This window comes from Natrinema saccharevitans (assembly GCF_001953745.1).
In the GTDB taxonomy this organism is placed as follows: domain Archaea; phylum Halobacteriota; class Halobacteria; order Halobacteriales; family Natrialbaceae; genus Natrinema; species Natrinema saccharevitans.
Map to the genome: position 1 here is coordinate 1 of NZ_LWLN01000003.1, position 84960 is coordinate 84960.

The window sequence follows — 84960 nt, forward strand, 5'->3', positions numbered from 1 at the left end:
TCTCGCTGTCGCGATAGCGGATCGTCTCCGGGTCGTGACTCTCCCGGAGGATCTCTCGCTCGCCGATAATCTCTCGCTGGGGGCCACTGTGCATATCGTGTTCCTTCGGTGGAGTGTCTGATAAATTGACTGGGGGGTGATTCCACCCGTTCCACTCGGGGACTCGAGGGGTGTATAGCCGACAACTATCTGCACAGTGGGACTGGTCTTACACTGCCGAGTCTATCCGACTTCTACAGTAATGTAGTCGTCCAATCTGGTCTACAGCGGTCAAAAAGATGAGAAAGGTGCTACGGTGAGGGTGCGTCGTATTCAACGCTCCCGATTTCGACACTTGCGTCAGCGTCGTCAATCGAATCACCGTGTTCTACACTCCCTTGGTAGGCGTAGATCGTGTAGCTATCATCGGACAACACGGCATCAGCGTCGCCGGCTGCAGCTTGACTGCCACTGTCTATCTTTGTCCCGTACACACCGTTTGCACCGGTACTGTTGAGATTAGGGTCGTGGACAGTTATCTCCCCACTCGAGTCAACGAACGCGATCCCGTCGATATTACTACCACCGGCAGTCAACTCGACAGTGATATTTTCAGTTTCGTTCTCACCAATGTCAGCGCTGGCGCTTATGCTCTTGTTCCCTGGATCGCCCATGTCCAGCACGAAGGCGGCAATCACGGCTGCGAGTATCACGGTAATAGCTACCATGAGTATGACCCCTATAACCGGGCTCACAGCCCTCTCTTCCTCATCTCCGACCAATTTTGACTGAAGTTCTTCAGGCATCATTGCTAGGGATCGTACGTGACTTGCCCGAGTTCGACGTTCGCGTCAGCGTCATCGATAGAGCCGTCTTCTTCAACACTCCCTTGGTAAGCGTATACGGTATAATCAGTGGAGCCACTGCCGGATAGGTCACCAGTACCATCACCACTGTCACTGTATGTCCCTGATGCGCCTGTGCTACTCACACTATCGTCATACACAGCGATCTTCCCGTTACTGTTGACAAATGCGATACCATCAACGTTGCTGCCACCGGCGGTCAATTCGACAGTGACATCCGAACCTCCGTTCTCAATGTCAGCGCTGGCGCTTATGCTCTTATTCCCTGGATCGCCCATGTCCAGCACGAAGGCAGCAATTACGGCTGCGAGGATCACGGTAATAGCTACCATAAGTATGACACCTATAACTGGTGACACTGCGCGCTGGTCGTCCGATCCAATCAACTTGTTGCGGATTGTCTTTCCATCCATATTTCAATCACGCATCGGCCCGTGAACGGTAGGAAGGCTTTTTGCGTCCCTCGGCGAACCGAGAGATGCAGCCCGGGGGATTGGGAATCCATCCAGTCGTCCCCGCTTCCTGCCGCCGTCGTCCGATGCACAATATCGACAGGTAACTGGGTACATATATAGGTACCTGATAGTCCGACCAATTGGGCTTTCAAAACTGAGAATCAGCGGCTGCTATCTCGGTTCCAGTGCCCACTTGAAGTAGTTCTATCGGGCGATTCGGACACTGATCGGATATGATGGCAATCATTAACCGATCGGTGTCAAATACTCGAGTATGAACGATCGGCCGGTCCTCGTCACGCCGCCGATGCTTGCCCGGACCTATAGCGGCCGCGCCTACGAAGACCCATGGGACCTCGTAACTGACTACCAGCGTGTCCTCGAGTACACGGGGGAGCATCCGAATGCGAGCCCTGGCGGCGTGGCGTCGGCACTGGATCTCCCGCGCGGTCGCGTCCGGCCGTGGATCGACGACGGAGCGATTCCGCATCCGGTACGGGGCATTCAGACCGCTGAATCGCGTGGGTGGGTGCCGCTGACGGAAATCAGCGAGGTATTCGACCCGATCAACCGGCTTGTCGCATGGGTGTGTTCACGCGGGACGATCAAACCCGAGACCTATGGTCCTTATGTTCGAATCGAATCAAGCGACGATCGCGAGCGCTTCGAATCGCTCGTGACACAGCTCGGACTCGAGGCAAGAGAACACCGAACTGACGACAGTCTCCGCAGCACCGAACTGACGATTCGCGATGACGGGGCCGTGCTTGGTCGGTTGTTGACCTGCCTTGATGCACCGACTGACGATGATACGCGAGCGGTTGCCCCACAGTATCTTATTGACGTCTCTGAGGAGGCCCAACGCGAGTTTGCGCGCGTCTATCTCGAGAATCGGGCAGTCTACTGGGAGTTCAACGACCGCTGGCTGATCGACCACCAGAACCGCTCAGACCGCTACCGCCGGAGTCTGGCCACCTTCTTTCAGACGCTTGGTGCCGAAGCCGACGTTCACGAAGACGCCGTAAGTGTCGATGATTACTTTGTCTCGGAGTTGGGTATCGAACACTAATGCCGACTGATGAGGAGTATCTCGAGGATCTCCGCGACTTTGCCGCTGAGATTGGTGAGACACCGACGCGTTCGCAGATGAACGACGACGGGCCGCACTCGAGTACGCCCTACTACAACCGCTGGGGGTCGTGGAACGACGCACTCGAGGCTGCCGGCTTAGACCCAAATCACGAGTACGTCTCCGATGAGGACCTTCTTTTAGAGTTGCAACGGCTTGCCGACGAGTACGGTCAACCGGTGCTGGTTGAGGATCTTGACGAGCATGGACAGTATGATCCAGCGACATATTTTCGGCGGTTTGAGTCGTGGTTTGCTGCCCGTGAGCAAGCTGGGTTGAATCCCGAGGACATACGTCCAGGCCGGCGGGTCGACGAGGACGATTTACTCGAGGCTGTCCGCGATCTCGCGACCGACCTTGGACGGCCACCATCCCAATCGGAGATGAACGAGCGCGGCGACCGGTCGGTGACGCCGTACCTGCGGCGCTGGGGGACGTGGGACCAAGCGCTCGAGGCCGCGGGGCTTGGAACGCGCGAGTGAACCGTGCGAGTGTAGTGCGCCCGAGGGGGGTAGGCCCCACTATCGATCTGTTCTGTGGCTCGCTCATGCGGTCAGTCGACGGCACTCGAGATGTCGAGGTTCGGACCATAAAATTATATATGAAATATGGTAGGTAACTCGAGTATAGTATTACCGGTGGGTGGTTTCTACACAGTCAGAGAGATGTAACTATCTCCTAAATTATAAGTGGGTGGCTAGCTAGTACGCTAGTGTCCGAGGTGACGCCAGCGCGAAAATCTGGCCGGCTGTTAGAGCAGCCGACCTCGGCTTCGGAGGTATCAGAAGCCATGAGTCAATCTGAGACGCGACCTGATAAGCGTACCGACGACAAACCGACCGAACCTGATCGATTCTACGCGCCCGTGCCCGCCGACTGGATCCGCATGGGACGGGACCAGCACGTGCTCGAGGGCTACGACCGCTTCGTCGCCACGAAACTCTGCTACGAGCGCCGACTCGAGCGCAACCCGTCGGCGATCGGCGGCTACACCGAGCGCAACCGACTGCACGTCCTCTACCGCGACCCCAGCACCGACGAGGCCGCCGAACGGATGTACGACGCCGCCGTGGTCGAGACCGACGCCGACGCACTCGAGGTCAACACCTCCGCAATCGACGGCGACGTGGGCCCGAACGACTGGGGCCGGATCAACTACGACGCCGTCACGCCGACCGACGGCGTCGCCGTGGTTCCGAAGTGTGTCTTCGACGGCGAGCCGCTGAATTTCAAAGCGTCCGTGGCTGTCCGTTCGGACGAACCCCGCATCGGAGACGATCGGTAGGAGGGTTCGATCGATGTTCGATATTTCTTCGCGACCGACCGACGAGCGACAGGACCGGCTCCCGGCGAAAGAGGCCCGATCGATCCGACAGCACTACGATGCTGAGCGCCAGAAGCGACTCCTCGCGGAAGCGCGGGCCGTTGCTGGCCCGGAGGCCGATCGATGACCGAGACGCTCGAGTGCCGCGAGCGGGCGATGCTCCGCGGGATCCCGGTCGGCGTCGGGCAGACGGCGCTGTGTGACGGCTGCGGTCGGACATTGCGGCCGAACGACCGCGTCGAAATCCTCGTCGATGTCGAGGGCACGGTGATCGACTTCGCGACGACGCGCGGGCCCTGTTGCGCTCGCGGCGAGCTGCCGTCCGAGACGACGCGGGACTGCTGGCTCGTGAGCGGCCGACTCGCTACGTCACACGACCACAAGATGCGGTCGGAACTTGTCCTCTCGGGCGCGTCGGTGATCGGCCGGACCGACTAACCGCTCTTACTGATTTTCGGTAATCTCGTCCGTAACCGTTGCATCTGGACCGACCACAACGTCGTACTCGGTCGCGTTCGCGTCGCCATCGATGAGCGAATTCCCTTTGAGGTCGATCCCGTCCCCAGGATCTTCGCCGGGGGCCGGAACGACCGTCACGTCGCCGATTACTTCGCTGCCGTCTTTCAGATTCACCGTCTCGCCCGCGGAGTGGATCTTACCCTCAACCCGCGTATCGGATTTGAGTTGCAGTGTATCACCGGACCCGCCCTCCGCGACAGTCATATCGCCATTGATCTCCGACCCGCCGTCAATACTCGGGACATTTTCCGTCTCGAGTTGGCCGGTCAATTCGCCGCCGTCGATATTGAGCGAGCCACCTTCGTTGAGCTTCACCGTTCCATCAAGATGCCCACTATCGTCGATTATCACGTCAACATCTGTTCGACCACCGTCTTCACCGACGATATCACACTTGAGATTGCCAGTGACCTCAATCTCACCGTCCGCAAGACGCCCTTCGAATTTCTCAGAACACCGTTCATATGTGGGTGAGACGCCACGCAGTTTATAGCTATCCAGTAGCACGCTGTCTCCGACGATTTGTATCACGTCACCGGCTGCGAGCGAACAGCTACCGTCACCGACGGCTGTCACGGCACCCTTCTCAAGTGACCCGCTCCCGCCCCATGACCCACAACCACTACCACCTTTGACCTGAATTCTAGTGTCGCCGGCAGCGAGCGATTGCACGCTCTCCACGCCGATGAGAACCTCTCCGCTCGCCTTCTCTTGGTAGACGAACTCCGCGCGTGGTTGGTGGTCGTACAACCCGCCAGAGAGAAGCGCCGCCGCGAGGACAGCCATGGACATTGTGATAATCCCGACCATGAGGACCATCCCGAGGACGGTCGAGACGGCACGATTGGAGTGATTTAACCGACGAATACTCATTAATCGATATTTCAATTACGATGACTAATACGTTATGCACAGCACTGGAGGACAACAAGCCCATGGTAGAGATTCCATCCGGTCAGGACGACTCCAAGTAGTGCTACCACAATTGGCACTGTAATCCGGGCCCATGCGGGTGAGAGGCGATATACGAGATAGAAGGGACCGAATAGGAGGAGTTTCCACCCGACGATCGCCCACAGCCCATAACTTCCAATTAGCGTTTCAACCAGTGGATTTGCTTCGGTCGCCGGCGTTGTACTGAGAAAGTACACTGTGGTCGCGGTGTCGCCGATCACATAGGAGATCACAGCACAGATCCAGGCTATAGTGTTGATACTCGGTCTTGTCAGGGCTGGCAACCGGGTCAATAGACCACTCCCACCCATATGACGCATATTCGTCAGGATTGAAATAAATCTACGCGAAATCCTATGGTTGACCGAACCCTTTTGGTAGCCCCGCAGCGTAGCCACTCATTGAACCCCGAACCCGGCCAAGGTCCTCGGGGGCTCCCTATTTCGATTCGTTTTCGCCGGCGTCGCGATCGTTGAACTCGAATGCTGCTGTCTCGACAGTGTCGACGAACCAGACCGCACGGCGGAATCGCTCCGAATCGCTCGGCGGGTCGGGGAACCGCCGCCGTAGCATCTCCAGCCGTGGAACGTGGATTTTCGTCGTCACGGATGTCCAGTCGTCGTCTTCGTGGGTTTCGTCAGGTGGGTGGTCGAACGCGAATCCTGCATTCGAGACCGCCGTCACGAACCAGACGGCGCGTCGAAACCGTTCTGAATCGCTTGGTACGTCCGGAAACCGTCTTTGCAGGGTCTCGAGTTCGCTTTCCTTGATCTTTGCTGTGACCGACGTCCAGCTATCATCGTCGCGATCGCCGACGGGCTCGTCGCCCATATCTTCGCCCTCACAGTGCTGGGTCAAAAACTCTACTCGTTCACGAACGCACTCTCTCGCCAACCCCGTCTGCCGGAGACTTCTCGAGAATGTTCATGACTTTCTGAGACTGTTGTAAGCGGTAGTTTCTTGTATTCGGGACTAGTCGTTATTGGTAAGAACGAACTTACTCGTGTCCGCTACCCGTTTCCGATAACTGGGTTCTCCCGGTGCTCCGGATTCGGGGTGCGCCGTGAGGCGTTACGACAGACACGGGTATCGACTTTTCAACCATGAGCATCACACACACCCAAGAGCCGTCAGTACAGCGTTCAGAACGCCCGACGCTCGAGTGCGAGCCAGCGGAAGTCTACGAGGAGTATGTCGCCGACGACCATACGATCTGCTCGCGCTGTTTCCGCGTTCAGTTCGCCCTACGGACGGTCGCAATCCCGGTCCGCTACGCGGAGGACGGCGAGTACGGGTTCGACGCGCTCGAGGAGGCCGATGTCGGCCAGGAGACGGTGCTGTGCCAGACCCAAGAACGAACGGCGGCCGTCGAGACGGTCCATCCGCCCCGCGTCGAGGGTCCGCTATACGATCCCGACGCCGAGGATCCGACGGCTAAATTCGATGTTCCTCTCGAGCGCAAGCGCGCGAACCCACCCGAAAAGATCGTCTGTCGCTGCGGCGCGATCGATCAGGAGGAAGGCCGCGCTCCGCTTGGGAAACAGGAGGCCGCCGAACACGCCCTCCGCATCGCGAACCGTCTTGAGGAAGCCGAGATTCCGCACAAGCGCGATCTCCTCGCGAAGAAAGTCCTCGAGTGGAAGTCTGAGCCTGAGTTGGCTTCGCGTGACGAGGATCTATTCGAACACGCGACGCGAGTTGCTGTTGGCCGGGCACTCGGCGAACGGCCGGCCGGGATTCGGTTCGACGATGGAAGCGTCGTTGTGGATAACTGAGGCCTGATTTTCCAATGTTCAACACCAACCCCGACCCCGACGAGCAACGGCTGTCCCGTCCCCAACTGTACGCGATGATCGCCGCCCTCGCGATCGCGGCTGCACTCGCGTTCGCCGCGACGGCACTCATTGGCGGCCCGCTGGCCGGACTGGCGATCGCGGTGGTACTGGCTGGACTGCTCGTCCGCCGACACGGACGGGCCATGTGGCAGGCGCGCCCTCGAGTGACGGACCTATCTACGACATCTACCGGTGGTCAACAGACGGTCGCTATATTTTTCGTCTTGGTTTTGGTCGTAAGTCTGCCAGCGATGTCTCTCGCTGGCGGGTTTGAGACTGCAACTGCAACCTCAACTACAACGATCCAATCTAGCGACAATGAGACGGTTAAATCGCCAACTCTCAGGTGGGGCTTCGAAGGGGATGCAATTGACGATGAACAGGGCGTCCCGTTTAACCCGTCAAACTCTGAGTACATCTCGTCAAATATCTCGCCTACTGCGATTTTCCTCGGATCAGCACAGTCTAACGGTGTAACAAACTCCGGTACATTCGATGACCGTGCTGGAACTCTTTCCTTTTGGTTCCGAACAACCAGCAACGGGAAAATAGTTGATGCAACTGACTCGAATGGGTATGGATATGAGTTAACAATCGAGTCGAATACCGAATTCCACGTTAAGCGGACGGATTCAAGTGGCACTTCTGACTTTTGGACGGGAGATACTGGTGACCTAACAACAGGCGAGTGGCACCACGCTGTTGTTGCACTAAACACGGACGGGAATGATGCCGCAGCCGTCTATATTGACGGTGTACAAGAAGCGTCGACTGGGGGTGGTTCAAATGATTATTCGTACAACCGAGAGATTGAACTCACACCTTCGACGTCTGCTGACATTGATGAATTCCGCCTCTATGATGAGACACTTAGCGGTAGTCAGGCAGATACACTCTACACCGATCCAACGATCGGATATAAAAAGGAGCAAATTGCTGGGCAAGTAACGACCTGCCCCGTCGATAACCCGACCTGCGAGAACCCGTCGCCAACTCCAAACGGGACGATCGTCGAAGCCGTCGGTGTTCGCGAATCGAACCTCGATCCCGACCAGGGCCAGACCCTCAAGGAACGGGCCGAGGAGATCCGATCGGAAGTCGAGTCCATCGACTACGATTCATTCAATTACGACCCGGATCTCGATGTCGAGTCGACGATCTCGGACGGGAAGGTACCCGTCGTCAACACGGAAGACGACTGGGCTGGGAGTGCAGGGACGCTCCGCTATACGGACAATCCGCATCTGGGGACGCCGCGGTTGCAAGCGCCGGCCGACGAGAGGTTCTACATCCATTTGCGGGAACCGAGTGGCAACCGCATTCAGGACAACGCTGACGAGGACCTGGCCGGCGTCACGACCTCAGGCACGATCGTCATCGAACAACTGAGCTACGACAGCGATGTCGTCGACCGGCAAACCGTCGAGACAAGCGAACAACTCTGCCTTGGCGTCAGCGTCGGGAAGAAATGTCACGAGGCCGCAGGCGTTAGTCTCTCGCCGGGCTTCTACCGCATCTACCCAGAAGGCCAGCCGGCGAACGGCTACCCGATTTCAGTTGGTGACCCCCAACAACAGATCCAAACGATCACTAGCGACCTCGAGGACCGCGCCGGACAACTCACGCAGCGCGGCGAACGAATCGTCGAGCTCGCAACGCAGGAGAAAATCGTCCGTAAAACCACTTCGACCTACTCCAAGAACGGGACCGCCGGGAAGTTCAACCTCAGTGTTCCGAAAGACGTGAACACGCTGCAGGTCCAGGCCTACACCCCGGCAGCGGAGGACATGAACATCACCGATGTCGAAAACGCCTCGTTCGAGGACCTGCAGCAAATCGCGAACCTCGAGACCTACAACGAGTCGTTCTACATCACGCCCGCGCCCGAGAGCGTGGACGTACCCGCCAACGAGACGTCGATCCGCGCTGTCGAAGTCAACTCGATCCCGTTCCAAGGCATCGACAAATCGCTGAACAAGTCCGAGTGGCTTCGCAACCTCCTCGAGAACGAGACGTACGCGGATATCGCTTCGGACTACCTCGAGCCGCCCAGCGAGATGAACAGCACGGAGATCGAGGATCTGCACTCCGAACTCTCGGATCTTGCAGACGAAAACGAAAACCTCCGCGAGCGGTTGACTGACCGGGAGGATATCAACGTCACCCTCGATCCCGACCAGAACACGGACAAACTCAAAGCCGAAATCGAGGCGCTGCGACAGGAGATTACACAGATTGAGGGCGGTCTCAACACGGGTGATCCCGAGACCGACATTGGCGATGGCACCGTCGACGCGACGATTCCCTTCGACGGTGACCTCGCACCCGACGGCGCGTCGGTCGTCGCGAACAACGTCCAGACCGGCGAGACGACTACTGTCTCCGAGGAATACTGGTCGGTCAACAAGCGGACGGGACGCTCGGACCAACTCGTTATCGAGGACTTCCCGATCGACGCTGACACCGCCCAGATCGCCTTCGGAATCACCGCCTCGAGCGAGGACGGCCAGAACATCGCCGACACGCAGGTTCCGATTACAAACCCGGCCTTTAGCGGCAACGCGCTTGCGCTGCAGGCGATCGACGTGACGACGGTGATGCCCGGTCCGAGCGAGTCGGTGACGGTCGAACCGACCGTCGGGAGTGACAGCGTCGGCATCGAGTCGGTCAACGCGACCGTTCGGGGCCCGGACGGCGAGCGACCGACGACCAACCCCGCCGCCGACGAAGTCCGCTTCGAGACCAACGGCGCGGGTAGCTACCAGATCCAACTGACGATTACGGATGCGAACGGCCAGCAGTGGAGTGAAACCGTCAGCATCCAAGCCATCGAGGAGACGGTCTCGCAGGACCCCAGCATCCGCGCTATTGACGGCTTTACCGGCCCGCTCGCGCTGGCCGGCGACGGTCTCGAGGGCGGCAGCGTCGACACCTCCGGCTCGGAGCTCGAAGTCGCGGCGATCTCGCCGCGAGACAACATCCCCTCGAGCCTGCACGTCTACGCGGAGGGAATCAGCAACAATCATCAGGACATCACGGTCAACCTGCTCAAAGAGACCGGCGAGGGCGAGCCCGAACAGGCCCGGCGGAACGCCAAGGTGTTCGTCCACGTGACCGAGTTGCCCAAGGATACGGTCGCGTACCGCGAGGGCAACCAACCCCTCGGGATCGGTTCGGACACCGCCTACGGCGGTGCACATCCCTCGGACCGTGGTGACGCCCACGTGATCAAAACCCACACCAGCGACGACGGATCGGTCACGATCGAGGTTCACAAGGATCCCGGGTTCTTCACGTCGGCGTTCTACGACGTCCAGACGACCGTTCCGATCCTCCTCCCGCGGCCGTCGGCGTTGAGTCCGCTGGCGACCGTCGGGTCGGCGGTCCTGCCGATTCTCGAGGTCGCGGTTGATCTGGTTGCGACGCTGGCGTCGCTGGTCGCCGAGCCCGCGACCACGGTCACCATCGACGCGCCGGTCGATGGACTGGCCGCCGCCCATGGAGGTACTATCTCAGCATGACACGAACACGCACACGTACGATCCTGACGCTAACGCTGGTCGTTTTGCTCGCCAACCCGCTGCTGGCCGCCCCGGCGGCTGCCCAGTCGCTCTCGCTCGGCGGCTCGAGCGGCCCACTCTCACCGGCGGCCGCCGACGCAGTCGACTGGTTCGGCTACTTGCCCCACGAGGATGCCGTCCGGTACGGCGACGGCGGCGACAAGGTCGGCGTCTTCGTCGAGACTGGTAGCGCCGAGGATCTCGAGTCACTCCAGAACTGGGCCAACGGGACGCCGGCAACGGTCCTCGAGACCGACGGCGGCCGGAACACGGCTCTGCTGGCGGTCCAACCGAAGCAGATCAAGTACTCGCTGACCGAACCCGAGAAGCTCCCGATGTGGGGCGACAGCGGGCAACCGCTGGCCGCCTTGAACTACGTCGAGCGCGTCGATCTCGAACTTGAGGTCAGCAACGTCGAGCCGGTCCGCAACCTCGAGTCGGCCGATAGCGTCGATGTCGAGCCGCCCGGCGCGACGGCGGCGACGGTCTTCAACGACGGCACGTTCGGCGAGGGAATGGCCTACGACGGCGACAGTCCGGAGACGTTCATCCGCGACGTGCGCCCCTACGTCGGCGCGGACGCGGTCGGCCAGAATGGCTCCGGTGTCAACGTGGCCGTGATCGACAGCGGCGTCAACATCGGTGACGGCCGGGTGTTCGGCAACGGGTCGATCGGCTCTGAGGTTCGCGTCGGCGACGGCTACGACTTCGTCGAGGACGAGCCGATCACCGCCGCCAACGGCTACGAGAACGTGTCCGATCCGAACGGGCACGGCTCGTGGGTCGGATCGGCCGCGGTCGGGGTTGACGGGATGGCTCCCGGCGCGACGCTCATGCCGTACCGTGCGCTCGACTCGGAGGGCTCCGGATCGACCTCGGACATCGTCAGGTCCGTCCGCCGGGCTGATCGGCAGGGTGCGGACATCCTGGTGATGAGCCTCGGGTCGCCAGTCTGGAACGACCAGCTCGCCACCGAACTCGAGCACGCCCTCTCGGAGGAGGGGAACGTGACCGCGGCGTTCGTCGCTGCGGGCAACAGCTACCAGACCGGTGTCGCCCGGTGGACGGCGTCGCCGAGCGACATCCCGGAAGTGATCGGCGTCCAATCGACCGACGCCGCGCCGCCTGCAAACGCGACCAAGAGCTACTACGGCAACGTCGGGCCAGACACGGGCGGCGACCTCAGTACCGGCGAATCGCGTGGTGTGACGCCGGATACCGCGGCTCCGGGCCAGAACCTGACCGCGCCAACCTTCACCGACTCCGGTACCTACCGGAACACGACGCTGTCGGGCACGTCGATGGCCGCGCCGGTCGCCGGCGGCGTCGGGGCACTCGCCCTCGAGGCCAACCCCGCGCTCGAGGGCGACGCCGAGACGTTCCACGACCGAGTTATCGAGAGCGGCGCTGCGACGCCGAACCTCGGGACGACTGAGTCCGAGGGCGGCATGATCGACGCCGATCGACTAGTCGCGGGCAACACGACCGAGCCCGCACCTGAGCGGGATCTGAACGCGGCCGCGTCCGGGCGAGACACGGCGAACAACGCACTCTCGGCCCAGCCCGGCTTCCTCAAGGCGAGTAGCCGGTTCTTCGGGGACGCTGCTGAGGCAGTCGGCGTCTAAGGAGGGTTCTCACTCATGTCCACAGAGACAGACGGCGACGAGCCCGTGGTCGGTCGTCGGGAGGTGCTTCGCGGCGGGGCCGCGGCCGTGACGAGCATCGTCGGAACGCTCTCGCTGACCGGCGTCGCCGCGGCGAGTCACGCCGACTCAAAACCCAACTCGGTGACACTGACCTACGATGAGGGCGTCCTCCGACAGTACCGCCCGATGCTGGATCTGCAGGACGTGACCTATTCGAACCGCCCAACACTACGGGGCTGGGTCGCGAGTTCGTCCGACGAGGACACGACCGTCCTCGTCTACGCTTGCGAGTACGCCAAGCAGGAGTCGTCGTGGTACGGCTTCACGTTTGACCTGACCTCGCATTCGGGCGATCACGAGTGGATCTACGTCGTCGTCGACGACGCCTCGGGCGAGATCGTCGAGACCGACTACACGGCCTACCACTGGTTGCGCGGGCGCGAAACGGCCCCGACGATCTACGAGGACAGCGACGGACCGCATCCGGTCTACCGCGTCGACGGGAACTTTCACCACTACTATCCCATCGGCGCGACCGAGGGCGAACTTCTCGAGGTCGAGTCGCTTGGCGATCCTGAGACCCAGAGCGGCGGCGTGTACTCGTGGCTCGACAACGGGATGGAGGAAGACCTCCGTCGCGGCGCGGTCCATAATCCATGGCTCATGGTCGGCTCGTCGGGCTACTCCGACTGGTGGACCCGACAGGGCCTCTCGTGGAAGAACCAGTTCCTGACTACGATGTACGCGGCCGGTGTCGCCGGTGCGGAGACGGCCGATCGAGGGGACATCTGACCATGACTCGAACGACGATTCGGTGGGCCTCCGGAGGGATTCCACCGCCGCCGACTGTCCCACCCCCGACCTTGCCTCCAGTCCCGCCCGACGACCCCTACCCGGGACACCGCGAGCCTCGCTCGCTAACCGACCCATCCTCAACACGACACTACAACAATGAGACCCATCTCAACGCGGCTTTTCGCGTGCCTGATCGCCCTGCTCGTCGTTACCAGCGGTTCGATCGCGCTGGCCGGCACTGCGGTCGCCGACCCGACAAGCACCGGCGATCTGGCAACTGACGGCACCGACACGATTACCGACTACAACGCGTCCGCGGACCGTAACCACACGGTCACCTACGACACGGATCTGAGTGCCGACACGAAAGACGACTTCGACGAGTTGTCGCTCGAGATTCGCAACGACGGCCACACCTACGCCAGCTACTCCTCGGCTGACGCCGAGGTCGTCTCCGGCAGCAGTGACGGCACGACGACCCTCGAGGTCCAGTTCACGGTCAACCACGCGGACCTCGAGAAGCTCCCCGGTGACGCCAATCAGGTCACGAACACGACCTACAACTTCACCGAGCGTGAGACCGGCGTCGACGAGGGCAACGGCACCTCCTACGACACGACCGTCGGCTACGAGTTCGCCGACGATCACGCCGTCCGGACGATTCACTCCGACGACTCCTCGCTCGTGGACGACCTCGAGGTCGCAGACAGCAGCGACGATGACGGCTGGTTCGGCGGCTTCTCGGTGTCGTCGCTGAACCCGTTCTCGAGTAGTGCTGCGTCCTCGGCGACGATCGAGGACGACGTGGGGATCAACGGCTCCCAGACCGACGTCCACGTCTACAGCGAATCCGACAACGTGACCTCAGCCTTCGACGATCAGCTCGAGGACGCTGACGACAGCGAGCGCGTCGGGATGCTCATGACCTCGAACGTTGACGACGGCATCGTCTACGTCTTCGCCAACGAGCCCGGCGAGAAGATCGGCGGCGAGAACGTCTCCGACTCCGACAGCTACATCGTCGCGAACGAGGGCGGCGAGTACATGGTCAACATGGGCGACGACTACGAGGGCCAGGACACGGCCTCCCTCGAACTGGTCGCTGGACAGGACGTGAGCGCCGACGCACTCCAGAGTGATCTGGGGTACGGGATGCTCCAGGCCTACGGGCTTGATTTCGGCTCGCTCTCGAGCAGCCTCGGCGACCTGATCCCGCTGTCGCTCGGCGGCGGTGCGGCTGGCGCGTCGCTGGCCGGGGTCGCGTTCGTCGCCTCGCGGAAGCAGTTCGGCGCATAGAGACGACACCTATCCAGGATATCGACTTTTTGCAGACGCGCTCGCGCTGGTGTGTTACGACGGTTCGAATCCGTCGGCGAGCCCTTATGGCACGCGCACAGCCAAAACCCGATAGCTCCGACGCCGCTGATCCCGAGCGCCCGAACGCGGCCACGCGGGCGCTCGCTAGTTCTCCATCGGACTGCTGTGACGAACCGACGAGACTCGAGACTCTCGATAAGGCCAAACAGCAGTTCGATATCGAACTCCGAAAGCGCCTCGAGGCAACCGGCTACGACGGCGACGAGATCGTAGCGGTCTGCCCCGACTGCAAGAACGCGGTGGCGCTCATCTGCAGGTGATCTCGATGGCCACGAGTGAGAACGCGCTGGCCTTCGAGTCCCAGCTGGCCGAGATGGGCGTCGAGATCACCAACCCCGGCCCAGAGGCGACCCTCGAGCGTCGGTACGAGCCGTTCATCGGTCGCAATTCCGAACCGTTCGAAACCGTCCGCGACGCGCTCGACCGCGAGACGCGCCTGCGACTCCGGCCGCCCGGCCCGTGGGAGGTCCGCGAGGACACGCCGCGTACTCGGTCATGGGCCCTCCCGCGACTCGGACACGAGGTTCGGCTGACCACCGACGGGACGCTCGACGACTGGACGCTGACCGTCGACGGCGACGTAGAACTCGAGGACGCGTCGCGACTCGAGGCATTCAAAGCTGCCAAGGACCGGATCGAGGAGATCGCCGACACCATTTCGGAGGGAAAACGACAATGACACGATCAGACTCACACCGACGACAGTTCTTACAGCGTGCCGGCGGGGTTGCACTGACGGCGACCGGCGCGAGTGCCTTCGCAACGACGGCCAGCGCCCAGTCTGACACTGATACCGAGACCGAGAGCCCGCCGCAGGGGATCCTGGCCAACGGCGTCGCCGGCGGCGGGATCGACCAAAGCGTCTTCATGACCTCGTTTCTGGGCTCGATGCTACCGGCCACGAGCCCGACGCCAGCGGCGAAGACGCTCGCCGATCGGATGCGAAACGAGTTCACGGCCAACAGCGACCACTGGGTCGACTACGGCAACTGGCTCATCTCGACCCGCGACGATGTCGAACCCTTGGGGACGGTCACACTCGGGCTCGACGTCGTCGTGAGCCGGTTCATGTGGGTCGAGGACGAACGGGTCGAGACGACGATTCGAGCCGAGTACGACGACAAAGCCGGCCAGTACACTGACCTCGGCTGGTGGATCGAAACGCCTGAGAATCCGGACTATCAGGCCGAGATCCGGGACAAAGCCGCGCGGAACGCGGCGGACGAACTGCAGGAGTTCCGGCGGAAGTTCATCGATACCGAGGACGGCGACGACCACCGGATTCCCGACAAGCAGTACCGGTCCGATATCGCCGGGCGGTACGCCTCGTACCTCCGGTTCGGGCCGGACTCGAAACACATCCTCGAGTTGCTCGTCGGCGAGATCGACAACACCAGTCAGTGACCATGCTCGGAAACGACGACGGACGGAAACGAGATCGCAACGGGCGGTTCTCGAAGTACGACAGCCGAAAGCAGGCTGAACGTGGCAAGCGCGCCCACGAAAACTGGCTGCAGACCAAGTTCCGACGGTTCAGATCGTTCCTCGGCGGACTGATCCCTGGGCGAGGCCGCAACCGTTCGGGTCCGCGAAAATAACGGAGATTCTCATGATCCATCACCTACACGAAACGACCGATAGCACCGCGACCGACCGTACAGTCAAACGCGAGGTGGCTGCCTGATGGGCCTTTCCGGGATCATCGACAGCATTCTCGACTCCACCGAGTCGGTAGCCGATACGACTGCGGAGGCTGCCGACTCGAAGTTCCGAGCGATCACGCGGGTCGCGATTGCGTTGATCGCCGTGATCGCGTTCCTGATCGTGTACGCACTCGATGCGACGATGGCGGTAGGGATTCTCGTTCTCCTCATCGTAGCGGCGTACCTGCTCGATTACCGTCCCGGCAGCAGCGGCGACTCGTCGGGGCCACGGCAATAGAGGTGAGACGATGCCAGATAGGACACAGCCAACCGATAGCGCCCGGTCAACGGCGTCGCGAGTACTGGCCGTCATGGTGACGGTCACGATCGTCTCGAGTCTCCTGTTGTCGGGCTTCGTGGCCGCCCAAGACAGCACGCAGGACAGCGAGTGTACGGAGGTCGTCCACGACGGCTACCTGACTGACGAATCCTATGCAACGGCCTACAACAACGGCTCGACGATCGAATCGACGACGGATAACGTCTACACGTCGATCGAACAGACGGACGCGTTCGTCCGCCTCGACGCCGAGAACCCCAACGCCTACTGCGTGAACATGACCGTCAAAGTCCATCCCGATATCATCCCGCCCGCCGATGTCGGCGAGCTGTCGGCGACCGACGATAACACGACGTCGACATGGCGGAACACTCACGATTTCGACACCGACCAGTCCTACACCGAGATCACGTTCGAACTCGAGCCCGAGTCGTCGGTGACGTTCGCGCCGAACAAGATCCGGATCAAGACCCTCTCGTGGGCTGACCAAAGCGGTTCCGGCGGCTTCCTCGATCGGATTCCGGTCCCGTTCAGCGGTGACGGCGACCTCGAGCAGCGATCCTACACGATCGACTCGGCGAACGGGTCGATCCAGACGGTCCCGCTCGAGAACGCAGACGGCCAGTCCGTTGACGACTGGCAGGCCGTCTACCGGATCGGCGACGGCCAGTGGCGGCCGATCTCGACCGATAGCGAGGGTCCGGCTTTCTACCGGGTAATCGACAACGAGACGGCCGTCCAGTTCCATTTCGACACGGACGAGTACGCCGAGGGCCGCGTCGAGGTCAAGTTCACTGCGAACCCCACCCAGATCGACAAACTCCGGTACGACCTGCGGTCGTACTCCGCGAGTTGGTCCGACCTGTTCAACTTCAACCTCGGGTTGCCGTCGCTCGTTGCCCCGACGGCCCCGGCCGCGGAGGTGATCCGATGAAACTCTCGCAGTGGATCACGGTGATCGCGGTGGCGCTCGTACTGGGCGCAAGTCTTCTCAACCCCGGTGGCGGGATCATCGCCCTCATTATCGCGGGTGTGATCCTCGTAGTCTACGCACTGGGCGAGTTCCTCCCCGAGTACATCCTCGTGACGAACCAAGGGAAAAACGCCCGCAAGGACAAACAACGCCGGCGACGGGCCCGCGGTCTCAACCCGTTCAGTCGGTCCTCGAAGCGGAAGCGAGACGCTCGAGAGACGAACACCCAGTCGTCGACCGACGGTGGTCGCGATGAGTGAGCTGGCCGTCGTCGGCGTCGTCTCGGTCGGCAGTCTCCTCATCGCCTGGATGCTGAGCGTTCGCTACCAGAACGAATCCCGAGCCCTCGAGAGCGCCGTTCGCATCCCGTTCAACCTGGCGTGGATGCTCGCGGCGTTTTTCATGATCCTCGGAGGCTACTGGAAGTCGGGGGCCTTCCTCCTGAGCCTCTGGGGCTATTTCTTCTTCTCGAACGCCAAACGGGTTCGAGAGGACGACCTCACGTCCAGCCCGAGCGGATGGCGACAAAAAGCCGCCAACTGGTCGCCCTACGACCGTTCTGGCTGACGATTTTCGTTTGGTCGCCGATTATAAATCCAGACACACCTATGACATGACGAGACATCAATCACTAACGACCGGCAGAGTCACCACGAACAACGAGGCGATCCAACTCTATCTCGGCGTCCGATTCTCCCGTGCGCCACGCAACCCGCTCCGGGGCGCGACCGAGTACGGCGCGCTGTGTGATTCGGATGTCGTCGTCGTGTTTCCGGCTGACCAACCCCCGACGTTTCCGTTCGAGGTGACGCTTCCCGACCCGATCGACGAACACGACCTGCAACACGCACTTACGAATCCATGAGTACCCACCCAGACCGACCCACGAGCGACAGCTCACCACAATCCGACCAGCAGCGATCCGAACTCTCGGAACTCCGGCGATCCCTCTCGATCAAACAGGACTACGTCCGCGACGAGGACCCCGAGCTATTCGAGGAGATCGGCACGTTCCTGCAGGTCTCCGCGACGCTCCACGATGGGAGCGTCGCCTCGAGAGTCCAATCGAAACTCCGAGAGCTGAAACGCGGCAACAAGATGCGGGCCCATCGGAACGTCGACGACCCGGAGGACGCCTTCGCGGACGACTGCGACGGTTGTGAGCATTACGGCGTCAACTGCCCGATGCTCAATCGATACTCGGTAACGAAGACGATCTCCCGAGTTATCGAGGAAGCTGAGAGCGACGACGAGGTGATAGAGAAGCTGACCGACATCGCCATCGAGAACAACTGCCACGTCGTCCTCGATGAACTCGACGACTGTCAGGACTCCTACGCCGAACTGCTCGAGCGTGGCTACGAACTCAAAACGCGAGCGGTCGAAGCGATCTCGGGGTCCGCCGACGGGAGCGGAAGCGAGACGGGCGTGACGGCGACGTTCGATGAACCGTCGCCCGAAGACGAACGCCGCGTCGAGGAGACGATCGAACACGTCATGAGCGACGAGGAGGACGACCAATGAACTTCGACCTCGTTTCGGCCGCGATCGGCGCGGTGGTGTTCCTGCTCACACTGTTCGTCGTCTACAAACTCGCCATGGCAGTGACCTCGCTGGGTGACGACGAACACGACACCGAGAGTACACAGGATCGGCTTACGATGGAGGACAGGGCACGCCATCGGCGGGTCGGCTTCCGGCGTCGCGTGGGCCGCCAGACGATGACGATGAAGGTATTCCTCGGGGCCGTTGGCATCCTGCTCGTCTACTTCGCGATCGCCATCTATCAGGTTGCCCAAACTGGCAGTCCCGCTGAGGCGGCCTACGCTGGCTACGTCCAGTACGGCGTGGCCTTCTTGATCCTCGTCGGCGCTGGCGTCGTTTTCAAGGCGAAACAGGATTCGAAAGCGGGCGAAGTCCAGATTATGAAAGAGCAGACGGGGGGTAACAGCCGGCGAACGGTCAAGTTCGACCTCCGACTCGCCCACGACACTGATAACGACACGACGCTGGTCCCGCAACTCAAGTCGAATCCGTTCCTCGGGCTGTTCTGGCGGCCGTTGCTGGTGGCCGACGACCCGGAACTCCGGGACTCCGATCATCGCCTCCCCGACGACCTCGTGTTTTGGGAGGTGCCGGACGACGAGTCGGCCGTCTGGGGTGATCGCGGCGAAGACGCAACTGTCCGGGCAAAGCGAGTCCGAACGGTCCATAACCCCGACCGCGCGGCTGACTACGAAATCGTCCCGTCGGAGCGCAAATCTCAATCGGAGATCAACGACCTCGAGAATGATATCAACGAACTCGAGGCGGAACTTCGTGCTGAGCGGATCCAGAACGGTATCCTCTCGGAGAAGATCACCGATATCGAGAACATCCTGACGAACGAGGAGTACGACAGTCTCCACCGGGTCAAGCAGGCTCAAGACGCATTAGAGGACGAGAAAGACGACCACCAGCAACAGTACGACGAGCAACAGCCCGCCAGCGGGAACGGCCGCGGGCAGCCCGCTCCGCAGCACAACTGAGTTCTCACCTGATCCATGTTCGATAATCCATCCAATCGAGGAGCCACTCGGCTCGCGACCTTGTGTATCGCCCTGGTCCTCGCCGGCGCTGTCTTCGGCGCGATCACGCCGGCAGCAGCCGCGACCGGGACTCAAGCAGACAACGCGACCAACACGTCTTCCCCGTCGACGACGCCGTCACAGGCCGATCTCGTCCGTATCACGCCGGACAATCCGGACGAGGACTACCTCTCGGTACAGACCGAAACGACCGACGAGGTCTACAACACGACGGGGCCGTACGCGACGTTCACGCTCTCGGAACCCGTCGAATCGGCCCGCGTCCAACAGTCGAAGGCTGACGCGCGGGTCCTTGGAGGCGGGCGCGTCGTCCGCATCGCGTACGAGGACGATGCGGCCGGCAAGAACGCCTCGCTGTACACTGCCGAGTTGTTCTTCCCCGACGGCTCGCAACGCTCGATCGACCTCTACGCGACTCAGACCGGCGTATCCGTCGCGGCTGGCGATCTTGAGCAGTACGAGGGGTTCATCGACTACACACTCGAGCAGGCCGGGTCCGAGGGATACGATCAGACGCCCGAGGGCGCACGCAGCTACCTCGAGACGAAAGAGGAACGAGCCAACCTGTTCGACTCGCTGTTCACGGAACACGTCATGATGTTCATCTCGCTGCTGTTTGCAGCAGCGCGGAACTTCGTGACGTGGGTGGTCGCTGTGGCGATCATCGCCGGGGTCGCGTTCTACTTCGAACGCAAGCACGGCTGGATCCTCCGACTCCAGCAGAAAGCCGAGAGTCGAGGTGAACTGATCCGCGAGGCCGTCCGCCAGACGTACGAAGAACGGCGGAACACGGCCGCCAAGCACCCGCTCGAGGACGTAACAGAGATCGGTCCGAATGCGGCCCGCTACTGGCGAGAGACCGGCGTCGAGACGGTCAACGACATGGTCGAAATGACCTGCAAAGGCGTCGTCGCGCTCACTGAGGATGGGAACGTCAAGTACGACGAGAACGGCGACGTGGTCTACGCCCATCACGGGGTTGACGACCTCATGGACGTTGACCCGCTGACCCTCGAGCAACTCCGATCGGAGACGTGGCTCGCGCCGGTGATCTACGAGGGCCGACTCACCCCGACGACTGCCCTCTCGAATATCGAATCGGCCCTGATGGTCGCCGAGAAGGACTACAACCGCGGGAACGAGGTTCGTGACGCCCGGCGGAAAGTCTCCGAGTTAAACAAACGACTTGCCGGCCGGCGTGACTTCGAGAACCGGGAGACGTCGTCGAACGCACCGCGTCACGACCAACAGACCGACTTCACCGGTACCGCTGCAGGAGGTGACTGACTACGATGTCGCTCTCACTACTTGATGAGGCCGATCCGGAAACAGAGGACTCGCCCTCGATACTGACTCGGATCTCGAACCTCATTCTTGGGGACCCGCGAAAGGCTCCACGGCGGATCCTTACGCTGCTGGTGTTCCTTTTGTTCGGGATCATCTCGCTCGGCGTCTGGTTGCTACTTAACTCGCAGATCGACACCTCCGGGTCGTCCGCCCCGATCGTCGGTCCGGCGCTGTCGATCCTGACCAGCGTTTGGACCATCCCGGTGGTGACGCTGTGGTTCACCCGTCAGTGGGTGTTGTTCAACCGCAGCCGGAAAGCGAAGAAGGCCGCAGATGTCACCGGCTGGACCGTCGAGACAATCGTCCGCCTCCGCGAAGAGATCAAAACGACCGACGGCTGTACGCGGATCATCGCTTCGACCGGCGAGTCCCAAGCCGAGATCGAGGATCGAATCGACGCCGGCCTCGACGGCGAGTACGACGACGACACCGTCGATTTCTGGGCTGAACGCGCTACTGACGACTCGAAGAAAGCTGCGGAGTCTGAGGCGGCCAGCGAAGACGCGGCGGCGAGTATCTGGGACGAACTCGAAGACGATGCCGACGACGAGCCCGACCGTATCGAGGAGTTACGAGCCCGCGAACGTGACCTGACCAAGGAGTACAACCGCAAGGCCGAGCGGATCGAGGAGGTACTCGAATCGGCCCTCGAGGGCGAGATTGACCCGGTGAAGGTGCTGGAAGCGGACGACCGGGCGTCGTTCTACGAGCTGGTAGACGACGAATCTCAGGACCTCATCGACGAGGCCGACGCCCTCCTCGAGGAGTGCGACCGAATCGACCAAGAACTCGAGGAGATCCGGACGGAACTCGAGACGCTACTCGAACAGGAACTCGAGACCGCTGCGGTCGTTGACGACCTCGCGGAAGGGTTCGAAGCCGCGGCCGCCCTCGATGACGCACTCTACGAGGAAGGCTACAACCGAGCGGACTGGTTCGGCGAAAACCAGCCGACCGAAGACCGATCGCTCCGCTCCCGAATCCGCGGGATTCCGGGCTGGCTCATGTCGGCCCCCAGTCGGCTGTACGGCGCGGTTTCGTCGGACAGTGGCTCGAGTGCCAACGCCGATACCGCCCGTGATCACCAAGTCCCGTGGCGGGTTCGGTTCCTTGAGGAGGCTAAGCACCTTTGGCTCGACCTCCAGAGTGGGTTCCGAACCGGTGCTGCCGCCATCAAGTTCGGCGTCCCGGCGCTGGTTGCGTTCGTCCTGCAGTTGTTCCTCGTCGGGCTGTGGACGACGCTGCCGGTCTACGGGCTCATCCTGGCGACGAGTACGCTCGTCGGCCTCGCGTCGTTCTGGATCGTCAAGCGCCGCCGCCAGCGCCGCCTCCGACGCTACCGGCGCAACTCGACCGAGGAGTACTGGTACGACTGTGCTGGCCAGTTCAAAACCGTCCAGACGGCCGACGTGACGGCCTACATGGCGTTCATCGGTGGCCGCCGCTACGCCGCCTACGATCGCGAGGAGTTCACCCGGAAGACGAGCCGAGTGATGTACCAGCATATCTCGGATGAACCCATTGCGCCCTCGAACCTGCAACACTACGCGCGGTGTCTCGAGCAGATGCAGCCGAACCTCAAGGGCCACCGGGAGAACGTCCTGAAACCGGGGATCATGACTGACCTTGAGCAGACGGTCCGGGATTCGGAGGACGAACTGATCCCGAAAGCGGAACTCGCGTGGTCGGTGATCGAACAGCCGACGACCTCGCGGATCGAACGCCGACTCGGACACGACCCCGAACTCGTCGCCAGCGAGTACAAGTCCCTCGTCGACGATCTCCACGTCCTCGACGAACACGAGGTCGAGTTCTTGGACGCGAACGGAGAGACGCAGTCGATCACACTCGTCTTCCCGTCGGACAAGAACCGGCTCCCGGATATCTCGGAACGACACTCGCAGTTTTCCGACCGCTTTACCGACAAGAAAGGCGACCCGGTCTACGAGATGCCCGCAGTCGATCCGCGGGACGGTCTTCAGGGCTTCATCCCGACACCCCGCGAGGCGGCGCTGCTCGGTGGGATGGATCCGGGAGAGGTCGCGACTGCAGGAGGTGACTGATTCTCATGAGCCAACCACAACCAGCCGAGACTCCGGACCAGGAGACCGACGACACGAACAGCGGTACGGGCACTCAAACCGAACTCGTTCAGTATCAGGAGATCCAAGCCGAGGACGAGACCGACGTTGGGACGGCCCTCGAGAATCTCCAGCAGCAGAGCTACGAGCAAAGTGAACGCAAGTCCCAAGCCGAACACGAGGCGTTCATCCGGAAGATCATCACTGAGGCTCGATGGTCCCTTTCGGGGAAAGGCGACTACCCCGCGGATGATCTGCTCCACGCGCTCCACTGGACGATCAAACGCGACCCGAACCTCACGGAGATCCTGTCGCCGGCCTACGACGGTGACTACATCACCAGCACGACGAAGGCCCGCTTTTTTGATCACGACGCCGTACGGGCCGAGGGCCGGTCACCGCCAAGCCTCGAACGCGAACTCGAGGTCCTGACCGAGATCGCGAAGGAACTCAACTACCTGAACGCGCTGACCGACCCCTCGAACTACGCGCCGGTCTACCTCGAGAAACTCGACCCCGAGGAGGTCCCCCACGCGCCGGACGTCGACGAGATCGTACCGATCGGCCGCCGGCGCGTTTCGAAAGACGACCCGGCCGAGATCAAGGACAAAGCGGTCGAGATTCCCCACGACGACTGCGACCATATCCTCGCGATCGCGAAGCCGCGCGAGGGCAAGGACTCGACGCTCACCTCTATCGGAATGAACCTTTGGCGACAGCACGGCTACAAGTACATCTCGTTGCACGACGACGGCCGGATGGAAACGCCCATGCTGTCGATCCCCAACGACGAGCAGGCGATCAGGGACAACCTCGAGCGATTCAACCAGCAGCCCCGAGCGATGGATACGACGGTCTACGTTCCCCGGATGGAGGGCACGCCAGAGGTGCTGCCGGCGAACTTCGAGACGTTCACCCTCGGGATCGACATGCTGACGCCGAAGGACATCCTCCGACTCGCCGGCGTCACCGACTCGGATCCGTCCCTCGAGTTACGGATCAAAGAGGCCCTCGAGATCACGCTCGATCGCTCCCGGCAGGTCGACGAACTCGTTAACCTGCTGTTCGACTTCGCGGAAGGCCTCGAGGCAACGATCGAGTGGACCGAGGTGCAGGACAAACACAAGAGCGACGGGTCGGTCGAAACGCGGGAGACGTCGTTCTCGCTGGCCGCCGACAAGGCCGTCGAGAAGGCCGCCCAGCGGCTTGCCCGTCTCGCCGGCGAGGGCTTCATCGCCTCACCCGACGCCGCGACGAACCTCGACTTTCAGGAGATGCTGGCTGACAAGGAGACGGCGGCGGTGCTGTGCTGTAACTTCATCGATGCCAGCGAGGGGTTCAAGTACACGATTATGGACCTCTGGCTCCAGAAGATCATGGCCGCTCGAGACGAGTGGCCGCGTCTTCCGCGGGTCTGTCTCGAGGTCCGCGAATTGAAGAACGTCGCCCCCTCGCAGATCCAACACGCCCGCTACAAGGACCAGATTCGGGCGCTGCAACAGACGTTCCGGATCATCGCCACGCAGGGTGGCTCCCGGCGGGTCCTCCTGCTGGGGTCGACCCAGAAGTTCAACGACGTCCTCCGACCGGTGCGGAACAATATGGACACGAAGATCCTCCTACGGCAGGGGCAGGAACAGGTCCGCGAACTCGACAAGAAGTTCGATTTCACTCCGGACCAGTTCAGCCAACTACGGACGTTCGAGACCGGCGACGGGATGATCTACGCCGACGGGGAGCCGTTCTGGCCGATCGAGTGGCGCGGCGCGCCGTGTGGCCTCGGTCTCGGCGATCAGGTCTGGCGAGACCGCTACGGGAAGGCATGGGGCGCTCGAGTGCGAGAGACGGCTGACCCGCCGTGGTCGACGAAGAACACGCCGCCGTGGTGGGTCGACGTTCTCACCGGCGATGCACTCGCCGAGGGGAAACCCGCCGTCGGTGGGTGGTACCTGCGGCCCGAGGACTTCCCCGCGCCGGTCGCGTCGATCGACGACCCGGAGACCGCGGCCGACGCAGTCACTGACCGGCTGGTCGAGTGGGCGCTGCAACAGCGCCGCGAGTACCCCGTCCCGTCGACGCTGACGCTCGAGCCGCTGGCCGGCGACGAACGCCAGCAGGACATCACGCTCGAGCAGATCGGTCGCGAGACCACCTACGAGGATATCGCAAAGCGCCACGACGTGCCCCGGTCGATCACGCCGTGGCTCCGGAAGGCGGCAAGCACTCGGCAGCGATATATCACCGTCTGCGAACTCGTCGACGAACACGAGTTCACGAGCTACCCCGAACTCCACGAGGCGCTGAATATCGACGAGTGGACGCTGGGGACGTTCCGAAACCACGCGTCGGACGACGACCGGCTCGGGCCGTGTCTCGACAAGAACGACGACCACGAGTACGTCCTGACGCCAGTCGGGAAACGCGTCCTCGAGATCGACTGGGGCGCTGTCGAGCAGGGCCTCGAGGAGGTCGATGCGTGATGGACGACGAATGGATCGAACTCTTTGAGGGGCCGCTTTCGGAGTACGCTGACAGCGCCTCGAGCAACGGCCGCGTCCGGATCCCGTGGACCGAACTCTCGGAGGCGCACCCGGATTTAGCCGAATCGGTCCTCAGCGATCCGGAGACGACGTTGAAGGTCGCGAGTAATGCCCTCGGTCGGGTCGGACCCGTTCGAACCACTGTCCGGGTGTACGACCTTCCCGACCACCGGACATACCGTGTCGGCAAGTACGGCTCGTCGATGCTCGGAAACCTCATCGGTGTTCGAGGGACAGTCGTCGATGTCAACCGGGTGAAGCCGTGCGCTCGAGAGGCCGCCTTCGAGTGTCACTTATGCGGGACGCTGACCCGGGTGCCACAGTCTGGCGGCGATCTCATTGAACCCGGCCAGTGCCAGGGCTGCGAGCAAGATGGCGGTATGCGACTCAATTTAGCCCAGTCGGAGGTCATCGACTACCAGCGAATCATTCTCGAGCGGGCGAACTCCTCGATGGACGATCCGCCGGTCGAGATCGTTCATCTGTGGAAGGACCTCTGCGAGACGCTCAGTCCTGGTGACACCGTGACGGTCGTCGGGATCTACGATATTCTTCCCAACCAAGACAAAGCGGTTCTCGAGACCTACCTCGATGCCGTCTCGATTAACAACAGCAAGCAGCCGGCGACCGTCGACGAAATGGCCGACTGGCAGGTCAAGAAGTGGACCTTCGAGACCGCCGACGAGCTGTGTACGGCGGGCTCGGACTACGACTGCTCGAAACGCGAGATCGTCGAAACCGTCGCGGATGAACACGGCGTTGCCGAAGGCGAGATCACCGCGGCGCTCGAGGACCTCGACGATCAAAGTGTCGTCTCCGAACGTCGTGGTGGCCGCATTCACATCACTACATCCTCCCCTCCTACGTTCGAGCCTGCAGAGTAGATCGTAACAGGATCGGACCGACCCACCTATTACACTCGAATGCCCTCGCCGGAGCGTCTCCCGTACGTTTTCGGACGGCTGTAACACCCACACCAGCGTACCACCCGCGGGCCGGTGTAGGCGCGTATCCATCTAGGGTCCTCTCCATACAATTACGATAGGAGGGTACTACCGACACCTCGGCGTCCGGTGGGGTGTGGGTAGGGAGTAGAGGAATGGAGATGATAGTCGATAGTAGCGCGAGTTCCAGATTCAGAATCCTGCCTGAGAATGGATCGTGATCACTACACGTACGAACTCAACACTGCCCGGATTTGTGAACGGGATGCCATCAGCCAGTATTAGAACTCTTCCGGTGGCAATTCGCCTAACTTTTTCCGATGTGTATCTCTAAGAGCTTTTCGCCCCAAGTATACACAATTGATATTATACTGCTTTCGTTGTTCAAGGTTTTCTCTCCATTGACTATGGTTGGTTTTTTCAGTTTCACTTCGTGTGAATATCTCCGCGCCTAAGCACCATGATTTCTGAAAAAGATGAGGGTCATTAGAGGGATCTTCTTCAAATCCAGCGAATTGATATTCAATATCTATATCTGGCACCTGCCTTGATGTGATCTCATCAGAATGTGACCTTGGCATATTTCCTTCAAAAACGGATGATGATGTGTCCAATTTTCCATCAACCGAATCAGGAATGTTCGAGGTCTCGTAATTTTCCAAGGCTACAACATCATCAGCCCACATTTCGGCAACACTCATCCACTCCTCAGAAAAATCAATAATATCTCGTTTGTTGTTTTGGTAAAAGAAATCAATCTCTTGCTTCTTATTATCTGGGATTTCCTCTCCCAATTTTTTGATTTGATATTCAAAATCGGGGCTGCTGATGTTATACATCTCAATTCTATTCTCTAATTGCTCCAATTTCACCCTTATTTGTTTGAATATACTATAGATTCCGGATTTTCCAGTAATACGGCGATAAGAGTAATCGAGCATGTAAACTACAAATGCCCCTAGAATACTAGCTAGTATACCTTCTAAAAGTTGAACTTCTATTAATTTCATATGGCCCGGTGTGAGGACAGACTTTGGAAGCCCGTTTTACGCTTAGAAGAAGGTCCTGGAAGTAATTAGTAATGGGGGTCGGTCTTTCGATATGTAGACTGGACACCCATGTTCTGACTCTGAATGTATGTTCTGTATTCAGTTTCTATTTCTTGATAAAAGGTATGAAGATTGCGCTCCGCAACGTTACATCGTTCGCCTGTACTTACCTGAGTTTCGCACCGAAATATGGTTAAAAATAGTAGTGCCAACTACTGACAGCTAGCAGTATCGAATAGCAACCGACGAGCGCCTTTCTCGAGTCCACCATGCCACCAAACGACCATGATCGCGAGCGCCAGCACAGCTCACCGCGCGAGCAAATCGATGCTCTCGCCGAACAGTACGGCGTCGACGTCGACGACCTCTTGATCCAGAGCCGTCGCCGCGACCCGATGTACAAGGGCACCGACGCCGATCACGCGAAAGCCGAGTGGTTCGCCCGGCTCTGGCAGAAAGCTGTCGAGCAGCGAGAGAGCGACCGCATCCACGTCCGCGGCGTCCACTACACGGTCTACATGTCCGATCTCGAGGTCGAGCCACCGACGGACTGTTCGTGGGACACCTACGATAACACGCAGAAGTGCTACGACTATCTCGAGGAGTGTGCCGTCCTCGCGCGGATCCTCGGCTACATCCCGCTCGATGGGATCATCGACAAGCGCGCGGACACGCGAACGGTCACCGAGTACGGCGACCACACTGTCCGGCCTGACCCCGAGGGGCTGCCCGCGCCGACAGGGGTTTCGACGCCCCAGATTCCCCATCCCGAGGCGCGTGCGGAGTTCGTCTTCGATCCCGCCGAGACCGACTACTCCGAGTGGGTCGCCGACCGCGTCGCCGATCGGGCCCGCGAGGAACTGTCGTTCGACGAGGCCCGCCAGTCGCCGTATCACATCGAACTGTGGTCGGAGAAGACGCTGCCCGATTACATCCGCGGCGAGGGTGGGCTCGCAGCCGAGTACGGCTGTAACGTCGTCGTGGAAGGCGAGGGCGACCTCTCGCTGACCGTCGCGAACGAGCTGGCCCAGCGGATCGAGGCCGCCGGCAAGCCCGCAGTGATCCTGTATCTCTCTGACTACGACCCCGTCGGTTATTCGATGCCGGCCAATATGGCGGGCAAACTCGCGTGGCTCAACCAGCGCGGCGATCTCGAGCAACGCGTCGTGATCGAACGGCTCGCGGTCACGAAAGACCAAATCGAGGCCCTCGAGTTGCCCCGCAAGCCGATCGAGGAGAGTTCGGCGACCGGCACCGGCGGCGTCGCGTACAACCGTCGAATCACCGAGTGGGAGCAACAACACGGCGCGGGCGCGACCGAGTTGAACGCCCTCGAGCAGCATCCCGACGAGTTCCGCCGGATCGTTCGCGAGGCCCTCGAACGCTACACCGACCCGGATCTCGAGGCGAAGAACGAACGGCAGGGCGATCAGTGGGAGGACGACGTCCAGGCGCGCATCGAGCAGCGGCTTCGCGAGGCCGGCGTCGACGATGATCTCGAGGACCTCGAGGCGTGGGTCGCGGACTTCAACGAGGCCTACGCGGAGGTCGCGGACGTGTTCGAGCGCCTGCGGGGCATGATGGATGACGAGTCGGCGATCGGGGCGTGGGAGGCGATGGTTCAAGAGTTGCTCGGCGAGGTCGAGTACCCCGTCGCGACGGTCCCCGACGGCGAGGCCGCCCTGCCCGAGGATCCGATCTACGACTCGAGTCGCTCCTACGCTGAAAACAAGGCCCGGATCGACCGGTATCGGGCGTCTGAATAGCCGTCTGTCGGCGAAACGGGGTAGATGATACACGGACCAGAACGTACCATGGAGAGCCATACCTGTACCGAGTGCAACGACCAGTTCGAGACGCGAGACAACTATCTCGCGCGGAATAGCGTCTGTCCCGACTGTTTCGAATTCCCGGACGTTAACTACGACGAGACGCCGGATACCGAGTACACCGTCTACCTCGCGGCGTCGGTTTCGGCCGGGATGCACGGAGCCTTTCACGCGGCCTATTTCCGTGTCGCTGCCCGCTCGACGGCCGATGCTCGTTTTTTCGTGCGCGCGTACCAGCGCCTCGACGATACGGTCAACGACCCGAAGCTCGGCGAGATCGCGTTCGACGGCGAGGAGGTCGTGCTGACCCGTCCCGGGGCGGCCCCGACGACGGTCCGGGTGATGGAACTCCCGTTGGTCGAACGCCACGACGGCTACGCGGTGACGAAACTTGGGACACGCAACGGAGACGACTACGAGGACCAACTCGATTTCGGACCGAACACGCGCGACAAGCTTCCTGACCCCGGCATGAGCTACAAAGATGTACTCGTTCACGCGACCGACGAACAGATCGACCACAAACTCGAGGAAAACGTCCCCGAGGACCACCTGTGCTATTGGACGGTCAACGGGACGCCCCAGCAGACCCGCTTCGGCCAGCGGATCTGGTTCGAGCAAGACGGCCGCCTCGTCGCCTGCGGCCAGGTTCACAGCACCGAGACCGGCCGGATCTGGTTCTCGCCGCTGTGGGAAGTCGACCTCGAGTGTCCGACGGAAGTCCCCAATCAGGGCTTCAAGTACGTCGACTCGATCGAGAGCGACGAGCGGACGCCGGAGCGAGCGAGGGCCTAACCCATGTCAGACCCAGCATTCGCATTCCGAGTCGACGAGGACGCCCGTTCGTGGGCGCTGTATCGCCAGACCAACACGCAGGAACGACCTGTGACCGCTCGTACCCGCGCCCGAACGCTGTGGTTCGGCTTGGACCGCGAGGAGGGCAACGGCAAGCGGGAGCCCGTCCGGGACGACTTTCTCGACGCCGTCGGGGCGGCGTTCCTCCGCGGACCGCAGGGCCGCGACTGGACGCTCGAGCCGATCTTCGAGGCGCTGACGTGGTACGAACAGGAGTGCATCGACGAACTTCGCGAGCTGCGCAACGAGGCCATGACGAATCGCCGGCCCGACGCGGACGGTCGGTCGATGCCGGACGAGGCGTGGGATCTCGTCTCGGTGGCTCGGTCTCACTTCACGCTGTCCGATTCGCGGGCGTTCAAGCCCGGCGAGGGCGGGAGTCACGATCGCCGTGGCGAGCATCCCGACGACACGGGGCTCGATCAGTTCTGAGATGTTCGACCTCTTGGACCCGATCGTCGTCGAACCCGACAAGACGGCCGCCCGTATCCGCGAGTACGCCCGCGCGAATCCGGACCTTCGCGACGATCAGTACGACGGTCGCGAGGGGACCGTCGACGGCCTCTGCTATCCGCTCGCCGAATCCTATTACCATGCCCGCGGTGGGCAGGCGTCGGGCCTCGAGATCTACTGTCTCTCGTGGGCGGATGTCCGGCCCGTCGACGGCGGCACCCACTGGTATCTGCGCGACCCCGACCGCGGTGTCTGGATCGATCTCGGCCTCAAGGCGGCGGCCGACGGGACGCATATCCCGTACGCGGAGGGGCGGTCGCGGGCGTTCATGACCGGATACGAGCCGTCGCAGCGGGCCCGGCGAATCCTGACCGACCTTAGAATCGGGGTGAGCGAGTCGTGAGCCGTCGTCTCTCGTCGTTTACCGGCTTCCTCGTCGCCTACCTCACGGCGGGCGTCGTCCAATCAACACTGATCGGAGGCGCGTCGGTAGACGCGCTTTCGCGGACACTCACGGACCCATTGTATCCAGTGGTGTGGCCGTTGTTCGTGATAGAGCCGACGTTTTGGGCGTACACTGCGGTCGCCATTCTCTCCGGCCTCGGTGTACTCGCTACCCTCGAGCGATCACGGCTCCCGATTACGGTCCCACGTCGGCTGCCGACGCCGTCGGTTCGACACAGCGCCGAGGGTATCGTGGCGCTGCTCGTCACGGAGGTCGTTGCCCGATTTACGACGGCTGCCGCGTTCGTCGCACACCTCCATATCTGGCCGCCTCATCGTGGCGAACCCGACCTGTCCGTCTCGTTCTATCAGGACGCGATAGCGTTTTTCGACGGCTACACCGAAGGGCTTCCATATCTCGTGTGGGCCGGGGATCTTCTTCCCGAAGTCAGCGCGCTCCCCTCTGGCGGACCAAACCACAACCACGTCCTCCGCGGGATCGGTGAGATTCAGTTCTTCGACGGCGTCGGTTTCGCGATTGTCGTCGGCTACGGACTTGCTCTGGTGCTGTCCTACGCCGGTGTGCGACTCGTCTCGAGGTGGATCCAAGCCCGCCGTAGCGGGGTCCAGCGAGGTGCTGCCGATGTGTGACCGTATACTCGAGGGCACGGTTACGTCGCTCTACGGGCCCGACCACGCGCAACGGGACCACCTCCGACCGATCGTTCGGACGCTGGCCGACGGCAAGCACGTCGCGATCGTCGCCGACGACGACCACGGCCCCGAGGGCCTGCTCGAGATCGCCCGCTCGATGCTCGCGCTGCGGGGGATCGGCCGGACGCACCCGCCCCCGACGCTCGTGATTTCTGACCCGCCGTTTGCCTGCGGCGACACGGTTCGCGTGCCCGTCGATGAGACGACGCTCGCGAACCTGTACGTCCAGGCCGGCGACGTGACCGTCCTCGAATCGACCGACTGACCGAACACCGATCACAGACCCATGAAACGACCCAACCCTACCACCGTCGCGAATCGAATCGGCCGTATCGCCCTCGCAACCATCCTCGCTGGCCTTCTCAGCGTCGTCGCAACCGTCCCGGGAGAGGTGCGAAGCGGGACGTTCGCGGACCTGTCCGACCCGATCGACGTGTATACCACAGTTCTCATGGAGTTCATGATGTACACGATCTTTGCCGCACTTCTCGTCCCGATCATCCTATGCATCCTCTGGGGCCTGTCGCGGTGGTTCTCCCGGACTCGCGTCTGGCAGGCGATCCTCGCCGGAGCCGTTCTCCTCGCGATCGGCGTCTCGATCGAACACTGGGGCACGCACCTCGAGTTCGGTATGTCGCTGGTTGGCTCGCTCACCTACATCGGCGCTGTGCTGGCACCAATCGCACTCGTCGAGGCGCTGTTCGCGTGGGATATCGCCGCCGAAACCTCCCTCGAGGAGTTCGTGACGGCCTCGGGCGGAACGATCGCAGTCGTAATGGCGCTCGTCCTGGTCGCCGCGACGGTCTCGACCGGCGCGCTCGCGGTCGCGGATACGGCCGGTGTATCGCTTGCCAACGACGAGTCCCCGTTCGGCTCCGAGTCGCTCTCCGAATCGGAACTCGAGTCGGAGTACAGCCACTACATGGCCGTCGGGTCCGCCGATGAGATCACGTGCGAACCGGCGACCGTCGAACGGAAGAACGTCTCGGCAGCGGCAGTGACCCACGAGAACAACCTCAGCGCGTTCGAGATCAACGCGACGGCCGTCGACTGGGGGATCGATTCGGCCATTGTCTACGAGTTCCATTACACTGGCGACGGGACGGTTCAAACCCAGCGCGACGGGATTGTCGAGAACGGAACGGTCACCGTCCACGGGATGTGGGACACTTCGGTCACCGACAACAGCTACGAGGTAACCGCGATCGATGGGACAGCCCCTACCGGCGACGCAGCGATGATCGACGGGACCTACCTCGAGTTCGATGTCGTGAACGAGGATGGCAAGGTCGTCCGCTACACCGGAACGCTGTGTGACGACGGTCTCGAATCGGCGTAGGCGGATGTACGGCGAGCCCTCGCTGTTCGAGCTGGTAGTCGCTTCGATCATCCTCGCGGGGACCGCCCGCACCTACCTCGAGCGTGACGAGGAGGATCCCGCCGACGAGGCCCGCCGGCTGTACCAGGAGGGGCTGATCGACGAACTCGAGTTCGAGCGCCGGATCGGTGAGGCCGTCGACGACGAGTTCGAAAAGATTCGGCTCGTCGTGGAAGATATCAACGGCGTCGGGCCGAAGACGAGCAAGGCGATCGCCCGCGAGTACACGACGATCGAGGACCTCCGCGGGACCGACCGGGAGCGACTCGAGGACGTCTACGGCGTTGGCGAGGAAACGGCCGATGCTGTCCTTGAGCGGGTTCGCTGAGAAGTCCGTAACCAAGACCGTGCGCTAAATCACAACACCAGTACCATCGCAATCTCGTACGTGATATAGAGGAGGATAAGGACAATGAGAGCGCGGACGATATAGCCCACGAGGTTGTCTGGTTGCTCACTGTAAATGTCTGCTAATCCAGGTCCGGCTTGTGCACTGGCCCCTACTCCGCCACCAGCCGGTGGCATGCCCTGAAAGATATCATCGCCAAACATTCGCTCCATCTCTCGATCTTGCTGATCGATCATAGCCTCCATGTGGCTATAGTCGTCGAACCGGTTCGTGATCTGGCTTACGTACGACGCTGAACAGTTGCATGCGTCTGCGATCTCCTGGTTTGTTGCGTCCGGATTTTGGTACCACGTTACTAGGATATCCCGCTGGAGGTCCGTTTTCTCCGACTTCCCCTTGGGCATATTTCACTGATTTTAGTTGCAATTGATAAGAAGATTATGGCGAGATCGTCTCGAGATCGTGGTGGACTCGTAGGCCAGATATTACATGTTCTCGTGGATCCAATCAGATATATCGTCGCTAAGTCCATACCAAGCGGCTGGACCAGACAATTTTGTCACTAAAAGTTCATCGTTATAATCCGTATCCTCAATCAGGTCGTCTCTGACATCTGACGCACTCTTATTGGTTTGCACAATCCATGTCGCATTGAGACACTTTGCGTACGCTGGATATGACTTAATCGCCTCGTGGAGTTCTTCATAATCTTGACCAGGAGCGTTCAGCCGATATGTGACCATATATGAGTTCATAAATCGATCTTAGCACGCTAGGCATATAACACGTTCCCAACCAGTGTGAAAGTGAAACTAGTCCCGGATCTCGTCGATCGATTTGGCCGTCTTTTCGGCCTGGATATCGCTGTAGGCCTTGTGCGTGGTTTCGATCGATTCGTGCCGCAGTGCCTTCTGTGCGACCTCGGAATAGCCCTTTTCGTACAACTCACCACCGAGCGCCCGTCGCGCGCCGTGGGGCTCGAGATACGGCTCGTCCTTCTCGCTGTCGACCTCGATACCGGCCTCGTTGGTGAGGTCTTTCATCGTCTCGCGGCTACCTTCTTTGGTGATCGACGGCGGGACGATCTCGCGTTCGCGAAGAATCGAATCGATGTCGCTGCCCGTTTCGGGGCGTTCGCCAGTCGCCGTTTCGACGGCATCGTACTTGCTCGGCGCGTGGTCTGTCGGGAACAGCGGCCACTCGTCGGTCGGTGGCTCCTGTACTCGCTTAAGCCGCTCGAGGGCGGCGTGTGCGGCTTCAGTGAGCCCGACGGTCTCGTACTCTCGTGACTTCCCGAAGACAACGACGTGGCCGCGGTCGAGGTCGACGTCGTCCCACCGAAGGCCGTCGCGTTCCTTGTCGTCGCTGTCGCGAAAGAGTTCGGCCCCACGGAGGCCGAGTTCCGCGAGCAGCACGACGATGGTCCGGTCGCGATAGGCTCGCTCGAGGGGAACGTCGATCACCTCGTCACGGGCCATGCGGACCCGTTCGTCGGCGTACTCAAGGAGTCGTTCCCGCTGCTCGGGTTCCCAGAACTGGGTCTCGCCGGTCGGTTTGTCTTCGGGCAGGAACTCCTCGGCACGTTCGGTGGCCGCCGGGTTCGTATCCAGTAGTTCGTCGCGAACGCAAAACGAGAGGAACGCCCGGACATAGGCGAAGTACGTATTCGCCGTCGAGCCGGCGATCTGCCCGTCGATGAAGTCCTCGCGCAACTCGAGCCCGTACTCCCGACAGTCGCCCGAGTCGAGATCGGCGACCGTGTCGATGCCCTCGTCCTCACAGAACGCGGCGAAGTCTTCGAGGACGGGTTTCATCGTGGCGCGGCTGCCGCCGGCCTCGAGTTTCTTCTCGAGGTAGCGGTCGACTGTCTCTTGGACGGTTGGAGAGGTGAGGTCAGCGTCTCGAGGACGGGCGTCAGTGTCACCACTCATGTTCCTCTAAATCATCGAGCGTGATTCTATCGAGTATTTCTTGAACGTCCTCGTTATCCGAAGACTCCGGCGCATAGCCTGCGCTCTTGAGGTGGTCGTATTTCGGATAGCAAGATCTGCACAGGGGAACAGAAACGGACGTGATCGGCGTCCAGTTCCTCGTTTCGCGTAAGTACTGCTCCCAGTCCACTGGAAGCGTCGGCGTCAAATAGACTCTCTCATCACCACATACCGCACAGTTACGTGAATTATCGTCTCGATCGGACGAATCCCCCGAATTTCTCTCAGACATGATCCTCACTGTGGGGTACAGCCTCGACCCTAGTAAAACCACTTGGTCAAACTGGTATTTAGACAAGTAACTCAAATGGGCCCTAATACTGTCGTTCGCGGGACTCTCAGTTACTCGAGACGGTAAAATCCCTATGTGTATATCGTATGGCGCTATATCAACTGCGGCCGCAGACTCGCCACTCGACTCGAGCAGTGAGTCGGCCGAAAACAAGCGTCTCGAGACCGAACGGGACAAGTCGGGCTATTCGACAGCGCCCGGCTCTTGTTTTCGCCGAGCCTGTCGCACGTTCTTATTCACCGCCTGTCGTGATTTGTCGCGCACGTCCGCCCAGTCGGCTTGGCTATACCCGCGGACCTCGGTCGCGTAGTAGTCGATCGCCTCAGACGCCGAGAGACCACGCTCAAGGAGGTCGCGCACGTCGTCAAAGGCATCCGTCTCGTCAGTATCGCTCATTGGCGTCGCCTTCATGCTGTCACCCTATTAGCCTACTCCTCTCCGAGTCGTGTCCGCACCGCGTCGCGTCGGGGCGCGGCGGCGTACTCGTCGAACGTCTCGCGGAGGTGTGTGCGTGCGGCCTCGAGCGAGTCGAACACTTCGCTGCCGCCGTAGGTTCTGACCGTCGGGAACGGTTCCCCTTCGCCCGTCGGTTCGACCAGTTCTTTCTGTGCGCGCTGACGTTTGACGACGTACTTCGCGGCGGGCTCGCCGTACTCGGCCGGCTGGTAGGGCATGATCTTGACCGACGTAACGACCGACTCGCCTACCTCAAGGTCGTCGGGATCGGCCTCGACATCGAAGGTGAGGTACTCGCGACCGTCCCGTGGATCATACCAGATTACACCGGGCGCGTCGCGGGCCGCATACCGGACGTGGGCGTAGTGCGTGCGTTCGTCGAGTTGCTGGCCGATCTCGATCCCGTCGGCCGGCTGGCCGGCCGCCACACCGCCGTCGGCGGCGATCGCCGCGTCGGCCTCCTCGCTGTCCGTATCCTCGTCGTCCTCGATAGGGTCGAAGAAGACGCCATACGATCCGCTCGCGAACTCCGTGCCAGCGTTCTCGAATCCGTATTCGGCCGCGAGGCGCTCGAGTCGGCTGATAACTTCTTCCTTTCCTTCGGGAACGACCGGTTCAATCCACGCGAGCAGCTCGCCCTCGTTGCCACCGTCGCCGGCACACTCGACGCCGTCGGCCTCGGTGAGCGCCGCCAGAAACTCAGTTTCGTCGTCCTCGTCGTCCGCGTCGGGCTCGTCTTCGTCGGCGTTGTCGTCCTCATCGGTCTCGACTGCCGCAACGACCTCGATTTCATCGACTTCGCCCTTCCGGGTCGAGCCGGCAGCGAGGTAGACGCGGCCACTGTTGACGTTGACGATGAGGTTCTTCATGGCGCTCGTCTTCTTCGCGTCGTCGCTGAACTCAACGCCGATGTAATCGTTGTCCTCGTTAACGTAGGCGACCTCGAGCGCGTTCTTGTACTGCGGAACGCGGATGATGTCGCCTTCGTTCAGTTCCGAAACGACCGTCGCGGCTTGGGTTGGGTAGTCCGTCATTGTCCTTCTACATGTAAACCATAGGTTGCATATATAATAAAGGTATTGGTTTTGGTCAACCATTAGTTTACAGTATGGGCTGTAGTTATTCAGTGCGTGAAGGGTATTACCAACAGTGGTAAAATAGGCCGTTCAAACCCATCTCAGACTGTTCGGTATAGAACGTCGGGGCGGACCGAGGTCTTTAGGGTGCCGTACACACATCAGTATTCTTGCCTGCGGGCGGCCCCCGTCGGGCTTAGGCACTTGACGGGGTGTTCGTAGGCGACTACACCCATGTCTACCGAACTACTGCTGCAGGCGATCGCAGTTGTGTTGCTCGCGGCAAGGCTGTTGCTCGAGCTAACCGCTCGACGGCGTCGTGAGTAGGGCGTTAGAACACTAACGCCCCCGTCGGGCTTAGGCACTCAACAATCAGAACAGACTCCGTGATTAGTCTTCCGACAGTACTCCACTTTCACTTCGGTACGGGAACCCTTACCCGCGACCGTCACGCACACTGTCATATGGCTGCCGACTCCGAAGACCGCCGTGTCACGCAACGCGCGAACTACCTCGCTCGCGCAACCGACCTCCGCAAGAGCGAAGCAAGAGCCGTCGCGTGGAGCGAGCGCGGCTATGCCAACTCCACGATCGGGCGGAAACTCGACACCAGTAAGTCCACCGCGAAGGGGTGGCTCGAGCGCGCCATGGCACAGTACGGCCTCGAGATCGCCGAAGTCCTCCCGCCGGCCCAACTCGAGCCGCCGCTGTCCGAACCCTCCTACGAGCCCGTCGACGAGACGTATCTGGACGAACTGCAAAGCCGGGCCGACAAACAGCGGTGGGCTGAGTGCGTCGAACGCAACGCCGACTCGCTGCCCGCCGAGTGGGTCGCGGACGTGATGGAGCGCCTCGAGCAAGAAGGCTACGTGTCGGTCGGTGACTGATTCTACCGTCGGTCAGAACGCTTCTCGCGTGCCGAGCCACTCCGACTCGAAGCCGAGCCCGCAGTCGGCGTGATAGATCGCCAGATTCGCTTCGAGGTCAGTCACGAGGTAGTGGTCGATCACGTCCCGCAACGCCCCAGCGCGCTCGTCGTCGCCGTCGGACAGGGCCGCGAGATACGCCGGGCCGAGTTCCTCCCCAAAGCGCGTGTTGGTCACCGGCTGGCCGTCCCACTCGGTGACGGGTTCGGGGAAGTCGTAACTCGCGAGGCACTCCTCGAGCTTGGGCCACTTGTCGCCCGTGCGGTCACAGACGGCTTTCCGGTCGGCGAAGATGTCGATATGAGGCTCGAGGGCGGCGTCGGCGACGACGGGGTCGGCGTCCAGTAGCGACAGGCGATCGGCCAGAAACTCGAGGTCGAAGTCCTGGCCGTGATAGGAGACCAACGCGTCGGCCCCGCAGTTCTCGACGAACGCCAGCGCGTCGGTGATCGTCGCGGCCTCGTCGTCCGGGCCGGCCCGATGGAACGGTTCGTACTGGAGTGTCGCATCGGCGCGGTCGTAGACACCGATCCCGACCGAGACCGTTTCGCCCTTGCTGGCCTTGTAGTGGGTCGTTTCGATGTCGAGCGTCGCAAGCGTCTCGTAGCCGGGATCGTCGCGGTCGTATCGCATAGCTGGATTGTCACGCCGCGCTAGGAAAAGCGTGTCGGGGACAGGCGGCCCCCGAATCAGTCCACGGACCTCGAGCCGCCGGTTAGTAGTTCGATACGTCGGTTTCGATCTCGTAGTCAGTGACGGTCTGGGGTTCGCCGTCGAGATACGTCGCGTCGAATTTCCACACACGGCCAGCCGAAAGATCGGACGTGTTATCGATCCCTTCGCCGACTTGGGCTCCATCCTCGTCGAGGAAATACACGCTCACTTCGACATACGACAGTTCCTCCCCGGAGACGTTTTCGAGGCTGCCGGACACGCCGGCATCGTACTGACTGTTTTGATACCACTCGTGGTCGAGTAGTTCAACGGGATCGCCGCCACTCGAGTCGGTATCGCCGCCGTCGGAGGTGCCGGTGTCGCCGCCGTCCCCGCCGTCGTCGGTGTCGTTGGTCGATCCTTCTTCGCGGTCGTCGCCGTTGCCGTCGTCGGTTTCGGAGGCACAGCCCGCCAGCCCGAGTGCCAGCGCCGTCCCACCAGTCGCCAATAGTTTCCGCCGATACATATCCACGCAGTGGAGTGTCTGTTACATAAGCATGTCGTGTACTGTCTGTGGGTCCGATTCGCCCGGTTTCGAAGCCCTCACCTAGCCGAGCCGCCCGTCTGTCGGGATAGCACTTATCCGTATAATTCACATATCCAATAGTATAGGATTCGGGCGACTCGTCCCCACGAGCCCGCCGGAATCGACAGCCTATGAGTCACGCACAACAGCCGCCGACCGAGGACGTATCGACGCGCCAGCGCGACCCGCTGGCCGCCTGCGGGGCCGGCGAGGTCCTGCGGTGTGAACATCCCGAGACGGGGTGGGTGTGGTACTACGCCCGCGAACACGGCGTCGTTCGCAAATACCACGCCTACCACGGGTTCGATCCCCAGATCGTCTCGCGGACCGAGATGGCCGAGACCGTCGGCCGCGAGGGTGTGGTTTCGCGGGCCGTCGGGGAGGGGCAGCTAGATGTACTGCGGGGGCGAGCATGAGTGAATCCGAGACCGAACGCGAGTGGCCCGACTACAGCCCGCTTCGAGAGGTTGTGATCGACGCGGACGGGATGCTGGCACTCGACTTCCCCGCTCGAGTCGGTGCGCGGCCGTTCGTGACCTACGAGGACGGCACATGGCGCGGTGTGAGTGTCGGGCCGTTCGATTCGACCGACGATGGCGAGACGGTCATGACGACGACCGATCTTGACGTAGATGGGCAGACGGTCCGCGAGTGGCTCGAAGATGCGCGTATCGTCCAACTCCGATCGGTCCAAGACACGCCACTCGAGGGCTACGACGACTGGGTGTACCGTGGGGTCGGGGAACCGGGCGAACCGGTCGAATCGGCCAGCGAGTACGACCCCATCGAGATTTCCGACCGCCAGCGGGAGCGGTTCGAATCGGTCCGCGAGGAGTGGACCGACGACCACCTGCCGGCCCCGAGCGACGACCAAGTACTGAAGGGGTTGCTCGACACGAAAGAAGCGGCCGCCGAGGGCTACTACGACGACGGTGATTCGCCATGACCGACTACCCCGACCCGGCCGGCGTCGACGTTCGCCGCGGCGAGATTGACGCGGGCGGCACGACCCACGACGGGTGGGTTGCGGCCTTCGACGGGACCGAAGCGGTCGGTATCAGTCGCGAGGACGCATTAAAACGACTCGTCACGGCCGTCGCACAGGAGGGGCAGCTATGACCAACGACGAGACACTCCAAGAGCTACAGGACACGCTCGACGAAATCAAGGACCGCTGGCAACGCGGCGAGACCATGGAGCTACCCGGCCCGATCGAACGGGCGCGGTCGCTGGCCGCCGATCTCGAGGGTGGCGACGACGACCACGACCGCGAGGACTGCATTCGCGGGACCGTCATGGTCGAAGACTGCTACCCGCGCGAGGAACTCCACGAGCGGGCGCTGGACGACGCCGCCAGCGGTCTCGCGGAGTTTGGCGTCACACCCGCCGAGGCGTCGATCCGGTGGGCGATGGTCGAGGACGGCGTGTTGCACTACAAGGTCGAACACGAGGCCATTCCGCCGATCGACTACGGGCGGCCGATCCCCGACGGTGACTCGCCATGACCACCCCACTCGGCGCGACCGACGCCGTCGTGCGGGCCGACTGCGAGGCGTGTCCGTGGACTCACGAACGGGCGCTCACGGCCGGCGACGACCTCTCGGCCGAGGACAACCAGGAGATCGCCGCTCGACTCGCCCGGGCCCACGAACACCGCTGTCCCGAGAGTGGCGAGGAGTGGGCCGCAACCGTCGCCGTCGACGTGGCGATCGACGCGACCGGAGGTGAGCCCGATGCCCGGTGAGACGTGCTCGACCTGTGGCCTCGAGAAGATCGGTGGGCGCTGTCTGACCCGCTGGTGTGCGGATCGGCACTCATCGGTCGATCGGATCCTCGGGGGTGACGACTAAGATGTCCCCGAACAACAACCGAAGAAGCCGCGCTGTGGCGACGAGCCTCTTCGCAAGTCGCGATGCACCGACCGACGCCCTCGAGCAGTGGGTCGACGGCCTACCGCGAGACCACAACGTCGAGATTCGGAACGAAACCCACCGGATCGTCGATTCGGGGCAGCAGCTTGGCTGGGCCGAACCGATCCTCGAGCCGATCGGCCCCGCGTCGCCGGCCGGCCACCGGAGTGGAACCTGTTTCGAGGTCGAGAGTACCGAAATGCGCGAGGCGTGTGTTGAGTCAATCGGTGCGTATCTCGAGACCGACGCCGTCGTTCACGAGGTTCGCCACCAGCGAAACGCCTACCACACGGATCTGGTGTATGCCGATATCGACCCCGATGCACTCGAGCGACGAACGCGTGCCTTCGGCAGCGAGGAGCCGTTACACGATCCGCTCCAGCGGTTCAAGACGTGGTGGTACATCTACGAACACGGCCCGAAGCCAAAGCCCGAGGCGGTCGAGAACGGTCTCTATAGCGACGCGCGGAAGAACCGGAAACACATCACGTGGCTGTTGAACAACGGCTATCTCGCGCTCTCGGCGACCGACTGTCTGACCGCAGTAATGCCGCCGTCGATCGCCAACCTCCATGCCGTCGAGTTGAAGCGCCGCGATTGGGAAACCGCCCTCGAGCAAGCCGCTCGAGCGCGGCGCTGCGAGGCGAAGGCAAAGCCGTTCGCCTTGCCGACCTACCAGTACGATCGGTGGGGCTACGCCGACTACGCGTGGGTCGCCCTGGATGCGGGGGCGATCGGCCCGGCTCTCGAGCACGCCGACCGGTTCCGCGAGGAGGGTGTCGGATTGCTCGCGATCGCCGAAGGCGGGACGGTCGTCTCACATATCGACGCCGAGCATCGGCCCCGGGGCCGGTACACCCGTGACCGCGCCTACGTCGAAAGTGAGGTGTGGGATCGGATCGACGCGGCCGAGTGCGTTCAAGCGTCCGAGGATGGGTCCGACGGCGAAGGGGCACAAGCGACGCTTGGGCTCGTCACGGACGGCAGCGGAGGTGAGTCGTAGTGTCGACGCAACCCAGCGCCCGCAACGACTCCGCAGCGGACGGCCCCGAGCGCGTGACCGTCCGGCTGTACGGCGACGACCAGACGACGCTCGAGGCGCTCGTCGACGGGCCGTTCGAAAACCAGTCCGAAGCGATCCGCGAAGGGCTGCGACAGCTCGCCGCCGCGGAACTCGAGGACGGTGATCCCGATGGGTGACGACGAGTCGGTCCCGACGCCGGCCGAAAGCGAACTGACGGGCACCCTCGAGACGGTCGCCGAGACCGAGACGGCCTACTGCCGGCTGTGTGACGAGCCCGTTATCAGCAGTGCAGACGACTGGGGCGAGGTCCTCGAGGCGCTGGCCGAACACGGCATCGAGGACCACGACCTGCCCGAGGACGAGCCCTGGACGAACGAGATGCTGGCCGCGGAGCGTGATCCCGATGGGTGACCTGCAACTTCGCGACGAGACGACTACCCACGATCGGGGCGGGATGACGCGGAAACTCGTCTACAACGTACCCGCGCCGTGGCTGCTCCACGGGCTGTTCCGAACCGGGGCCTACGTCTCTCACCACAGAGGCCGAGCGACCATCGACGTGGCCCTCGAGCATAATGGCGGCTACGCAAGCGGGTTGCTCGTCCCGACCGACGGCGTCCCGGCCGGCGAGTGGTCGTTCGAGGAGTACTTCTCCGGCGGCCCGACGCGCCCCTTCGACAAGGCGGCGATCACCTTCCGCCCCGATATCCACGACGTCGACGCGGTCGTCCCCGCAGTCGATCGGGCCGCCGAGTGGGCCGCCGAGATTCGAGGTGAGAGACAGTGACCGATCCTGACCAAACGCAGATCGATCCGTTCCGCGAGTTGAACCGCTACGACGATCGCACCGAAGACTGGCGCTCGAGTACCGTCTACGAGTCGCCACGCCGGACGGTCGCCAACGGCTGGGCGAAGTTCCACGCCGACCGCGGCTGTGGGTCAGACCGCGTGTACTACGTCGAGGGCAGCGGCTCGGTCGCCTCGAGCGACACGTACGACTACGATCTTCGGTGTTGGTCGTGTGGCTACCGCGTCGACGAGGACGCGGTGCTGTTCGTCGGTGGTGAGTGGTTCCGGGAATACGGCTGGCGACACTTCGGCCGGCCGGTAGACGACCTTTCGATCCCGGCCGACCGCGTCCTCGATCTCGGTCCCGATCCCGACCAGAACGAGCTGATCCGTGCGTTGAATCTGACTCGGATCGAGCGGAAGGCGAGTGTCTTCGGGCTGAGCTTCGGCAACGAATCGTACGACGACTGCGAGGACTGTGGTCAGGAGACGTTTCTGCTCTTCGACGGACGGTGTCGGATGTGCTACGACGGTGAGTGGACCGACCGGATGCAACAGACGCTCGACGCCGCCGAGCGATCCATCCGAGAACGAAACGGGTCGTTCGTCCACCGGCTCGAGGACCAGATCGACCCGCTGTCGATCAAGGGTCGGGCCTTCGAGGACAAAATCCTCTGGCGACGACACGACGCTGAGCCCGTCCCGAAGCTGGTCGAAGTCACGCAGTGTCTTACCGACGACTCGGACGGCCACTGGGAGTACGTCCTGACGGACATGGCGCATACCCGCGAGTGGCGGTATCACGAGGACGACCTCGCCGACTGTTTCTGGGACACCGGCCTCTACAACGGCGACCACGACGACCGGATTCGGGACGTGTGGGAGCGAGTTCGTGACGACTGAACCACTACGTTTCGGATCCCAACGCAGTTCGATTGGTCAGCGGGACCACCCAACGGACTAAGGACGACTAAGCGAATCGGCCGGTTCTCTGGGGGCTATAGACCGTCTCGCGAGGTCTTCAATCGTCTATATACGGATCCACGCCACGCTTAAGGTCGGACTCGCCCCGGGTCGGACTGCATGAACGGACTGATATACGGATTCAGTATCGGCTTTGGTAGCGTCGTTGCACAAGCCGTGATTCGGATACTATGGTGGTGGTATACCGACAGGGAGCAGTAGGATGAACGGCCGCAGAATCTGGCCGGCGAGTATGGCCAGTAGCCGCTATGCGTACCGGAGTCCTTCCTGTATCCGGGTGTTGGCGTGAGTGAAAATCGCCACCGCAAGGAGCATCGAAAACGCGACGATGTAGGTCGATGCTCGAGTCGGGCTATATGTAACACCGATTAGGCTCGCAGACGCGACCGAGACTCCCGTAGCGAGCGAGATGGTGACGAGTTGGAACGACGTTGTGACGATAACCGTGATCGCACCAATGACAACTGCATTGGTGATCTTATTCCGCTCCGAGAGGACCTCAACAGGACCCGCATTCGTACGGAGCGGAACCGTTATTCGATCCATTATCATATCGCCGCTGGCTCTGATTTTGCTAAGATCAAAGGGGCCGAACCCACAGAGGTCACACAGCGTGTTGACCGCGATCAGGAGGAGGCTGAACAGCATCGTAGCATGGAGCCCTCCCAACAACAACGTCCGGAACGTAGCTACCACCTGCCGGTACATTTCAAACTGATCCATAGGTGAATGTCAACATCTACGACTAAAAGATCAACGGCGAGGTAAGGGGCCGAGTTTGATCACGTACCGCGGATCATCCCATCTCTCGTCGCTTCTCTTTCAGCCGCTCGGGGAACTCATCGAGGCGCTCAATCGCGACCTCGAGGACGATATCGTGAATTTCTCGGAGTTCGTCGTCCCGAATCCCTTCCTCTCGGAGGTTCGGCGTGAGTTCCATGTCGAGTTTGTCCTCGAACTCGGTCCACGTCTCCTCGCGAGCGTACAGCGGACTCTGTTTCACCTCGTCGTAGGGGAACGCTGGCCCCGTCTCGGTCGGATCCGGCGCGCTGTCATCCCCGTCACTCGAGACCGTACTGGTTGATTGGTCACGTGTCGACGGGGAGCTGTCGGAGTCGTCCGTCGACGAGTCAGACATCGCCTCCTCAATCGCGGTGTCGGTCGGTTGCTCGTCGCTCGAGTCCTGTTCATCGTCCGGCTCCTCGTCAGCGTCGGGTGCCGGCTCACCAAGGTCGAAGTCCGTCATTGGACGATTCCTCCGTGTTCGATGATATCCGCGATCTGGCCGAAGTACTCGAGCTGTGGGTTCTCCGGATCGTAGGCCGTCAACGGCTGGCGATTCTCGTAGGCGTCCCCGATCGCGCCAGTGTGTCGAATCGGCGGCTTCGGCGGGTCGATCTCACCCGCATCGATCGCGTTCCATTCGTCCGGCCGGATCCGAGCAAACGGCGGGATGTGGTTATCCAGCACCGTCTCGAGGTCATAGTCGTCCGAGAGTGTTCCCTGCTGGGCGTCGACGCCGTCGCGACCGGCCAGCAGGTAACTCGCGAAACTCTCCTGCGTGTTCATCGCCTCAAGCAGCTTCCGGTCCTTGGTCTGGTGGTCGATTCGCGCCGAGAGGTCGTTCGGGACCGTCGCGAGGATCTCGAACTCGCCCGGAAGTTGGGCCCGGATCGGTGCAACCAGCCGCGTCGCCGTCTCTCGAAGGCCGTTCAGGGCTTCGGGAGCCGGCATGAGCGGGAGGATCGCGTTGGGCGCTGCGACCACTGCGTTATTCGTGAGCTTGTTCCGAGTCCCCGGCACGTCGAACAGCATGTAGTCGTACTGCTCGCCGAGATGCTTGTCGACGAGTTCCTGTTTGACCTTTAAGTCCGAGGCCAGCACCGAGTCTTTCGACAGTTCGTCGGTGACATCGTCGAGGTTCAGCGACGGGACGAAATTGAACCCGTGGCCGGGATTCTTCACGATCGCGTCGAGCGTTGCATCCCCGAGCAAGACGTCCGAAAGATCGGTCGCCGATTCGTTCTCACGGGTGTAGTAGCCAAGTCCCGTCGAGAGGTGGCCGGCCGGATCGAGGTCGACGACTAACACGTCGTGGTCGCGGAAGTCGCCGAGGATCCCGCCGAGGGTGCTTGCAAACGTACTCTTTCCGAATCCCCCTTTCAGCATGGGGAGACAAACGGCTCGTGGTGTGTGATCGGCTGCCATTGTGTGACTCCGCCCGCCGCAGCGACGGTCGCGAAACCGATCGGCTGTGTCGGCAGGCAATCCGAACATTCCGCCCACCCTACTTATTTCCACCGGGGCCAGTTGGCTCGGGTGACTCAGTTGCCTTAGGTGACTTAGGTGGTTCAGCTAAGTTGCCTGAGTTACCTTAGGTAGTTGAGTCAGCCGGCAGAGGTAGTTCAGCGGAGTCTGTTGAACCACCCAGCGTCGCTACTCGAGGGAGCGTAGGAGTCACAGGCGGCAGAGCCGCCCCAGTTGAGACTGGTATTTAGCAGCCGACCGAAGCCGGCGATCGGCAGTACGGAAGCGGTCGGGAAAGGCGTTGTGTCCCGACGACAGGTAGCAGCGACTTACTCACAACTAAGATAGTACTGTTCGGAGTAAGACGGCATTTGCTACCGGCAGTCGAAGCGCCGTCGCCCGCTACGGCCGCCCCGACCAGGTGAGCGGCAACGGACCGACCGGCGGCACGACGGCGACCGGACCGTCCCACGGGATCGGCTAAGCCGTTTCGATCCGACGGGCGCGAGACCCCGTCTGTCGGCACAGCCGTTGATTAGGGTCCCAGCCCTTGCTACGACTGTCGCGCGCCCTCTCCGCGCGACAAGTTCCCCACCCACCCGCCCCCTGCGATCCGAATCCCATCACTTCGGCTGCGACCGCGCTGACACACCCCCTGCGCGGTCCTGTTTTCCAGCCCGTCGGCGCTCGCGAGAGTCGATGTATGATATCGCATTGGGCGTATGTATGATACCGGCGTGGGCAGGTAGGACCCCAGTCTGTTGGGAGTACACTGATACCGGTCGCGGCCCTTGGACTATCCGTCGCGTTCGCACTGGCGCGACGCACCCCCACTGGATCGCGGGCGGGCGTTTCACACTCTCCGCGCCGCTCGCGGCGTTTCCACACCGGAGTTCAGGGACAGACTCAGCCAGTCACACGCTCGTTAATAAACCGGAAACTATCAGATGCCTCTAAATCATAAGTTCGAGTGTTATCACGGACGTGTAACTCGTAAGAGATATCGATTCGGAATTCAGAGGGGTACTCACTCAGATTTGAAATGGAGATCATTGGTTGTGCCCGGTCATTTCGTCCAGGCGCTAATCTCCCCCTACTCCCCAAATTCCGTTCCTTAAACGAAATCTCAAAATTCGCATTTTCAGGAGGGACAAATATCTTACCAGATTCATAATCCCATAGTGTGAACGAGATATCCGAATCTTCTACTATAGCCTCCATATCTCCACGGTTATATACATAAATCGGTGATGCTTTGAAAGATATTGAGGCGGAATTTGTTGAATAGGGTTCGTCACGATTTGTGACCTCTATACCAACGTCAGATCGAGGATTGCGAAGGAACTGATACCAAAACGTCAATCCAGAAAAGACAAGAATAAGGAATGTTGCAATAGTCGAAACGAAATCTATCATATTCGCCTCTAGTAAACTGTTTTTAAAAGTACCTTTCGGGGACTATATTCTACATCTTCGGTCAAGTCCAAGGAGTGGCATCTCGAGAGCGAACGGAGATGAATCTGCGACCGTCGCAGGTGTGGGCCGTCGTAGTCCCGGAGCGTCGTCACGAACCGCTCGAGGCGCTTCTGGGCCTCGTCCATGGCGTCACTCGGCACCGTTTCCCACCTCGCGTTCGCTGTAGTACTTCTCGAGGTCAGTCATCGTGATCGGCCTCCGGGTGGTCAGAATCCACGTCTACCGAACACTCCAAGCAAACACGGGTGTACTCGGCGTTCCACATCGCCCGCAGTTTTGCGCGGGTCGAACTGGCGTCTGGACTGAGGTCATCGAGCGGGAAGTCTAATTTCTCACCCGCATACTTCCCGAACGGCTCGCCGCACCGGTCGCAGGTACCGTCATGGCGTCTGCGGCCCAGAATCAGCTTCGGTTTGCAGATCGCCAGCCCGATCGCCTTTCCAAGGGCGACTCTCGTCCGGTAGAACCGGTACGTATCGCCCGGAGGCTGTTCAGCCTCACTCATCGGCGATCACCTGCTTCCCCTCGGTCGCATCGACGGCCATCGCGAAGTTGGCGATCGCCTCCGCTGGGGAGAACCCGCGTGCCTCGAGGGTCGTACAGTCCTGCGTGGCGACGTACTCATCGCCGTCCGCGACGACGGCGATCGGGTACTGCGTCGCGTCGGTCAGGTCGCGATCCTCCTGTCGGTCGGTGTGGTCGAAGTCCACCGGACGGAATCATTCGGGAACGGTTTCAGTCATCGTGATCGACCTCTGGCTGCAGCGTGCATTCGACGCCATCGATTCGGTCGGCCATCTGGGCGAGTTCCTCGGCCTGCACGCTCTCGGTCAGTTCCTCGGGGAAGACTCGGTAGCCCTGTGCCACGAGGAACTTCCCGACCAGCAGCCGAGCTTTCGTCCGCAGTGGGTAGTCCTTCGCTTGGTCACTCAGCATCGTCCAATACCTCGAACTCGGCCTCGTAGTAGCGGAATTTGACGCCGCTGATGCTGTCCCACGGTGGGTCGAATACAGCGCGATCGGAGGAAACGGCCGAGACGCCCGTTTCGAAGCCTTCGACGGTCGCCTCGAACTTCCCCTCGATGTTCCCGCTGTCACCGTGTTCGCGAACACGAACGAGGACGCGGTCGCCAGCCTCGAAGTCGAAATCCTCACTCGTAGCAGCGTAGCGACTGTTGCGGTCAGTCTCTGACATCTACTCGTCACCTCGCACCGGCCGTTCGATTAGTCCGTTCGCGACCGCCGCGCCAACGACCTGGGCCGCACGGTGGGGCCCGATCCCGCCAGCCTGCTGGAGCGCCTCGCGATCGTGCAGCGGGACCGCGGTCGGATCCGGCCACTCCTCGAGGAGCCGTTCAATCGTGTACTCGGTCGGGTTCTTCCGCGGGTGCCGACTGGAGGTCCCACAGCGGTAGCCCCTGGACATGGCCGCCCGGAGCATCCAGAGGTCGTGTTCGTTGACCTCGCGATCGGAATCGACTGGGTCCGGGTAGTCCCACGGCTCGGCGTCGAAGCCATCGACCTGCTCGAAGTCTTCGGGCGCGAAGCCCCGATAGTCGTCGGCGATGAGTTTCCGGGCTTGGTCGGCGTTCAGCGCCGGGATCGATGAAATCCCGCCGGTCGGGTTCCGGAAGTAGTACCGCTGCGACCCCTCTTTGGCCGCGAGTTCGATGCCCACCGTTTTCGGGTACTTGCCGACGCTGGTGTCGCCTTCGTCCGAAATCTTGTCGGTCGACATGACTACGCTGGCACCTCCGTTTCGTCGGCGGTCTGGATATCAACTGTCTCGACGTGATAGACGTCGTCGTAGAACGCGTCGGGTTTCTCCGTTTTCTTCCACTCAAGGGTTGGCCGGCGATCCCGGCCCTCAGCGTCGCTGTCGCCGCGGTCCCACCGGAGGGTCCGCGAAGGACTCTCAATCGACTCGGTGACGAACTGGCCGTCGCCGACCGATTCGATCGGGCCCATGAGCGCCGCCGGGCCCTTCCCGACGATCACGATACCGTCGCCGGCCTCGAGTTCCTCGAGGAGATCGATGTAGTCGATCACCTGCTGAGGGTCTGGTCGCCAGCCGTGGCCGTGGCCCTTGGGACAGCGGGTTTCCGGCGGGTAACCCGCTGAACAGTAGACAATACCGCACTCTTTGCACAGCCAGTCGATGTTCGGTAGGTCGTAGTCGCCGCTGGTTGCGAGTATCATAACACATTCACCTCGTCAGATTCCACGTCAACGACCTCGATGCCGTGGTCCTCGGGATCGACTTGGAACTCGTCGCGGAGTTCGTCGGCTACCCACGCCGTCACCGCGTCGGGTGAGAACGATGCGTCGCCAGCCCCAATTTCGACGGCGTCGGTCTGAACGAGCGGATTGTGGCCGCGGACGGTCGAGTGCTGGGTGATGTTGACCCAGTTGAACACCTCGAGTTCTTCGCCGTCGCGTTCGACGGTGAGCCGCTCTTGGAGTTGTGGCTTGAGCGACGGCATCTACGCTGGCACCTCCGTTTCGGGGAGGATTCGTATTTCTGGGCGGTCGCCGTCCTCCGGAACCCACCGCGTCCCGCTTTCGGGTTGATCGTCGGCGGGTTCGTAGGTCGTCTCTTCGTCGGGCTCGTCAGCCGGGTAGGCGGAAACCGATCTGAGACCGCTTTCGGAGTAGGAGACGAGAATCCGTGTGTTCTCGTCGTTGCGGATCTCGTACTCGGAGAAGGCAGCGTCCTCGCCACCGTCGCCGTCACCGGCTCGAGCGAGTTCGTCGCCGTACAGAACCGCGTAGTCCGGCTGGTCACCGGTCGTTTTCAGGCAGCCGTGAACGGTCTGCGTTTCGGGGTCGGACATCTATGCGGTCACCTCCGCCTGCGTCGTCTCGGCGCGTTCGACCACTTCGATCTCGCCGATGTACTCCCGGTCCGACCGCCACTCGAGTTCGGGGTACTGCGAGTCGCCGTTCTCGATCTTGATCCGGTAGTCGGTGCCGTTGCCCGACAGGAATACGCAGTCGTATCCCCCAACACCGATTTGGGTCGTCTCCGCTCGCGGGACGACCGTCAGCGGCCGGTCCCGATCATTGACCCGGACTCGGTCGCCGTCCGAGAGACTACGAAGCGTCTGGTTGATCGCCTTGGCTTCCATCCGGTTGTCCTCGCGTTCCTCGACCGGCAGCTCGTGACACTCGCCGCGAGCGTAGGCGACCGTCTCCTCGTCGAGCGCGTCGGCCTCGAGGACGACCGTGCCGGGGAACCCGAGGTGGAGTTCGTTCAGTGGGGCACAGCCCTGCGTCGTCTCGAAAACGCTCTCGGGGTAGGCCATACTGCCGCATTTCCGTGGCTTCGAGTTCTCCGGGTTCCCGGTGATCTGGTAGCTGTGGCCGGGATGCCACGCCCCGACGAGGAAGATCGGATCTCGGAACTCGCCAGCGACGTCGTCGGCGTAGTCCTGGTACTCGTCGTAGGAGAGAACAGCAGGTTCGGTCTCGTCGACATACTCCGACGGGAAGACGCCCGTCGCTGCAAGGCGGTGGTCGGCGGCCTCGAGGCCGGTCGTGCCGGTCTCGTCGGCGAACAGTTCCGCTGGATAGACGAACTCCCCGAGTTGCTTGAGGTGTTCGTCGTCCTCGTAGCGAGTGCCCGCGTGCCGCCCGACGAGGTCGCCGAGAACGATCGCCCGATCGGGCTTGGCCTCGGCCATCTTGTCGATCTGCTCAGCGAAGTTTTCGGGCGTATAGACCCGAATTACGGTGTCGGACATCTACGCCGGCACCTCCGATGCACCCTCGAGGCGGTCGTGATCGACGCCGTAGATCCGCACGTCGATGTCTTTGAGTTCGACTGTCCGCGAGTCGAGATAGTCCTCGTACTCTTGGTCAGGGTCGACCGACCGGAGGAACGGGTCGCCGTTCTCCGGCTTTGGAACCACGATCTCGTAGTCCCAGTTCGCGAACGACGTGCCCGCTTTCAGAACGTACACGCCGCGTCCGTCTTCGGTCAGTTCCTGGGGTTGGTTCACGATTTCGGCCGTGCGACCGTCGCCGACCCACAGTTCGATCCCGCCGTCGATCTCGGCCATGATCGGCAGCCGCTCGCGAAGGTCGGCATCGGGGTCGTACTCGTCAGGGAGCCACTCGGGAGACCGCTCGAGAACGCAGTTCGCGAGGTCGTCGATCGCGTAGTGGGTCCGCTCACCATCGATGTCGAGTACTTCCAGATCATGAACCACCGCATACGCCGAGTTCGGGTCATGCGATAGCTCGAGTTCAAGGCGATCAGGGACTCCGCAGCCCACCACGTCAACGTCGCGAACGTCGACCGCCACGGTTCGGGCCTGTTTTGGGTCCTCGGCAATGCCGCCGTCGTCGTCTTCGACCGACTTGACGCGACCAGTGGCGTCGATGAACGGGCCCTCGTAGACCTGTATCTCGAGGTCGATACGGTCGCCCTGTTGGGCTTCCGCGAGCACGTCGCCCGGGCTGAATCCCGATTCGGCGTGCGGGCCGATGGTTTCGAGCGACATCTACGCACGCACCTCCACATCCTCGTTTTCGTCCGCCTCATAGTCCGGGTGGACGGTTCGGGGGAGATCGGACAGCCCCTCGAGTTCGTCCACCGAGAGCGGGACCTTGTACTCGAGCCCGCCGGTCTGGATTTCGATGCTCCACGGGTCGTCGGCTTCCGGCGGCGCGGCCTCGAGTGCGATCCGTCCGCCCTCGAGTTTGCGTGCCTCCGGTTTGCCGACCCTCGCAGTCTCTGTGACGAGCTGCAGAACACGGCGGAACTCCTCGCGAGACAGTCGGAGTTCGGCGAACGAGTACTCCGTCGCGACCTGGATGCGGGCGGGAAAGTCGTCGTCGGAGTTGGTCAGCACCGGGCCCTCAGCGTTGTAGTCGGCGTCTACCGGGTAGACGCTCATGCCGATCCCCCCGTGTCGAACCGCTCGCTCTCCCAGCCCTGTTTGCGGGCCAGCAGCGCCTCGCCGCGCGAGGTCAGCAGGTACTCGTTCGTCCGCTTGTCGCGTTCACGTTTCTCGACGAGACCCCAGTCGACCAGCTTATCGAGGTTCGGGTACAGCCGGCCGTGGTTGATCTCGGTCTCGTAGTAGTCCTCGAGTTCGGTCTTGATGTTCAGCCCCATGACCGGTTCTCGCGCAGCGATCACGTAGAGTGCGTTCCAGCGGAAGTCGGTCATGTCCTGTGCGGTCTGTCCTGGCGTCGGATTGGCTTGCGCCATACGACAGAAAACACAGATAAGATACTTGAACCGCGAAGGCGACAGACGGGGTTTCAGAATGCGACTTCTGATAAATGTAGATCGAGGGAGTTACCGACCAATCCCCGCTTCGCGTTGGACGTCTCTTATACAAGAACCATACTGAAGAGTTGCAGCCTGATGGGTTAGCTGTCCAGGGATTTTACCGGAATTATGCCATTCAACCATTCGCTCTCCGGAGCCACGGCATTTGGAGTAGTCCGCTTCTATAGTTGGCCCATCGTTGGAGTCATCACCAATATCGATCCCCGAATTATCAACGCAGGTTTCGCTTGGATGCGGAGTGTGTTGTGCATAACTATTCTCACACTCCATATTGTCGAGTGGTTGTGCAACTGCCGACCCGGAAGCAACGGCCACAAAGCCGACCAAAGCCAGCGCTGTTAACGCGGTGAGTTGCCAGCGTTTGTTCATGGTTTTCAGTTCGAGCCTGTGGACGCCTTATCATCGGTAGCTAGCCGACACCTTGGTTTCCCAAGGGAGAGGCCGTACTGTGTCCAGCACCCACATAATAGATTTAGGAACCGGACAACTTGACGCGAGGGCACGCTATCGAGTCCACATCTCGAACTGAATAGACAGTAGTTAGTTTTGTAGATAAACGTTCTCTATAACTATAATTAATGGACTAGAATATACTAGGTGTCATAATATATTGTCTGGGAAAACAAACTACCGTCAGATGGGAAGAGAAACAAACAGCGCTTGCAGTACTCACTGCCACTGTCGAATTGCCCAGTCACGACCGCGAGGTCGGTCGCGTTTCGACTGTTAGAAACATATAGCCGCCCTCCCCAACGGTGATCTGCTCGCAGTCGTGGTCTGGGAATCGGTACTCATCGGTTATCGCGCCTCGTCTAAGTCCACGAATCCGTCGCCGCTCGCGGCGAGCCACGTTTGGGTCATCGCCGCTACGCTGCTAGCGTCGAAGATTGCGAACTCGTCGGGGTAGTCGTCGTTCTCGACGTGGGCCGATTTGAAGCGAGGCGCGGCTCGGGACACCAACTCGGAAGAGTCGGGGACAGAACTACTCAAGATCAACCACCTCGGCTAACTGCTCGCGCGACCACCTGCGGTCGCCCCGATAGGCCGCCTCCAGGCGTGTGCGAACTTCGCGCCGGGCCGCCTCGAGGCCCAGCGCCATGCCGCGGTGGAGATCGTCGTCGCGATCGGCGTGGTCCTCTGCCCACTCCCCGAGTTCGTTCAGGACCGCAGGGATCACCGCCGCCCGGTGTTCGTCCTCGTAGTCCTCTCGAGCGCGGATAGCCGCGGAGAGGTCGTCGCGATCGGGCAGGTCGACCTCGTAGTACGTCTCGCCCTCGATCGTCACCCGACGGGCGTACATGGCCCCGACCGGCGCGTAGTTTCGGAAAGTGATCTCAGCACGGCCAGCCGCTGCGGAGGTATCCGTCGGAATCGAAACGCCGAGGTAAGCCGCGTAGATGTCGGTATCAACCTGCTCGATCGCGTGGACGTAGACTGCGTTTCCAAGCCGGAAGTTCGCGATCCCGCGAAGGTTCTCGAGGTCGGCGATCACCGGCGGGTCGCCCCGGATGTCGACGTGTTCCGGTGGTTCGGTGTCGGTCATTCTAACACCTCGGCCGGTTCGTCCTTCCGCAGGAACCCGATCGACTCGCCACAGTCCGAACACTCGCCGAAGGCCTCTTTCGCCGTCTCGACGAGCGTATCGACGGCATCCTCGCGGCCTTCGCTCTCGATGTTGAACCGCTGGCAGCCGTTCGGACAGCCGGCCACGACGACCGCTTCCTTCCGGTCGGTACCGAGTCGGTGACCCGTCATTCCGAATCGGCCTCCTCGAGGTCGGCGGCAGCGTCGATCGCCGCCTCGAGAGTCGCCTTTACGTTGCCCCAGTTCTCGTTTCGGGCCTCGGTGACGACCGTTTGCAGGTCTCGCGAGAGTCGGTCGTCGTCGATTGTTCGCGGGTCGTAGACCTCGTCGTAGGCTTGCCACGCCTCCGAGAGATCGGTCAACCACGACCGCTGGTTTTCCGTCAGCCCGTGGCGTTCGACCTGCTCAGCACCATAGGTATCCGGCGTCGCGTACAGGTACTCAGTGCGATTCTTCTCGAGGAGTTGCATCGCCAGAGAGTACACCGGCCCGTCGTAGAGTTCATCGAAGCGGTCGGCGTGGTCTCTGGTGATCTCGCGAGGCATCGTCCGCCCGTGGCCGTCGCGACGAGCGATGATCGCCTGTTCCACATTCGCGATCGCCCGGTTCGTGTTCGCGAGCGTCTTACACAGGTCGGAATGGGCCATCCGAAGCGACCCAATCGGGGTCGCATTCGACTCGACCCCAGCAAGTTGGGAGACGGCTTTCGCGGCACGTTCGTTCATCTCCGCGACACGGCGCTGGGCGTACTCGAGGTCCTGTTGGTCGTCGTCGGTATCTGTCTCGGTTTCGCTCATTGATCCAAAGGGTCGTCGTCGGTCTCTCGGTCTTCGAGCTGTGCGATCGCGACGGCAACGTCTTCCGGCGTCGCTTCGGGAAGGTCGCTCATGCTCTCACCTGCCGTTTCTCGCGACCGGCCGTCTCGTCGATCAGTGCCTTGTCATCGGTCTCGAGGTCCAGTTCGTCGGGGTCCATCGCTGCGAGGCGCTCCTGCGACCGTTCCTCGTGGAATCCGAACTGGTGGAGCCGGTAGGCGATCGTCTCCGAGGTGACCGCGCCGTCGCAGGCCCGTTCGGCGATCTCACTCGTCGACCAGTCGCGCTCGCAGTAGAGTTCGTGCAGCGCGCGGTAGTCGTCCGCGGGCTCGAGTACGCCGGCGCGTCGGAGGCGGTCGGCCACCTCCGACCGGGAGAGATCACCCGCGAGGTCGGTCGCGATCTCGATCGGGAACTTGCCCTGGTCTTCGTAGAACGCCGCGAGTTCGGCAGTCGACCAGTCGGTGCTGCCAGTCAGCGTCGTCTGGCCGGCTTCCGCGTCGTCTGCGGAGAGTTCGTCCGGGCGGGAGTCGCTCTCGGCTGCTGGCCGCGGGAACGACCGGACCGTGAAGTCCTCGAGCGTCGCGGTCGCGGCCGTCGACGAGTCGGTGGTCGTCTCGGTGTCGGTATCGCTGGCGTCGACGTCGTCGGGGATCGCCCCGGGAGCAAACGCCGCCAGCGTCGCGTCGCCGGCGTCGGTCGCCGGTTCGAGCAGGTGGGCGGTCGGGAGTGGGCGGTCGTCGGTACTGTGCGTGCGTGATCGGGTGTGGGTCGACATATTGGTCTCACCTGGATTTCGGGGTCCCTTTCGGGAGCGGCGGCCACTGTCGCGGGTACTCATCGGTCGGTACCTCCATCGGTGCGGGCTCGGTCCCAAACCGGGCTTGCCGTCGCCTCGGCGGCCGGGAGCGTCGTTTCGTAGGCCGTCGTCGGGCCGTGTTCGGGATCGAGCCGAACGGTTTCGGTCACGACGCCGATCTCCTGCAGGTCGTTCAGGGCCCGGTAGACCGTCGGCCGCGAGTACTCGAGGGCGTCCTCGAGGTCGTCAGCAGTTGCCGGGCCGTCAGCGCGGTCAATCGCGACATAGTACTCGGCCCGGTTCGGCGCGACGAACGCCAGCGCGTCGGGCAACTCGCCAGCGCCGGTGAACTCGTCGACGTTCATCGCAGATCACCGCCGTAGATGATCGCGACGACCGCGACCCCGAGGCGGCGGGCCGCGACATGGGAACAGGCCGGGAGGCGGACGCGCCGGATCATCGGTCGGGTCCCTCCTCGTCGGACGCGCAGTCGTCACAGACGTACAGCGGGCCGGCCGGGACACCGCCGATGGTCACCTGCACGACCTCGGTCGCGGGGGCGTCCTCACAGTCCTGACACTGTTGGTCCTCGAGTAGGCCGCCGTCGGTCGCGACCGGCTGGCCGTCCTCGAGCGGTCGCGTGTTCGTCCCGCCGCAGTGCCCACAGACGATCGGCGTCGTCTCGTCGTCACGGTCGTCGTACAGCAGCGCGAGTTTCATCTCGCAGTCCTCGCAGTAGTGCGTGTGTTCCTGTCCGCCATCGGTCGCGACCTCCTGCTCGTCGTCTACTTCGTCTGGTTCGCCGACGTAGCAGGCGATACTCGCGTTCTCCGGGTCGCCGGCCCACACGTTGAGACAGTCGTCGCAGCCGTAGTAGCCGGCACGTTCCTCGCGAAACGTCAGACAGCCACAGACCGGGCAGCCGTCGTTTCGGAGGTCGACGCCGTCGTACTCCGGTGGCACCGGCGTCCCGGCGTGGTCGACGGGTTGATCGTCGGTCTCGAGCGTGGGGAGTTCCGTCCCGCCGTCGGTCGCAAGCCGATCGTCGATCGTCTCGCAGTCGGTGTCGTGGTGGCGCGGACAGAACTCGGACTCGCCGTCGGTCCGACGGACTGGGTTCGAACACCGCTCGCCGGCGTTGGTGATCGCGCGGCACTGCGAGCGCGTGAACGTGTAGTCCTCGCTGGTCTCCGAGTCGTCGTCAGACTCGAGCGTGTCGCCGCCGAGGGTCTGCTGGGCCGTCTCGTTGCCGCCGTCGCAGCGGTACTGCTCGGGATCCTCGGCGATCTGCTCGAGATACTCGTCGTCGGCGTCGGCCAGCGTCTGGTTCACGACGCTGGTGTGGCCGCTGTCCTCGCGGGTCTCGCCTTCGCGGAGCGAGACACCGTCGTCGGCGTCGTCGCCGATTACGTCGGCCCACGGGTCCGGGATCGACTCGGGATCGATCGCCGCCCGGCAGTCCGCACAGACCGACTCGTGGTCGAGTGCGTGATGCGAGTGGGTCACGTCTTCCGCGGGGAAGTCGTCGAACCCGTCTCCGCAGGCGAAGTCGTAGTGGAAACCGTCGAACTCAATCGAAGCGTGCCACGTGCCGTTGACGCAGATCCACGCGCCAACCCCGTCGCCCGCGGTCGTCTCGAGCGGCGTCGACGGCTCGTAGGTGTCACGAGCCTCGCGCTCGCAGTCCGTACAGAGGCGGCGATTCGGGCCTGTTCCCTGGCCGCATTGGCGGCACTTCCGAGGCATTAGGCATCTCCCTCCGGGAGGTCACTGTCCGTCTGCAGTGACCGAAATAGTCCAAGAAAAGGACTTATTACTCTCGCATAAATATCAATTATTGTGGGTAATTCAGATATCGGTCGAATGATTTCAACAGCTACATTTGCACTGCTTGGAGTAACAATGATCCTCCAGAGACACCTGATAGCTGCAGTAATCTTTTTTCTCTTGGTGGGGGTGACCTTGGGGATACTGTTATCGGAGACAGCAAGCGGCTGGGTAGATAAGAATAGGGTAATTTTCGCTAGTGGATTCGTGATTCTCGGACTGATCGCCTTTTTCGATATGATCCATTGAATTCGGTCAGTACCACTCAAAGACGTACCGTCACCGCCGTCGGCTCGAAGTTCGCGCTCCTCGTCGGTCCGCCCGACACCGTGGCAGTGCGGGCACGGCACTGTCCGGTCCGCCCGCTCGATCTCACCGTCGCCGTCACAGCGATCACACCGATCCTCGGGGACCGGTCGGTAGCCCGTCTTCCGCGCGCCGTTACGGACACCGAAGTCGCGCTCGAGGCGACCCGCGTCGGCCAGCCGCCGAAGGTGCTTGTCCGCGGTCGAGGCCGAGATCGACAAGCCCGCGGCGACCGTCGTCGGTGACGCGCCACCTGCAGGAATCGTCTCGCCGGCAGCGATACACTCGGCGACGCGCTCGACGAGTTCCTCGTCGGAGACGAGACGGTCAGTCATCGGAGATCACCTCGGAGTACTCCGGGACCTCGGCATCGGGATCAGCCGTCACCCCGCCGCCGAAGGTCGCGAGACTCGGCGTCTCAGAGGTCAGCAGGTGTCGGGCAAGCGCCCGAGCGAGGTTGACGGGAACGGCATTCCCGATCTGCTCGGTGATATCCTCTTTCGTGCTGCCGGCCAGCTCGTAGCTCTCGGGGAAGCCCTGTGCCTGTTTCAGTTCGTGGGGCTCGAGCATCCGGTAGCGGACATCCAGGCCGAACGGGAACACCTCGGGGACACACAGCGCGAAGCGATCCTTCGTCGGCACCGTCGGGAGCGGATCGTCGAGTGCGTTCGCGCGAGCGTTGCCGTAGTACTCGTCGATGAACGGCTGGACGATTGGATTCGAGAGGGCGAACGCGCCGCCTTTCTCGGTCGCGACGGTCGGCAACACGTCGCTGGTCGGGTCCCGCAGCGCCCCGCCGTGGGAGTAGTGGATCAGCGTCGGCGTCACGAGGTGGCCGTCGTGGTTCCGTGCGGTCACCGTATGCAGCGGCCGCGAATCGGCCTCGTACAGCGGGTTGGAATGGAGCCCGCGGTGGGCCCCGTTCCGGGGCTTGACCAGCGGCGTCGCCGTTGCCCTGGCCATCCCGATCGCGCCCTTCGTCGCGACGGTCGGCAGCGGCCGGTCCGTCGACGGCGGCACGCCGCCGGACTGCTGTCGGAGACAGAACGTCTCCGGACTCGAGAGCGCGTGATGGTTCCCGTCGGACGTGACGGTATCGAGTGGCGCGTCGATCGGCGTCACCGTACTCGTGCCGTAGTACTTGACGATCGACGGCGTCGTCAGTGCCGTCCGTCCGCTCGGAATCCGCACGAGGAACGGGCGGTCAACCACGGCCGCGACCGTCGCGGCGTCCGCGGCGGGCACGATGTGATCGCGAAGGTCCCGCAGTTCGTCCTTGCCGATCTCCTCAAGGGCGTCGGCCAGCGGTTCGAGACGGTCGTCGCAGTGCCGGCGGATGCCCTCGGCGATTCGGGCCATCGTCGACTTCGCGAGCGGTTGGACCCGCGGGTTCTCGAGGTCGCGCGTCCAGAGCGAGTCCCCGAGATCCGACCAGTCGATGATAGCCGCCGCGGTTCTGCGGTCGGGCTTGTCTGGATCCTCGTCGACGTGAGTTGGTTCGGGTTCGGTCGGGCGCGTGTCCTGCGAGGCCATGATGAACAGCCGCTTGCGGCTTTGGGCCTCGCCGTAGTCGGCGGCGTTCAGGACGGTTCCGTAGGCGTCGTCTTCTTGATCGTACAGCACCGAGTAGCCCAGCGCCTCGAGCATCCCGACCCACCGCTGGAAGATCGAGCCGTCCTGCGTGGATTTGCCGTCGACGATCGGAGCCCACTTGCGGAACTCAGGGACGTTCTCGAGCAGGAGATGATCGGGCTGGAGGTGTTCGATCCAGTGGAGGACGTGCCAGCCGCTCGCGCGTTTCTGCTCCTGCACCGGCTTGCCGCCGCGCGCTCGGCTGTGATGAGTACACGATGGTCCGCCCACCAGGAGATCGACCTCGCCGGGCTCGACGACGTCCGGCGGGTGCAGTTCCTCGATCTTGGCGTGGTAGTGTTCGGCCCACGGGTGATTCTGCTCATGGGTCGCGATCGCCGGCTCCCAGTGATTGACGGCATGAAGTTCGACATTCTGGGTGAGCCACCAGTGAACCCGGGTGTGGTCCATCGTGATCGCGTCGGCCTCGAGGCCGGCCTCGCGGGCGATCGTCTGTGCGTTCGTGTCGATGATCGCCTTGACGAGGCCGGTGGAAAGGCCGCCCGCGCCGGCGAACAGGTCCACGACGGTGATTGTGTCGTCGCTCATGGCTCCACCCCGCGGAGCTTGTTGGCCTTTCCAACCAGCAGCGACCGCGTCACGTCTGCCTCGACTTCGTTCTCGATAATCGCGGCCAGATGCTCGTCCGTGGCGGGTGCGAGAAGGCCGTGCCACGAAACGACGCGGTCGGCTTCAAGAAGTCGGTCGACGGCCTCGCTGATTTCGTCGCGACTGCACGGGACGTTGCCCTTGCTCGCTTCCTGTTTGAGTCGGGACTGGCCCGTCCAGACGTTGCCGTTCACGTTCTGGATGCCGTCCGGTGTCGGCTCGGTCCGGCGCTGGATTGCCTCGAACAGGGCGTCGTCGACGGCCTCCGTCCCGGCTGCGGACATCTACGCGTCACCCCCGTTGGGCAGGAACGCTGTGCTAGCGTCCGGCCGTCCGTTGGACTCCGCGAGGAGGTCGACGATCAGTTCGTCTAACGCGTCGTCCCCGAGTGTCTCGGCCAGTGCCTCGGCGAGCAACTCGTGATTGCTACCCCCAGACTCGGTCGCGAGCGCGTGGGCTTGCACCGGCGTATCCGCCAGCAGGTAGATCCCTCGGTCGTCGATCGGCTCGCCCTTGGTTTTTCGCGAGAGTTCGAAGCCGAGTGCCGATGCCTCGCTCGCGATGAACTGTGTCCGGGACTCGTACAGCGTCCAGCAGTCACAGGCGCTGCAGTAGTCGGTCGGGCCCTGTTCCGGATGCGTGCCGTTTGCGGGCTCGGTGTAGTGGAGCCCGTCAGGACAGAACATCCGCTCGTCGTCCTGCTCAACCTCGAGGTCGCGCCGGCGTTTGGGTTCGACCGTGTTGATCGGATCGAACAGCCGGTCAGCGAAGCGATCGGACATCTACGCGGCACCTCCATTGGTCGCGGCCTTCGTCGGCGGTTGTACGTCGACGTCGCCGATCGGCTGTGGGTCCGTCGTATCGATCGGCCGTCGTGCAACCTCGTCGCGGGTCAGCCCCAGCGGTTCGGCGGTCCGTTCGGTGTCCTCCTCGTCGAAGACACGCATGAGGAACGGGCGATCGGCCTCGGCGGTCGCGGGGAAGACGTACTCGGTCGTCTCGTCGCGGTCGAACTCGAGGACTTCGCCGATCTCGAGTCCGGTCGCGTCCGGGTGCAGGTCGTCGGTTTCGTCGGCGACTGTCTGGCCGCCGTCGGTGGCCGCGACCGGGGCCGAGGTAGCGTCAGCGGGGGTCATCGGGGACGGCTCGGATTCCGTGGGCGGTTCGAAGTCTGCCAGCGGAACGATTGCCCGCGGGATCGGGAGCGCCTCGGTGGTCGGTCCGTCGGACAGCTCGCGCTCGCGAGCGTCGATGTACTTGTGGACCGCCGTCTTGTCGTAGCGGTCGTGGATGTGGCGCTTCTCTGCCTGTCGGTAGGCTTCGAGGCGCTCGAGGTCGGTGATTCCGTCGATCATCCCCTTCCAGACGAGTTCCGAACTCGTGAGGAAGCGGACCGGGTTCTCCGGCGCGGCCTCGAGAATGTCGTCGTCGCACTCGTAGCGACCCGAATCGGTCGCGGCGTGGCGACCGTTCATCGGCGCACCGCCTCCTCGACGAGCGGGTCGTAGTCGCGATCGTAGCCCGCAACTGCCTCGAGATCGACGTTGATCTCGTCGGTCGTCCCGACGACACGGGGCTGTCGCTGGTTAGAAATACGCTTCTCCGTCTCCGAATCGTTCCGACTAGATTTAAGTCGGTTACGCTGTAACTCGGGCATGCTTCGTGGGATCTGCTCTGTGATTGGACGTCGCACGAAGCAACCGCGGTTGCAGTGTGTTCCAGCACACTGCGTTTCGCGACGATTCTACTGAGGTTCGCCGCGTAGCGAGTTGCTTCTGTATCTATTACATTCAGGTCAGGTGACTTAGTTCTTGCCATACTCCGACCGTGTGGAGTGGCTTTTTGATGGATGCGTGCGTGGGTACGCGTAATGAGTGATCGAACTCGCGACGACGAGACCAAGCAGTTCAACCAGGAGTATACTGACGAGGACTTTCTCGAGGCGATCCGAGAGTGCCCGGTTCCATCGACCGGCGAGGTCGCCGAGGCGGTCGGGTGCTATCGAAAGACGGTACTCAATCGATTAGGTGAGCTCGAGGAGCAAGGCGAGGTCGGCCACAAGAAGGTCAGCGGGAAAGCGAAGGTGTGGTACATCGACAACGAGTAAGGAACATCTCTGATTCTCGATATACGTCACTGAGAATCCAGTGAAATCTTTTTCTTGGGCCGATCGGTCGCGAAGGTCTGTGCGGGGTGCGTGGCCGATCGGAGCGTGTGAGCGGCCAGAGAACAGCGGGAATCAGACAGAGACAGCGGTGGGAACGGCAATACGGGAAAGAGAAGGAACGGGACAGTCTCGAGACAGCCAACCGAGAGTGGCCGATCCATCAGATGGCTGTTATTAGGTTCCCTGCCGAAACTCTTTTAAGCTATACTATCCTAATAGACCGCAGCAGACCTTTTGAGGCAAGGTAAAGTGGAACGTGGCCGCAGCCGGGGCTTTCAGCCGCTCTATATCACGTTTTGCTGTCCTGCCGTATTCGCGCGCCAGATCGTTCTGTTCGGCCGGTCTTGTGTCTCTGGTCCCGTCCCAGACCCTCGGCCGATCTCGGTCTGAAAAGAAAAGATTCCGTCACTGCTAAGCAGGCCATTTTCTCACCGCTCGAAAATCGCTATACGGCGACGGTCTCTTTTCAAATCTCCCGATCTTCGAACCGGCAAGTCTTGCGGGCCGCAGTCACTAACTTTCGCTGGCCGTTGCTATCTCTCACTATCTCGAGACAAACGCACGTCATTCTCGGCCCGATCGCGACCGATCAACAGCTCGCACTGGGCGATCGCCGGTCTACTCACGACCTTGAGCGTCGCCGATTGCCGAGACACAAGGTTTCCAGTGGAAAATCAGGGGTCAAAACAAGGCGTTGCACACAGCCGTCGCTATCGGCCGCGGGGCGTTCTCGGGGTCCGGTCGCCGGCTACAGTTTGTTACTGACTTCGGCGATCTGAGCCTGCGGGCTCAGGGGCTTGTCACGGTCAGCAACCCACTCGAACACGGGCTCACTTGGCCGGTCGGGTCGAACGGGAACCCATTCGTCGTCCCGTAGTAGGTCGTCCTCGAGTAGTTCGTCGTCCTCAAGCTCGAGGACGGCGTCGGCGGCTGCGAAGCGAGCCCACTGGTTGACGTAGACGTACTCCGAAAGCATCTGGTTGTATGTCTTCCCGGCTGCGACCTTCGCGTTCGGCCACTCTCCGAGCGGGTCGTCTAACTCAGAGAGTCTGTCACTCCAGTCGTCGTCCTCGAGTAACGTATGCAGGAACCCAAGCCCCTGCCGGAACTCGGCAAGGTCACGGACCCACTGCTCGGCGTTCTCCTTCACGGCGATTCCGGTCTGTTGGACGTGTTCGGTCGGGTCAAGCACCCACGTCTTCTCGACGAGGTCGGCGATCGTCTCCTTAACCTCCTCGGCGAAGCGTTCTTTCGCCGCGGCCTCGGACGTGTAGTACTCGTCACGCAACGGGTCGGGATGGGGAACGAGGTGCCCTTTCTTGACCAACAGCCGCTTGTACTCCGATTTCTTGTACCGCCGGCCTTCGGACTCGTCGGCGCGACTAATCTGGTGTTCGGTGTACTGGAGAATCTTCGCTTCGACCAGTTTCTCGGGAACCACGTCACCGTTGGACCGAAGAATCCCGGCGAGGATCTTCGCGACGGGCTTCTTACTGGCCCGAAGTGCGTAGGGGTCGTCGGAGTATTTGCCGTCGCCGACTATCTCGACATCCCCGCTCGAGCGCACACGGTCCTCGTGAATCTCGAGATCGTCAGACCAGTGCTGGCCGATCGCGTCGGTCAGCTCGTCCCACGTTAGTTCGGCCCCGGTCGTCGCCAGATCCTGGGGCGTGTAGGTCGGCGTGTAGCTCGAGGGCGTCGGCGTGACCTGAAGGCCGCCATCCGCCGTCGGAATCTGGGCCGGACTATCGCCGTCCATCCGGTACTTCTCGTCGACGTCTTCGGGCTCAAGGTTGCCGTTGAGCAGCGCCTGGACATCGACCTTCTCGTCCCGGATCGCGCGCGGGTGAATGTCGCCCGCGACCTGTCGGTAGAACTGTTCCGCGATGTGCTTGAGACCCGCCGACTGCGAACAGTCGAGGATATCGTACGACACCGCCTCGATCAACTCTTTCTCCGTCGGATCTGCTTGTACTGAAACGTTCGTATCTCGGTTACTCATGCGCGACCACCTCTATGGTCGCACGACTAGCGCTACGAGCGGCGAGCGATCCGATCTCGGTCTGACGAGTCTTGCCAGTACGCGAGGGGAAAGTATTAAGACCGAATCTCGCCAAGAACCAGGTAGGGTTAGGCTGGTTCTTTGGGGCTTCGGCCCCGCCCGCCTCTACGTTCGTTAGCCGTGCATTTGTGTATCGAGTCTCTTGTCGTGGGTTCGCCTTAAAACTAGGCGGACTATCTGGCGAAAGTGCGGGATTGCTCTGTGATTGGATCATTGGTGAGTTGCGTGGGGTCGCTGGTGCGCGCCGCGCGGCTAGCCTGTTCCAGCAGGCCTCGCACGGCGGAATCGATACGTGACTGTAGGGCTACCGTTGGACCGACACCTCGCTCACGTCGATTTTCGCGTCCATGACCCGCGCGATCCAGTCGGGGACCCGCGTGGGCTTGTCGGCTATCCCGTCCTCGGTGAACGCGCCGGTCAGCTCGGCTTGGGCCTCGCTGCCCTCGAGCGTCCACCGATTGCCGTTGCGCTCGATCGAGACGATGAAGTTCCCGCGCGTCCCGCGGAACGTAAGTTCGCAGGTCGCGCCCGACGGGACGTCGATCCCGAGCGGTTTGAGATGCACCGTGTTCGTGATCTCGAGTCGTTCGTCGGTCGTGTCCGGATCGCGTTCGCGGACTGCCATACCCGAATGAACGTCCCCATGGCTGATATAGTCCGGTGGGGGTCGTTCCACCCGTTCCACCCGACGCAGTCACGCGATTTTTGAGTTCCACCCTCGCTGGGTGAACGGTGTTTCCCCCGAGCCTGTTGGCAGTCGGTTTAAGGGGACGCGTCGTGTGGGTCATGGTGTAGGGTCGCCAACAGTGTCGCCCTCCGGACGGCGTGTTCTGACCACGCCTGTCCGCTGCGTTTTACGGACTGGTTACCCGCCCAGAGGGTCGTGTCTGCTGACAGCACCCTGTTGTAGTCCACCATACTTAACTCTTGATACGTATACGTCTCAAAATGAGATGGAAATGCATCCTAGTCCTAATACATCGGTGAAAACTTGTGCGCTCCTCGGAATTGGTAACCAATGCGACGGAAACGGGGTGCATGGATGAATAAAGCCAGTGACCCCGTTCTCGAGTTTCTGGACGGTCACGATATTGCAGTCCCGGTTAGTGTGCTAGATATCGAACTTGATCCATCTCGAGCTACAATCGCTCGCGCGCTATCGGAGTTGGAAAGTCACGGCCTAATCGAGACTCACGACGATTATACGACCCATTATCAGATTACGGACCTCGGTCGTGACTATCTCGATGGAAAGGTCGATGCGGACAATCTGCCGGCCAACAATGATACTGATGCTGATGGCGACGCAGATAATGACGAAAACGATTTCGACGCGAGCGAGTTGGAAGACGACGGTGACGAGGAATAGCCACTGGTGAGTATCCAACCACCTATCCTTTTTATCTGACCAGTGTCTATCAGTGATCGCTGGGGATACCCTTCGTCAGGAACTCGTTGTGGTTCCCCAGCGAATGGCCGATGGCTGAAAGTGATGAAAAGACCGACCCAGACGCTGACCGGTTGGAGCGCGCTGAGAAGTGGCTCCGAGTCGCGACGCAACTGGCTCGGTTCACGAAACAAGTTGTCACTCTGGGACTCCTGATAGCGTGAATAGCGCTGCTGTCCCGAGTGAACCACAACAAAGTACCCCGTGAGGGGTCCCCCGTTTTGGGGGTTAGAAGACAACTCCTGTTACTCTATCAGACGAATAGCGCAGCCGCTATAGTGTGAAACAGCCGATGGTGAAAGGACCGACGGAGCAGCATGGTAATCAGTGGCTTTTCCGCCGGTTCCCTCCGCCAGGAACTACTAGGATAATTGCCGGACGAATACTTAAATCTTTCTGAAGGGTTTACATGTCTTTCAGCCGCGACGCACGGCCCCGAGATCCAAATCAACCCGCTCGCACCACCCATTGACCGCTTTCCACGCTTCTTCGGCTGAGTCTACAACCGATTCAAAAGTCCACTTGAGTGCCGAAGCTACCCCTCGAATGAGACACATGAGTATTAGAGCAGCCCGTTCTCCCGTGCGTTTTCACGTAACGAATCTAAATCGAGTTCGTCACTCATATGGAGGTTCTCGAGCGTCGATAGCGCCGCATCCAGCGGTACGTCGACCTCGTACTCGTAGTAGATCCCGCCGGCGCGACCCTCGTTTTGCTTGGTCCGATCGAGAATGCCAAGCATCGAGAGTTCGGCGAGATGATTATGGAATGTTCGCCCGCCGAGTGGGCCGCGGTCGGTCGCTTGCGCGAGGTCCTGGTACTGCTCGCAGAGCGTCTGTTTTTGCAGTGGGACGCTGTCGGGATCGGCGACCGTCGACGCGACCACGGCCAGCAGCGTCAGATGACCGTGGGAAGTCAGGTCCTTCATCTCGTGGAATTATAGGACGAAAATGCAACTCTCTAAGGATTTCAACAGAGCCATAATATACTGCATCTGTGAATATTGACAGGCCCTAATTTTGTGGCATTTACCGTTTACCCCGATTAATCTTGGAGCCTACTCTCTATTATATAATTTCCTAGCTATTTATTGTGCCGTATAGTTCCTCTACAAACTAGATATGTTGTGTGGAGCTAATACAAAATACTTACCCAGAACATTCTGGTTTAGAATACAGTCATAAAGAACAATCAAATCTACCAATTATTCCCAATTGCAATGTCGGAAGATAACAGAATCGGCCGACGTAGCGCGTTCAAAAAAATCGGCGGGGCGACTATCGCAGGAAGCGTCCTTTTCGCAGGAACGGGAGCCGCTAAGAGTGAGGGTGCTGAATCGAGCAACATCTCAGAAGAAGACTTAGACACTGGTGAGGCAGTTGCGACATCCAGCAGCGGATCGCTGACGACGCAGTCTGTTGGTACCCAGTCAGTTACGACTCAGGGTAGTGGTGTCAACACGTCAAATGTGACTGACGTTGCTCACTTCAGTACTGATCTGGACTTGAGTAATAGTTCAGACACTGTCGACTACGGTACTGCTGAGGGACATCTAACACTCTATCGTGCAGTGGATCAGATCGACGGTGAGTATGTGTATTTCATCTGGCACCATCTGACGGCATATCCCGAGGGAGGCACGGGATACACGGTGTCGATTCAAGAGATGGAGGCTCACGTCGATGTGACCGACAGCGACTTCCGGGTCATCGACTTCGATCCGAAGTCTTCTGAATCGATCGACGAGAAGGAGCATACGTTCACCGCTAGTGCGACCCTCCCGAGTGGCGCTGGTGCCAGCGTTGGCGGTAATTACTACGTCAAGGACGGGACCGTCTACCCCAAGAACTTCGATCAGGGAACGGCAGGCGAATTCGGTGTGTACTTTGAGGGAGACGGTGATAACGCCCAAAGTGTCACGTCCATGAATGGCGTTTGCGAGATTCGTTCGGAAACGAAGATCTCTGACAGCACTTATGCATGGCCCGCTTATGCCATGGATCCAAAACTCCGTGTTCAGGCTGACGGACACGTTGACCCACCGGTATAACTCTTCGATATTAGCATAGACCTATCATCGTACCCCGTCGTTCTTTTATAAAACAATGTTTGCCATTAGTCAGATCTGGGTATCTTGTTCCCCGCTATCTGTCCTGGTAGAGCTGTGTGCCAGTTCTCGACTTCTCTCGGTAAGAGAGTTAGAAGCTGGTGAAATATAGTCTATTTTCGTTTCACAATTGTTCTTGCCTGTCTATCGCTCTCGTTTCGGAACGATTGAATCGGTGGGGGTCTGGAGTCGCCTCGCCTCAGCGTCTGCGCCCCATGCCCGACCTGTTAGCAGTGTCCTTTTATTTTAATAGAACATAGCATCGATATGTACGATTTGACGGCATTCCAGCGAGACCTACTATACGTCATCGCCAGCAAAGACGAGCCACACGGTCTTGGCATCAAGGAGGAACTCGAGGACTACTATGAAAAGGAGATCCATCACGGCCGACTGTACCCGAATCTTGACACGGTCGTCGACAAGGGGCTTGTCGAGAAGGGGCAGGCTGACCGCCGGACGAACTCCTATACGCTCACCGCTCGCGGTCGCCGCGAACTCGAGGCGCGTCGAGAGTGGGAAAATCAGTACGTTGAAGAACTGCTCTCGGAGTAGCTCACACAACGCGACGGACGAGATCGCGATGCGCTTGAGTTGCCGATACTGCTGGACCGACTTCTTGCTTCGTACTCACTCGACTGCCTGTTCGGCCCGACCCCACTCGAGATCGCAGTACTGGATTGAGATTTCGGGAATCCCGCGACTGGTGGGAGAGAGGTCTGCGAACTCGCTGTCGTTCGTATATATTGTCGGCTGGTAGCTCAGGAATTGATATGCCAGCGTAAGTATCGGCGCGTCTTTCGCTTGGATATCGCCAAATGCACCAATGACCTTGTGATGGGCTTTTTTCCGTTCGGCTTCGAGATCCATCCGCTCGACAGTTTCAGAATCCGGATTTCGTATCTGTGGGGAGTTGCCTATCGCCGCAAAGAACTGCTCGAGCGCGCGGTTTCTAACACTCCTATCGATCGAATGGTCGTCATCAATATTGCACCGAACTTCCTCATGGATATATGCATTGACGGCCGATTTGCGCCCGTTCTTGATGATTTGCTCAACGAGCGATCTGGATTTTCCGCCGAAAATAACAGCGTGAATCCAGACGTTGCTATCTAAAATCAGCATTCCTGGCCGACTTAGTCGTCAGCAGCCAGTGGATACCGAAACTCGGATTCGGGACTTTCGTCCGGTCGGACAGCTTCTGTGTCCCAGTCAATCTCTGCGGAGAGTTCCGTGAGCGAATCCCACGCCTCCTCCGCGGAGTCGTACTCCTCTATCCCGCGTTCCACTAACCGGGCAGTTCGTTCACTCATTTCGGTATTCACCTCAGCGAGACATTCATCATTCTGAATATCTCTTTGTGGAATCATTCTTCTATCTATGTATAAATGTATTGGAATGGGTGGTTTGTTATCGACCCCAATATTCCAGATGGACGCGAGTAAGACATCCCTACCCCCGGTTTCTCATTCCACAATCTCCCGTGCCGCTGCGGTCAGTTCGTACTCCTGTGGGTGTTCGTCCTCGAGGATCGTCACGAGATTGTACTGGGGGAACTTCGTACTGAGCCATCCGCGGACGGTCCGACTAACAGACGGATCGTCGATCCGACGCTCGTACTCGTCGTAGATCGTCCCACTGGTCGCCGGCTCGATGTCGGCCAGCACTTTCAGGACGGCTGTCTGCTGGTCGGTGAGTGACGAAATACGCAACCGAGCGATATCCACCTCTGCCTTCTGTCTGGCCCGCTCGATGATCGGGTCTGTCACACACTCGGCGTCGTCGATCAGGACGATATCGAGGGCGTTTCGCAGCGTCGCGATCGCCTTCCGAGCGTCCCGACCGGCGGCGTCGGCGATTCCCTCGACTGCCTCGTCAGGGACAATCTCGGGGTTGACCTTCGCCGCGACCATACGGTCTTCGAGGATCTGCACGAGCTGGTAGTCGTGGTACTTCTCGAACTCGATATCCTGTGCGGTCCCGATGCGGGAGTAGACGCGATGCTCGAGGTCGCCGACGACCTGGTGGCGATTGTTCGCCGCGAACAGCAGGCGGACGTCGTCGATCTCATAGAGGTCCCGCAGGATGTCGTCCTCGACGAGTTTGTCAGCCTCGTCGAGAAAGAGGATCGTCGGCTCGGTGATTGCGTCTTCGACCGCGTCGAGTAATACGCTCTCGGGGGTCTGCTCGCGATCGTATGCCGTATCGCCAACCAACGACTCAACGATCGTGTACAGCGCCCGCGAGGGCGTGTGGTCCTTCCAGCAGTTGACCGTCGCTGTCGGTACGCTGTGTTGGGTCTCGATCTCCTCGAGGACGGCTGTCGTCGTACAGGTTTTGCCCGATCCTGGCGGCCCGTGGATTAATGCAGTCTCGGTGATCCCACCGCCGAGCGTCGGCGACAGCAGCGTTGTGAGCGTATTGATCTCGCTGTCGCGATAGCGGATCGTCTCCGGGTCGTGACTCTCCCGGAGGATCTCTCGCTCGCCGATAATCTCTCGCTGGGGGCCACTGTGCATATCGTGTTCCTTCGGTGGAGTGTCTGATAAATTGACTGGGGGGTGATTCCACCCGTTCCACTCGGGGACTCGAGGGGTGTATAGCCGACAACTATCTGCACAGTGGGACTGGTCTTACACTGCCGAGTCTATCCGACTTCTACAGTAATGTAGTCGTCCAATCTGGTCTACAGCGGTCAAAAAGATGAGAAAGGTGCTACGGTGAGGGTGCGTCGTATTCAACGCTCCCGATTTCGACACTTGCGTCAGCGTCGTCAATCGAATCACCGTGTTCTACACTCCCTTGGTAGGCGTAGATCGTGTAGCTATCATCGGACAACACGGCATCAGCGTCGCCGGCTGCAGCTTGACTGCCACTGTCTATCTTTGTCCCGTACACACCGTTTGCACCGGTACTGTTGAGATTAGGGTCGTGGACAGTTATCTCCCCACTCGAGTCAACGAACGCGATCCCGTCGATATTACTACCACCGGCAGTCAACTCGACAGTGATATTTTCAGTTTCGTTCTCACCAATGTCAGCGCTGGCGCTTATGCTCTTGTTCCCTGGATCGCCCATGTCCAGCACGAAGGCGGCAATCACGGCTGCGAGTATCACGGTAATAGCTACCATGAGTATGACCCCTATAACCGGGCTCACAGCCCTCTCTTCCTCATCTCCGACCAATTTTGACTGAAGTTCTTCAGGCATCATTGCTAGGGATCGTACGTGACTTGCCCGAGTTCGACGTTCGCGTCAGCGTCATCGATAGAGCCGTCTTCTTCAACACTCCCTTGGTAAGCGTATACGGTATAATCAGTGGAGCCACTGCCGGATAGGTCACCAGTACCATCACCACTGTCACTGTATGTCCCTGATGCGCCTGTGCTACTCACACTATCGTCATACACAGCGATCTTCCCGTTACTGTTGACAAATGCGATACCATCAACGTTGCTGCCACCGGCGGTCAATTCGACAGTGACATCCGAACCTCCGTTCTCAATGTCAGCGCTGGCGCTTATGCTCTTATTCCCTGGATCGCCCATGTCCAGCACGAAGGCAGCAATTACGGCTGCGAGGATCACGGTAATAGCTACCATAAGTATGACACCTATAACTGGTGACACTGCGCGCTGGTCGTCCGATCCAATCAACTTGTTGCGGATTGTCTTTCCATCCATATTTCAATCACGCATCGGCCCGTGAACGGTAGGAAGGCTTTTTGCGTCCCTCGGCGAACCGAGAGATGCAGCCCGGGGGATTGGGAATCCATCCAGTCGTCCCCGCTTTCCTGCCGCCGTCGTCCGATGCACAATATCGACAGGTAACTGGGTACATATATAGGTACCTGATAGTCCGACCAATTGGGCTTTCAAAACTGAGAATCAGCGGCTGCTATCTCGGTTCCAGTGCCCACTTGAAGTAGTTCTATCGGGCGATTCGGACACTGATCGGATATGATGGCAATCATTAACCGATCGGTGTCAAATACTCGAGTATGAACGATCGGCCGGTCCTCGTCACGCCGCCGATGCTTGCCCGGACCTATAGCGGCCGCGCCTACGAAGACCCATGGGACCTCGTAACTGACTACCAGCGTGTCCTCGAGTACACGGGGGAGCATCCGAATGCGAGCCCTGGCGGCGTGGCGTCGGCACTGGATCTCCCGCGCGGTCGCGTCCGGCCGTGGATCGACGACGGAGCGATTCCGCATCCGGTACGGGGCATTCAGACCGCTGAATCGCGTGGGTGGGTGCCGCTGACGGAAATCAGCGAGGTATTCGACCCGATCAACCGGCTTGTCGCATGGGTGTGTTCACGCGGGACGATCAAACCCGAGACCTATGGTCCTTATGTTCGAATCGAATCAAGCGACGATCGCGAGCGCTTCGAATCGCTCGTGACACAGCTCGGACTCGAGGCAAGAGAACACCGAACTGACGACAGTCTCCGCAGCACCGAACTGACGATTCGCGATGACGGGGCCGTGCTTGGTCGGTTGTTGACCTGCCTTGATGCACCGACTGACGATGATACGCGAGCGGTTGCCCCACAGTATCTTATTGACGTCTCTGAGGAGGCCCAACGCGAGTTTGCGCGCGTCTATCTCGAGAATCGGGCAGTCTACTGGGAGTTCAACGACCGCTGGCTGATCGACCACCAGAACCGCTCAGACCGCTACCGCCGGAGTCTGGCCACCTTCTTTCAGACGCTTGGTGCCGAAGCCGACGTTCACGAAGACGCCGTAAGTGTCGATGATTACTTTGTCTCGGAGTTGGGTATCGAACACTAATGCCGACTGATGAGGAGTATCTCGAGGATCTCCGCGACTTTGCCGCTGAGATTGGTGAGACACCGACGCGTTCGCAGATGAACGACGACGGGCCGCACTCGAGTACGCCCTACTACAACCGCTGGGGGTCGTGGAACGACGCACTCGAGGCTGCCGGCTTAGACCCAAATCACGAGTACGTCTCCGATGAGGACCTTCTTTTAGAGTTGCAACGGCTTGCCGACGAGTACGGTCAACCGGTGCTGGTTGAGGATCTTGACGAGCATGGACAGTATGATCCAGCGACATATTTTCGGCGGTTTGAGTCGTGGTTTGCTGCCCGTGAGCAAGCTGGGTTGAATCCCGAGGACATACGTCCAGGCCGGCGGGTCGACGAGGACGATTTACTCGAGGCTGTCCGCGATCTCGCGACCGACCTTGGACGGCCACCATCCCAATCGGAGATGAACGAGCGCGGCGACCGGTCGGTGACGCCGTACCTGCGGCGCTGGGGGACGTGGGACCAAGCGCTCGAGGCCGCGGGGCTTGGAACGCGCGAGTGAACCGTGCGAGTGTAGTGCGCCCGAGGGGGGTAGGCCCCACTATCGATCTGTTCTGTGGCTCGCTCATGCGGTCAGTCGACGGCACTCGAGATGTCGAGGTTCGGACCATAAAATTATATATGAAATATGGTAGGTAACTCGAGTATAGTATTACCGGTGGGTGGTTTCTACACAGTCAGAGAGATGTAACTATCTCCTAAATTATAAGTGGGTGGCTAGCTAGTACGCTAGTGTCCGAGGTGACGCCAGCGCGAAAATCTGGCCGGCTGTTAGAGCAGCCGACCTCGGCTTCGGAGGTATCAGAAGCCATGAGTCAATCTGAGACGCGACCTGATAAGCGTACCGACGACAAACCGACCGAACCTGATCGATTCTACGCGCCCGTGCCCGCCGACTGGATCCGCATGGGACGGGACCAGCACGTGCTCGAGGGCTACGACCGCTTCGTCGCCACGAAACTCTGCTACGAGCGCCGACTCGAGCGCAACCCGTCGGCGATCGGCGGCTACACCGAGCGCAACCGACTGCACGTCCTCTACCGCGACCCCAGCACCGACGAGGCCGCCGAACGGATGTACGACGCCGCCGTGGTCGAGACCGACGCCGACGCACTCGAGGTCAACACCTCCGCAATCGACGGCGACGTGGGCCCGAACGACTGGGGCCGGATCAACTACGACGCCGTCACGCCGACCGACGGCGTCGCCGTGGTTCCGAAGTGTGTCTTCGACGGCGAGCCGCTGAATTTCAAAGCGTCCGTGGCTGTCCGTTCGGACGAACCCCGCATCGGAGACGATCGGTAGGAGGGTTCGATCGATGTTCGATATTTCTTCGCGACCGACCGACGAGCGACAGGACCGGCTCCCGGCGAAAGAGGCCCGATCGATCCGACAGCACTACGATGCTGAGCGCCAGAAGCGACTCCTCGCGGAAGCGCGGGCCGTTGCTGGCCCGGAGGCCGATCGATGACCGAGACGCTCGAGTGCCGCGAGCGGGCGATGCTCCGCGGGATCCCGGTCGGCGTCGGGCAGACGGCGCTGTGTGACGGCTGCGGTCGGACATTGCGGCCGAACGACCGCGTCGAAATCCTCGTCGATGTCGAGGGCACGGTGATCGACTTCGCGACGACGCGCGGGCCCTGTTGCGCTCGCGGCGAGCTGCCGTCCGAGACGACGCGGGACTGCTGGCTCGTGAGCGGCCGACTCGCTACGTCACACGACCACAAGATGCGGTCGGAACTTGTCCTCTCGGGCGCGTCGGTGATCGGCCGGACCGACTAACCGCTCTTACTGATTTTCGGTAATCTCGTCCGTAACCGTTGCATCTGGACCGACCACAACGTCGTACTCGGTCGCGTTCGCGTCGCCATCGATGAGCGAATTCCCTTTGAGGTCGATCCCGTCCCCAGGATCTTCGCCGGGGGCCGGAACGACCGTCACGTCGCCGATTACTTCGCTGCCGTCTTTCAGATTCACCGTCTCGCCCGCGGAGTGGATCTTACCCTCAACCCGCGTATCGGATTTGAGTTGCAGTGTATCACCGGACCCGCCCTCCGCGACAGTCATATCGCCATTGATCTCCGACCCGCCGTCAATACTCGGGACATTTTCCGTCTCGAGTTGGCCGGTCAATTCGCCGCCGTCGATATTGAGCGAGCCACCTTCGTTGAGCTTCACCGTTCCATCAAGATGCCCACTATCGTCGATTATCACGTCAACATCTGTTCGACCACCGTCTTCACCGACGATATCACACTTGAGATTGCCAGTGACCTCAATCTCACCGTCCGCAAGACGCCCTTCGAATTTCTCAGAACACCGTTCATATGTGGGTGAGACGCCACGCAGTTTATAGCTATCCAGTAGCACGCTGTCTCCGACGATTTGTATCACGTCACCGGCTGCGAGCGAACAGCTACCGTCACCGACGGCTGTCACGGCACCCTTCTCAAGTGACCCGCTCCCGCCCCATGACCCACAACCACTACCACCTTTGACCTGAATTCTAGTGTCGCCGGCAGCGAGCGATTGCACGCTCTCCACGCCGATGAGAACCTCTCCGCTCGCCTTCTCTTGGTAGACGAACTCCGCGCGTGGTTGGTGGTCGTACAACCCGCCAGAGAGAAGCGCCGCCGCGAGGACAGCCATGGACATTGTGATAATCCCGACCATGAGGACCATCCCGAGGACGGTCGAGACGGCACGATTGGAGTGATTTAACCGACGAATACTCATTAATCGATATTTCAATTACGATGACTAATACGTTATGCACAGCACTGGAGGACAACAAGCCCATGGTAGAGATTCCATCCGGTCAGGACGACTCCAAGTAGTGCTACCACAATTGGCACTGTAATCCGGGCCCATGCGGGTGAGAGGCGATATACGAGATAGAAGGGACCGAATAGGAGGAGTTTCCACCCGACGATCGCCCACAGCCCATAACTTCCAATTAGCGTTTCAACCAGTGGATTTGCTTCGGTCGCCGGCGTTGTACTGAGAAAGTACACTGTGGTCGCGGTGTCGCCGATCACATAGGAGATCACAGCACAGATCCAGGCTATAGTGTTGATACTCGGTCTTGTCAGGGCTGGCAACCGGGTCAATAGACCACTCCCACCCATATGACGCATATTCGTCAGGATTGAAATAAATCTACGCGAAATCCTATGGTTGACCGAACCCTTTTGGTAGCCCCGCAGCGTAGCCACTCATTGAACCCCGAACCCGGCCAAGGTCCTCGGGGGCTCCCTATTTCGATTCGTTTTCGCCGGCGTCGCGATCGTTGAACTCGAATGCTGCTGTCTCGACAGTGTCGACGAACCAGACCGCACGGCGGAATCGCTCCGAATCGCTCGGCGGGTCGGGGAACCGCCGCCGTAGCATCTCCAGCCGTGGAACGTGGATTTTCGTCGTCACGGATGTCCAGTCGTCGTCTTCGTGGGTTTCGTCAGGTGGGTGGTCGAACGCGAATCCTGCATTCGAGACCGCCGTCACGAACCAGACGGCGCGTCGAAACCGTTCTGAATCGCTTGGTACGTCCGGAAACCGTCTTTGCAGGGTCTCGAGTTCGCTTTCCTTGATCTTTGCTGTGACCGACGTCCAGCTATCATCGTCGCGATCGCCGACGGGCTCGTCGCCCATATCTTCGCCCTCACAGTGCTGGGTCAAAAACTCTACTCGTTCACGAACGCACTCTCTCGCCAACCCCGTCTGCCGGAGACTTCTCGAGAATGTTCATGACTTTCTGAGACTGTTGTAAGCGGTAGTTTCTTGTATTCGGGACTAGTCGTTATTGGTAAGAACGAACTTACTCGTGTCCGCTACCCGTTTCCGATAACTGGGTTCTCCCGGTGCTCCGGATTCGGGGTGCGCCGTGAGGCGTTACGACAGACACGGGTATCGACTTTTCAACCATGAGCATCACACACACCCAAGAGCCGTCAGTACAGCGTTCAGAACGCCCGACGCTCGAGTGCGAGCCAGCGGAAGTCTACGAGGAGTATGTCGCCGACGACCATACGATCTGCTCGCGCTGTTTCCGCGTTCAGTTCGCCCTACGGACGGTCGCAATCCCGGTCCGCTACGCGGAGGACGGCGAGTACGGGTTCGACGCGCTCGAGGAGGCCGATGTCGGCCAGGAGACGGTGCTGTGCCAGACCCAAGAACGAACGGCGGCCGTCGAGACGGTCCATCCGCCCCGCGTCGAGGGTCCGCTATACGATCCCGACGCCGAGGATCCGACGGCTAAATTCGATGTTCCTCTCGAGCGCAAGCGCGCGAACCCACCCGAAAAGATCGTCTGTCGCTGCGGCGCGATCGATCAGGAGGAAGGCCGCGCTCCGCTTGGGAAACAGGAGGCCGCCGAACACGCCCTCCGCATCGCGAACCGTCTTGAGGAAGCCGAGATTCCGCACAAGCGCGATCTCCTCGCGAAGAAAGTCCTCGAGTGGAAGTCTGAGCCTGAGTTGGCTTCGCGTGACGAGGATCTATTCGAACACGCGACGCGAGTTGCTGTTGGCCGGGCACTCGGCGAACGGCCGGCCGGGATTCGGTTCGACGATGGAAGCGTCGTTGTGGATAACTGAGGCCTGATTTTCCAATGTTCAACACCAACCCCGACCCCGACGAGCAACGGCTGTCCCGTCCCCAACTGTACGCGATGATCGCCGCCCTCGCGATCGCGGCTGCACTCGCGTTCGCCGCGACGGCACTCATTGGCGGCCCGCTGGCCGGACTGGCGATCGCGGTGGTACTGGCTGGACTGCTCGTCCGCCGACACGGACGGGCCATGTGGCAGGCGCGCCCTCGAGTGACGGACCTATCTACGACATCTACCGGTGGTCAACAGACGGTCGCTATATTTTTCGTCTTGGTTTTGGTCGTAAGTCTGCCAGCGATGTCTCTCGCTGGCGGGTTTGAGACTGCAACTGCAACCTCAACTACAACGATCCAATCTAGCGACAATGAGACGGTTAAATCGCCAACTCTCAGGTGGGGCTTCGAAGGGGATGCAATTGACGATGAACAGGGCGTCCCGTTTAACCCGTCAAACTCTGAGTACATCTCGTCAAATATCTCGCCTACTGCGATTTTCCTCGGATCAGCACAGTCTAACGGTGTAACAAACTCCGGTACATTCGATGACCGTGCTGGAACTCTTTCCTTTTGGTTCCGAACAACCAGCAACGGGAAAATAGTTGATGCAACTGACTCGAATGGGTATGGATATGAGTTAACAATCGAGTCGAATACCGAATTCCACGTTAAGCGGACGGATTCAAGTGGCACTTCTGACTTTTGGACGGGAGATACTGGTGACCTAACAACAGGCGAGTGGCACCACGCTGTTGTTGCACTAAACACGGACGGGAATGATGCCGCAGCCGTCTATATTGACGGTGTACAAGAAGCGTCGACTGGGGGTGGTTCAAATGATTATTCGTACAACCGAGAGATTGAACTCACACCTTCGACGTCTGCTGACATTGATGAATTCCGCCTCTATGATGAGACACTTAGCGGTAGTCAGGCAGATACACTCTACACCGATCCAACGATCGGATATAAAAAGGAGCAAATTGCTGGGCAAGTAACGACCTGCCCCGTCGATAACCCGACCTGCGAGAACCCGTCGCCAACTCCAAACGGGACGATCGTCGAAGCCGTCGGTGTTCGCGAATCGAACCTCGATCCCGACCAGGGCCAGACCCTCAAGGAACGGGCCGAGGAGATCCGATCGGAAGTCGAGTCCATCGACTACGATTCATTCAATTACGACCCGGATCTCGATGTCGAGTCGACGATCTCGGACGGGAAGGTACCCGTCGTCAACACGGAAGACGACTGGGCTGGGAGTGCAGGGACGCTCCGCTATACGGACAATCCGCATCTGGGGACGCCGCGGTTGCAAGCGCCGGCCGACGAGAGGTTCTACATCCATTTGCGGGAACCGAGTGGCAACCGCATTCAGGACAACGCTGACGAGGACCTGGCCGGCGTCACGACCTCAGGCACGATCGTCATCGAACAACTGAGCTACGACAGCGATGTCGTCGACCGGCAAACCGTCGAGACAAGCGAACAACTCTGCCTTGGCGTCAGCGTCGGGAAGAAATGTCACGAGGCCGCAGGCGTTAGTCTCTCGCCGGGCTTCTACCGCATCTACCCAGAAGGCCAGCCGGCGAACGGCTACCCGATTTCAGTTGGTGACCCCCAACAACAGATCCAAACGATCACTAGCGACCTCGAGGACCGCGCCGGACAACTCACGCAGCGCGGCGAACGAATCGTCGAGCTCGCAACGCAGGAGAAAATCGTCCGTAAAACCACTTCGACCTACTCCAAGAACGGGACCGCCGGGAAGTTCAACCTCAGTGTTCCGAAAGACGTGAACACGCTGCAGGTCCAGGCCTACACCCCGGCAGCGGAGGACATGAACATCACCGATGTCGAAAACGCCTCGTTCGAGGACCTGCAGCAAATCGCGAACCTCGAGACCTACAACGAGTCGTTCTACATCACGCCCGCGCCCGAGAGCGTGGACGTACCCGCCAACGAGACGTCGATCCGCGCTGTCGAAGTCAACTCGATCCCGTTCCAAGGCATCGACAAATCGCTGAACAAGTCCGAGTGGCTTCGCAACCTCCTCGAGAACGAGACGTACGCGGATATCGCTTCGGACTACCTCGAGCCGCCCAGCGAGATGAACAGCACGGAGATCGAGGATCTGCACTCCGAACTCTCGGATCTTGCAGACGAAAACGAAAACCTCCGCGAGCGGTTGACTGACCGGGAGGATATCAACGTCACCCTCGATCCCGACCAGAACACGGACAAACTCAAAGCCGAAATCGAGGCGCTGCGACAGGAGATTACACAGATTGAGGGCGGTCTCAACACGGGTGATCCCGAGACCGACATTGGCGATGGCACCGTCGACGCGACGATTCCCTTCGACGGTGACCTCGCACCCGACGGCGCGTCGGTCGTCGCGAACAACGTCCAGACCGGCGAGACGACTACTGTCTCCGAGGAATACTGGTCGGTCAACAAGCGGACGGGACGCTCGGACCAACTCGTTATCGAGGACTTCCCGATCGACGCTGACACCGCCCAGATCGCCTTCGGAATCACCGCCTCGAGCGAGGACGGCCAGAACATCGCCGACACGCAGGTTCCGATTACAAACCCGGCCTTTAGCGGCAACGCGCTTGCGCTGCAGGCGATCGACGTGACGACGGTGATGCCCGGTCCGAGCGAGTCGGTGACGGTCGAACCGACCGTCGGGAGTGACAGCGTCGGCATCGAGTCGGTCAACGCGACCGTTCGGGGCCCGGACGGCGAGCGACCGACGACCAACCCCGCCGCCGACGAAGTCCGCTTCGAGACCAACGGCGCGGGTAGCTACCAGATCCAACTGACGATTACGGATGCGAACGGCCAGCAGTGGAGTGAAACCGTCAGCATCCAAGCCATCGAGGAGACGGTCTCGCAGGACCCCAGCATCCGCGCTATTGACGGCTTTACCGGCCCGCTCGCGCTGGCCGGCGACGGTCTCGAGGGCGGCAGCGTCGACACCTCCGGCTCGGAGCTCGAAGTCGCGGCGATCTCGCCGCGAGACAACATCCCCTCGAGCCTGCACGTCTACGCGGAGGGAATCAGCAACAATCATCAGGACATCACGGTCAACCTGCTCAAAGAGACCGGCGAGGGCGAGCCCGAACAGGCCCGGCGGAACGCCAAGGTGTTCGTCCACGTGACCGAGTTGCCCAAGGATACGGTCGCGTACCGCGAGGGCAACCAACCCCTCGGGATCGGTTCGGACACCGCCTACGGCGGTGCACATCCCTCGGACCGTGGTGACGCCCACGTGATCAAAACCCACACCAGCGACGACGGATCGGTCACGATCGAGGTTCACAAGGATCCCGGGTTCTTCACGTCGGCGTTCTACGACGTCCAGACGACCGTTCCGATCCTCCTCCCGCGGCCGTCGGCGTTGAGTCCGCTGGCGACCGTCGGGTCGGCGGTCCTGCCGATTCTCGAGGTCGCGGTTGATCTGGTTGCGACGCTGGCGTCGCTGGTCGCCGAGCCCGCGACCACGGTCACCATCGACGCGCCGGTCGATGGACTGGCCGCCGCCCATGGAGGTACTATCTCAGCATGACACGAACACGCACACGTACGATCCTGACGCTAACGCTGGTCGTTTTGCTCGCCAACCCGCTGCTGGCCGCCCCGGCGGCTGCCCAGTCGCTCTCGCTCGGCGGCTCGAGCGGCCCACTCTCACCGGCGGCCGCCGACGCAGTCGACTGGTTCGGCTACTTGCCCCACGAGGATGCCGTCCGGTACGGCGACGGCGGCGACAAGGTCGGCGTCTTCGTCGAGACTGGTAGCGCCGAGGATCTCGAGTCACTCCAGAACTGGGCCAACGGGACGCCGGCAACGGTCCTCGAGACCGACGGCGGCCGGAACACGGCTCTGCTGGCGGTCCAACCGAAGCAGATCAAGTACTCGCTGACCGAACCCGAGAAGCTCCCGATGTGGGGCGACAGCGGGCAACCGCTGGCCGCCTTGAACTACGTCGAGCGCGTCGATCTCGAACTTGAGGTCAGCAACGTCGAGCCGGTCCGCAACCTCGAGTCGGCCGATAGCGTCGATGTCGAGCCGCCCGGCGCGACGGCGGCGACGGTCTTCAACGACGGCACGTTCGGCGAGGGAATGGCCTACGACGGCGACAGTCCGGAGACGTTCATCCGCGACGTGCGCCCCTACGTCGGCGCGGACGCGGTCGGCCAGAATGGCTCCGGTGTCAACGTGGCCGTGATCGACAGCGGCGTCAACATCGGTGACGGCCGGGTGTTCGGCAACGGGTCGATCGGCTCTGAGGTTCGCGTCGGCGACGGCTACGACTTCGTCGAGGACGAGCCGATCACCGCCGCCAACGGCTACGAGAACGTGTCCGATCCGAACGGGCACGGCTCGTGGGTCGGATCGGCCGCGGTCGGGGTTGACGGGATGGCTCCCGGCGCGACGCTCATGCCGTACCGTGCGCTCGACTCGGAGGGCTCCGGATCGACCTCGGACATCGTCAGGTCCGTCCGCCGGGCTGATCGGCAGGGTGCGGACATCCTGGTGATGAGCCTCGGGTCGCCAGTCTGGAACGACCAGCTCGCCACCGAACTCGAGCACGCCCTCTCGGAGGAGGGGAACGTGACCGCGGCGTTCGTCGCTGCGGGCAACAGCTACCAGACCGGTGTCGCCCGGTGGACGGCGTCGCCGAGCGACATCCCGGAAGTGATCGGCGTCCAATCGACCGACGCCGCGCCGCCTGCAAACGCGACCAAGAGCTACTACGGCAACGTCGGGCCAGACACGGGCGGCGACCTCAGTACCGGCGAATCGCGTGGTGTGACGCCGGATACCGCGGCTCCGGGCCAGAACCTGACCGCGCCCAACCTTCACCGACTCCGGTACCTACCGGAACACGACGCTGTCGGGCACGTCGATGGCCGCGCCGGTCGCCGGCGGCGTCGGGGCACTCGCCCTCGAGGCCAACCCCGCGCTCGAGGGCGACGCCGAGACGTTCCACGACCGAGTTATCGAGAGCGGCGCTGCGACGCCGAACCTCGGGACGACTGAGTCCGAGGGCGGCATGATCGACGCCGATCGACTAGTCGCGGGCAACACGACCGAGCCCGCACCTGAGCGGGATCTGAACGCGGCCGCGTCCGGGCGAGACACGGCGAACAACGCACTCTCGGCCCAGCCCGGCTTCCTCAAGGCGAGTAGCCGGTTTCTTCGGGGACGCTGCTGAGGCAGTCGGCGTCTAAGGAGGGTTCTCACTCATGTCCACAGAGACAGACGGCGACGAGCCCGTGGTCGGTCGTCGGGAGGTGCTTCGCGGCGGGGCCGCGGCCGTGACGAGCATCGTCGGAACGCTCTCGCTGACCGGCGTCGCCGCGGCGAGTCACGCCCGACTCAAAACCCAACTCGGTGACACTGACCTACGATGAGGGCGTCCTCCGACAGTACCGCCCGATGCTGGATCTGCAGACGTGACCTATTCGAACCGCCCAACACTACGGGGCTGGGTCGCGAGTTCGTCCGACGAGGACACGACCGTCCTCGTCTACGCTTGCGAGTACGCCAAGCAGGAGTCGTCGTGGTACGGCTTCACGTTTGACCTGACCTCGCATTCGGGCGATCACGAGTGGATCTACGTCGTCGTCGACGACGCCTCGGGCGAGATCGTCGAGACCGACTACACGGCCTACCACTGGTTGCGCGGGCGCGAAACGGCCCCGACGATCTACGAGGACAGCGACGGACCGCATCCGGTCTACCGCGTCGACGGGAACTTTCACCACTACTATCCCATCGGCGCGACCGAGGGCGAACTTCTCGAGGTCGAGTCGCTTGGCGATCCTGAGACCCAGAGCGGCGGCGTGTACTCGTGGCTCGACAACGGGATGGAGGAAGACCTCCGTCGCGGCGCGGTCCATAATCCATGGCTCATGGTCGGCTCGTCGGGCTACTCCGACTGGTGGACCCGACAGGGCCTCTCGTGGAAGAACCAGTTCCTGACTACGATGTACGCGGCCGGTGTCGCCGGTGCGGAGACGGCCGATCGAGGGGACATCTGACCATGACTCGAACGACGATTCGGTGGGCCTCCGGAGGGATTCCACCGCCGCCGACTGTCCCACCCCCGACCTTGCCTCCAGTCCCGCCCGACGACCCCTACCCGGGACACCGCGAGCCTCGCTCGCTAACCGACCCATCCTCAACACGACACTACAACAATGAGACCCATCTCAACGCGGCTTTTCGCGTGCCTGATCGCCCTGCTCGTCGTTACCAGCGGTTCGATCGCGCTGGCCGGCACTGCGGTCGCCGACCCGACAAGCACCGGCGATCTGGCAACTGACGGCACCGACACGATTACCGACTACAACGCGTCCGCGGACCGTAACCACACGGTCACCTACGACACGGATCTGAGTGCCGACACGAAAGACGACTTCGACGAGTTGTCGCTCGAGATTCGCAACGACGGCCACACCTACGCCAGCTACTCCTCGG

Annotated in this window: 106 protein-coding genes and 5 pseudogenes; 61 read left to right on the top strand and 50 right to left on the bottom strand. The window is 61.2% G+C overall.

The features are described from left to right. Positions 1 to 290 precede the first annotated feature (290 nt). Positions 291 to 788 carry a type IV pilin gene (locus tag A6E15_RS19515; RefSeq protein WP_076148787.1) on the bottom strand — a complete coding sequence of 166 codons (498 nt, stop codon included), beginning with the start codon at positions 786 to 788 and terminating at the stop codon, positions 291 to 293. 2 nt (positions 789 to 790) lie between these two features. Then, positions 791 to 1258: a type IV pilin gene (locus A6E15_RS19520; protein WP_076148788.1), complete on the bottom strand. Its 468-nt coding sequence runs from the start codon at positions 1256 to 1258 to the stop codon at positions 791 to 793. A gap of 316 nt (positions 1259 to 1574) precedes the next feature. On the opposite strand from A6E15_RS19520, the gene A6E15_RS19525 reads away from it, so the two are divergent. The 5 genes from A6E15_RS19525 (at position 1575) to A6E15_RS19540 (ending at position 4191) form a co-directional block, all read left to right on the top strand. Continuing rightward, positions 1575 to 2369, top strand: coding sequence for a hypothetical protein (locus A6E15_RS19525; RefSeq protein WP_076148789.1), 795 nt, complete (start codon positions 1575 to 1577; stop codon positions 2367 to 2369). Further along, positions 2369 to 2911, top strand: coding sequence for a homing endonuclease associated repeat-containing protein (locus A6E15_RS19530; RefSeq protein WP_076148790.1), 543 nt, complete (start codon positions 2369 to 2371; stop codon positions 2909 to 2911). Before A6E15_RS19525 ends, A6E15_RS19530 begins: the two co-directional genes overlap by 1 nt. Positions 2912 to 3219: 308 nt before the next feature. After that, positions 3220 to 3714 (top strand): hypothetical protein, encoded by a 495-nt coding sequence (locus A6E15_RS19535; protein ID WP_076148791.1) that lies wholly within the window; start codon positions 3220 to 3222, stop codon positions 3712 to 3714. 13 nt (positions 3715 to 3727) lie between these two features. Continuing rightward, entirely contained in the window at positions 3728 to 3880 is a 153-nt protein-coding gene (locus tag A6E15_RS21180) for a hypothetical protein (protein ID WP_175607305.1), read from the top strand. Continuing rightward, the gene (locus A6E15_RS19540; protein ID WP_076148792.1) at positions 3877 to 4191 is read left to right on the top strand and encodes a hypothetical protein; all 315 of its coding nucleotides are present in this window, start codon (positions 3877 to 3879) and stop codon (positions 4189 to 4191) included. Before A6E15_RS21180 ends, A6E15_RS19540 begins: the two co-directional genes overlap by 4 nt. A gap of 6 nt (positions 4192 to 4197) precedes the next feature. Here the strand turns inward: A6E15_RS19540 and A6E15_RS19545 are convergent, their stop codons facing one another. The 3 genes from A6E15_RS19545 to A6E15_RS19555 all read right to left on the bottom strand — a co-directional run bounded on the left by A6E15_RS19545 (position 4198) and on the right by A6E15_RS19555 (position 6057). After that, positions 4198 to 5145 (bottom strand): type IV pilin, encoded by a 948-nt coding sequence (locus A6E15_RS19545; protein WP_076148793.1) that lies wholly within the window; start codon positions 5143 to 5145, stop codon positions 4198 to 4200. A gap of 32 nt (positions 5146 to 5177) precedes the next feature. Further along, the gene (locus A6E15_RS20640; protein WP_139326661.1) at positions 5178 to 5537 is read right to left on the bottom strand and encodes a DUF5658 family protein; all 360 of its coding nucleotides are present in this window, start codon (positions 5535 to 5537) and stop codon (positions 5178 to 5180) included. Positions 5538 to 5664: 127 nt separating this feature from the next. Next, a complete protein-coding gene (locus A6E15_RS19555) occupies positions 5665 to 6057 on the bottom strand; it encodes a hypothetical protein (RefSeq protein WP_076148794.1) in 393 nt (130 codons plus the stop codon). A gap of 272 nt (positions 6058 to 6329) precedes the next feature. Between A6E15_RS19555 and A6E15_RS19560 the strand changes: the two genes are divergently transcribed. The 20 genes and pseudogenes from A6E15_RS19560 (at position 6330) to A6E15_RS19655 (ending at position 26835) form a co-directional block, all read left to right on the top strand. Next, a complete protein-coding gene (locus A6E15_RS19560; RefSeq protein WP_076148795.1) occupies positions 6330 to 7001 on the top strand; it encodes a hypothetical protein in 672 nt (223 codons plus the stop codon). A 311-nt stretch (positions 7002 to 7312) separates the two neighbouring features. After that, a pseudogene (locus A6E15_RS22005) lies at positions 7313 to 7933 on the top strand (LamG domain-containing protein); the annotation flags it as partial. A 423-nt stretch (positions 7934 to 8356) separates the two neighbouring features. Further along, a complete protein-coding gene (locus A6E15_RS19565; protein WP_245800694.1) occupies positions 8357 to 10582 on the top strand; it encodes a hypothetical protein in 2226 nt (741 codons plus the stop codon). After that, positions 10579 to 12246: a S8 family peptidase gene (locus A6E15_RS19570; RefSeq protein ID WP_084177446.1), complete on the top strand. Its 1668-nt coding sequence runs from the start codon at positions 10579 to 10581 to the stop codon at positions 12244 to 12246. Before A6E15_RS19565 ends, A6E15_RS19570 begins: the two co-directional genes overlap by 4 nt. Positions 12247 to 12261: 15 nt before the next feature. Then, positions 12262 to 13059, top strand: a complete 798-nt coding sequence (locus A6E15_RS19575) for a hypothetical protein (RefSeq protein WP_076148798.1) — start codon at positions 12262 to 12264, stop codon at positions 13057 to 13059. Between the two features lie 159 nt (positions 13060 to 13218). Next, positions 13219 to 14358: a hypothetical protein gene (locus A6E15_RS19580; protein ID WP_076148799.1), complete on the top strand. Its 1140-nt coding sequence runs from the start codon at positions 13219 to 13221 to the stop codon at positions 14356 to 14358. Positions 14359 to 14444: 86 nt separating this feature from the next. Continuing rightward, positions 14445 to 14699, top strand: coding sequence for a hypothetical protein (locus A6E15_RS19585; protein ID WP_076148800.1), 255 nt, complete (start codon positions 14445 to 14447; stop codon positions 14697 to 14699). 5 nt (positions 14700 to 14704) lie between these two features. Next, positions 14705 to 15118, top strand: coding sequence for a hypothetical protein (locus tag A6E15_RS19590; protein WP_076148873.1), 414 nt, complete (start codon positions 14705 to 14707; stop codon positions 15116 to 15118). Continuing rightward, a complete protein-coding gene (locus A6E15_RS21615) occupies positions 15115 to 15843 on the top strand; it encodes a hypothetical protein (protein WP_245800697.1) in 729 nt (242 codons plus the stop codon). The genes A6E15_RS19590 and A6E15_RS21615 overlap by 4 nt, the downstream gene beginning before the upstream one ends. Positions 15844 to 16122: 279 nt before the next feature. Then, entirely contained in the window at positions 16123 to 16380 is a 258-nt protein-coding gene (locus tag A6E15_RS19605; protein ID WP_076148802.1) for a hypothetical protein, read from the top strand. A gap of 73 nt (positions 16381 to 16453) precedes the next feature. Next, complete coding sequence (locus A6E15_RS19610; RefSeq protein WP_076148803.1) at positions 16454 to 17356, top strand: hypothetical protein; 903 nt, start codon at positions 16454 to 16456, stop codon at positions 17354 to 17356. Next, a complete protein-coding gene (locus A6E15_RS19615) occupies positions 17353 to 17655 on the top strand; it encodes a hypothetical protein (protein ID WP_076148804.1) in 303 nt (100 codons plus the stop codon). Before A6E15_RS19610 ends, A6E15_RS19615 begins: the two co-directional genes overlap by 4 nt. Beyond that, complete coding sequence (locus A6E15_RS19620) at positions 17648 to 17962, top strand: hypothetical protein (protein WP_076148805.1); 315 nt, start codon at positions 17648 to 17650, stop codon at positions 17960 to 17962. Before A6E15_RS19615 ends, A6E15_RS19620 begins: the two co-directional genes overlap by 8 nt. 46 nt (positions 17963 to 18008) lie before the next feature. Beyond that, positions 18009 to 18260 carry a hypothetical protein gene (locus A6E15_RS19625; protein ID WP_076148806.1) on the top strand — a complete coding sequence of 84 codons (252 nt, stop codon included), beginning with the start codon at positions 18009 to 18011 and terminating at the stop codon, positions 18258 to 18260. Continuing rightward, entirely contained in the window at positions 18257 to 18919 is a 663-nt protein-coding gene (locus A6E15_RS19630) for a hypothetical protein (protein WP_076148807.1), read from the top strand. Before A6E15_RS19625 ends, A6E15_RS19630 begins: the two co-directional genes overlap by 4 nt. Beyond that, on the top strand, positions 18916 to 19923 hold the full coding sequence (locus tag A6E15_RS19635) for a hypothetical protein (protein WP_076148808.1): 1008 nt from the start codon (positions 18916 to 18918) through the stop codon (positions 19921 to 19923). The genes A6E15_RS19630 and A6E15_RS19635 overlap by 4 nt, the downstream gene beginning before the upstream one ends. A 15-nt stretch (positions 19924 to 19938) precedes the next feature. Further along, positions 19939 to 21270: a hypothetical protein gene (locus A6E15_RS19640; RefSeq protein ID WP_175607307.1), complete on the top strand. Its 1332-nt coding sequence runs from the start codon at positions 19939 to 19941 to the stop codon at positions 21268 to 21270. 5 nt (positions 21271 to 21275) lie between these two features. Then, complete coding sequence (locus tag A6E15_RS19645) at positions 21276 to 23393, top strand: hypothetical protein (RefSeq protein ID WP_076148809.1); 2118 nt, start codon at positions 21276 to 21278, stop codon at positions 23391 to 23393. Between the two features lie 5 nt (positions 23394 to 23398). Next, positions 23399 to 25891, top strand: a complete 2493-nt coding sequence (locus A6E15_RS19650; protein WP_076148810.1) for a hypothetical protein — start codon at positions 23399 to 23401, stop codon at positions 25889 to 25891. Further along, the gene (locus A6E15_RS19655) at positions 25891 to 26835 is read left to right on the top strand and encodes a minichromosome maintenance protein MCM (RefSeq protein ID WP_076148811.1); all 945 of its coding nucleotides are present in this window, start codon (positions 25891 to 25893) and stop codon (positions 26833 to 26835) included. The genes A6E15_RS19650 and A6E15_RS19655 overlap by 1 nt, the downstream gene beginning before the upstream one ends. 341 nt (positions 26836 to 27176) lie before the next feature. On the opposite strand, the gene A6E15_RS20645 is transcribed toward A6E15_RS19655, so the two are convergent. Then, complete coding sequence (locus A6E15_RS20645) at positions 27177 to 27905, bottom strand: hypothetical protein (protein ID WP_139326662.1); 729 nt, start codon at positions 27903 to 27905, stop codon at positions 27177 to 27179. A 308-nt stretch (positions 27906 to 28213) separates the two neighbouring features. On the opposite strand from A6E15_RS20645, the gene A6E15_RS19660 reads away from it, so the two are divergent. The 8 genes from A6E15_RS19660 to A6E15_RS19695 are packed head-to-tail and all read left to right on the top strand — an operon-like array spanning position 28214 to position 33945. Continuing rightward, positions 28214 to 29710, top strand: coding sequence for a hypothetical protein (locus tag A6E15_RS19660; RefSeq protein WP_076148812.1), 1497 nt, complete (start codon positions 28214 to 28216; stop codon positions 29708 to 29710). 48 nt (positions 29711 to 29758) lie between these two features. Further along, positions 29759 to 30568, top strand: coding sequence for a hypothetical protein (locus A6E15_RS19665; RefSeq protein WP_076148813.1), 810 nt, complete (start codon positions 29759 to 29761; stop codon positions 30566 to 30568). A 3-nt stretch (positions 30569 to 30571) separates the two neighbouring features. Further along, positions 30572 to 31060: a hypothetical protein gene (locus A6E15_RS19670; RefSeq protein ID WP_076148814.1), complete on the top strand. Its 489-nt coding sequence runs from the start codon at positions 30572 to 30574 to the stop codon at positions 31058 to 31060. 1 nt (position 31061) lies between these two features. Beyond that, positions 31062 to 31484, top strand: a complete 423-nt coding sequence (locus A6E15_RS19675; protein ID WP_076148815.1) for a hypothetical protein — start codon at positions 31062 to 31064, stop codon at positions 31482 to 31484. Continuing rightward, a complete protein-coding gene (locus A6E15_RS19680) occupies positions 31481 to 32176 on the top strand; it encodes a hypothetical protein (protein WP_076148816.1) in 696 nt (231 codons plus the stop codon). The genes A6E15_RS19675 and A6E15_RS19680 overlap by 4 nt, the downstream gene beginning before the upstream one ends. Then, positions 32169 to 32504 carry a DUF7526 family protein gene (locus A6E15_RS19685; RefSeq protein WP_076148817.1) on the top strand — a complete coding sequence of 112 codons (336 nt, stop codon included), beginning with the start codon at positions 32169 to 32171 and terminating at the stop codon, positions 32502 to 32504. The genes A6E15_RS19680 and A6E15_RS19685 overlap by 8 nt, the downstream gene beginning before the upstream one ends. Positions 32505 to 32525: 21 nt before the next feature. Beyond that, positions 32526 to 33578: a hypothetical protein gene (locus tag A6E15_RS19690; protein ID WP_076148818.1), complete on the top strand. Its 1053-nt coding sequence runs from the start codon at positions 32526 to 32528 to the stop codon at positions 33576 to 33578. Positions 33579 to 33582: 4 nt separating this feature from the next. Next, positions 33583 to 33945, top strand: a complete 363-nt coding sequence (locus tag A6E15_RS19695) for a helix-hairpin-helix domain-containing protein (protein WP_076148819.1) — start codon at positions 33583 to 33585, stop codon at positions 33943 to 33945. A gap of 29 nt (positions 33946 to 33974) precedes the next feature. Here the strand turns inward: A6E15_RS19695 and A6E15_RS19700 are convergent, their stop codons facing one another. The 4 genes from A6E15_RS19700 to A6E15_RS19720 form a co-directional block, all read right to left on the bottom strand. Then, entirely contained in the window at positions 33975 to 34370 is a 396-nt protein-coding gene (locus A6E15_RS19700; RefSeq protein WP_076148820.1) for a winged helix-turn-helix domain-containing protein, read from the bottom strand. A 408-nt stretch (positions 34371 to 34778) separates the two neighbouring features. After that, entirely contained in the window at positions 34779 to 35897 is a 1119-nt protein-coding gene (locus tag A6E15_RS19710) for a tyrosine-type recombinase/integrase (protein WP_076148822.1), read from the bottom strand. 535 nt (positions 35898 to 36432) lie between these two features. Continuing rightward, complete coding sequence (locus A6E15_RS19715; RefSeq protein ID WP_139326663.1) at positions 36433 to 36645, bottom strand: hypothetical protein; 213 nt, start codon at positions 36643 to 36645, stop codon at positions 36433 to 36435. A gap of 32 nt (positions 36646 to 36677) precedes the next feature. After that, a complete protein-coding gene (locus tag A6E15_RS19720) occupies positions 36678 to 37739 on the bottom strand; it encodes a hypothetical protein (RefSeq protein WP_076148824.1) in 1062 nt (353 codons plus the stop codon). A gap of 506 nt (positions 37740 to 38245) precedes the next feature. Between A6E15_RS19720 and A6E15_RS19725 the strand changes: the two genes are divergently transcribed. Then, positions 38246 to 38668, top strand: a complete 423-nt coding sequence (locus A6E15_RS19725; RefSeq protein ID WP_076148825.1) for a hypothetical protein — start codon at positions 38246 to 38248, stop codon at positions 38666 to 38668. A gap of 12 nt (positions 38669 to 38680) precedes the next feature. On the opposite strand, the gene A6E15_RS19730 is transcribed toward A6E15_RS19725, so the two are convergent. Both A6E15_RS19730 and A6E15_RS19735 read right to left on the bottom strand, forming a co-directional pair. After that, complete coding sequence (locus A6E15_RS19730; protein ID WP_076148826.1) at positions 38681 to 39340, bottom strand: ribonuclease H-like domain-containing protein; 660 nt, start codon at positions 39338 to 39340, stop codon at positions 38681 to 38683. 82 nt (positions 39341 to 39422) lie between these two features. Then, positions 39423 to 39887 (bottom strand): FxLYD domain-containing protein, encoded by a 465-nt coding sequence (locus A6E15_RS19735; RefSeq protein ID WP_076148827.1) that lies wholly within the window; start codon positions 39885 to 39887, stop codon positions 39423 to 39425. A 191-nt stretch (positions 39888 to 40078) separates the two neighbouring features. On the opposite strand from A6E15_RS19735, the gene A6E15_RS19740 reads away from it, so the two are divergent. The 10 genes from A6E15_RS19740 to A6E15_RS21620 all read left to right on the top strand — a co-directional run bounded on the left by A6E15_RS19740 (position 40079) and on the right by A6E15_RS21620 (position 44573). After that, positions 40079 to 40363 (top strand): hypothetical protein, encoded by a 285-nt coding sequence (locus A6E15_RS19740; protein ID WP_076148828.1) that lies wholly within the window; start codon positions 40079 to 40081, stop codon positions 40361 to 40363. Beyond that, the gene (locus A6E15_RS19745; RefSeq protein ID WP_076148829.1) at positions 40360 to 40893 is read left to right on the top strand and encodes a hypothetical protein; all 534 of its coding nucleotides are present in this window, start codon (positions 40360 to 40362) and stop codon (positions 40891 to 40893) included. The genes A6E15_RS19740 and A6E15_RS19745 overlap by 4 nt, the downstream gene beginning before the upstream one ends. Then, complete coding sequence (locus A6E15_RS21185; protein ID WP_175607308.1) at positions 40890 to 41066, top strand: hypothetical protein; 177 nt, start codon at positions 40890 to 40892, stop codon at positions 41064 to 41066. The genes A6E15_RS19745 and A6E15_RS21185 overlap by 4 nt, the downstream gene beginning before the upstream one ends. Then, positions 41063 to 41452, top strand: coding sequence for a hypothetical protein (locus tag A6E15_RS19750; RefSeq protein ID WP_076148830.1), 390 nt, complete (start codon positions 41063 to 41065; stop codon positions 41450 to 41452). The genes A6E15_RS21185 and A6E15_RS19750 overlap by 4 nt, the downstream gene beginning before the upstream one ends. Continuing rightward, positions 41449 to 41691 (top strand): hypothetical protein, encoded by a 243-nt coding sequence (locus A6E15_RS19755; protein WP_076148831.1) that lies wholly within the window; start codon positions 41449 to 41451, stop codon positions 41689 to 41691. The genes A6E15_RS19750 and A6E15_RS19755 overlap by 4 nt, the downstream gene beginning before the upstream one ends. Positions 41692 to 41831: 140 nt before the next feature. Further along, the gene (locus tag A6E15_RS19760) at positions 41832 to 42860 is read left to right on the top strand and encodes a hypothetical protein (RefSeq protein WP_076148832.1); all 1029 of its coding nucleotides are present in this window, start codon (positions 41832 to 41834) and stop codon (positions 42858 to 42860) included. Next, positions 42860 to 43057: a ribbon-helix-helix domain-containing protein gene (locus A6E15_RS19765; protein WP_076148833.1), complete on the top strand. Its 198-nt coding sequence runs from the start codon at positions 42860 to 42862 to the stop codon at positions 43055 to 43057. Before A6E15_RS19760 ends, A6E15_RS19765 begins: the two co-directional genes overlap by 1 nt. Continuing rightward, positions 43050 to 43292 carry a hypothetical protein gene (locus tag A6E15_RS19770; RefSeq protein WP_076148834.1) on the top strand — a complete coding sequence of 81 codons (243 nt, stop codon included), beginning with the start codon at positions 43050 to 43052 and terminating at the stop codon, positions 43290 to 43292. Before A6E15_RS19765 ends, A6E15_RS19770 begins: the two co-directional genes overlap by 8 nt. Beyond that, entirely contained in the window at positions 43285 to 43668 is a 384-nt protein-coding gene (locus A6E15_RS19775) for a hypothetical protein (RefSeq protein ID WP_076148835.1), read from the top strand. Before A6E15_RS19770 ends, A6E15_RS19775 begins: the two co-directional genes overlap by 8 nt. Further along, entirely contained in the window at positions 43665 to 44573 is a 909-nt protein-coding gene (locus tag A6E15_RS21620) for a hypothetical protein (protein WP_245800698.1), read from the top strand. The genes A6E15_RS19775 and A6E15_RS21620 overlap by 4 nt, the downstream gene beginning before the upstream one ends. Positions 44574 to 44900: 327 nt before the next feature. Here the strand turns inward: A6E15_RS21620 and A6E15_RS19785 are convergent, their stop codons facing one another. The 28 genes from A6E15_RS19785 to A6E15_RS19920 form a co-directional block, all read right to left on the bottom strand. Further along, positions 44901 to 45377, bottom strand: coding sequence for a hypothetical protein (locus A6E15_RS19785; RefSeq protein WP_076148836.1), 477 nt, complete (start codon positions 45375 to 45377; stop codon positions 44901 to 44903). A gap of 73 nt (positions 45378 to 45450) precedes the next feature. Further along, on the bottom strand, positions 45451 to 45900 hold the full coding sequence (locus tag A6E15_RS19790; protein ID WP_076148837.1) for a hypothetical protein: 450 nt from the start codon (positions 45898 to 45900) through the stop codon (positions 45451 to 45453). Then, complete coding sequence (locus A6E15_RS19795) at positions 45897 to 46862, bottom strand: ParA family protein (RefSeq protein WP_245800700.1); 966 nt, start codon at positions 46860 to 46862, stop codon at positions 45897 to 45899. Before A6E15_RS19795 ends, A6E15_RS19790 begins: the two co-directional genes overlap by 4 nt. 1693 nt (positions 46863 to 48555) lie before the next feature. Then, the gene (locus A6E15_RS19800) at positions 48556 to 48882 is read right to left on the bottom strand and encodes a hypothetical protein (RefSeq protein WP_076148839.1); all 327 of its coding nucleotides are present in this window, start codon (positions 48880 to 48882) and stop codon (positions 48556 to 48558) included. Then, positions 48875 to 49087 (bottom strand): hypothetical protein, encoded by a 213-nt coding sequence (locus A6E15_RS19805; protein WP_076148840.1) that lies wholly within the window; start codon positions 49085 to 49087, stop codon positions 48875 to 48877. Before A6E15_RS19805 ends, A6E15_RS19800 begins: the two co-directional genes overlap by 8 nt. A gap of 25 nt (positions 49088 to 49112) precedes the next feature. Next, positions 49113 to 49313, bottom strand: coding sequence for a hypothetical protein (locus A6E15_RS19810; RefSeq protein ID WP_076148841.1), 201 nt, complete (start codon positions 49311 to 49313; stop codon positions 49113 to 49115). Beyond that, the gene (locus tag A6E15_RS19815) at positions 49303 to 49572 is read right to left on the bottom strand and encodes a hypothetical protein (protein WP_076148842.1); all 270 of its coding nucleotides are present in this window, start codon (positions 49570 to 49572) and stop codon (positions 49303 to 49305) included. Before A6E15_RS19815 ends, A6E15_RS19810 begins: the two co-directional genes overlap by 11 nt. Further along, a complete protein-coding gene (locus tag A6E15_RS19820; protein WP_076148843.1) occupies positions 49573 to 50115 on the bottom strand; it encodes a hypothetical protein in 543 nt (180 codons plus the stop codon). 2 nt (positions 50116 to 50117) lie between these two features. Then, complete coding sequence (locus A6E15_RS19825; RefSeq protein WP_076148844.1) at positions 50118 to 50576, bottom strand: hypothetical protein; 459 nt, start codon at positions 50574 to 50576, stop codon at positions 50118 to 50120. After that, on the bottom strand, positions 50573 to 50860 hold the full coding sequence (locus tag A6E15_RS19830; RefSeq protein ID WP_076148845.1) for a hypothetical protein: 288 nt from the start codon (positions 50858 to 50860) through the stop codon (positions 50573 to 50575). Before A6E15_RS19830 ends, A6E15_RS19825 begins: the two co-directional genes overlap by 4 nt. Next, positions 50861 to 51211 (bottom strand): hypothetical protein, encoded by a 351-nt coding sequence (locus A6E15_RS19835; RefSeq protein WP_076148846.1) that lies wholly within the window; start codon positions 51209 to 51211, stop codon positions 50861 to 50863. It abuts the gene before it with no gap. After that, the gene (locus A6E15_RS19840) at positions 51212 to 52120 is read right to left on the bottom strand and encodes a hypothetical protein (protein ID WP_076148847.1); all 909 of its coding nucleotides are present in this window, start codon (positions 52118 to 52120) and stop codon (positions 51212 to 51214) included. Continuing rightward, entirely contained in the window at positions 52121 to 52882 is a 762-nt protein-coding gene (locus A6E15_RS19845; protein ID WP_076148848.1) for a hypothetical protein, read from the bottom strand. After that, positions 52883 to 53278: a hypothetical protein gene (locus A6E15_RS19850; RefSeq protein ID WP_076148849.1), complete on the bottom strand. Its 396-nt coding sequence runs from the start codon at positions 53276 to 53278 to the stop codon at positions 52883 to 52885. Continuing rightward, positions 53275 to 53595 carry a PadR family transcriptional regulator gene (locus A6E15_RS19855; RefSeq protein WP_076148850.1) on the bottom strand — a complete coding sequence of 107 codons (321 nt, stop codon included), beginning with the start codon at positions 53593 to 53595 and terminating at the stop codon, positions 53275 to 53277. The genes A6E15_RS19850 and A6E15_RS19855 overlap by 4 nt, the downstream gene beginning before the upstream one ends. 882 nt (positions 53596 to 54477) lie before the next feature. Then, the gene (locus A6E15_RS20650; RefSeq protein WP_139326664.1) at positions 54478 to 54669 is read right to left on the bottom strand and encodes a DUF7511 domain-containing protein; all 192 of its coding nucleotides are present in this window, start codon (positions 54667 to 54669) and stop codon (positions 54478 to 54480) included. Beyond that, a complete protein-coding gene (locus tag A6E15_RS19860) occupies positions 54662 to 55222 on the bottom strand; it encodes a hypothetical protein (protein WP_076148851.1) in 561 nt (186 codons plus the stop codon). Before A6E15_RS19860 ends, A6E15_RS20650 begins: the two co-directional genes overlap by 8 nt. Beyond that, complete coding sequence (locus tag A6E15_RS19865) at positions 55219 to 55434, bottom strand: hypothetical protein (RefSeq protein ID WP_076148852.1); 216 nt, start codon at positions 55432 to 55434, stop codon at positions 55219 to 55221. Before A6E15_RS19865 ends, A6E15_RS19860 begins: the two co-directional genes overlap by 4 nt. Then, positions 55431 to 56060 (bottom strand): hypothetical protein, encoded by a 630-nt coding sequence (locus A6E15_RS19870; protein WP_076148853.1) that lies wholly within the window; start codon positions 56058 to 56060, stop codon positions 55431 to 55433. Before A6E15_RS19870 ends, A6E15_RS19865 begins: the two co-directional genes overlap by 4 nt. An 88-nt stretch (positions 56061 to 56148) precedes the next feature. After that, complete coding sequence (locus tag A6E15_RS19875) at positions 56149 to 56856, bottom strand: hypothetical protein (RefSeq protein WP_139326665.1); 708 nt, start codon at positions 56854 to 56856, stop codon at positions 56149 to 56151. Positions 56857 to 56915: 59 nt separating this feature from the next. Next, positions 56916 to 57242 carry a helix-turn-helix domain-containing protein gene (locus tag A6E15_RS19880; protein WP_076148854.1) on the bottom strand — a complete coding sequence of 109 codons (327 nt, stop codon included), beginning with the start codon at positions 57240 to 57242 and terminating at the stop codon, positions 56916 to 56918. A 91-nt stretch (positions 57243 to 57333) separates the two neighbouring features. After that, a complete protein-coding gene (locus A6E15_RS21625; protein ID WP_245800702.1) occupies positions 57334 to 58623 on the bottom strand; it encodes a hypothetical protein in 1290 nt (429 codons plus the stop codon). Next, the gene (locus A6E15_RS20655; RefSeq protein ID WP_139326666.1) at positions 58623 to 59345 is read right to left on the bottom strand and encodes a hypothetical protein; all 723 of its coding nucleotides are present in this window, start codon (positions 59343 to 59345) and stop codon (positions 58623 to 58625) included. The genes A6E15_RS21625 and A6E15_RS20655 overlap by 1 nt, the downstream gene beginning before the upstream one ends. Beyond that, entirely contained in the window at positions 59338 to 61191 is a 1854-nt protein-coding gene (locus A6E15_RS19900; protein ID WP_076148857.1) for a DNA cytosine methyltransferase, read from the bottom strand. The genes A6E15_RS20655 and A6E15_RS19900 overlap by 8 nt, the downstream gene beginning before the upstream one ends. Beyond that, positions 61188 to 61535 carry a hypothetical protein gene (locus A6E15_RS19905; protein WP_076148858.1) on the bottom strand — a complete coding sequence of 116 codons (348 nt, stop codon included), beginning with the start codon at positions 61533 to 61535 and terminating at the stop codon, positions 61188 to 61190. The genes A6E15_RS19900 and A6E15_RS19905 overlap by 4 nt, the downstream gene beginning before the upstream one ends. Then, positions 61536 to 62033, bottom strand: a complete 498-nt coding sequence (locus tag A6E15_RS19910; RefSeq protein ID WP_076148859.1) for a hypothetical protein — start codon at positions 62031 to 62033, stop codon at positions 61536 to 61538. Continuing rightward, positions 62034 to 62726 (bottom strand): hypothetical protein, encoded by a 693-nt coding sequence (locus A6E15_RS19915; protein WP_076148860.1) that lies wholly within the window; start codon positions 62724 to 62726, stop codon positions 62034 to 62036. Next, positions 62723 to 62908, bottom strand: coding sequence for a hypothetical protein (locus tag A6E15_RS19920; RefSeq protein WP_076148861.1), 186 nt, complete (start codon positions 62906 to 62908; stop codon positions 62723 to 62725). Before A6E15_RS19920 ends, A6E15_RS19915 begins: the two co-directional genes overlap by 4 nt. A gap of 213 nt (positions 62909 to 63121) precedes the next feature. On the opposite strand from A6E15_RS19920, the gene A6E15_RS19925 reads away from it, so the two are divergent. Beyond that, positions 63122 to 63358, top strand: a complete 237-nt coding sequence (locus A6E15_RS19925; RefSeq protein ID WP_076148862.1) for a winged helix-turn-helix domain-containing protein — start codon at positions 63122 to 63124, stop codon at positions 63356 to 63358. A gap of 808 nt (positions 63359 to 64166) precedes the next feature. Here A6E15_RS19925 and A6E15_RS19930 read toward each other — a convergent pair. Together A6E15_RS19930 and A6E15_RS19935 are read right to left on the bottom strand one after the other, a co-directional pair. Continuing rightward, positions 64167 to 65420: a hypothetical protein gene (locus tag A6E15_RS19930; protein WP_139326667.1), complete on the bottom strand. Its 1254-nt coding sequence runs from the start codon at positions 65418 to 65420 to the stop codon at positions 64167 to 64169. 364 nt (positions 65421 to 65784) lie between these two features. Further along, positions 65785 to 66105 carry a hypothetical protein gene (locus A6E15_RS19935; protein WP_076148864.1) on the bottom strand — a complete coding sequence of 107 codons (321 nt, stop codon included), beginning with the start codon at positions 66103 to 66105 and terminating at the stop codon, positions 65785 to 65787. Between the two features lie 417 nt (positions 66106 to 66522). Between A6E15_RS19935 and A6E15_RS19940 the strand changes: the two genes are divergently transcribed. Beyond that, complete coding sequence (locus tag A6E15_RS19940; RefSeq protein ID WP_139326668.1) at positions 66523 to 66849, top strand: ArsR family transcriptional regulator; 327 nt, start codon at positions 66523 to 66525, stop codon at positions 66847 to 66849. A gap of 640 nt (positions 66850 to 67489) precedes the next feature. Here A6E15_RS19940 and A6E15_RS19945 read toward each other — a convergent pair. Further along, a pseudogene (locus A6E15_RS19945) lies at positions 67490 to 67855 on the bottom strand (cell division control protein Cdc6); the annotation flags it as partial. Between the two features lie 291 nt (positions 67856 to 68146). On the opposite strand from A6E15_RS19945, the gene A6E15_RS20660 reads away from it, so the two are divergent. Both A6E15_RS20660 and A6E15_RS19955 read left to right on the top strand, forming a co-directional pair. Beyond that, entirely contained in the window at positions 68147 to 68977 is an 831-nt protein-coding gene (locus tag A6E15_RS20660; protein ID WP_139326669.1) for a hypothetical protein, read from the top strand. A gap of 324 nt (positions 68978 to 69301) precedes the next feature. Further along, entirely contained in the window at positions 69302 to 69589 is a 288-nt protein-coding gene (locus A6E15_RS19955) for a PadR family transcriptional regulator (RefSeq protein ID WP_076148867.1), read from the top strand. A gap of 75 nt (positions 69590 to 69664) precedes the next feature. Here A6E15_RS19955 and A6E15_RS19960 read toward each other — a convergent pair whose 3' ends face one another. From A6E15_RS19960 to A6E15_RS19975, 4 genes are all read right to left on the bottom strand, one after another. Further along, positions 69665 to 70159, bottom strand: coding sequence for a hypothetical protein (locus A6E15_RS19960; RefSeq protein WP_076148868.1), 495 nt, complete (start codon positions 70157 to 70159; stop codon positions 69665 to 69667). Positions 70160 to 70500: 341 nt separating this feature from the next. Then, positions 70501 to 71553: a Cdc6/Cdc18 family protein gene (locus A6E15_RS19965; RefSeq protein ID WP_076148869.1), complete on the bottom strand. Its 1053-nt coding sequence runs from the start codon at positions 71551 to 71553 to the stop codon at positions 70501 to 70503. A gap of 196 nt (positions 71554 to 71749) precedes the next feature. Then, positions 71750 to 72247, bottom strand: a complete 498-nt coding sequence (locus tag A6E15_RS19970; RefSeq protein WP_076148787.1) for a type IV pilin — start codon at positions 72245 to 72247, stop codon at positions 71750 to 71752. Between the two features lie 2 nt (positions 72248 to 72249). Beyond that, entirely contained in the window at positions 72250 to 72717 is a 468-nt protein-coding gene (locus A6E15_RS19975; RefSeq protein ID WP_076148788.1) for a type IV pilin, read from the bottom strand. A 317-nt stretch (positions 72718 to 73034) separates the two neighbouring features. Here A6E15_RS19975 and A6E15_RS19980 point away from each other — a divergent pair, with 317 nt between their 5' ends. The 5 genes from A6E15_RS19980 to A6E15_RS19995 all read left to right on the top strand — a co-directional run bounded on the left by A6E15_RS19980 (position 73035) and on the right by A6E15_RS19995 (position 75651). Continuing rightward, on the top strand, positions 73035 to 73829 hold the full coding sequence (locus A6E15_RS19980) for a hypothetical protein (protein ID WP_076148789.1): 795 nt from the start codon (positions 73035 to 73037) through the stop codon (positions 73827 to 73829). Further along, entirely contained in the window at positions 73829 to 74371 is a 543-nt protein-coding gene (locus A6E15_RS19985) for a homing endonuclease associated repeat-containing protein (RefSeq protein WP_076148790.1), read from the top strand. The genes A6E15_RS19980 and A6E15_RS19985 overlap by 1 nt, the downstream gene beginning before the upstream one ends. A 308-nt stretch (positions 74372 to 74679) precedes the next feature. Continuing rightward, positions 74680 to 75174, top strand: a complete 495-nt coding sequence (locus A6E15_RS19990) for a hypothetical protein (RefSeq protein WP_076148791.1) — start codon at positions 74680 to 74682, stop codon at positions 75172 to 75174. Between the two features lie 13 nt (positions 75175 to 75187). Next, positions 75188 to 75340 carry a hypothetical protein gene (locus A6E15_RS21190; RefSeq protein WP_175607305.1) on the top strand — a complete coding sequence of 51 codons (153 nt, stop codon included), beginning with the start codon at positions 75188 to 75190 and terminating at the stop codon, positions 75338 to 75340. Next, a complete protein-coding gene (locus A6E15_RS19995) occupies positions 75337 to 75651 on the top strand; it encodes a hypothetical protein (RefSeq protein WP_076148792.1) in 315 nt (104 codons plus the stop codon). Before A6E15_RS21190 ends, A6E15_RS19995 begins: the two co-directional genes overlap by 4 nt. A gap of 6 nt (positions 75652 to 75657) precedes the next feature. Here the strand turns inward: A6E15_RS19995 and A6E15_RS20000 are convergent, their stop codons facing one another. From A6E15_RS20000 to A6E15_RS20010, 3 genes are all read right to left on the bottom strand, one after another. Further along, complete coding sequence (locus tag A6E15_RS20000; protein ID WP_076148793.1) at positions 75658 to 76605, bottom strand: type IV pilin; 948 nt, start codon at positions 76603 to 76605, stop codon at positions 75658 to 75660. Between the two features lie 32 nt (positions 76606 to 76637). Further along, positions 76638 to 76997, bottom strand: a complete 360-nt coding sequence (locus A6E15_RS20665; protein WP_139326661.1) for a DUF5658 family protein — start codon at positions 76995 to 76997, stop codon at positions 76638 to 76640. Between the two features lie 127 nt (positions 76998 to 77124). Further along, positions 77125 to 77517 carry a hypothetical protein gene (locus tag A6E15_RS20010; RefSeq protein ID WP_076148794.1) on the bottom strand — a complete coding sequence of 131 codons (393 nt, stop codon included), beginning with the start codon at positions 77515 to 77517 and terminating at the stop codon, positions 77125 to 77127. A 272-nt stretch (positions 77518 to 77789) separates the two neighbouring features. On the opposite strand from A6E15_RS20010, the gene A6E15_RS20015 reads away from it, so the two are divergent. The 8 genes and pseudogenes from A6E15_RS20015 to A6E15_RS20035 form a co-directional block, all read left to right on the top strand. Continuing rightward, positions 77790 to 78461, top strand: coding sequence for a hypothetical protein (locus A6E15_RS20015; RefSeq protein ID WP_076148795.1), 672 nt, complete (start codon positions 77790 to 77792; stop codon positions 78459 to 78461). 311 nt (positions 78462 to 78772) lie between these two features. Then, positions 78773 to 79393, top strand: a pseudogene (locus tag A6E15_RS22010) (LamG domain-containing protein); the annotation flags it as partial. Between the two features lie 423 nt (positions 79394 to 79816). Further along, complete coding sequence (locus A6E15_RS20020) at positions 79817 to 82042, top strand: hypothetical protein (protein WP_245800694.1); 2226 nt, start codon at positions 79817 to 79819, stop codon at positions 82040 to 82042. 554 nt (positions 82043 to 82596) lie between these two features. Next, positions 82597 to 83322, top strand: a pseudogene (locus A6E15_RS22015) (S8 family serine peptidase); the annotation flags it as partial. A gap of 61 nt (positions 83323 to 83383) precedes the next feature. Continuing rightward, a complete protein-coding gene (locus A6E15_RS22020; protein WP_139326670.1) occupies positions 83384 to 83692 on the top strand; it encodes a hypothetical protein in 309 nt (102 codons plus the stop codon). 31 nt (positions 83693 to 83723) lie between these two features. Further along, positions 83724 to 83891, top strand: a complete 168-nt coding sequence (locus A6E15_RS21195; protein ID WP_175607309.1) for a hypothetical protein — start codon at positions 83724 to 83726, stop codon at positions 83889 to 83891. 42 nt (positions 83892 to 83933) lie between these two features. Beyond that, the gene (locus A6E15_RS20030) at positions 83934 to 84521 is read left to right on the top strand and encodes a hypothetical protein (protein WP_076148871.1); all 588 of its coding nucleotides are present in this window, start codon (positions 83934 to 83936) and stop codon (positions 84519 to 84521) included. Between the two features lie 159 nt (positions 84522 to 84680). After that, positions 84681 to 84960: pseudogene (locus A6E15_RS20035) on the top strand (hypothetical protein); the annotation flags it as partial.

Excerpts from the sequence above, each read along its gene's own strand:
- A6E15_RS19515 (WP_076148787.1), bottom strand. The coding sequence starts at position 788 with ATGATGCCTGAAGAACTTCAGTCAAAATTGGTCGGAGATGAGGAAGAG.
- A6E15_RS19520 (WP_076148788.1), bottom strand. The coding sequence starts at position 1,258 with ATGGATGGAAAGACAATCCGCAACAAGTTGATTGGATCGGACGACCAG.
- A6E15_RS19525 (WP_076148789.1), top strand. The coding sequence starts at position 1,575 with ATGAACGATCGGCCGGTCCTCGTCACGCCGCCGATGCTTGCCCGGACC.
- A6E15_RS19530 (WP_076148790.1), top strand. The coding sequence starts at position 2,369 with ATGCCGACTGATGAGGAGTATCTCGAGGATCTCCGCGACTTTGCCGCT.
- A6E15_RS19535 (WP_076148791.1), top strand. The coding sequence starts at position 3,220 with ATGAGTCAATCTGAGACGCGACCTGATAAGCGTACCGACGACAAACCG.
- A6E15_RS21180 (WP_175607305.1), top strand. The coding sequence starts at position 3,728 with ATGTTCGATATTTCTTCGCGACCGACCGACGAGCGACAGGACCGGCTC.
- A6E15_RS19540 (WP_076148792.1), top strand. The coding sequence starts at position 3,877 with ATGACCGAGACGCTCGAGTGCCGCGAGCGGGCGATGCTCCGCGGGATC.
- A6E15_RS19545 (WP_076148793.1), bottom strand. The coding sequence starts at position 5,145 with ATGAGTATTCGTCGGTTAAATCACTCCAATCGTGCCGTCTCGACCGTC.
- A6E15_RS20640 (WP_139326661.1), bottom strand. The coding sequence starts at position 5,537 with ATGGGTGGGAGTGGTCTATTGACCCGGTTGCCAGCCCTGACAAGACCG.
- A6E15_RS19555 (WP_076148794.1), bottom strand. The coding sequence starts at position 6,057 with ATGGGCGACGAGCCCGTCGGCGATCGCGACGATGATAGCTGGACGTCG.
- A6E15_RS19560 (WP_076148795.1), top strand. The coding sequence starts at position 6,330 with ATGAGCATCACACACACCCAAGAGCCGTCAGTACAGCGTTCAGAACGC.
- A6E15_RS19570 (WP_084177446.1), top strand. The coding sequence starts at position 10,579 with ATGACACGAACACGCACACGTACGATCCTGACGCTAACGCTGGTCGTT.
- A6E15_RS19575 (WP_076148798.1), top strand. The coding sequence starts at position 12,262 with ATGTCCACAGAGACAGACGGCGACGAGCCCGTGGTCGGTCGTCGGGAG.
- A6E15_RS19580 (WP_076148799.1), top strand. The coding sequence starts at position 13,219 with ATGAGACCCATCTCAACGCGGCTTTTCGCGTGCCTGATCGCCCTGCTC.
- A6E15_RS19585 (WP_076148800.1), top strand. The coding sequence starts at position 14,445 with ATGGCACGCGCACAGCCAAAACCCGATAGCTCCGACGCCGCTGATCCC.
- A6E15_RS19590 (WP_076148873.1), top strand. The coding sequence starts at position 14,705 with ATGGCCACGAGTGAGAACGCGCTGGCCTTCGAGTCCCAGCTGGCCGAG.
- A6E15_RS21615 (WP_245800697.1), top strand. The coding sequence starts at position 15,115 with ATGACACGATCAGACTCACACCGACGACAGTTCTTACAGCGTGCCGGC.
- A6E15_RS19605 (WP_076148802.1), top strand. The coding sequence starts at position 16,123 with ATGGGCCTTTCCGGGATCATCGACAGCATTCTCGACTCCACCGAGTCG.
- A6E15_RS19610 (WP_076148803.1), top strand. The coding sequence starts at position 16,454 with ATGGTGACGGTCACGATCGTCTCGAGTCTCCTGTTGTCGGGCTTCGTG.
- A6E15_RS19615 (WP_076148804.1), top strand. The coding sequence starts at position 17,353 with ATGAAACTCTCGCAGTGGATCACGGTGATCGCGGTGGCGCTCGTACTG.
- A6E15_RS19620 (WP_076148805.1), top strand. The coding sequence starts at position 17,648 with ATGAGTGAGCTGGCCGTCGTCGGCGTCGTCTCGGTCGGCAGTCTCCTC.
- A6E15_RS19625 (WP_076148806.1), top strand. The coding sequence starts at position 18,009 with ATGACGAGACATCAATCACTAACGACCGGCAGAGTCACCACGAACAAC.
- A6E15_RS19630 (WP_076148807.1), top strand. The coding sequence starts at position 18,257 with ATGAGTACCCACCCAGACCGACCCACGAGCGACAGCTCACCACAATCC.
- A6E15_RS19635 (WP_076148808.1), top strand. The coding sequence starts at position 18,916 with ATGAACTTCGACCTCGTTTCGGCCGCGATCGGCGCGGTGGTGTTCCTG.
- A6E15_RS19640 (WP_175607307.1), top strand. The coding sequence starts at position 19,939 with ATGTTCGATAATCCATCCAATCGAGGAGCCACTCGGCTCGCGACCTTG.
- A6E15_RS19645 (WP_076148809.1), top strand. The coding sequence starts at position 21,276 with ATGTCGCTCTCACTACTTGATGAGGCCGATCCGGAAACAGAGGACTCG.
- A6E15_RS19650 (WP_076148810.1), top strand. The coding sequence starts at position 23,399 with ATGAGCCAACCACAACCAGCCGAGACTCCGGACCAGGAGACCGACGAC.
- A6E15_RS19655 (WP_076148811.1), top strand. The coding sequence starts at position 25,891 with ATGGACGACGAATGGATCGAACTCTTTGAGGGGCCGCTTTCGGAGTAC.
- A6E15_RS20645 (WP_139326662.1), bottom strand. The coding sequence starts at position 27,905 with ATGAAATTAATAGAAGTTCAACTTTTAGAAGGTATACTAGCTAGTATT.
- A6E15_RS19660 (WP_076148812.1), top strand. The coding sequence starts at position 28,214 with ATGCCACCAAACGACCATGATCGCGAGCGCCAGCACAGCTCACCGCGC.
- A6E15_RS19665 (WP_076148813.1), top strand. The coding sequence starts at position 29,759 with ATGGAGAGCCATACCTGTACCGAGTGCAACGACCAGTTCGAGACGCGA.
- A6E15_RS19670 (WP_076148814.1), top strand. The coding sequence starts at position 30,572 with ATGTCAGACCCAGCATTCGCATTCCGAGTCGACGAGGACGCCCGTTCG.
- A6E15_RS19675 (WP_076148815.1), top strand. The coding sequence starts at position 31,062 with ATGTTCGACCTCTTGGACCCGATCGTCGTCGAACCCGACAAGACGGCC.
- A6E15_RS19685 (WP_076148817.1), top strand. The coding sequence starts at position 32,169 with ATGTGTGACCGTATACTCGAGGGCACGGTTACGTCGCTCTACGGGCCC.
- A6E15_RS19690 (WP_076148818.1), top strand. The coding sequence starts at position 32,526 with ATGAAACGACCCAACCCTACCACCGTCGCGAATCGAATCGGCCGTATC.
- A6E15_RS19695 (WP_076148819.1), top strand. The coding sequence starts at position 33,583 with ATGTACGGCGAGCCCTCGCTGTTCGAGCTGGTAGTCGCTTCGATCATC.
- A6E15_RS19700 (WP_076148820.1), bottom strand. The coding sequence starts at position 34,370 with ATGCCCAAGGGGAAGTCGGAGAAAACGGACCTCCAGCGGGATATCCTA.
- A6E15_RS19710 (WP_076148822.1), bottom strand. The coding sequence starts at position 35,897 with ATGAGTGGTGACACTGACGCCCGTCCTCGAGACGCTGACCTCACCTCT.
- A6E15_RS19715 (WP_139326663.1), bottom strand. The coding sequence starts at position 36,645 with ATGAGCGATACTGACGAGACGGATGCCTTTGACGACGTGCGCGACCTC.
- A6E15_RS19720 (WP_076148824.1), bottom strand. The coding sequence starts at position 37,739 with ATGACGGACTACCCAACCCAAGCCGCGACGGTCGTTTCGGAACTGAAC.
- A6E15_RS19725 (WP_076148825.1), top strand. The coding sequence starts at position 38,246 with ATGGCTGCCGACTCCGAAGACCGCCGTGTCACGCAACGCGCGAACTAC.
- A6E15_RS19730 (WP_076148826.1), bottom strand. The coding sequence starts at position 39,340 with ATGCGATACGACCGCGACGATCCCGGCTACGAGACGCTTGCGACGCTC.
- A6E15_RS19735 (WP_076148827.1), bottom strand. The coding sequence starts at position 39,887 with ATGTATCGGCGGAAACTATTGGCGACTGGTGGGACGGCGCTGGCACTC.
- A6E15_RS19740 (WP_076148828.1), top strand. The coding sequence starts at position 40,079 with ATGAGTCACGCACAACAGCCGCCGACCGAGGACGTATCGACGCGCCAG.
- A6E15_RS19745 (WP_076148829.1), top strand. The coding sequence starts at position 40,360 with ATGAGTGAATCCGAGACCGAACGCGAGTGGCCCGACTACAGCCCGCTT.
- A6E15_RS21185 (WP_175607308.1), top strand. The coding sequence starts at position 40,890 with ATGACCGACTACCCCGACCCGGCCGGCGTCGACGTTCGCCGCGGCGAG.
- A6E15_RS19750 (WP_076148830.1), top strand. The coding sequence starts at position 41,063 with ATGACCAACGACGAGACACTCCAAGAGCTACAGGACACGCTCGACGAA.
- A6E15_RS19755 (WP_076148831.1), top strand. The coding sequence starts at position 41,449 with ATGACCACCCCACTCGGCGCGACCGACGCCGTCGTGCGGGCCGACTGC.
- A6E15_RS19770 (WP_076148834.1), top strand. The coding sequence starts at position 43,050 with ATGGGTGACGACGAGTCGGTCCCGACGCCGGCCGAAAGCGAACTGACG.
- A6E15_RS19775 (WP_076148835.1), top strand. The coding sequence starts at position 43,285 with ATGGGTGACCTGCAACTTCGCGACGAGACGACTACCCACGATCGGGGC.
- A6E15_RS19785 (WP_076148836.1), bottom strand. The coding sequence starts at position 45,377 with ATGGATCAGTTTGAAATGTACCGGCAGGTGGTAGCTACGTTCCGGACG.
- A6E15_RS19790 (WP_076148837.1), bottom strand. The coding sequence starts at position 45,900 with ATGACGGACTTCGACCTTGGTGAGCCGGCACCCGACGCTGACGAGGAG.
- A6E15_RS19795 (WP_245800700.1), bottom strand. The coding sequence starts at position 46,862 with ATGGCAGCCGATCACACACCACGAGCCGTTTGTCTCCCCATGCTGAAA.
- A6E15_RS19800 (WP_076148839.1), bottom strand. The coding sequence starts at position 48,882 with ATGAGTGAGGCTGAACAGCCTCCGGGCGATACGTACCGGTTCTACCGG.
- A6E15_RS19810 (WP_076148841.1), bottom strand. The coding sequence starts at position 49,313 with ATGCTGAGTGACCAAGCGAAGGACTACCCACTGCGGACGAAAGCTCGG.
- A6E15_RS19815 (WP_076148842.1), bottom strand. The coding sequence starts at position 49,572 with ATGTCAGAGACTGACCGCAACAGTCGCTACGCTGCTACGAGTGAGGAT.
- A6E15_RS19820 (WP_076148843.1), bottom strand. The coding sequence starts at position 50,115 with ATGTCGACCGACAAGATTTCGGACGAAGGCGACACCAGCGTCGGCAAG.
- A6E15_RS19825 (WP_076148844.1), bottom strand. The coding sequence starts at position 50,576 with ATGATACTCGCAACCAGCGGCGACTACGACCTACCGAACATCGACTGG.
- A6E15_RS19830 (WP_076148845.1), bottom strand. The coding sequence starts at position 50,860 with ATGCCGTCGCTCAAGCCACAACTCCAAGAGCGGCTCACCGTCGAACGC.
- A6E15_RS19835 (WP_076148846.1), bottom strand. The coding sequence starts at position 51,211 with ATGTCCGACCCCGAAACGCAGACCGTTCACGGCTGCCTGAAAACGACC.
- A6E15_RS19840 (WP_076148847.1), bottom strand. The coding sequence starts at position 52,120 with ATGTCCGACACCGTAATTCGGGTCTATACGCCCGAAAACTTCGCTGAG.
- A6E15_RS19845 (WP_076148848.1), bottom strand. The coding sequence starts at position 52,882 with ATGTCGCTCGAAACCATCGGCCCGCACGCCGAATCGGGATTCAGCCCG.
- A6E15_RS19850 (WP_076148849.1), bottom strand. The coding sequence starts at position 53,278 with ATGAGCGTCTACCCGGTAGACGCCGACTACAACGCTGAGGGCCCGGTG.
- A6E15_RS19855 (WP_076148850.1), bottom strand. The coding sequence starts at position 53,595 with ATGGCGCAAGCCAATCCGACGCCAGGACAGACCGCACAGGACATGACC.
- A6E15_RS19860 (WP_076148851.1), bottom strand. The coding sequence starts at position 55,222 with ATGACCGACACCGAACCACCGGAACACGTCGACATCCGGGGCGACCCG.
- A6E15_RS19865 (WP_076148852.1), bottom strand. The coding sequence starts at position 55,434 with ATGACGGGTCACCGACTCGGTACCGACCGGAAGGAAGCGGTCGTCGTG.
- A6E15_RS19870 (WP_076148853.1), bottom strand. The coding sequence starts at position 56,060 with ATGAGCGAAACCGAGACAGATACCGACGACGACCAACAGGACCTCGAG.
- A6E15_RS19875 (WP_139326665.1), bottom strand. The coding sequence starts at position 56,856 with ATGTCGACCCACACCCGATCACGCACGCACAGTACCGACGACCGCCCA.
- A6E15_RS19880 (WP_076148854.1), bottom strand. The coding sequence starts at position 57,242 with ATGAACGTCGACGAGTTCACCGGCGCTGGCGAGTTGCCCGACGCGCTG.
- A6E15_RS21625 (WP_245800702.1), bottom strand. The coding sequence starts at position 58,623 with ATGCCTCGGAAGTGCCGCCAATGCGGCCAGGGAACAGGCCCGAATCGC.
- A6E15_RS20655 (WP_139326666.1), bottom strand. The coding sequence starts at position 59,345 with ATGACTGACCGTCTCGTCTCCGACGAGGAACTCGTCGAGCGCGTCGCC.
- A6E15_RS19900 (WP_076148857.1), bottom strand. The coding sequence starts at position 61,191 with ATGAGCGACGACACAATCACCGTCGTGGACCTGTTCGCCGGCGCGGGC.
- A6E15_RS19905 (WP_076148858.1), bottom strand. The coding sequence starts at position 61,535 with ATGTCCGCAGCCGGGACGGAGGCCGTCGACGACGCCCTGTTCGAGGCA.
- A6E15_RS19910 (WP_076148859.1), bottom strand. The coding sequence starts at position 62,033 with ATGTCCGATCGCTTCGCTGACCGGCTGTTCGATCCGATCAACACGGTC.
- A6E15_RS19915 (WP_076148860.1), bottom strand. The coding sequence starts at position 62,726 with ATGAACGGTCGCCACGCCGCGACCGATTCGGGTCGCTACGAGTGCGAC.
- A6E15_RS19920 (WP_076148861.1), bottom strand. The coding sequence starts at position 62,908 with ATGCCCGAGTTACAGCGTAACCGACTTAAATCTAGTCGGAACGATTCG.
- A6E15_RS19925 (WP_076148862.1), top strand. The coding sequence starts at position 63,122 with ATGAGTGATCGAACTCGCGACGACGAGACCAAGCAGTTCAACCAGGAG.
- A6E15_RS19930 (WP_139326667.1), bottom strand. The coding sequence starts at position 65,420 with ATGAGTAACCGAGATACGAACGTTTCAGTACAAGCAGATCCGACGGAG.
- A6E15_RS19935 (WP_076148864.1), bottom strand. The coding sequence starts at position 66,105 with ATGGCAGTCCGCGAACGCGATCCGGACACGACCGACGAACGACTCGAG.
- A6E15_RS19940 (WP_139326668.1), top strand. The coding sequence starts at position 66,523 with ATGAATAAAGCCAGTGACCCCGTTCTCGAGTTTCTGGACGGTCACGAT.
- A6E15_RS20660 (WP_139326669.1), top strand. The coding sequence starts at position 68,147 with ATGTCGGAAGATAACAGAATCGGCCGACGTAGCGCGTTCAAAAAAATC.
- A6E15_RS19955 (WP_076148867.1), top strand. The coding sequence starts at position 69,302 with ATGTACGATTTGACGGCATTCCAGCGAGACCTACTATACGTCATCGCC.
- A6E15_RS19960 (WP_076148868.1), bottom strand. The coding sequence starts at position 70,159 with ATGCTGATTTTAGATAGCAACGTCTGGATTCACGCTGTTATTTTCGGC.
- A6E15_RS19965 (WP_076148869.1), bottom strand. The coding sequence starts at position 71,553 with ATGCACAGTGGCCCCCAGCGAGAGATTATCGGCGAGCGAGAGATCCTC.
- A6E15_RS19970 (WP_076148787.1), bottom strand. The coding sequence starts at position 72,247 with ATGATGCCTGAAGAACTTCAGTCAAAATTGGTCGGAGATGAGGAAGAG.
- A6E15_RS19975 (WP_076148788.1), bottom strand. The coding sequence starts at position 72,717 with ATGGATGGAAAGACAATCCGCAACAAGTTGATTGGATCGGACGACCAG.
- A6E15_RS19980 (WP_076148789.1), top strand. The coding sequence starts at position 73,035 with ATGAACGATCGGCCGGTCCTCGTCACGCCGCCGATGCTTGCCCGGACC.
- A6E15_RS19985 (WP_076148790.1), top strand. The coding sequence starts at position 73,829 with ATGCCGACTGATGAGGAGTATCTCGAGGATCTCCGCGACTTTGCCGCT.
- A6E15_RS19990 (WP_076148791.1), top strand. The coding sequence starts at position 74,680 with ATGAGTCAATCTGAGACGCGACCTGATAAGCGTACCGACGACAAACCG.
- A6E15_RS21190 (WP_175607305.1), top strand. The coding sequence starts at position 75,188 with ATGTTCGATATTTCTTCGCGACCGACCGACGAGCGACAGGACCGGCTC.
- A6E15_RS19995 (WP_076148792.1), top strand. The coding sequence starts at position 75,337 with ATGACCGAGACGCTCGAGTGCCGCGAGCGGGCGATGCTCCGCGGGATC.
- A6E15_RS20000 (WP_076148793.1), bottom strand. The coding sequence starts at position 76,605 with ATGAGTATTCGTCGGTTAAATCACTCCAATCGTGCCGTCTCGACCGTC.
- A6E15_RS20665 (WP_139326661.1), bottom strand. The coding sequence starts at position 76,997 with ATGGGTGGGAGTGGTCTATTGACCCGGTTGCCAGCCCTGACAAGACCG.
- A6E15_RS20010 (WP_076148794.1), bottom strand. The coding sequence starts at position 77,517 with ATGGGCGACGAGCCCGTCGGCGATCGCGACGATGATAGCTGGACGTCG.
- A6E15_RS20015 (WP_076148795.1), top strand. The coding sequence starts at position 77,790 with ATGAGCATCACACACACCCAAGAGCCGTCAGTACAGCGTTCAGAACGC.
- A6E15_RS22020 (WP_139326670.1), top strand. The coding sequence starts at position 83,384 with ATGGCCGCGCCGGTCGCCGGCGGCGTCGGGGCACTCGCCCTCGAGGCC.
- A6E15_RS21195 (WP_175607309.1), top strand. The coding sequence starts at position 83,724 with ATGTCCACAGAGACAGACGGCGACGAGCCCGTGGTCGGTCGTCGGGAG.